Here is a 115,343-nt window from a genome sequence, read left to right on the forward strand (position 1 = left end):
TCACCAAGCCTAAAATGTAATTCATTCACTATCCCATTAACTCTAAAAATACAACCACTATGAAATCACTTAAATCTCTCTTCGCCCTTATCGCATTTGTATCACTATCTATTGCTTGTAATTCTGTAACCGATGCTAACTTTGATGAAGCTTCTGAACCAACATTAGAACAAAACACATCTATTGCTAGCGGTAACGATTCTCAGCCAATTATTACAAAACCAAAAATGTGATTTAACGATTGTTTTCTTGGTAACTAGAACACTATAATTAGGCCAATGAATTAGTCAACATAAATGATCTTTTCCCTCTTAATCAGTCTTATTGCTTTTTTCACTCCTATTGACCCCTATTCGTCAATATCGGATCAAGTGAATACTTATATCAGCAATTATAAAGAGGGTGTAAATCCGCATCTCAATTTTTGGGGGCTTAATGAATTATACAGCTCCAATTGCGGCATTGAAAAGGATATTGAGCGAGCTATAGCCCAATCAGACGATCGTTTTATTCAGAGAATTTTTATTGACAACCCATGTGTTGACCAAAACACAGAACAAACTTTAAAAGCTAAACGTCTGAAAGATTATGCTCTTAAAACGGGTTCAAATGAAATTGCTCATCATTACATAACTCTATTTCCTCCAAACTCTGCTGAAGCAACAAAATTCATTTCAGAATATGCTGAAAAATGGAATTTAAGCTCCGCACCTCTAGAGTTTTTTAATAATACTACTCAAGCTGACCGTATTAACTTTGAAGCATTATTTCGTTCAGAGAATCTAATTTATATATATAATCTTGCTTTCAGTGATAATGTATACGCTTACTTTGATTCAAATACATTTAACCTAGCTTTTACTTCCCTACAAGAACGATTTGCATCTGGTATAAAGGATCCTTCTAATATAAATGAGTCCATTGGCTATTATGCCCTCATAAAACTCGCTTATGAACTCGATCAATATGATTTCATTAATAAGAAATTTGACGGCTTAGTTGAAGACTACCTTTATCCCAATTCACAAAAAAAAGTCGGGATATTAAGTGGTGTTGATTATTCCTTATCAGTATCTGGTAATTATTATGAGTCGCTCTATTTACAGCGCAACCAATTGTTACCCTTAGCACAGCACTATCAACAGTATGCTCGTATCGACTACACACTCCTTCGTCAAAGTGCTGCCCTATATGATTTGGGTAAATTTAAAGAAGCCAAAGAGATACTAGAGAAGCTATACAATGACGACACTACTCCCATACCCAAATCCCAGCTTTACAATAACTTGTCTCTTAGTTATCAAAAGCTAGGCGAAAAAAATAAATACACCTCTTTTTTATTACAGGCACTTCAAGAAATTGACACTAACCCTAATATAGAAGACCAGCAGGTCCTATATGATGTTAAAATGGGTCTCTATAGTAACTTATTTATTTACTATAACTCAATTGGTGATCCTAATAGCGCACTTCCTTTTATAGATAAGGCTCAATCTATAGCTATTGAAAATAATGACAAACTAAGTCTAGCTACAATTCATGCATACTTAGGTGATTACTACTGGGACACATTTAAAGATGTAAGAAAAGCTCTTGAAGAGTTTCAAAAAGCAGAGAATTTATTTGAAGACATAGATAATTATAGAAATAAAATGATGCTTTTATTAAATAAAGCATCCATGTTAATAAAGGTAGATTCACTTGATGCGGCTACACAAGTAGTTAATCAAATAAAAGAGTTCTCGTCTGAAAACTCAGAGACCCCTCATTACATAGAAGCACTTATTTATGAAGCGGAGATAGCTTCAATCAAAGGTAACCTGGCTGCTTTAAATGCTACTCTAAATGAGATAAGGCTTTATTCATTAAACAATTTAGCCTTTGAAATTCTTGTAAAGTACCACACTATTCAAGCTCAATATTTATTCAAAAGTGGACGTACACGTGAGGCATTTAATTACATCAATCCAATTGTGGATCAAATAATTGAAAGAGCTAAAAATAGTGTTGAATCTCAAACAGGGTTTTGGACCGTTGAACACGAATATTTAGAGGCATTTGAACTCATTATAGATTTATTAATGGAGCTGGATGACCTTCGTTCCGCTATCACCTACTTAGATCGACTTAAAACTATCAATGATGCATCTCTATATAATAACCCATTATTAAAGGCCAATAAGTTAACCGAAAAGGAATTAGATCTGGATAAAGAACTAACCGCCGAGATTCAACGCCTAAGAACACGTTACTTAAGTGCCAATGAAGAAAGTAAAGCACCCATCAAAACGCGCATCGATCAACTCTCCGCGCAAAAGCAAGAACTTCTAAATAAAGTAATAGATACTAATAGTGATCAATTCTTACCTATCTGGAAGCTTCAAACGCAGATTGATCAAAACGAGATGCTGATTCATTTTACAGAATTGAATGAGTATCTATACATGAGTTCAATTACCCAGAATAGCATTCGTCTTACTCGATTTGAGTTAAATGATCGTGTGGAAGGATATTTTAAAGATGCTGCAGACCAATTAGCATCAGGTAAGACCTCTTTAAATAGTTTATATAAGCTCTATACATTACTTCAGCTCGATGACATCCCTAAAGGTATAAATCAAATTGCTGTATTTCCTGACAACCAGTTGTATAGAATCCCATTAGAAGTATTACCCACATCGAAACCCAATTCAGATAAGAGTTTCGGGAGTACGAACTATTTAATTGAACGGTATAGTTTTAAATACTTCACCTCTTTAAAAGAATTTACGTTCAATAACAGATATACCAGGTCAAAATCACCTAAGGATTTTTCAGCTTTTGCCATTTCCTATTTTGATGATTTTAAAGAGAAGTCGTTGCCTTCTTTACCTTATGCTACAAGGGAAGTGCGCAATATACAGGCATCATTAGCCGCCTTTGACGATACCGAAGTGTTTATTGGAAATAATGCTACTGAAGCTGCATTTCAACAGGAATTGAGTAAATCGAAAATCATTCACATTGCTAGCCATAGCGAAGTTTCTGAACAAGATCCTTTGTTTTCAACCATCTATTTAAAATCAAATAATAGCAATTCAACAAGTTCGGAAGGTAATGCATTGTATGCCTATGAATTATTCGATGTTACTTTAAACAACGACTTAATAATGCTCAATTCATGTAGTTCGGGTTCGGGCAACTATATGCAAGGAACGGGTATCATGGGGATTAGTAGGGCACTACGCTATGCGGGGGCAAAGAGCTTGGCATTAAATATGTGGGTGGTAAACGATAAAATTGCCTCTGAATTTGCTACTAATTTCTACAGCTATCTTAATAGAGGCTATTCTAAAAGTACCTCTATGAGGCTAGCTAAAATCGATCAACTTAAGACTGGAAATGCTGATCCACATTTTTGGGGCGCATATACTTTGATTGGAAATCCAGCACCTGTAATTCGTAAACCAAAAAACTCGCAATTAGTATATCCTGTACTACTAATTGCGAGTTTATTAATTGGTTACTCTGTACGTCGAAAATCAGGGTATAAAACGGTTTAGTCTTCCATAGCGCTTAAAGCGTTAATATAACTTTTAGCTACACGACTGTATGCGCCATCAAGCTCATAAGCACTTTGAAATGCGAGCTTAGCCTTTTCAAGCTCATCTAACTGAAAGTATGTATTACCTAAAAACCAGTAGCCTTTCTCTAGAGTGCTATTTTCAATTTCATTCTGCCGAGTAACGGTTTCAAAACTATTTACTGCAGAATTATATTCTCCAGAATTGTATTGAATTGAACCTAAGGTAAGAGATAAATCAGCAACGGTAGTAGCATCTTTGGTAACGTTCAATTCGAATTCTAGAATTGATTTAGCTTCTTCGATATTACCATCAGCTGCAAGTTTAATGGCTTGTTTAACCACTTCGCTACTTACATTACCCGAGACTCCAGATTCACTTCTAACCACATCTAACCCAATTTCATTAATGGGTGTAAACTGGTTATTGGTAGAAGTAGAGTAGTTGATTGCACCGAACATACCCGCCACAATTAACACAACAGCAGCTGCTACATATGAAGCATACTTTCTGAGGGTGATTGCAGGAGAAGTTCTCTTGTTGCTTCTACTTTCCTTAATAATTGCTTTTAAATTGGCTACACTTTTCATGTAGTCGAGATAGTAATCATCCTGAATTAATTCGGCCCATAATTCATCGATTTCATCTTGTGCTAACATACCGTTAACATAAAGATCTATCTTCCTCTCTAACTCTTTGTTTTGTTTATTTTGTATCATTTTTTCTGATTTTTTCGACTCGCATAAAGTATTTCTATCACTATCAAGACTAACACACTTCAATCAAGCCCGGCACCATGTTGCTGATAATGAAGGAGATTGGAATTCGTTATTTTTTTCCTACTCCATTCGAAGGTAAAAGAGTGTTGGCAAAACCATTTGTTACAACAATGCACCCCTTAGATTATTAGAAAATTTTAAGAATTGATAATATTCTCTTTTTATGGACTTTTCAATAAAAATATTCGTCTTTTCATGTAACTATTTAAAGTTTTAGTAAACATATGACCACTGTAAAAAAACCGCTGTTTCTGCTATTCATCTTACTTCTATCATGCTCGAAAAATAACTCTAATAACATGAGTATTTCCGGCACCATAGATTACATAGGCGATGCAACAATTATTCTTAGCCCCGAGCCACTTCATTACAAATATTCTCCTAAACAAAACTATACGGCTACTATCAACGAGGAGGGGGATTTTAGTCTAGCAGTTCCTATAGAAAATCAGCCAATCATCTACTTACGCATAGAAGATGAATCATTTCCATTGATTGCGGATTCAAATGATGAAATAAACATTCAAATAGAACGATCAGATTTTCCACATAATCTTCAAATCCAATCCATGTACACTTCGGATTATGAAGCTTACCAAAATTACCTCAAAAGCATTGATGGTTTAGATAAACGCATTGAAAGTGAAATGAATGCTTATAAAGCAGGAGAGGAAAATGAAGCTATTGTGCTAAGTGAGCAAAAAATTAACCTAGCTAGTGAACACTTAGCTGGTACAAAGTTTTCATACTTAATTGATAAAGCCAAAGGAGAATTAGTAGTAAATAAAATTAAGTCGATTGAATACAGATTAAACTCTGACAACTTTGACGCAGCCACCGAACGTAAGAAGGTGTTAGCAGAAGCTCAGACGAATGGTGTATTTACACTTTCTTCTTTAAAGGCACAGCGCGCTGGAATTCGTGACATCACCCATTATTATGCTCGTACTTTCGGAATTTATGATAGTGTTAATGCTGAGTATGGAAAAGTTCTAGCGGAATATGATCTTAAACGAATCGCTTATGAGGAATTAAATAAACGTCGCTTAGAAGTAATCGATTACATCACGGATAGAGAAGCTGAAGCTTATGCCAGAATGTTTTTAGTAGCTGAAAGAATTGGTGAATTAGATATTGAAGTTGCTGAACCTAGTTACAACCAATACAAATCAGAGTTTTCAGATTATACTCGTTATGTTGATTTTTTAACCTATTTCTACAATGAAATTAAATCTGTTTCTCCAGGTCAACCCGCTATCCCTTTTAGTTTAAAAGATCAAAATGGCAATATTCATACCTTAGATGATTATAAAGGAAAATATGTGTTATTGGATTTCTGGGCTGGATGGTGCCAACCTTGTTTAGATGAATTTCCTGTAATGCATGAAATTTATGCTAAATTCAGTCGTGATGACTTCGAAATACTAGGCATTTCTACCGAAGTAGATAGAGATGTTTGGTTAACTGATATTGAACGATTTGAAATCCCTTGGCCTCAACTTTATGGAGGTAATGGTTTCGAGCAAGAAACTTTTAAAGCTTATAAAGGCGGAGGCATCCCATTTTACATTTTAGTAGATCCTGATGGGAATATTTCACGCTATAACGACATCAGAGCTACATTTAACTTAGAAGAAGTACTTAACGAAAAAATAAATGATTAAAAATATTCGCCCAATTCTCCTACTTATCACTTTAAGTTTAGTAACCCTTGCTAGTTGCCAGAAAGAGCAAAACAAAGAGACAGAGGAAGCAGCAACCACTTCGTTTACAGACAAACAATTAGGGCAAATGATTGTAGTTGGTTTTAGAGGCACTGAAATCAACAAAGAAAGCGCCATTGTTCAAGATATAAAAAAGTATAACCTAGGTGGATTTGTGCTCTTCGATTATGATGTTGAACAGAAACAATATGGACGTAATATCACCGATCCAGATCAGCTGCTTCAGTTATCAAGTGCACTTGTAGGCTACTCCTCTACCCCACCCATCATCGCGATTGATCAAGAAGGTGGTAGAGTTGCTCGCTTAAAAGAAAGACAAGGGTTCCCAAAAACAGTATCGGCTCAATACTTAGGAGAAGTGGATAATGAAGACACTACCCGCGCTTATATCCGAACTATGGCACAAGAGTTTATGGTAGTAGGAGTAAATACTAATTTCGCACCCGTTGTTGATGTAAATACAAATCCAGACAATCCTGTTATTGGTAGTTTGGGAAGAAGTTTTTCTTCAGACCCTAATAAAGTTGCTGAACATGCTGGATATTTTATCGATGAATTCGACACGGAAGGTGTACTTACAGTATTAAAACATTTCCCTGGTCACGGAAGCTCTAACGAAGACTCACACCTTGGAGTGACCGATGTAACCAATACTTGGGATGAGAGCGAGCTTATTCCCTATAAAAAATTATTCCGTGAAAAAGAGATTCATGCAGTGATGACGGCCCATATTTTTAATGCCAATATTGATTCGGTATGGCCAGCTACCCTCTCCTCAAATACGATTAATGGATTATTACGTGACTCCCTAGGCTTCGAAGGGGTTGTTTTTTCCGATGATATGCAGATGAAAGCAATTGCGGATGAGTACGGTCTCGAAACCTCGATTGAACAAGCATTAAATGCTGGCGTTGACATTCTGATATTTGGTAACAACTTAGAATTCGATCCCAACATTGCTGAAAAAGCCATTAATGCTATTCAAAAACTCATAGCTGACGGACGAGTAAGTACAGAAACTATAGAACAAGCCTTAGCTCGAATCGACAAATTAAAACAAGATGTGATTGCGGAACTCTGCACATGCCTGAATTAAAAAACTCAGAAGTAATAGAAAGAACCGTCACTTATGTAAAAGGAAAACTTAGTGATGAAGGTTCTGGCCATGATTGGTGGCATGTTTACAGAGTGTGGAAGATGGCTAAAACCATTGCTATAAAGTATTCCTGCAATCTATTAGTAGTTGAATTAGCTGCTCTTTTACACGATATCGCTGATCATAAATTCCATAATGGAGACACTAGTATTGGTCCTAAAGTTGCCAAAGAATGGTTGAGTAGCCTAAAGGTTCCTGAAGAGATACAGGAGCATGTTGCTCAAATAATACAGGACTTATCATTCAAAGGAGCTCATGTTAAAACCCCAATGCAATCTATTGAAGGAGAGATAGTACAAGACGCCGATCGATTAGATGCAATTGGAGCAATTGGTATTGCTCGCGCCTTTGCCTATGGGGGCCATGCATCAAGAGAACTATATAACCCTGAAGTCCCCCCTTCCCTTCACGATTCCTTTGACGCATATAAAAATGATAAAGGTCATACGATTAATCACTTTTACGAAAAATTGTTTTTATTGAAGGATAGATTAAATACTGATGTAGCAAAAGAAATAGCGGTAGAGCGTCATCAATTTATGAAAGAATACGTAGACCGATTTTTACAAGAATGGGAAGGTGAACTTTAATTGAGGAACAAGATTTATGGAATATACCAATGAGTACTATCGACAAGCATTCAAAACTGCTATTACAGATTTACACACGCTGTTAGAAGGTGTGGATGATCCAACTTTTAGCACGGCTCCTGCGCCAGGAAAATGGTGTATAGGCGAAATCATTAGTCACCTAAACATTACGGCTGAACGTTATCTCAAGATTATGGAAGCAGCTTTAAATGACGATTCTCTACCGAAGAAAAATAACTCCAAGCCCTATACTCATCCTATTCATATTCGCCTATTTATAAAAGTGGTAAGTCCTGAGTATAAACGAAAAACACCCACTGTGGAAAGCTTCGAACCAGTAAGCATACAACAGATTCAAAGTGAACAACTCGTTAATGATTTTGAAGCCTATCAAAATCGATTTTTAGCACTCATTGAAAAGGCTGACAATAAAGATCTACACCTAGGAAAAATCAAAGTTCGAAACCCTGTGGTGAACTTTATAAAAATGAGTTTAAGTGCTTGTTTTGCTATAAACGAAGCTCATCAACGGCGACACTTCGATCAGATTAAAAACATTCTACACTCTTCAAAGTGATAATCTGTTTATAAACTCAGTTCCTACAATTGCTTAACTAATTTCAGGCAGGAATTAATACTCCGATTGTTATTCTTTCATTTGCTATACACATATATTGTACATATAATTTATGTTATAATATTTAAGCCTAGAAGGACATGAGTGATAGTTCACTAATAGCAAAATCGAATGCTTCAAATTCAAAAAAATTACTGAAGCTAACTAGTACATTAGAGACTGGATTTCCTTCACCTGCAGCCGACCATTTAGAACAAGCGCTATGCCTCGAAGATTTGGTTGTGTATAGGCCCTCAGCAACATTTTATGTTAGAGTGGAAGGGAATGCAATGAAGAAATCTGGAATTCATCATGGAGATATACTAATCGTTGATCGATCTATTTCAGTGAAACATGGTGCCATCATAGTGACAACAATAGAGGATGAATCGGCCATACGACGATTTGTAACCCAAGGAGATCGGAATTATTTAGTCTCGGATGACGTATCTCTTTCCCCTATTCTGTTAGATCATCAAGTAGAGTGGACTATTTGGGGAGTAATTACCCACGTTATTCATAAATGTAGCTATTGAAAAGATTATGGATTCAGAGGTTCAAATTGAGGGCAAAGCCTTCGCAATGGTTGATTGCAACAACTTCTATGCATCATGTGAACGAGTATTTAACCCATCTCTAATAGGCAAACCTATTGTAATACTCTCAAATAATGATGGTTGCGTAATTGCGCGATCGCAAGAAGCCAAGGACTTAGATATACCCATGGGTGCGCCTGAGTTTAAATATCGATCGTATTTTAAAAAACATGGGGTAATTGTAAGATCATCTAATTATGCTCTTTATGGCGACATGTCGAATCGAGTGATGGATATATTAAATCAACTTACAAACCATATTGAAGTTTATAGTATCGATGAAGCTTTTGCAGAAGTTTCTAGTAATGTGATAGGTGATCTCACCGAATACGGACATTTAATAAAGAAAACCATCTATCAATGGACAGGCTTACCTGTTTCGGTAGGAATAGCGCCGAGCAAAACACTTGCTAAGATTGCGAATCATGTTGCCAAGCAGCATGCTGAATGTTCTGGCGTTCTTTATTTTTCAAGCCCCTCAAAATCAGATTCTTTTTTAGCTGAGATTCCTGTTCAGGGTATTTGGGGCATCGGAAAAGGATTATCTGTGCGGTTAAATAAATTCAATATCCTAACTGCACTCGATTTGAAAAAGACTATATCGAATCGAAAATGGGTACGGAAGCATTTACATGTAACGGGGCTCCGTACCGTTTTAGAACTGAATGGAATCCCTTGTTTGGAATTGGGAGAGGCGCTGGAGACAAAAAAGGGAATTATTAGCTCTCGTATGTTTGGCAAACCTCTTTTCGATTTAGATTCTATTCAACAAGCTGTTGCTACTTTTACCTCAAGAGCTGCTGAAAAACTACGTGCTCAAAAATGTGTAGCTTCGAACATTCAACTCACATTAATTGGTGATAAATATGCTAACTTAAAGGGTCAGTATAAGTACAGCTTAGGCACCACTTTGAAAGTTCCCACTGCAAATACACCAACCTTAACTCAAATCACAAAAGAGTTAGCGAATCAATTGTATTTAGAAAATACTAAGTACAAAAAAGCAGCGGTATCTCTCACTGGAATTGTACCAAATACTGATGTTCAAATGGATTTATTTGATCCACATTTGTACACTCAACAGCAGTTTGATTTGATGGAATGTGTAGACCAAATCAATACTAAATTTGGCCGAAATAAAGCCGCATTTGCATCCACAGGATTGCATCATAAAAAGAGTCATAAAAACACATGGCTCATGAATCAGAATTATCTTAGCAAACGATACACCACTCGCTGGAATGAGTTAATGATTGCTAAAGCAAAATAACCCTATGTCGCTCTTACTAATAGCCCCAAATCGAGACTTATCGCCCCTTAAAGAGGAATTACTAGCCCTAGATCCAAACCTAGATTTGGATATTTGGCCAGCTGTTAATAATAAAGAACGAGTTACTTTTGCCGTTACATGGAATCATCCTAAAAACACTCTGAAGCAGTATCCAAACTTAACAGCTGTATCTTCATTAGGTGCCGGTATAAATCATCTATTAAGCGACCCTGACCTTTCAGATAAAACTACTTTAGCTCGCTTGATTACCCCTTCTTTAAAGAAGCAGATGGGAGAATATGTGTTAACTGCAGTGCTATCCTACAGAACCCATATTCCTAAATATGTAGATCAAAAAAGAGAAGCACATTGGGGGGCAAAAAGTCTTATCCCTAAAGAAGATTGTACCATTGGTATTATGGGCCTTGGTGAGATGGGTGAGACCACAGCTCGCACGCTAGTTGCAAATGGATATAAGGTTTTAGGCTGGTCAAGAACAGCTAAAAATATTGATGGGGTTAGCTCATTCACGCACGATGAGTTAGATAGCTTTTTATCTCAAACTAATATACTCGTATGTCTTCTCCCTTTAACTCCTGAAACTGAAAGTATTCTTGATCTTGAGCTTTTCAAAAAACTTAAGTCTCCCTCTTACTTAATTAATGTAGGTAGAGGCCAGCATTTGGTTGAAGAAGATTTGATTTACGGTATCGACACTGGAGCATTGGAAGGAGCTTGGTTGGATGTATTTGAGCAAGAGCCATTACCTAAAAATCATTTATTTTGGAATCGTCCATCCATCATGATTACCCCACATATCGCTTCCGTCACAGATCCTAAAGAAGCAGCAGAAATGATCTTAGAAAATTATAAGCGGTCATTATCAGGGCAGGAGCTTATCAATGAAGTGGATCGTACTAAGGGATATTAGACAAACCAGCGTGTGATATAATACCCAATCCATACGCTTATAATCCCGATAGTTACTTGGCCAAGTGTATACCACAAGCCTAACCAAAGCGCGCCGTCTTTGAAGAGTAATAGACTATCGTTTGCAAAAGTTGAGAAGGTTGTGAATCCGCCTAGTAATCCTATAAATAAAAACAGGCGGATTTCAGTGGATAGCCATTCTTTATTTTGAGTGAAACCGGCTAACAAGCCAATTAAAAGGCACCCAAGTACATTTACAACAAAGGTGCCATATGGGAAATCACTATGCTCAAAATGACTTTGAACATAGTTTGAGAATAGATAACGAGAGGTAGCTCCTATGAAGCCCCCTGAGCCAATTGCTAAAATTTTTATTAGCTCTGCTTGCACTCTTATTGAACCTTCACAGGATGAATCCAGCCGTATGGATCTTCAACTCGGCCATACTGCATTCCCGTAATTTCATCGAATAAACGCTTCGCAAAATCACCAATTTTACCTGTGCCAATATTAATGGTTTTTCCTTGGTGGTGGATACGTCCTACAGGTGAAATTACTGCCGCTGTACCAGAACCAAATACTTCTTTGAGTGAACCATTTTCTGAAGCTTCAAATACTTCATCAATCGTGATCTTACGTTCTTCAACTTTGTAACCCCAATCTTTAGCCAATTGGATTACAGAACGACGTGTTATACCTGGTAATATCGAACCTGTAAGTTCTGGAGTGATTACTACATCGTCTATTAAGAAGTGTATGTTCATGGTACCTACTTCTTCAATGTATTTTCGTTCTTTGGCGTCTAACCAAAGCACCTGTGTATATCCTGCTTCTTGAGCCTCTCTAGCAGGCAGGAAACTTGCTGCGTAATTACCAGCAGTCTTAGCCTCACCGGTTCCACCAACAACTGCTCGTACATAATTATCCGTTGTGGTTAATGAAACAGGGTTAAAGCCTTCAGGATAATAAGCGCCTACAGGTGAGGTAATAATGTAGTAGCTGAACTTATTCGATGAACGTGCTGCTAGTAAATCATCCGATGCAAAAATAAAGGGACGAATGTATAAAGCCGTTCCTTCTTTTTTAGGAACAAATTGGTGATCTAGCTTAATCAGTTCTTCTAGTCCAACAATAAAAGTCTCATAATCCATTTCAGGAATACACATTCTTCGAGCGGTGTTATTTAACCGTTCAAAGTGAACTTCTGGTCTAAACAAATGAATGGTTTCTTCATCCACATAAAAGGCTTTCATGCCTTCAAAAATAGCCTGCCCGTAATGTAATGAATTCATGGCGGGAGTAATCTCGATAGGTCCATATGGCTTAATTACTGGAGTACTCCAAGCACCATTCTCATATTCCATAACCACCATGTGATCCGAAAACTTGCGTCCAAAAACTAAATTATCGAAGTCAATTTCATGGATTTTACTATTCTGGACTGGTTCTATCTTAATTCTCGATGATGTCATTAGTTCATTCATAATACGATCAAAATAATATCTATTTATTCAAGGGACGGGCCATTATGCTGAATAACATAATCACCTTATACCTTATATTTTTGTATCCTTAACCTCTAAGTCCCTCTTTCTCAAAACGAGTATAAATATAAAAAATTCTAGGATGGATAACTTTAAAAGATGTGAATGGGCGGATCAGCAGTTTGAAGAATATGAGGCCTATCATGATAAAGAATGGGGCGTACCTGTTTATAATGACCAGGTTCATTTCGAGTTTTTGATCCTAGAAGGCGCCCAAGCAGGCTTAAGCTGGTCAACTATCTTAAAAAAGCGAGAGGGTTATAGAAAGGCTTTCTCAAACTTTGATGTTCAAAAAGTTGCCCGATACGATGAGCATAAAATTTTAGAACTAATAGAATTTGAGGGTATCGTCAGAAATAAGCTTAAAATTCGAAGTGCCGTTACCAACGCTCAACACTTCATAGAAATTCAGAATGAATTTGGCTCATTTAGTGATTACATATGGAGCTTTGTTGATGGGAAACAAATTGTGAATTCTTGGACTTCTTTAGACCAAGTTCCGGCTACAAGTGCGGAATCAGATGCGTTGAGTAAAGATTTAAAGCAGCGAGGGTTCAAATTTGTGGGTAGCACAATCATGTATGCACATATGCAAGCTTGTGGTCTTGTTAACGATCATACCATTGATTGTTTCCGTTATGAAGCTTGTAAGCAGTAGCTAAATATTGGTGTACAGGATGTAAGCTCCCATCACCACTAGAAAATAGCCAAACCCTTTCTTTAGGCTTTTTTGAGAGATTTTAGCTCCCACTTTATTTCCTACAAAGCTACCAACTGCACCAATAAGTGTGAAAACAACTATTAGATCCCAATTAATATGAAGGTTTTCGGCCGCTAATACATCAATGTATTTAACAAAACCTATGGAACTCTTCATGGTAATGATGATAAGACTTGTTCCCACGGCTAAACGCATTGAGAGTCCACCAAAAATTACCAATGCAGGGATAATCAAGAAGCCCCCACCTACTCCAACGAGACCAGTTAACACTCCCACTATTAATCCTTCAAGAATTAGCACCCAATTTGAAACGCTTATTGGGTCTTTCTGATCTAAGTCCTTTCGGTCTTTGATCATCATAAAGGCTGCTATAACCATCACTGCAGCGAAGAGTAGCAATTGCACTTGCCCACTAACGAATTGAGATAAAGCAGCTCCCCCGTAGGTACCAGCCATCCCTGGAATTCCGAAGTAAATCAGGCTTTTCCAATGCACTTCTTTCTTAACCGCATAGGGAATAGCTCCTATTAAGCTAATCCCTGCAACTATACCCAAGGACTCGGCGATAGCAAGTTTCTCAGGCTCACCTACTAGATAGAGTAGAATTGGCACAGTGAGGATAGAACCACCTGAGCCTAATAGGCCGAGTGATATTCCTATTACTAAGGCTCCACACCATGCCCAAAACATTACTTATCTCCTACTAGTAGATTGTTCTGTTTTAACCAAGGGTCTACGGCATCATTAACGTAGTACACCGTGATATCTTCACTTTCGAGTAGTGCACTTGCCACTGCAGCCCTCGCCCCTGATTTACAATGCACTAGCACTGGTTTATCAGTAGGTACTTCATCTATACGATCTAACAGTCGTGTATGTGCAATATTAGATGCCTCTGGGTGATGACCTTCATTAAACTCTGATTGCTTGCGGACATCAAGAATATGAACCTCTCTCTCATCCACCATTTTTTCTAAATCCTCAAAATCGATAATCGGAGTTTTAAACAGTTCTCCACCTTCAGATGCAAAGCTTTCAAGTTCACTTGGAGTACTGAATCCTTTAATATTATCCAGACCAATACGGATTAGATCTATTACCGCTTCTTCTACATGATCTTCTTCAATAATGAGATATATGTCTTGGTTCTCTTTTACATAAGAACCCACTACGGTATTAAAAGTTTTATTGAAAGGCGCATAGAGAGAACCTTGAATATGTCCATTCATGAATGCTTCTCTATCCTTTCGAGCATCAACAATTACAGCGTTCGAAATTCTTGAAGCCCCTATTAGGCTAGTTACTTTCATGAACTCTGGAGATGGAATACCAGAAAGCAATTTTGGTCCAAGCTTATTATCCTTTTTCATTCGAGCGAAATACAATGGTGGCTCTGGTTGGCCATCCAAAATGTAATCTACAAAGTCTTGTTCCGTAATGGTTGCTTTAATGGAACCATTGAATCGTTGCTCGTAACCAACTGTTGATTCAGGTATAGCCCCTAGCGCTTTACCACATGCACTTCCTGCACCATGCCCTGGCCAAAGCTGTAGATATTCAGGCATTGTTTTAAATTTCTCAAGAGACTTATATAAAACCTTAGCTGATTCTTCCATCGCCCCTGCTTGTCCGGCGGCTGTTTCTAACAAGTCTGGCCTTCCTACATCTCCTACAAAAACGAAATCACCGGATAACACTCCCATTGGTTCATCAGTTGTTGCACCATCCGTAACCTGAAACATCATATGCTCTGGAGTATGTCCTGGTGTGTGAATTGCTTTGAATCGAATATTTCCGATCGAAAACTCATCTCCATCCTTCAATAAATGATGGTTGTATTCACTACCAATCACCCATTCATACTTCCAGTCTTTGTCGCCTTCATCCGACACATAAACTTTAGCACCTTCTTCAGCGAATTCTCTTAATCCTGATAAATAATCAGCATGAATATGAGTTTCGGCGGCAGCTATAATTTTTAAATTATGCTTTGCAGCTACTTTTTTATACCTATCAATATCACGCATCGGGTCTATTACAATGGCTTCTCCGCTACGTTGGCATCCAATGATGTAGGCGTATTGCGCTAATTTCTCTTCAAAAATTTGTTCAAAAAACATGTGTTAACCTCTTTATTAATGCGGCAGTTTATGTTGTAACATGCCATATACAGCAGCGCCTAAAATAGCACTTAGTAAAGGCACAAAAAATATCAAATATCCACTTCCTACTAGAGCATACATTGGCCCAGGGCAAGCTCCTGTTAGCGCCCATCCTAAACCAAAAATGGTGCCTCCAATGACATAACGCTTAGTTATAGAATTATCTTTGTCTTTTATGACGATGGGCTCACCATAAACATCTTTCAATTGAAGCTTTTTAATCATAAATGTTGCGAGCATACCAGTAAGCACAGCTAAACCGATTACCCCATACATATGAATTGAATCGAAGTAAAACATCTCTTGAATTCTAAACCAAGACACTACTTCCGACTTCACAAGAATAAAACCAAATACGCTACCTGTTAATAAAAATCTCATCTTAAAGTCCTCCTAATAAGTTCGGTAGTATAAAGTGCGCGGTTATCAAACCACCTATAAAGAAACCAATTACAGCAATGAGTGATGCTTTCTGTAAAGTGGCCAATCCTGTTATTGCGTGCCCTGAGGTACATCCACCCGCATAGCGAGCACCAAAGCCAACCAATAAACCACCTAACAAGAGCAATATTAAACCAGGAACAGTAAATACATTTCCCCAACTAAATAGCTCAACAGGCACTAATCCTTGAAAATCACTTATGCCCCAGCTATTTAATACGCTTACAGTACTAGAAGATATATCTACTGAATACCCTTCTGGTGTAGTTAATTGGGCTAAAACACCACCAATGATGATTCCAAGAACGAATTTTAGATTCCAACTTCCTGCTTTCTTCCAATCATAATTGAAGTAGTCAATCTTTTTAGCCGACGGTATTACGGATGCACATACATGGCGAAAGCTTGATGATACACCGAATGTTTTATTACCTATGTATAATAAAAATGGTAATAGTAACCCGATCAGAGGGCCTGCTATATACCATGCAATGGGTTGTTGTATGAGTTCAATCATTTATTTTCTCGTTTATTTGATTCGCACCAAACTTATCACTTATATTTGATTTGTTACAACATGTTATAACAAGTTAATAAACTCACCACATTTTCCGCTAGATATGGCCCCAAAAGCACAATACGAGCGCGTACATGAACAGCTAAAAAAAGAGATCGTTGAACAGGCATTTAAGCCCGGAGACAAGCTTCCTTCTGAAAAGCGACTATGCGATTATTTTAAGGTAAGCCGTGTAACAGTACGCCATGCACTTCAACAACTTGAACACGAAGGTTTGATTTACAGAAAGCAAGGGGTGGGCGCTTTTGTAGCAGAAAAACGAATGCATCAATCTATTGTTCAACTTACCGACTTCTCTGAGGACATGAAGCGAGCGGGCTATAAAAGTTCATCCCGATTAATTGATCTAAAAAAAGTAAAAGCTGACAAGTTTATAAACTCTGTACTCGAACTTAAACCCGATGCTCCGCTTATTAAAGTTGATCGTGTACGATTAGCGAATAATAGGCCCATAGCCTTTGATGAAACTTGGTTACCTGCTAGTTATGGTCAATTATTATTCGACGAAGACCTTACCAATCAAACGATCTACCAAGTATTTGAAGATAAATATGACATTCCCATTATTGGTGGGCGGTATAAGATCACAGCAACTTGTGCCAGTGAGTATATAAGTTCTCAATTAGAGGTGCCTGAAGGAGAAGCAGTTTTGGAAATAGATCGATGTTCGAGAACCACTGGAAATAAAAAAATATATTTCCAAAAAAGGTACAACAACCCCGCTTTCATCTCGTACGAATTGGAGTTGCTCCGGAATGAAAACTCCGACGAACTAACAAAGCATGAATTAGAGCTCAGAGAATTTGTCCCAAAATTTTATGCAGAATAGCATTGACAAATTCATTTTAAAGTTCATCTTATTCATAATAAATAACTACTTAAACACTCACTAAATACTAAACAATGAGAGTAAACTACGCTACCATAAGAATGGGGTTAGCTTGTATAATACTAGCGCTCACTGCTCTTCCAACACAGGCACAAAACCTTGAAGAGTTTGAAAAGAAAGTCACTGAGTTCACACTCGATAATGGCTTGCACTTCATCATCATTGAACGACATGAAGCTCCTGTTGCCAGTTTCTACACCCACGTTAATGTTGGGGGAGTAGACGAACCTGTTGGCAATACAGGCATCGCTCACATATTCGAGCATATGGCCTTTAAAGGCACAAAATATATCGGTACCAATAACTGGGAAGAAGAAAAAGAAGTTATCGATGCTATGGATCAAGCTTACAAAGCTTGGCTATATGAAAAGTTTAGTCCTAATAGTAACGATGAAAAACTTGCTGAACTATGGGCTAAATTTGAAGAATACCAAGAAAAAGCAAAAACCTATGTAGTGAATAATGAGTTCTCACAAATTATTCAGAACAATGGGGGAACGGGATTAAACGCATCAACAGGTGCAGATTTAACCAATTATTTTTATAGCCTACCTTCTAATAAAGCGGAATTATGGTTCAATTTAGAAGCAGACCGTTTCAAGAATCCAACTTATCGTGAATTTTATGTGGAAAAGGAAGTGGTTCGTGAAGAACGAAGAATGCGTACAGATTCGAACCCTATTGGAAAGCTTGTTGAAGAGTTCTTAGCTGTGGCCTATACCGCACATCCTTATGGAAGACCTGTAGTAGGCTGGGACTCTGATATTACCGCTACAACTATCGAAGATGCGCGTGATTTTTACGACAAATACTATGTACCAAGCAACATCACCATAGCTATTGCTGGCGACGTAGATCCGAAAAGAATGAAGAAATTAGCTGAAACCTATTTTGCTGATTTTAGAGGAAAGGGAGTACAAGCGCCACCGGTAACAACGGTAGAACCTCCTCAACGTGGTGAACGCAGATTCACTATTGAAGGTAATTCTCAGCCGGTTATGCTGATTGGATATCATGGTGTATCCGATACTCACGAAGACTTCGAAGCACTGAACTTATTGGGGAGCATTGTATCCTCTGGACGAACTTCAGTACTCTACAAAAAACTAGTAGAAGAAGAGAAGCTCGCTTTACAAGTATCAGCGTTTAATGGATTTCCTGGAACAAGATACGGCTCATTATTTCTGACTTTAGCTATTCCAAATCAAGGTATTGAGTTAGACACCTTAGAAACACGAATCTATGAAGAACTAGAAATCATCAAAGGTGGTTCTATTACCCAAGAAGAACTTGATCGTGCCAGAACGAATATCAGAGCAGGAATTATACGTGGTTTAGCAAACAACACTGGATTAGCGCTGAACTTTGCATCTACATACATGACTAAAGGCGACTGGCGAGATGTATTTAAACAACTCGAGAGATATGACGCTGTTACCCTTGAAGACCTTTCAAGAGTAGCAAATAAATACCTGGTTAAAGAAGCTCGCACTGTGGGAGCTACTGTAAAAGCTGACTCCTAATCCAAGACTTTAAAGATATGAATACGATCATGAAACGATTATTTATTACGGCCATAGCGCTCCTGATTACAGGAACGGTATCTGCCCAAAAACGATATGACGAAATAAAGTACCCTGAGCTTAACAAATTTGAAAAAGCAAAGGTTGAAGAGCTTAAACTAGATAATGGAATCACTTTCTATTTAGTTGAAGACAAAGAATTACCACTCATTCGCGTGAGTGCTGTTGTTCGTACAGGAAGTTTACTAGACCCAACTGGTAAAGAAGGCCTAGCAAGTATGGTGGGTGAACTTATGCGTGAAGGTGGATCTAAAAATTACCCTGCAGACCAACTGAATATACTATTGGAAGACAAAGCTGCTTTCATGAGCACTTCTATTGGTATGGGCTCTGGCAGTGCTTCGATGAATATTCTCAAAGAAGACTTCGATGAGCTCTTACCGGTATTCGTTGATCTGATTCAAAATCCGCTCTTCCCGGAAGAAAAAATTGAGCTTTCAAAAACACAACGTAAAAGTGGCATCTCTAGACGTAATGATGATCAAGCAACTATTGCGAACCGTGAGTTCAGAAACTTAATTTATGGTGAAGACTCCCCTCTTACGCGTCAATCTGAGTACGCTACAATTGATGCCATTAGCAGAGATGATTTAATCGCTTTTCATAAAGAGGCATTTGTTGGTAACAATCTCACCTTTGGTGTAATTGGTGATTTTGACACTAAAGACATGAAGCGAAAACTCAAAGAAGCTTTTGGAAGTCTAACCCCTGGTAGCAAAACAAATCTTGTATATCCTGATGTGAACTACAGTTACCCAAGCACTGTAAACTTGGTTGATAAATCAGATGTGAATCAGAGTTACATCCTTGTGGGACACATTGGTGGACTGCGTGAGAATCCTGATTATGCTAAACTACAGATGATGAACCAGATACTTGGTGGTGGCTTCGCTGGGCGTTTATTCCAGACTGTACGTACCGATTTAGGCTTAGCCTACGCTGTTGGTGGCGGATATGGAAGTAGTATTAATTACCCTGGTACTTTTTCGCTATTTGTTATGACCAAAAGCTCCACAACAGCTGAAGCTATTGACGCATTATTAGCAGAAGTGAAAAAACTTCAACAAGCACCCGTATCCCAAAAAGAACTGGATGATGCTCGTGATAGATTTTTAAACTCACTTGTTTTCCGATATGATAGCAAGAGTAAAATCTTAAATGAACGTATCAATAACACCTATAATGGTTTATCAGAAGATGCTTTCGATAAGTTTGTGGAAGATTTAAAGAAAGTGACCATTGCTGATATTCAAGAAGTAGCTAACCAATATATCAAGCCTGATCAGGTACAAATTTTGGTAGTTGGTAATGCGGATGAAATTGGTGATCAACTACAGAAATATGGAAATGTTAATGAAGTTGACATTTCAATTGAGCAGCCAAAATCTGATAAAGCAGTAGTTAGTGGCGATGCCGTAGCTGGCAAGCAATGGTTAAATAAAATGGCGGATGCTATTATTGCACCGGGAACCACCTTTAGTACCATTAAAAGTGTGAGTACACTTACTCAAGTAACACCAATGGGTGAGATGGAAATGAAAAATACTTCAACCATCTCTTATGTGGATTACAGCATGAGCTCTCAATTAGAAACGCCACAAGGTAATATTGAAATGGAGCTTAAAGATGGAAAAGGCGTGATGCGTATGATGGGGCAAGAACAACCATTACCTTCTGCTATGACGAATCCAATGATGGCTGAAATTAAAAATAGCTATATCAATATTGCATTGAATATGGATGATTTTAATGCTGAATTTTTAGGAACCGAAACCATCGAAGGTAAGGAGTATGCGGCTCTTAAAATCATGGGCACAACGGAAACCATCTTTTATTTGGATTCCCAAACAGCACTCCCTGCCTATTCAAAAGTGTCTACTTTTAATCCTCAAATGGGTAAAGAAGTGGAATCACTTACCAAATATTCCGATTGGAAAGTGAACAATGGTGTTGCCTATGCATATGCGCACGAAACAAAAGTTGATGGAACTGTGGCATCAAAAGTGAGCATTGAATCGGTAGAAACCAACTAAATGCTCATCTAAACGGAGCCGATATTTTAAGGCCTGATTTATTCATTGAATCAGGCTTTTTTATTTACTTAATTAATACATCCATTCAAAAAATATGATGTTATGAGTTTATGGGACAATGAATATCCAGCTAGCAGTGAATACGCGCATTTTTATGCCAATTATGTAAGTCTAGTACCTAAAAAGAATATCATCCACACATTGAATGAGCAAATGCATGAAGTGTATACCTTGATGAATGCGATCCGAGGGGATAAAGCTTTAGTTGCCTATGACAAAGGAAAATGGACGCTCAAACAGCTGCTGGGCCATATGATTGAAACTGAACGCATGTTTGCATTTAGAGCGCTTTCCTTTAGTAGAGGCGATCAATCAAAACTACCGGGCATGGATCAAGATGATTGGATGAAGCACAGTAACTACAACGAAAGAACTATTGCCAATCTTTGTAACGAATATTTAGCCGTTCGGACTTCAACCATCCATTTATTCGATAACATGACTCCAGAAATGATTAACCGAGAAGGTATTGCAAGTGATGTACCATTTACGGTTCGCGCTATAGCCTTTATCATTGCGGGCCATGAACGGCACCACCTTCAAGTGGTTCACGACAAATACTTACCCGATAACTAGATAATTACACTTTCCCTTTCCTGGACCGCTGCTAATATTTTTGGAATCAATGCTTCCGTATCACAAATTTCTGGGAGTTTTATAACCTCTCCTTTCTTTAACCAAAGCCTTAGTTGATCCACAAAATATGGGGATACATCATAGATGGCACTTGCACCCAGTTCTTCCAATGCCGTGGCATTACAAACTTGCTCGTATTGATTCTTGATAGGGATTACCAGCAATTTTTTACCTAAGTACATAGCCTCAGAAGGTGCCTCAAAGCCAGCTGAACATACTAGCCCCAAAGCACTTTCAAAGCTTTTTAGAAACGACTCATTCCCAACAGGATTTACCGTCACATTGCCTTTTACAAAACGGGATTCACAAGTCGGTGAGAATACTTCCCAACTAACCTCCTTAAGTTGACTAAAGAATGTTATGAGTGTTTCATGGTCAAACGCTGGCAAATACACCGTAACATGTGATCCAAGAGTTGGATTGAGTTTTTGAATGGATGGTCGCAATATTGGGGGCTCTATAAACTCATCATATCTACGGTAATGAGTACCAATGGCTGATGTACAAGGTGCGAAGTGCTTCATAACCCCTTCAGCCATCATAGATCTATTTAAAGGCCGAGGTGAGTTTGGACTTAAAAATGCCGCTTGATGACTTAATGCTAAACAAGGCATTTTAGCTAGTTGAGCTGCCCACGCTGTAACCGGTTCAAAATCGCTAACTACTAAATCATATTCTTTTACAGGGGTAGTTTGCACATCGTACATGAATTTGACCGGCTTTAATTTTTTTGCCGTTTCTAGTATATCAATAGCACCTTTATTGTCATAACTTAGGCTAATCCCTCTTCGTTGAAAGGTCACTTCCCCATCCACTTTCAAATTGAAGTTATATCCACTAATTAGAACATCCACTTCAGCTACTTTGCGCAATAGTGGTATTATAACTTGAGCTCTACTGATATGACCGTGACCGGTTCCTTGAATTCCGTATAGTATGCGCATCGTCTTTATTTATCCTATTATCATTTTATGGTCGGTTAACTGAGGGTGGAAAAGAGCGTTTATTTTGGGTGGATTTTCCATTACCACATCTTCTTCATATTTATACAAACTCCACTCCTGTCCATCATATTCGAGTGCAGTAAGGTTTTCTACCCAATCGCCTGAGTTCATATAAATCACAGAACCCTTTTCATTTTCATAGCCTCTGATTTTAGGTTGGTGAATATGCCCACACACTACATAGTCGTAGCCCTCATCTATGGCGAGGTCCATTGCAGTAATTTCAAAATCATCAATAAAGCTTACTGCGGTTTTAACACTGTCTTTAATCTTTTTTGACAGGGATAGTTTGCCGTACCCGAGTTTTACAGATAGATTATTAATCCATCTATTTAGTAGAATAAGTAACTCATAGCCATGCCCACCAAGTTTGGCTATCCATTTACTATACTTCATTGTTACATCGAAAATATCACCGTGGAAAAACCAAACCGATTCCCCATTCATCTCAAGTACTAATTTGTCGCGAATAAAAAGTGGGCCCAATTGTAAACTAGATACTTTTCGAAGTGTCTCATCGTGATTGCCCGTGAGGTAATAGATATCCACCCCATTCGTCATCATATTGATTAGGGTGCGAATCACGTGCATATGAGCTTCTGGCCAGTAGTATTTGCGGAAATTCCACATATCCACGAAATCACCATTTAAAATCACACGCTTGGGATCGATGGAGTTGAGATATTGCACTAATTCCACCGCATGGCAACCCACTGTTCCTAAGTGCACATCTGAGATTACAACGGTATCAAGTTTTCGCTTCATGTGTAGTAGATGAGTTTATTCACAATATCGCGGCTAAGTATTACCTCATCATATTCTCAGTATGAGTAAAAAGTAATCTATCTATTAAGGAACTGTTACCTAGGAAGTGGACTAAAGAGACAATGGTTGCAACGAATAGTGGCATCTTAACAACAGATTCGATTTTTTAAGACCAATCATTCACGAACTACAGTTATGACTAAAGAAGACGCACCCAAAATTGTACATGTTCATCTTCCTCAAAATGAAGCCTTCAAAACCACGCTTACGGCTGGAAAACACCAGATAATCTCGGATGAACCTACTTCTGTTCCTGAAGGACAAAATCTAGGCCCTGACCCTTACGACTTACTTTTGATGAGCTTAGGTACTTGTACGGCTATGACCATGAAGATGTATGCGAGAAGGAAGAAATGGCCTGTGGAAGATATCTACATTGAAATGCGACATCATAAAAATCATGCTAAGGATTGCACCGAATGTGAAGACCCTAGTTCAAAGATTGATACCATTGAGAAAGAAATTATTATTAAAGGCGATTTATCAGTGCAGCAATTAGATTCATTGATGGAGATTTCAAAAAAATGTCCGGTTCATCGAACACTTCTAAGTGACATCAGTATTGAAAGCACTTTAGCCGAACAGTAGGACGTGCTGAACCACTAGTTTTTCTTTTTACCCGACTGATATTTGTCGTGCAACCCTACCCCTTTTAAGATCATAGGGGTGCATTTATCAATTCTTGCAAAGCGTGTTTTTGCTTGTTTAGCTTGTGTGAAATAAATCAGATATCCTCTTTGGCGACCAGGAGTAAGCGCTTCAAAAGCATTTTTAAAATTTGGGTCGTCATTCATCCGCTCTAAAAGCTCTTCAGGATATGGCTCAGGTTCTTTTGTTTTCGGAACTTCTCTACCCTCTTCCTCGATTTGAATAGCGGACTGAATGAATGCCTTTACTTCAGATTCCAAAATCTTTAGAAATTCAATTTCAGTGATTTTCAGTATTCGTCCAGCCTGAGTTCTTTCCCCCGGTTTAGTAAGTAAGCCATTTGGGTTTGGGATAAGGGCACCTTTGAAAAAGCTAAGTGTGCAATATTCTTTAAAGGCACTGATCATCAATACATTTTTGCCGTTATGGGTGTAGCAGGGCACTCCCCATTTGCACGTTTCGGTTAACCCACATTCTAAAATCCATTTTCGTAGCAGGCTAAGTTCATTCACCCAGGTATGAATTTTACATTCAGGTGTGCCTCCTAGAGAGCAACGACCACAACCAACTACGAAGTAATCATCAACATTTGTATTCATCCCTTATCAATCCCAATTTTTGTGACTTTATGTATGCTATGCAGGTTTTCTAAGAATTTTCTCCATTTTTTTCCCGCGTGCCAACTCGTCTACTAATTTATCTAGATACCGAGCTTGTCGAGTTAAAGGAGTATCAATTTCTTCTATCCTATACCCACAAATTACCCCTTTAATTAAGGGTGCATGTTCATTTAAAGTAGCTCTTTCAAAAAAGGTCTCAAATGTTACATTTTTTTCGATTAGCTCCTGTACTTTTGCTTCATCGAAACCAGTTAGCCACTCAATAACAGTTAACAGTTCCTGCTCAGAACGCCCTTTCCTTTCTACTTTGGTAACATAGTGAGGATATACGGAAGCAAATGTCAGTTTGGCCACTCTCGCATCATGTTCAGGCGTAGTACTCATGGTCATAGATTATTAGTTAAAACCTCTCCTAATTAAGCAATAAGAGAAGCCTTCCTCAAATTATAAAATCGATTATTCATCATTCTTATAATCTTTAACATCCGCCTATGCTCGGCAACCAGTTATATCTTCGATAAAAAGCGCTTAATCTTTCGTTGGACAGCATTAAGCTTATAGCCCATTGTTTTCTCATTGCTTAATTTCGACTCAAAAACATCTTTTTGTAACTCAAAATGTTCATTTTTAAAAGTTGGCATTTTTAATTCCCCTCTTTGAGCTATGATAAACATTTCACCTTTGCATAGATCATCTTCATCTACTAACCCAAGAATTTTGAAGCCTGCTTTTTCAAATAATTTTGTCAGTGTAAATTTGTTGAAGTAATAAGTATGAACATTTCGAAACCAAGACTTTTCCAAGTTTTGGGTTGGTTTCAAATTATTGGGTACAGCTAGATAAATTATACCCGAATCTCTTAGCACTGCTCTCACTTTTTTAAGCACTTCAAGAGGATCTAAGAAATGTTCTAACACATGCCTTAGTATTATAAAATCAAAAGCACTTTCATAACCAAGATGCCAATCTGTATCTACATCATCCCCAATTACAGTAACCCCATAAGCTTCTAGGCTTTTTTTTGATTCTATCGAGGGCTCAATAGCATATAGGTTACTATTAGGAAATAGAGTATCGAAATGCATGAGATTCTCTCCCTCTCCACTGCCTATATCTAAGATTTTTTCAGCTTCAGTTGGCAAAAGGTTCAATCGTGTAAGTCGTTCTGCAATCAGATTTAATTCATCAATTGCGATATTGGCATTAGCTGAACCTTTGGGACGGTAATATTTATCGTACTCGTGCTGATAAAAATGAAGATACGAACCTCTATCCCATCGCGGATTTAGATAACCAAGCCCACAATTCTTACATAATACAACATGTATAGGAAGGCCAAATTTTCCTTTATTCGAGACCTCTTCATACTCGTTTGAGTTACATAGATTACAATTTACAGTTTCAAACGTATAGTTCACGAAAGGCATTCCTTCAAATAATTACTGAAGCTAGACTAGTTTATTAATGAACTCTTTGTTCTGCTAATTAATAAATAAACTGAAAAGCGATTAGAGTGATAATAATTAAATCACGCTTGAGTTCAATGTGTTATTTGAATTGATATAGCATGAGTTTTAGCAACTCTACGTGCTAGGAAACATAATCACTTCCTTTTCACTTACACTACATATTCATGTGTTATTTAAGTGGAATACCTATTGCTTTTCCGTCAAATTTCGGCTTTTATAAAGCAGGACATTTACTACACACAATTACTATTAACAACTAACGAGGAGAGAACCTATGGCAGAGCTCATAAAGCTTTATGAAGATCCAATCGATGAAAAAAAAGTAGCCCAAATTGTGAAGGTACTTAAGAACGGAGGCCTAGTAATTTACCCTACCGACACCGTTTATGGCTTAGGATGCGATATCAACAATAAATCGGCATTAGAGAAATTAGCCCAGATCAAAGGGGTTAAACTTAAGAAAGCTGACTTTTCCTTTATCTGTCCTGACCTGAAAGACCTATCGGAGTATGTAAGCCAAATTGAAACGCAGACATTTAAAATCTTAAAGCGTTCATTACCGGGGCCTTATACATTTATTTTACCCGGAAGTAGTTCGCTGCCAACGGTATTCAAAAAGAAGAAAACGGTTGGGATTCGCATTCCTGATAACCCCATTACTTTAGCCATTGCAAAAGCTTTAGGAAACCCATTGGTAAACACCTCAATTCGAGATGAAGATGAAGTACTCGAGTACACTACAGACCCATCCCTAATATTTGAGAAATGGGAGCATCTTGTAGATATCGTAATAGATGGAGGGTTCGGAGATAATGAAGCCTCAACGGTTGTTGACCTTACCGGTGATGAACCTGTTTTACTTCGTGAAGGTAAAGGTGAGTTAGTTATTTGATCCAATCTATAAAGCACAAAAAAGCCCCACTGAATAATCAATGGGGCTTTTTTTATAATAATTAAGTACTAACTAAGCATTAATCTATAGGCTTAGTTTCTCTTTGAATTGGTCTGCTTTCCGCATTTTTAACATATTTATTAAGCCAATTGGTCTGCTCGAATAACATATGTAGTAGTGATTCACGAGCCACGTAACCATGACTTTCATTTGGTAGCATTACAAGCTTTGCAATACCGCCTAATCCACTAATGGCAGAGTACATTCGCTTACTTTGCATAGGGAAGGTACCAGAGTTGTTATCAGCTTCACCATGAATAAACAGGATAGGTTCATCCACTTTATCTGCATTCATGAATGGAGACATTGTGAAATAAATTTCAGGAGCTTCCCAGAATGTACGAGGCTCAGCTTGGAACCCGAATGGGGTTAATGAACGGTTGTATGCTCCACTACGCGCGATGCCCGCTCTAAAGATATCAGAATGTGCTAATAGGTTAGCCGTCATGAAGGCACCGTAACTATGGCCACCTACTCCAACACGTTCTGGATCTGAAACACCTCTTCGATCTAGTTCATCAACAATAGCTTGACCATTCGCTACTAACTGCTCTACAAACGTATCGTTAGGCTGTTGGTCGCCTTCACCAATAATAGGCATGGCAGCACCTTCTACAACGGCGTAGCCTTCAAGTAACATGAAGTGAGGTCCCCAATGGCTAATGTTAGCGAAACGATATGGAGAACTTGTAACCTGACTTGCAGCCGCAGCACTTTTAAACTCTCGAGGGTATGCCCATACTAGAGTAGGCAACTTACCATCACGCTCTTTATCGTACCCTGGTGGCAGGTATACTGTAGCCGAAAGATTAACACCATCAGAACGCTTATAGGTAATAAACTCTTTGGTTACATCTTTCAATTCAGGAGTTGGATGCTTGAAGAACGTAAGTTGCTTTACATCCCCTTTCTTTAAGTTTCTTTGATAATAATTGGGTTGTTCATTCACAGACTCACGACGGGTTATGATTTGCGAACCTTTATCATCTAGCACAGAAACTACATACTCATAGTAAGGAGCTTTAGCTCTCCATAGCTCTTTTGTTTTTTTGCTTTGAAGATCAAATTCACGCAAGAAAGGCATATTACCTTCTGGCGAATACCCTTGGCCCGTCATCAGTACTTTTCTACCCTTATCTATCGTATGAAGTACATAGGTACCATACTTTGAGCGTGTAAATTCTGGACTTCCTGGATCGCTGTAACGGTCTTCTGTACTACGATCGAAGATCAGTTCCTTTCGGTTTTTAGCTGGATCAACTAACCATGTTCTACCTCTACGAGTGCTTCTCCATGATTCGTTAATAAGAGCAAATCCTTCTGCCGCCCATGAGATTCCTGCATAACGGAATTCAAGATCAATGATTCCCTCAGGCTGGCCATTAAACGGAGCCTTCTGCATATACACGCGATCTCTTTTTTCTACTTCACGGTATTGGTCACCGCCATCAAGTGCTTCAACCCAAGTGAGTGTAGCTGCTTCGTCTGCTCTCCACGAAATTGAGCGAGGACCTTCAGATACTGATGAGAATCCAATTGGAATTTGATCCGCAAGTGGTAAATCAGCAACTAAGTGAACTTGCTTCCCATCTCGGTTCCAAACAGCTACTTTATTAGGAAAGCGGTAAGCTGGAACACGGTATGAGTATGGCTTATGAATTTCTGTGGTTAAGATATATTCGCCGTTCGGGCTTAGGCTCATACCTCTATAAATTCCAGGGCTGCCCAGTTTTTTTACGGTTCCATTCAAGGAAACTTCAGCTATTTGCGAAGTAAAGTAGAAATCAAAAAGGTCTTCATCATGCTTGTTTGCAAGAAGATCTTGGTACGTTCTAGCCGGTGCTGCTTTTCCAACACTTTCTTGGATTACGGGACCCAAAGGCGCCGTTTTTTGAACTGGAGCAGTTCCTCTATTTTCAGGAACCATTTTAACGATTAAGCTGGAACCATCACGGGTCCATGTAAATGCCGAACCATAGGTATCATTCACAGATACATTTCCAATTCTAGAGGCATTGGCCGTTGAAATTTCTGCTTTCCATAATTCAATGTTGGAATCGGTAGTAACAAGAAAGGCAATCATATCACCTTTTGGCGACCAGCTAACATCCGAAATTTTTGGATTAGCAGGTAAGCCCTTTAAATCGATGTCTTTCCCAGACTTCATATCCCTAATAGTAATCCCATTATTCATTGAACGTGAACGCGAAGGTCCATTTGTTCTTGGGTTTATACGAACACCAGCCAATCTTAATTCGGGTTGCGAAACATCTTCAATAGATGGACGACCAGGTCTACTTAGTAACAACATGGTTGTTCCGTCGGGTGAGATCGAAACGGAAGGGGTTGAAGCTCCATCCACCAAATCAATCATTGGTTGCGACGGCTCTTGGTACCCATATTGTGCCTGTATTGAAACAGTGCCTAGAACGAGTGCAAAGATCAACAATGCCAGTCCTTTGGTTTTCATAAGCTTAGTATATAGTTAGTGTTTTGTGAGATTAAATAATCTCTATGTTACACAACTAACAAACAAGCAGAAGTAAAAAAACAAAAAAAGCCAGATAAACCGGCTTTAAAAGGATCTAAATCGATGATTCCTAATTTTTAGACAAACGATATAATAGTACTGCTGCACGCTTAGTTTGTAAGGGTAGCGTATGTAAATGCCCTACTTCATTTACGGTATGGTCATCTGCGCCGCCCATGCCTAAGGCATCTATGGCCATATCCACATAACCCGCAGTAAACGAAACATCCGCAGCTCCAGCCTTCAATGGATTTACCGGCTCTACTTTTCCAAAGCCTAGGTCTTCACTTACTTTTGTATAGATTTCCAACAACTTGTGATTGCCTTCGGTTGGTGCTAATGGTGGGTACCCATCAAAGAACGTGATAGTAGCCTTTGTTTGCGGTCTGTTTTGGGCAACAATCTCTTTCATTTTTCGCTGTACTCTTTCCACCTGTTCAGGTGATAGCGCGCGGATGTCTCCTGTAACCACAACACTTTGAGCAACCACATTGTCTTTCCCGAAAGCCGTACCTGATTTCGCTACGGCATCATGATTAAGCTCAGTTCCACCAAGAATTAAACCTGGATTAAAGGTGAGAAACTCTTCCGACCTAAGTTCTTCATAGAAGGCGTTTAGAATACGTGAAGCTTCATAAATAGCACCAGCCCCCACATCTTCCCGGAATATCTGAGAGGAATGGGCTGCATTACCGCTTACTTGAAGCTCCCAGCCAATTGAACCACGACGGGATACATTTGCTGTGGCAGGGTTGCCATCTCCATTTTCAAATCCAATTGCGATATCAGCCCACTTCGCGGCATCTACCAAGGCTTTCTTCGATAAATCCAGAGGCTTACCACTGTATTCCTCATCTCCCGTCATTACAACGGTGATGTTCATATCCTTGAGCTTCCCTGCTTTCTTCAATGCTTTTAAGGCATAAATGATGATCACATCACCGCCCTTCATATCTGCGATTCCGGGTCCTTTCGCTACATTGTCATCAACCAATTCATATTCTTGAAAAGGGCTATCCTTTTCAAATACAGTATCCAAATGGCCGATTAAAAGGAGTTTAGGAGCATCACTCCCACTGTGGTAATGGGCAACAAGGTGACCTGCTCGATTGAAAGCAGCCCCATCTTCCCAAATAGTTTCAAAGCCCAATGCATCAAATTCCTTACGAAGCACATCACCTACTTCACGAACTCCTTCGAAGTTCATGGTTCCACTATTTATGTTTACGATGTCTTTGAGTAGTGCAAGTGCTTCTGCATTTTCCTCATCTACATAATTGATCAAGTTTCTTTCAACTTGATCAACTTGTGCGAATGACGCGCCACTTAAGGCACAAATAGTAAATACTAGAAGTAGTTTAGTGTAAAGCTTCATAGGATATTTTTAGTCTGCGATTTCTTCAATAGCATAAGCATCTATTGGAATACAAGAACATACTAAGTTCCTGTCGCCATAAGCATCGTCTACACGAGATACAGCTGGCCAAAACTTATCTTCACGTAACCTTTGTACAGGGAATGCACCTTTTTCACGTGGGTAGTCTCTATTCCAATCTGAATCCATCACTACTCTCATCGTATGTGGAGCATGCTTTAGAACGTTGCTTTCGATTTTAGCTTTGCCTTCTTCAATTTCACGAATTTCATTACGGATACCAATCATTGCCTCGCAAAAGCGATCTAATTCTTCTTTAGTCTCACTTTCAGTCGGTTCAATCATAAGCGTACCTGCAACAGGGAAACTCATAGTTGGGGCATGGTAACCGTAATCCATTAAACGCTTAGCAATATCCACAGCTTCGATTCCTGCACTTTGCTTAAACGGACGTAAATCTGCGATAAACTCATGAGCCGCTCTACCTGTTTTACCCGTGTATAGAATTGGGTAATGATCCTTTAAGCGATCTTTGATGTAGTTCGCATTTAAGATTGCGTTCTTCGTTGCATCTTCAAGTCCTTCTGTGCCCATCATTCGGATGTAAGCATATGAAATGGTTAGGATACTAGCGCTACCCCAAGGAGCTGCCGAAATTGCTGGAATTGCTTGCTCGCCACCTGTTTTTACAACAGGGTTTCCTGATAGAAAGGGTGCTAAGTGTTCTGCCACACCAATGGGTCCCATTCCTGGGCCACCGCCACCATGTGGAATACAAAATGTCTTATGAAGGTTTAAGTGACATACATCAGCACCAATTTCTCCTGGGCTCGTTAGTCCCACCTGCGCATTCATGTTTGCACCATCCATATATACCTGACCACCATGTTCGTGGATGATATCACAAATATCTTTGATGCGATGCTCAAATACCCCATGTGTAGAAGGGTATGTAACCATAAGCGCCGCAAGTCGGTCACTGTATTTCTCAGCCTTCTCTTTTAGATCGTCTACAGAAATGTTTCCGTGCTTATCACATTGAGTAACCACTACTTCCATTCCCGCCATAACCGCACTTGCAGGATTTGTTCCATGTGCTGAAGAAGGAATTAAAGCCACATTTCGGTGATCTTCGCCCCTACTTTTGTGATATGCTCGAATTACCATTAATCCAGCATACTCACCTTGTGCACCTGAATTTGGCTGAAGTGATACTTTATGAAATCCAGTGATTTCACTTAACCAAGCATCTAAATCTTCAAATAGCTTTGTATACCCTTTTGCTTGTTCAACAGGAACAAATGGATGCATTTGTCCAAACTCCGGCCAAGTTACCGGTATCATTTCTGCTGTTGCATTCAACTTCATAGTACAAGAGCCTAGCGAAATCATAGAGTGCACTAATGATAAATCTTTGCTCTCTAAACGCTTCATATAGCGCAGCATTTCATGCTCGGTGTGGTACAAGTTGAATACTGGATGCTCTAAATATGAACTCGTTCTTGTTAAGCCTTCCGGTAATTTCACCTCAACAGTTTCGGCGTGTGAACGAACATCAAAATTCTGCTTTCTACCTTCGGCTTCAGCAAATACTGCGAGCACTGCTTCTACATCTTCTAGCTCTTTTGCTTCATCGAAAGCGATACCAATACGTCCGTCACCGAAATATCTGAAGTTCAGCTCGTTTGCTTCAGCAACAGAGCGCACTTGTTCTTCATTGGCTTTAACAGTGATGGTATCAAAGAAATTAGAAGTTTCAACCACTACTCCCATTGCTTCCAATCCAGCTTTTGTGAGCTTGGTAAGTCCATGAATTTTAGCGGCAATTTTCTTCAAGCCATTAGGACCATGATACACACCATACATTCCAGCCATAACCGCAAGTAGCACTTGAGCTGTACAAATATTTGAAGTAGCCTTTTCACGACGGATGTGCTGCTCACGAGTTTGAAGGGCCATTCGATAAGCTGGCTTTCCTTCAGCATCTTGAGTTACCCCAATGATACGGCCCGGTATCTGACGCTTAAAATTATCTTTTGCTGCAAAGTATGCTGCATGTGGTCCGCCATATCCCATCGGCACACCAAATCGCTGAGTAGTACCCACAACCACATCAGCACCCATTTCGCCAGGAGGTGTTAATAGGGTAAGGCTCAATAAATCTGCAGCTACAACTGAGTACACACTATTTTCTTGAGCAGCAGCTATTAAGTCGGTGTAGTCTTCAACAGATCCATCTGTTGCCGGATATTGGAGTAAAATTGCAAATAGCTCTGGATCAGTTACATCTACTTTCTTGTGGTCTCCAACAATTACCTCCACTCCAATCGGCTCAGCACGTGTTAAAATCACATCTATTGTTTGTGGGTGACATAATTCACTCACGAAAAACTTTAGGGCTTCTTTCTTCTTTTTGCCTTTGCGTTGGCCTAAAAGCATACTCATTGCTTCGGCTGCTGCAGTACCTTCATCTAATAGTGAAGCATTGGCGAGCTCCATCCCCGTCAAGTCACTTACTAGGGTTTGAAAATTAATAAGAGCTTCAAGCCTACCTTGTGCAATCTCAGCTTGGTAAGGAGTGTAAGCTGTATACCACGATGGGTTCTCTAAGATATTTCTCTTAATCACATTCGGCACATGGGTATCGTAGTAGCCCATGCCGATAAAACTTTTATAAATCTTGTTTTGGGATGCTAGTTCTTTGAACTCAGTAAGGAAATCAACTTCACTAAGTGCTTCCGGTAAATTCAGTCTTTTTTCAGAGCGAATATTTTCTGGAATGGTTTCATCGATAAGCTGCTCAATACTTTCAGCTCCGATGGTTTTTAGCATTTCTTTGGTAGCCTCAACATCATTACCATTATGGCGATGGGCAAAAATTTCTTTGTTGAAGTTGATGTTCATCGAAAGTACATCCTTTGTTTAAATTAAGAGAGTATTTTTATACCTGCTAAAGGCTATAGAGATAGCTTAACATCTTTCTTTAGAAGAAGGCTCCCAAAACTACAAAAAATAGTATTTAAATTGGCGTAAAAACCTTCAGTAATAATACTATTTCTCCTTTTTTTTTGATTTATTAAGAGTCTTATCTCATTAAAAAAGAAAAAAGGATTTATATAATGGAAAAAAGATGGAGTTTTAGCCTATTAGCGCTATTTATAATCGGGTTTTTGTCCTTTCCAGCACATGCTCAAGAGGATGCTGGAGATATGAAAATTGTTCTGGAACCAGCTACGATCGAACTGAATGTTGGTGAAGAACTGCAACTTAAAGCAACTTTGGTTGATGCGAACGGTAATGCACAACCAGATAGCATGATCTTCTTCTCAAGAGCACGCAAGGCTTTGCTGGTTAGTAGAGATGGTTTAATAAAAGCTGTAGAGCCAGGTTCACACCAATTAGTAGTGTACAAAACAGCTCAGGGTTCAAATCCTGTTATGCGTATGAATGTGACAGTTACCGTTAATTATCCAGCGCTCGAACGCATTGCCTTTAACGACATTCCAACTAATATGTACGAAGGCACTTCTTTTCAAGTAGAAACTCGTGTATTCGACGAAACGGGTTTCAAAAGAGAAGATATTACCGTTAGCGACTACACTTCATCTAATGAAAAAGTAGCCACTATTAATAAGTTTGGCCGACTACAAGCTAAATCGCCAGGTTCATATACCATTACAGCCAAAGTAGAAGGTGTTACTGAAACTTGGAAGGGTAAAGTAATTGCTAACCCTGTAGTTAGTGTTGAACTTGAAGTAGATAAAGACATTGCACGCACTGGCGATGTACTCACTTTAAATGCCGTAGCAAAAGACAATAGAGGTCGTGTAGTAGAAGATGCGCCTTTTGTGTATGCTTTTATAGCTATGCCAGATGACGATCGTGGGGAAGCTGCTCCCGCTCAAATTGATCAACGTGGTAAGTTTGTGGCAAACAAATCAGGTTTATATACCATCACAGCACGCAATGCTGGAACTATCACTGAAGCTACAGTAAAGATTAACCCTAGAAATGTTCAACGTGAAATTGAAGTACTTGGGCATGGTGCTGTAACCGATGTTCCTACCTCCGACCTTTGGGTTTGGGAAGGCGTAGATGGCCGTGATTATGCCGCAACGGGTACACATGTTGGCCGAGGTGAAGCTTTTTTCTGGGATGTTACCGACCCAACAAATATAGTGGCAATTGATACCATCACTGTTGATGCACGAGTAGTTAACGATGTAAAAGTTTCTGAAGATGGTCGCATTGCGGTGATATCTCGTGAAGGTGCTTCCAACCGTAAAAATGGATTAGTAATACTTGATGTAACCAATCCACGTGATGTTAAAATTATCTCTCATTTTGATGACGGCTTAACGGGTGGTGTTCACAATGTGTTCATTTACGAAGATCATATTTATGCTATTAACAATGGTCGCCGTTATGATATCATCAATATCGAAGACCCAGCCAACCCTTACCGTGTTAGCCAATTTGAGCTTGATACCCCTGGCCATGCTGTGCATGATGTGTGGATTGAAGATGGTATTGCATATTCCTCGAACTGGAGTGACGGTGTTGTAGCAGTAGACATTGGCAGTAAGCTTGATGGCGACATGCAAAGTGTAGGTGGTTCGCCTGAAAACCCAAAGATGCTTGGAAGCTACACTTACCCAAGCGGATGGAACCATGCTGCTTATCCATTTAAGAGCCAGTCATCCGACAACTTTTACATTGCCGCTGGCGATGAAGCATTCCCGAATGGAGATCCAGCTGGTTGGATTCACTTCTTCAAACTAAACAATTGGGAAGAAGCCGAAGAAGTAGCCCGCTATGAAGTACCTGAAGCAGGTACACACAACCTTTGGGTAAAAGACGATATTATGTATGTAGCTTATTACCAAGGTGGTTTACGTATTGTGGATGTATCGGGTGAGCTCATGGGTAACCTATACGACCAAGGCCGTGAAATCGCACGCTTCTTACCTAAAACTAGTGAAGGTAATGCTCCAAATACACCTATGGCTTGGGGGCCACAGCCTTACAAAGACATGATTTTTGTTTCTGATATGAGTTCTGGCCTTTGGGCTTTAAAACTCAAACCTATTCAGAATACAGCAAGTAACTAATTTATCTATAACCATAACTAATCAACAACATGACAAAATTATTCACACGCTTGACCTTATTGGTGGTAGCCCTTGTTTTCGCATCGGGTACGGCCATCGCTCAAGAGAAAAAAATTGTTTTCTCTCAAAAGCAGATAAACCTAAAACTCAATGAAGAGTCAAAAATTGAAGCGAAAGTAGTAGACGCTCAAGGCAATACAACTGCCGATTCTTTAATCTTCTTTACAAGAAACCGTCGTTCTATCATTGTAACACCAAAGGGCGATATCAAAGCAATTGCTTCTGGTAGTTTTACAGTAATTGCTCGAACTATTACTGCTGATCGTAACGATCGTATCACTGCAACACTTCCAGTAAACGTAGCCTACCCTCCTGTAAAATCAATTACATTTGCGAACACTCCTAATAATTTCTACAACACCACTACGGTTGAGTTAGATATTCAGGTAATGGATGAGGCTAATGTATTACGCGACAATGTTGAAGTTACACTGAGCAGTTCAAACCCAGATGTAGCAACTGTTGATGAGTACAACAATGTAACAGCACATAAAACAGGTAACTTCACTATTACAGCCAAAGCTGAAAACAAAACAGCTACTTGGAAGTCGAAAGTAGTTAAGAACCCAATCGACCGTATTGTACTAACGCACAACTACGAAGGAAAGGAAATTCGTACGGGTGACGTAGTTCGCTTTACAGCCAAAGCGGTTGATGCTCGTGGTAATGAAGTTAGTGATGCACCGCTTTTATATTCTTTTATTGCTGAACCAGATGATCAATTAGGTCAGGGTGCAGCAGGTCAAGTTGCTCAAGACGGACGTTTTGTAGCTAATAAAACTGGCAAGTACACTATCATGGCACAAACAGGTAATACAGTTGCACGTAGCACCATCAAAGCCGTACCAAGAAATGTTCAGCGTCCAATCACGGTAGTTGGAAAAGGTATTGTAAATCACACCAGAACTTCTGACTTATGGGTTTGGGAAGGCGTTGACGGTAGAGATTATGCTGTTACCGGTACCTGGGGTGGCAACGGTGAAGCACTATTCTGGGATGTTACCGATCCTGAAAATATCATCCCAATTGATACTGTTGTTGTAGATGCACGTACAGTAAATGATGTGAAAGTATCAGAAGACGGCCGCGTAGCTGTTATTACTCGTGAAGGAGCTTCAGACCGTAAAAATGGTATCATCATCCTTGATGTAACCAACCCAAGAGATGTTAAATTACTTTCTGAGTACACAGAAGGTATGACTGGCGGTGTGCATAACACCTTTATTTATGAAGACCATGTATACGCTGTAAACAACGGTCGTAAGTACGACATCATCAATATTGAAGACCCAAGAAACCCTAAAACAGTAGGTGTATTTGAATTAGATACTCCTGGACATTCTATTCATGATGTATGGATTCAAGATGGTATCGCATACTCTTCAAACTGGAGCGATGGTATTGTAGCTGTTGATATTGGAAGCAATGCAAGCTCTGACCTTCCAGGTGCGGGTGGTTCACCAGAAAACCCAGTACAGTTAGGTAGCTATACATACCCAAGTGGCTGGAACCATGCTGCATTCCCATTCAAGAGCCAAAGTACAGGTGATTTCTACGTTGTAGCTGGTGACGAATCTTTCCCTTATGGTTTAGATACTGAAGGCCCAAACCGTGCTGCGGGTTGGTTACACTTTGTGAAATTTGATGACTGGGATTCTCCGGAAGAAGTTGCACGTTACCAAGTTCCTGAAGCTGGTACCCACAACTACTGGGTTGAAGGCGATATCATGTATGCATCATTCTATAATGGTGGCTTACGTGTTATTGATATCTCAGGTGAGCTTATGGGCGACCTATACGAGCAAGGCAGAGAGATTGCTTCTTTCAGACCATATGATAGCGAAGCATTCATCCCTAATGCTACTTTCGTTTGGGGTCCACAGCCATATAAAGGATACATTTTCCTATCTGATTGGAATTCAGGAATTTGGGCAGTTAAATTGGGCGAAAGCACAGCTCAAGGCACTAACTAATTCAAACTTAGGTTAAATACATTGGGGGCTTTATGCCCCCTTTACTTTTAAGCTGAAACACTATTTAATATGCGTGATATGAATCATCACCCAAAGAGACGAATTTTAGCAATTACATTTTTATTTCTAATTGGATTCTGTTTATCTGCCTTCTCGGTATCGGCTCAAGATTACTATGTTTATGTAGCCGCTGAATCGGAAGATGAGGTTCACCTGATCAAATTAGATGGAGAGACCGAAAAAGCTGAAATAGCTAAAACTATTACCGTTGGTCGTTATCCTACTGAAACTGATGGCCCACATGGTATTAACATTTCCCCAGATGGCGAATATTGGTTCTTATCCATTGCCCATGGAAATCCATATGGATACCTAGCTAAATACAAAACTGGAACCGACGAACTTGTAGCCACTACAGATTTAGGAATGTTTCCAGCGAGTATGGAAATATCTAAAGCTACTGGCTTACTATATGTAGTAAACTTCAACCTTCATGGCGATATGGTACCAAGTACCGTTTCTGTGGTAGATCCAGAATTCATGGAAGTGGTAACCGATATTGAGACTGGAATCATGCCTCACGGTTCAAGAATATCAGATGATGGTACGAAGCATTACCATGTATCTATGATGACAGATGAACTGTATGAAATTAATACAGGTGCACTTCAAGTATCTAGAAAACTGAACCTGCGCAAAGGTGCTAAAAAGATGAAAGAGATGGACCATAGTAAAATGGATCACTCCCAGCACCAAGCAAATGGAATGAAAGGCATGGATATGAAAATGCACAAGCCTGAAGTTAAACCAACTTGGGCCGACCCGCATCCAACTAAGCCTCTTGTTTATGTAGCAGGTAACGGTTCGGATGAAATCATTGAAATTGACACTGAAAAGTGGGAAATCACACGTCGACTAAAGTCAGGTAAAGCACCTTACAACCTTGAAGTAACACACGATGGCAAACTACTTGTAGCAAGCTATAAAGGTGAAGCTGCAACAGGCATCTTCGATCTTAAATCAGGTAAAGAGATTGCTAAAGTGCCAAATAGCCGAAAAGTAACTCATGGTGTTGCTATCTCAGCCGACAACAAGTACGCATTTCTATCGGTTGAAGGAATTGGTGGTGAGCCCGGTTCTGTGGACATTATCAACCTCGAAACCAACAAGCGTATTGCTGTTGTTGAAACTGGAAAGCAAGCAGGTGGTATTATTTTCTGGAAACAGGAAGGATAAACTACTTTCTATCTAGTAATTCATTTTAAGCGAGATCACATGACTCGCTTTCATCCCTTTATTAGCCAACTTGGCTACCGTTTCTTCATCTAAGATGTCGAGATGATAGCCAAGTTCTTCGGCTATCACTGATAATACAGGATCAAGCTTCCCATCTTCTGTATTAAAACGCACATAAGCAGATCGCGTGCGTAGATCAATTTTCTTAATTGCCCTTCCCAACATATTCGAACATTTCGAAATATCATTTATCATGAATTTCTGCTCAAGCTGTGGGCGTGGCTGTGTAAACTCGCGGGTAGTTTCACTTACCGTTAAAATCTTTGATGAAGCTTTGTCAAACTGTAACCACTCGATACGATAATGAAGCAGTTCAATAAAGTAATTTATGTAGCTTGGATTAATCCCTGAGATCGCAAAGTAGATTGGGTTATTAAGCACCTTTCCTACTTCTTCTATCTCAACGTCGAACCAAATAGTATCTTTTTGAAGGGAAAATGTAGTGCTGTCAATTCCTTTCGATGAGTCTACCGTAAGTAGATATCCTTTGTCATCAAGACTGGAGATTTTAGAACCCTCAATCCCAAACTTAATAGCAGGTCTATCCGAAGTAGGGTTTACAAAATCAGGTGCATAGTTATTCACACGAACAACCATGTCATCTATATTAATTTTGATTCTAACAAACCCTTCCTCTATCGGAAGTCCATATGCACTATGTTCGCTCATTTCTTTACCTAATTAAAGCCCTCATTTTACTGCATCAAACATAATCTTTTAATTAAACAGGTGGATATTTAAAAACCTATTTTAGAGGATTATAATATTTAGTGTTAGCTAAAAATTTATTAAGTTCGATAAAAATTCTATTTATCATGATTCCAGATCTATTTTACGAATTAAATCCTATTACACAAGCTTTAATTGGTGGACTCTTTACTTGGGCTGTTACAGCATTGGGAGCCTCCCTCGTATTCTTCACTAAAAAGATAAATTACCCTTTATTAGACAGCATGATGGGCTTTGCTGCGGGGGTTATGATAGCGGCAAGTGTATGGTCGTTAATCATTCCATCTATTGATATGGCGGAAGCACAAGGCTCTATCCCTTGGTTGCCAGCCGTTATTGGTTTTCTTGGCGGTGGAGTGTTTTTAAGAATCTGCGATCAATATTTACCACATTTGCATCTTGGGTTAGACAAATCACAAGCGGAAGGGATTCCAACTAAATGGCGCCGTTCTACGCTTTTGGTGCTTGCAATCACTCTGCACAACATCCCCGAAGGACTTGCTGTTGGTGTTCTTTTTGGTGCCGCTGCAACAGGCGTTGACCCTACTGGTACTGCTACCGTAGCTGCAGCTATAGCACTTGCACTGGGTATAGGTATTCAAAATTTCCCTGAAGGCATGGCTGTTTCTATGCCATTACGCCGTGATGGTTTATCTGTGAAAAAGAGTTTTTGGTATGGCCAAGTATCTGGGGTTGTTGAGCCTATTTCAGCCGTTATTGGTACTGCCGCAGTAATATTTGTTCAACCAATGTTACCATATGCATTAGCCTTTGCAGCTGGTGCCATGATTTATGTAGTTGTGGAAGAATTAATACCCGAGAGTCAGCATCATGGAAACACCGATATAGCCACTTTAGGAACAATGGTTGGTTTTTGTGTGATGATGGTCCTAGATGTGTCTTTAGGATAAATTACTACCCATCCCATCCGAATTTAATAAGCATGCGTAGTCTCTATAAAACGGAGACTACCCATGCTTTCACTTGATAACAAAACCCTACTTATTGCAGAAGACAATATGGTCTTCTCTATTATACTTGAAAGACTTGTTGCTCAGACGGGTATAGAAACTATTGGTGTGTGTATAACAGAAGAACACGTTGTAAATGAAGCGCTTACACATCGCCCCGATTTCATCATTATGGACATTCTTTTAGCTGATGGAAATGGAATTGAAGCCGCAAAGAAAATTCGTAAAGAATACGAACCCACTATCATCTTTATAACTGGTGGTAAATTTTCTGAATATATTCAGCTCCATTTAGAGCGTGAAGAACATGTACTTTCAAAACCATTCAGTGTTGAAGATGTGAACATTGAATTTGCTAAAGCTCTAGGACTGATTCCCGTTCCGCAACTCCAAAGCTACTCAAAGAACTAAGAACATACAGGTAGCGCCTGTAGGGCACAATTCTGCAAACTCTGAAGTTTTCTGCATAGGCTTAGGTGCTTTCGATCGATCTATTTGCTGAAAGCCAACCTTTTTGAAATAATTGCTAGCCGTTTCTGTAAGTAAATATATACTATGCAGTTTTTGGTTTTTGGTGTAATTCAATAAATCCGTTATCAGCTCTTGGGCCACCCCTTTACTTCTATAATCAGGATGAACTACTACTGAACGTAGTAAGCCATACTCTTCCTGAATCTCAATGGCAGCACAACCAATTAGCGTATTTTCTTCAACTTTGGTAACAAAGTGAATATGATCTTGTTTAATATCCTGATAAGGTAACGAAGCTTGTTTTAAAAGCGCTTGAATCTGATCATATGGAATAGAATTTCTATTCATGCTCTTCGACTGATATTGAGGACCTTCCTTTTCCTTCAATGAGCCAACTTCTGAGTTTAATTGCAATAGAATGGTCCATATCATTAATTCCGAAAGTCATGCCCTTGGCCCCCGACGCTGTTGTAACCGAGACGGTCGACAAGTTTTTATACTCTTGAAACGGATGTGCGGACTCATCCACTACTTGAATTCGATTTCGTCTGATAAAGGCCGTTTTTCGAACCAAATCCCGCGATCGAATAACCAATTGATGTTGATTAAATGTGAGTCCCGCATCACGGAAACGAAGCCATCCTAATATCGAAAATGGAACTACTAATAAGCTAAGCATCCAACCATAGGTCCAGTAGAAAGAAGCAAATGGTAATGCCACTAGTAATAAGTAATTGGGTTTGCGAATATACTTAAAGAATGCTCGTTCAGGAGGTCTGACATCTAGTTTTTCGGGAGTAAAATCAGGCATAAACCGCTCAAAGAAACTACCTAAACTAGCTTTCGAGATATAGGGCGCTAATACTATCGATCGTTGCTTTTCTTGTTGTTGAAAGCCTGCACTTTCAACAAATAGCATTCCGAATCCAAATGGTTGCCGCAGTACTCCTTCTGTGAATCGAACTGCTTGTACTCGATCAAAAGGAATCGTTATCTGTTTGCGTTCAAGTAGCCCAGAGCTGATAACAAGTTCCTTTTTGTACTTTTTGATGGTGAAATCAGCGTGGGTCAAAATCACCCCAAGAAATGACAAGCCCCAAGAGAGAATAAAGATTACGATTACAAGCCCAATGATGAGTGTTACATTATTAAAACCTGGTAACCGATCTAATAAATACTGAAGGTTTTCTTGGTTGATGAATTGGTCCATTTGCCCGGATATAGCGCCTAATATCGATGCGATGATACCAAAATTGCCCGATGTTAACGCTGCCATCAATAATTCTCGCTTCGAAATCTTCCATTGGTCTTCGATCAAATCATCATCTAGCTCTTCAATTACTTGATCTTCCAAGAATTCATCGGTCGCTAATTCAACAGACTCTGCACTCCTATTCCGCTTTAAGGCATCCTGTAACTCTTTCGCTTCACCTGCTGATATAGCCGCTAGTGTTGCATTACCATTTCCACTTCCAGCTGACTTTATTTCAACTTTCACCAAGCCAAATAACCGCTGAATAATCCCTTCCGTTACATCAATGGTTTGAATGCGCTCACGATCCATGAAAAGGTTATTTCGAACTAAAATCCCCTTTTTAATCTGGAGTTCACCATCCTTTACACGGTATTCAAAACGTACCCAATCTAGCACACCAGTAACAAAGGCTAGTACTAGTGTTCCAGCAAATACATACCAGAATATCATCCCGTCTGATTGGCGGGTACCCACAAAGAATAGCACTAGAAAGGTGAATAAATTCTTTCGTACTAAATTGAACAGCTTATCAACAGCTGCCGCCCAATGTTGCCGTCTATATTCAGACATCCTCTTTTACCTGCCTTACCAAATACGAAATTTTATTACGAACCTCCTTCGCGATCTCATCATTGAGCGCTGGGATTTCGTGGGTGGTAGCCGCCGTTGATATTTTAACCGACGATAACCCAAACTTTCGAAATATGGGCCCTTGATTTGTATCCACATGTTGCACGCGGTTAATTGGAACCAGCGTTCTCTTTTTAACCACTAAGCCTCGAAGTAGATCTATCTCTTGCTCGCCCACATCATATCGCCAACGTTTCCAACGAAGGGAGGGAATAAAGAAGGATACCAATAAGTACAAGATAATTGCTGCGAGACTAAGCGCGCCAAAAATTATATAGTTTAGATCATTTGCCCACCACGAGATTCCACCATATCCAATTGCGGGAGTGAAAAAGAATAGTCCATAAATCAGTCCACTTAAGCGCCATGCTTTAATGGCATTTCGATCAATTCTTGTCTCTGGAGTATCATTCATAAGCTATTCTTTAACGGGCACGGTTTCTAATGTCGGTGCCTCTTCTTCATTTACACTAAACATGAGGACTAACCCAATAAGTAGCAAGATTAGAATTGATGTCATTCCTAATCGCTGGCTTCCAAATTGAAGGGTTAAAAATCCTACTAACATTGGCCCTACAAAAGAGGTCACTTTCCCAGAAAGTGCTAGCAAACCAAACATCTGATTTTCCAACCCAGGAGGTGATAATCGCCCCATAAAGGAACGGCTCGCCGATTGTATAGGCCCAACAAATATACCTAAAAGTAGTCCCCAAATTATAAACCACATTACAGATTGAACTACAATCAATGCTATTAATGGGATAATAAGTCCCAAAATAGATACGATAATAGTGAATTTACTACCTGATTTATCATCCAGCCAAGCAAAACCAAAAGCTCCTAGCCCAGCCGTTACATTTAATCCTAGTCCAAACATCAAAATTTGTTCTTCATCCATATCAAAAGTACCTGCAGCGTACACACCGCCTAAGGCAAAAATGGTCACAATAGCATCGTTATAGAATAAACGAGCTACTAAAAACCGAACGATATTTTTTAGTTTTTTAGCCTCTCGTAGTGAAGCCCGAATTTGAGCAAAGCCATCCTTCACTGCCTTTCCAATAGGTTTATTGGTTGAAGGAGTATCTTCTGTATTGAAGAATAAGGGTAAGCTAAACAGTGCATACCAAATTGCCGTGAGTATAAAAGTAGCTCGAACTGGTTCAGCCGTTGAAGCATCTAAGCCCAACCATAAACCATCGGTTTGGATGAATGCAAAAAGAGCCACTAACAAACACGCTAGTCCACCTGCATAACCGAGTCCCCAACCCCATCCGCTCCAACGACCTATCTTATCTGCGGGTACTAAATCAGGAAGCATTGCGCTATAGAATATAAAGGCAAACTCAGCACCCACAGTAGCCAGAAACACCATTATAAGAGCCATCCAAAGTGAATCGGTTCCAGGTTCCGCAAACCATAGCATAAAACATGCTATCACACAGAGTATGGTAAAAGCCGCAATCCAAGGTTTACGCCTACCCGCTTGATCAGCAATGGCCCCTAAAATGGGTGCCCCAATAGCGATAACAATGCCGGCTGTACCAATCATGTAGCCCCATTGCGAAGTACCTATCTCAACTGATTCTGCAATAGCTTTGGTAAAATAAGCTGCAAAGATAAAAGTCTGAATGATTACGAAATATGAGCTATTCGCCCAATCATATAACGCCCACGAAAATAGTCCTTTAGATTTGGCCGTAGTTGGTTTGGTCATTCAAGTCCCTTGAGAGTGTTTAATTTTTGTGAATATCGTTGAACCTCAGTTTAAAGCAAAATGAAGATTTTGATTGGTGCTTTTGTTTTCGATTCATTTTTAAACAAATTAGAGTCATCACAAACCCTACCTTTATGAAAAATCTTAGTTTTACCTCTACCCTTCTGCTATTTCTAATAGCCCTACTTTCATTTCAAAACCAGCTTCACGCTCAAGATTTCGAGAGCGTAAAACAAGCTATTCAAGCTCACACAGACAAAGAGCAAAAAGCATTCATTGAAGGTGAATGCGAAACGGTATTAGATCTCATGACAGATGATATCGGGTTCTATGCTAACGGTAGAAAGGCACCGTCTAAAAAAATGATTGGTATGTTTTGTGAGAAAATACCCCGTCCTTTCGGTACTCTTAATAATGATCACATGGAAATTATTCCACTTACCAATGAATCGGGCTATACCTTAAGAACGATGGATTATTATAAGGATGATCGAACCAAAGTAGAGGAAACAGTTACAAAAGTTTGGATAAAAACTACCGATGGTTGGAAAATAAAACATCTCCATTCAACGGTTAAGGAAATACCTAGAACAAAAGATTAAGGGGTATCTAAAAGGTCTAAAAACCAAAAGCCCATTTTCTGCTCATCGGTTTCGTTCGATAATTTGCACTCATCATCTTGCTGTTGAGGTGCTTTATACGACTTAAATACGACCTCTCCTTTTTCGAACGGAATCTCTTTTGTGAAGATAGGCCCATCATATACAAAAGTGTGAAACTCTCCATTTTCGCCACATGGGTCTACATTATCAGGTAAGCTTTCTATGAAATCATCATCCAATTCTCGCCCAACAAATGATTCATCTAGCAATTCCGATTTCACACATACAACTACGGCTTTAAATCCTTCCTCAATAAAAGCTCTCATTAGTTCTGTGGTGTTATGTCCCCACAACGGGAATATCGTTTCAATATCAGACTTCGAAAAATGATTTTCTCGATAGCTTCTTAAATCTTCTAAAAAGATATCTCCAAAAACAGCCGTATCTAATCCCTCTTTTTTTAGCCCTAGAAGTTTTTCATCAACCACCGCTTCATATTCTTTGAGACTTGGGGATGAATTTAGTTCAATAGTGTGTAAGGGAATTTGAATGGACTCCGCTTGCTTTTGCAACAATGAACGCCGCACACCATGCATTGAAATTCGATCGGTGTCGCTATTCACATTAGTTAACAAGGCTTCAATGTTGAATTGAGGATCTTGAAGCATCTTATGCAATGCCATGGCACTATCCTTTCCTCCACTCCAATTAAAGAAACTTGGTTTAGGCATGAATTTTGGCATTATCTAAGTCCATCAGTCGAACACATTTAGCAGAAAGAGCATGGCTCAAATCAAATAATTCAGGGTGAATTAAGCAGGCCATAAGTTCGATTCCTTGAATGATAGTACCTGCCGACGGTTGGGTGAATAAATCGAAATCAGCTACATATACTTCACCATTCTTCACAGCTGTAAGATCCTCCCAGCCTTTTCGTTGAGTTAGCAAGTGCATTTCAGCGAGTGTTCGCTTAACGTCAAAACCGCAGGGTGCTACGATTAGTACTTCAGGATCATATCGTAAAATTTTATCCCAATCTATTACAATACTGTCACCCGATGGATTTGAAAGCATATCGATCCCCCCAGCATATCCAATTTGATGAGGAATCCAGTGCCCACAGTTATAGATGGGATCAAACCACTCTAACAAAGAAACCCTTCTTAACGGAGCTCTATGTTTGCGCAATCGATCTGTGATTCCATTCATACGCTCATTTATATCAGCCATGAGTGTATAGGCCCTTTCTTCATAGCCCATCGCTTTCGCAATGGTAATCAGGCAATCAAATACATCTTGTAATGATTGGGGAGTTAATGGGATCAGCTTTGGCATTTTATCTAATTTAGCCACTGCTCTTGAAGTACACTCGGTATCAATTTGGCATACTTCACATACATCTTGTGTAAAAATGATATCGGGCTGAATAGACTGCAGAATTTCATCTTCAACGTAATACAGGCTTTTTCCTTGAGCTTTACTAGCCGAAAAAATTCGATCAATTTCCTCACTGGAGTATTCCTTTCCTTCCAACACACAACGTACCACAACCTGTTTCTCTTCTAAGGCTTTGGGAGGGCACTCAAAAGTGATACCGTCTAGATATTGATCTAAACCTAAATCATAAATCATATGAGTTGCGGCTGGAAGAAAAGAACTTACTTTCATAATAACGATGGTTTAGGCTTCTACTTTTTGAGCTTTCAATTGGAAATATTTAGCACTCATCCATTCATACCCTACAAATAGGAAAGTACCATAGAATAATGTTCCAAACAGTAAATTACGCTCGAATGGAATAGCAGCAATTAAACATGCTATAAACCCTTCTACTGTTTGAGGGTAGGTGTTCGAGTATAACCAAACTCCAATATCCGTCACAATCCAATGGATAAACACGACTACAAGTGAACCGCCTGCAAAGTTTAATGCCGTACGATCTTTCATGAGTACATTTCCTGCAAGAGCCATTAACACAAAAGCGCCATAGGTCCACGCGGCCCCTTCATAAAACAATACCCATTCACCGTAGAATACCAACTTATTCAAAACGATATCACTGAGCCACAATGCTGCAACGGGCACTATAAAACTATTCCAGCGGGCAAAATAAGCTCCTCCGAAAAGTGCCATTGCCCCAACAGGACTGAAATTACTAAACTCTGGAATCGTGGTGAGTTCATGCGACATAAGCACTCGCCAAACCGCTGTAACAGCGACCAGGCAAAGTGCAAAGCCATTTCTAAAAGTAGTGTCTTTGATTTTCATAATTCGAACGATTATCTGATGTTAAAACGTAGACCCGCTTTGCTATAAATACCAATGGTATTATAGCCATACACTTCAGTGTAGTCGGTATCAAACAAGTTCTTGATGTCTGCAAATAAGGTTAATTGCCCTTCTAATAAAGTGTAATCTGCATATAGATTAACTAAGGTAAAGGCATCTAAAGTCTTAGACTCGCTAGCAAATGTATTAGGGTTGAAGAATACATCTTCACGCTCGCCAGTATGACGTACTTGTAGGTTCACATTCACATCATTACTTGGACTTACTAAAAAGCTAAATCCAAATGCATGTTCAGGTCTGCGAATAAGGTTATCTCTTTTCACTTCATTTCCAGAACCATCTAGGGTTGTTTGCTCGCCCGTTAAATAGTTATAGAATGATTGAACGGTCAAGAATTCGTTTACCAAATAGTTAGCACTTAGCTCAACACCTTGATCGTCTTGCTCATCTTGGTTTTCGTAGCCAGTACCGAATGTATAAATGATTACGTCATCAATATGACGGTTGAAATACAGCACCTCTGCATTAAAACGACCGTTATTGGCATAATATTCAATCCCAAAATCGATGTACCGGCTCTTCTGAGGCTCTAAATCAGGATTAGCACCGAACGGGCCAAACAATTCGTTTAAAGTAGGAGCTTTGAATCCCGTTGCATAAGAAGCAAGAACTCGAATGTTCTCATTTACATTATAGTATGGAGAGAAATTATAGGTTAACTGAGTTCCAGCATCAGAATGTTCGTTCAACCTAAAACCTAATTCTGCACCTAAGCCATTTTCAGCTTTTAAAATGGAAGAAACATAAGGACTGATTAAGGTAGCATCCGGGTTGTTAGTGTTTGCATCGTTGTCGTCTAAAACTTGCTTCTGGTAATTGAATCCACCTAAAACCGTTACATTTTCGCTGGCCGCATAGGTACTATAGATATCTAAGTTCTGGATATTCCCTGTAAATTCTGAGGTACCGAATCCACTTTCGAACGTACGTTCAACTTCATTGTATTGGTAGCCTCCTTTTACGGTCCAAGCATCATTTTCGAAATGAATATCTACCCCTGGGTTTACCAATTTAGCCGTGTACTTATTGGGGGCATCTGCAAAAGCGCCACCGTCATAATCACCTTCATAATTGGTGTAATTCACAAAGGGCTTAATAGAAAGCTGTTCCGTTAAAGCGATATCGAACTTGGCACTTAATGCGTCGCGGTTGAAGCCGTCTTTATCAAAGTTACCAGCATCATTCTCATCTTTAGCTTCGCTAATCCCATCGGTAGTCTGCTTACTGTAATTCAATGAGTAGCCTAGTAAGTTTAATCGGCCATTCACTCCCGCTGAAAGATCTACCGATTCATATGAACCGTAGGCTGCCTTACCGTTAACAGCTACTGTTTTATCTTGAGGCTTTTTAGTGATCACATTAATCACTCCTGCGATTGCATCAGAACCGTAAAGCGTTGACATACTTCCTTTTACCACTTCCACTCGCTCAACGTTATCGAGGGAGATAAGACGTAGATCTACGGCTCCGCCTGCTCCAGAGGGATCATTTACCGGCTGACCATCAATTAGGATCAGTACATACTGTGTGGTTGCGCCTTGAAGGTAAACGCCCTTGTCTTTACCAGGGTTACTGAATGCGCCGTTGATTACAATCCCTGATTGATCATCTAACAATTGAGCTAAGTCTTTACCCGCACTTTTGCGAATCTCGGCTTGATCAATTACTACAACAGGACGTGTAGTTTGGCGTGTTTCTGTGGGGATTTTGGATGCTGTAACTACAACTGTATTTAGTTCTAGTGTATCCACGGGTACACTTGTTTGCTGTGCTTGAATGGAAGAGGTGCTCAGCAGAACCCCTGCAAAAATACTTAGTAATGTTTTGTTGCTCATGGTGTTTTATTAATGATTACCGATGAGCTTCCGGTTGTTAGAGGGGATAAAATCTTGATAACGAAGACACAGGAAATGAGATACTAGAAAACCTGCGTATTCTGAGATGGATCTAATCCCGGCCTTTCCTCCGAAAGCCTGAAAATTCAGAAATACAACGGGCAGGTCTTCTGGCTCACTCCTAGAAGTCGACGCCTTCCCATCAGTTCGGGGTGAACTAACAGTGGCATAATGCCGAATCTACTTGAGAGTTTACAGCTACGGGGATAGCTCCGGATTTTCACCGGATTCCCTTTTCATTTCAGAATACACATGGTATTCATGAAAACCTGTTGCGCCAAAAGATTACGAGCTTTTTTCGGCGATGTCAATAGAACCTAAACATCAATAATTTTTGAATTTGAATCTCTTAAAAAAAAAAATATACTATATAGGAGTTAACTGTAACTAATTAATATACACATGAATAACATTAAATATATTGATCTAGCTTTGATTAGCACGTTATTTACATTATTACTGGTTTTTTATTTTACATCCCCAGTTAAAGCACAAGAAGCTCAAGATTGTACAGAATATTGTGAAAGTTTGTGTGGTGAAGCGACCACAAGAGTGTGTCAATATACCTATTGCAATAATGAACCAAAAACTTGCATGGGTAAATGGATACCTGAGAACAATTAATTCTAATGAGCTTACAGTAAGATGTAAGCTCAAATTTTTTGAGCATGATTACTTACATAAGAATATTCATTATAGCATTGATTATCATCTTAGGCTCATTGTTACTATATAGATTAAATGCTATTGATCCCTCCTTGTCTTTAAATGAAGAGCTTAAATTATCTCAAACTAAAAATGATTGGAATCGAAATTGGTTGAAAAACTCAAATCAACCCATTCAATTAAACTCTGACATAACCGAATATCTCTATAAACCTGAGATGCTCGATACGTTTAACGACACTTTATACATAACAGATTATGCAGACATGCATATTAAAAGATTTACCAAAGATGGTAAGTATATAGATACGTTTGGGAACGGTAAGGGTAGAGGTCCTGGTGAACTCAGTCAAATACTTGATGTTTTTATCTCGCCAAAAACTTTATACGCTATCGATGCTGGAACCTTCCAAGTCAAAAGATTTGAAAGACACACAAAAACAACTTTAGATCCTATTTCTTATGATAATTTTGAGTTACGTGTTACTGTGATTGATAGTTCAATAGTTTTAATGGGGTTAACACAAGACTTATTCAGAGTAATAAACAATAATGGCAAAGTAGAACATGCATTTGGAACTCTAGCTAACGATCAATTTGCTAACATTCTTTCATTTGACGGCTTAATAATTCCATCAAATAATAAGAATGAATTCATCTATTTACCTTTTTACGCTAGTTATATGTTTTTCTATGATCTTCAAGGCAGGTCAACAAAAACTGTTCAAACACTTGATCGTTTAAAATATCCCGAAAGTAGTCAGACATCCAATGGTCAGAAAGCCCCAAGTTCTCCTGTTGGCTTAGAAGGTGTTTCTTATAATGACGACTTTCTATTTCTACAGTATGTAAGTGCCAAAAATACAATTATTAATAGAATGCACACCTACGTTGATATATATTCACGTTCTGGAGATAAATATTTCGGATCCATTTTATTCGAAACTAAAGTGAGAGGCATCGCAGTAATAGACCAAACTATATACACTATGAATGATTCACTAAGACAAATTGAAGCATTTGTACTTCCTGAGATTAATTAACTCTTTCATTAAATATTTTCGGTAGAACTAGAGTTTGAATCCATAAAAAAAGGCCCCTAGAAACTAGGAGCCTTTTTCAACATAAATTTACAGAGATGATTTATCTCGTCAACTTCTTGTAGTGAATACGAGTTGGTTGATCGTCAGTGATACCAAGTCTTTCTTTACGATGAGCTTCATACTGCTCATAGTTTCCTTCGTACCAATACACTTGGCTATTCCCTTCAAAGGCAAGGATGTGTGTAGCCACACGATCTAAAAACCACCTATCATGGGAAATCACAACTGCACAACCTGCAAATTCAAGTAATGCTTCTTCGAGTGCACGAAGAGTGTTCACATCCAAATCGTTGGTAGGCTCATCCAAGAGTAACACATTGGCACCCTCTTTAAGCATTTTTGCAAGGTGCACTCTATTACGCTCACCACCAGAAATCTGTCCTGTTTTCTTTTGTTGATCGGAGCCACTAAAGTTAAAACGAGCAACATAAGCACGAGAATTTACTTCCCTATTACCAAGCTTTAGAACCTCATGTCCACCTGAAATTTCTTCCCAAATTGTTTTATTTGGATCTAATGGGCGCTTTTGATCTACATATCCTAACTGCACAGTTTCCCCTATCTCAAGGGAGCCACTATCAGGTTGCTCTTCCCCAATTATCATTTTGAAAAGCGTGGTTTTACCTGCACCATTCGGCCCAATCACACCCACAATACCACCTGGAGGTAATTGAAATTCCATGTCTTCAACAAGGAGTTTATCATCAAAGCCTTTGGCTACATTTTCGGCTACAATTACTTTATTCCCTAAACGAGGTCCTGCCGGAATGGTGATTTGCATATCATCCACCCTCTTTTCTTGGTCTTTTGCCAATAGTTCTTCGTACGAATTAATACGTGCTTTACTTTTCGCGCGGCGACCTTTAGGGTTTTGACGAATCCACTCCAATTCCTGCTGTAGTGTTTTCTGGCGATTCGATTCTTGCTTTTCCTCTTGGCGCAGTCGCTCTGATTTTTGCTCTAGCCATGAGGTGTAGTTTCCTTCAAACGGAATACCTTCTCCTCTATCTAGTTCTAAAATCCAACCCGCAACATTATCTAAGAAATAACGATCGTGGGTCACGGCGATTACTGTTCCTTCATAACGTGCTAAGTGTTGCTCTAACCAACCCACTGATTCAGCATCTAAATGGTTGGTAGGCTCATCAAGCAATAGCACATCGGGTTTCTTCAGTAGTAGGCGGCATAGAGCTACACGGCGAGCCTCACCCCCTGAAAGTACAGAAACAGAAGTATCGCCTGGAGGACATCTTAACGCGTCCATGGCTTGCTGAAGCTTACTGTCTAAATCCCATGCTTCGAGGCGATCGATTTGATCTTGAAGTTTCGCTTGTTTTGCGATAAGCGCATCAAAATCGGCGTCTGGATCAGCAAAAGCAGCATTAACGGCTTCATATTCGTTGATGAGGTCAACCGTTTCCTGAACTCCTTCTTCAACAATTTCTTTAACTGTTTTTTCCGGGTCTAACTGTGGCTCTTGAGGGAGGTATCCAAAAGTGATGCCTTTTTGCACACTGATGTCTCCTAAATAATCCTTGTCTTCGCCGGCTATAATGCGGAGCAACGTAGATTTACCTGCACCGTTTAAACCGAGCACACCTATTTTAGCTCCGTAAAAGAAAGACAAGTAAATGTCTTTTAAAACAGTTTTGTTGGGCTTGTGAACTTTGCTCACCCCAACCATCGAAAAAATTATCTTCTGATCGCTCAAACTAATCCTCTTTGGTTCAATTTTATGAAGCTCAAAGGTACGGAGAGTTCAAGGTATTTCAATACCCTAATTTAGAATCAACGGGGCTAATTATGCGGGGTATCCCGAACCTCCGGCTATGTAATCGCGCAGGGAATCAATTTCGACTTTTTGATTCTGAATGATCGATTTCACTACATCCCCAATGGATACCACACCAACCACTTTATTTTGATCTATCACAGGTAAGTGACGAATTCTTTTATCCGTCATGAGTTGCATACACAAGTTTACTGAATCAGAGGGTTCTACACACACCACTTTATCCGTCATTATTTCGCGCACCCAAGTACTTTTTGAAGCACGACCTTTCAGTATCACTTTATTGCGATAATCTCTTTCTGATATGATTCCCTCAAGTTCATCATCTTGCATAACCAATAGGGCTCCTACGTCTAAATCAGCCATTTTGGCGATGGCATCATAAACCGTTTCCTCGGGGTTCACCGAATAAATTTCTGTTCCTTTATTTTTAAGCAAATCTCTGACCGTCATAATATTCTCCCGTTAAGTGAGTCTTTAATACAAAAAAACAGATCTTGGGAATTTTGCAAATATTCACTTCATGTATGTGGGAATATTTTCTGAATGTTCTTTGGATTTTGTATAGTGTCGCAGCAAGTAATTGTAAACATAAAGGGAAAAGTTTTGAGTATAGCTGACAAATTTGGGGATCCAGCCATTCGAAAAAAGATCGTACATGGCCTTCTACTCACCTTCACTCTATCGGTGATATTTTTATTTTTTACTGATGGTTTCACACAACAAAATGGGCACTATGGCTTTTGGTCCATCACTCCTCCCTTATTAGCTATCTTTCTTGCTTTTTATACCGGTGAAGTAGCCAGTTCCTTATTCTTGGGCATCTGTTTAGGAGCTGTAATATCCAATAAAATTAATGTGGTACAGGAATTCCTGATCCCCTCCATTGGAACACAGGATTTTGCCTTAATTCTTCTTGTTTATCTATGGGCACTAGGCGGGCTCATCGGTATATGGACTCGAACGGGTGGGGCCGAGAAGTTTGCATCATGGGCAAGCGAGAAGATGGTTCATGGTCCAAGATCAGCCAAATTATTTACTTGGTTTATGGGCATCGTATTTCATCAAGGAGGAACCATTAGTACGGTGTTAACAGGCGCTACAGTTCGGCCAATCGCCGACAAACACAAAGTATCGCATGAAGAACTTTCTTATGTAGTGGATTCAACCGCAAGTCCAATAGCCACACTCATTCCCTTTAATGTGTGGCCTTTTTATGTAGCGGGTTTAGTGATTGGAACCAATGAGCTCTTCAGCACCACACAAGAAAGTATCGCTTTCTTCTTCTCAGCTCTACCTTTCAACTTTTATGCGATTTTCTCCATTTTAATAACACTGCTTTTTTCAGCAAATCTTCTCCCTTGGATTCCAGGAAAGCAAATGAGGGCTGCCATTAAACGGGCCCGCGAAGAAGGGAAACTAGACCGAGATGGCGCTATGCCAATGGCGGCCGACGAACTCACACAAAACAAAGTACCCGCGAATTACAATCCTGGCTTAATTGATTTCATCGGACCTATTGGAACCTTGCTTGGTGTTGCCATCATCCCATTCCTATACACTTACTTTATTCTTGATAAGGGAAATGAGTCAACCCTACTCATTGCTGAAGCTTTTGTAGCGGCCGTTTTAGCTGGGATATTAATTGCGGTAGCTAAAGGCATGAAATTACAAGAAACCATCGACGGGTTTGTAGATGGTTGCAAAGGTGTAACCATTGGTGCCATCATCTTGGCATTTGCGGTAACCTTAAAAGAGGTGGCTGATACTCTTGGAACCGCCAACTATGTAGTAGAATTAGTAGGAGACTCCCTAAGTCCCGTAATTTTACCCGGTATTTTAATGGCCTTTTGTATGATTATCGCATTTTCAACTGGTACTTCTTGGGGAACTTATGCGGTAGTATTTCCGGTGGCCATCCCCTTAGCTTGGGCCATAGTTCCCGATCCATTTTTCTTAACATTGTGCTTTAGTGCTGTAATTGGAGGCTCTGTTTTTGGCGACCAATGTTCACCCATTTCAGATACTACCATCTTATCCTCCTTAGCCACAGGTTGCGATCTCATGGATCATGTGAAGACCCAGTTCCCTCTAGCACTTGTAGCGGGTTCTTTAGCCGTATTAAGTTATGCAGCGCTGGTTATTCTATTTGTTTGATGTCCTGATAGTAAATCTTGGTTAAGATAATCTATTGTTTACTTCACATATCAATAGCTTATTCCCGTATATTAAGCGTATTCATCGAGCGCTATTATGACCTATTTATCTACAGAAAATCTTACTAAGAAGTACGGGCTTAAACTCCTATTCGAAAATTTAACTTTTGGCATCAGTAAAGGCGATAAAACAGCCCTTATTGCACAAAACGGAACCGGGAAATCAACCCTACTTAAAATCCTAGCGGGACAGGAAAATCCAGATGCAGGCGAGGTCATGGTGCGTAACGGCATTCGAATTGGGTTCTTAGCCCAAGACCCCCAGCTAGATGAACATCTTACCATTGAAGAGTATATCTCGCACGGTTCAAATGAGATGGTCAAAATTGTGCAGCATTATGAGAAGGCGGTTGCAGATCAAGCGGCAGACTATAATGAAAAGACACAAGAAGCCTTCGATAAAGCCTTAGCTAAAATGGACGCAGCTAATGCTTGGGATTACGAGCAACGATTGAAGCAGATTCTTGGGGTTTTAAATATTCACAATCTAGAACAACCCATCTCATCCCTGTCAGGTGGACAACGAAAGCGAGTAGCACTGGCATTTGTTCTACTAGATGAACCCGATCTGTTGATTTTAGATGAGCCTACCAACCATTTGGATGTGGAAATGATTGAATGGCTTGAAGGATATTTAGCAAAAAGCACTATGACCTTACTTATGGTAACGCATGATCGCTATTTCCTTGACAGAGTGTGTAATCATATTCTAGAAATTGAACATGGTGAACTGTTCCACCACAAAGGGAATTACGCATATTTCCTTCAAAAGAAAGCCGAGCGCGAAGAAATATATGCCACTGAAGTTGCCAAAGCGGGCAAGTTGATGAAGAAAGAGCAGGAGTGGATGCGTCGCCAACCGAAGGCACGAACCACCAAATCAAAAAGCCGCATTGATGCTTTCTACGAAACTGAAAAGAAAGCAAAATCAGGCCGTGTTCAGAAAGAAGTTCAGCTCGATGTAAATATGTCGCGCATGGGCGGGCAAATCCTGGAACTCGAAAACGTATCCAAATCATATGGGGATCTAGTAATACTAGACAACTTCGAATACTCCTTCAAAAAAGGAGAACGCATTGGCATTATTGGGAAAAACGGGGTTGGTAAAAGTACCTTTTTAAAAGTTATAACCGGAGAAGAACCCATAGATTCTGGTGAAGTTAAAACGGGCCAAACCATCATTTATGGGCATTACAAGCAGCAAGGGCTCACTTTCAAAGAAAATGAACGAGTTATTGATGTAATAAAAGAAGTAGCTGAAGTCATAGAACTGGCCAATGGCGATACCATTTCAGCATCGCAGTTCTTAGAGCATTTTCTCTTCGACTCAAAGATGCAATACACTCCTGTTAAGAAGCTAAGTGGTGGAGAACGCCGTCGACTTGGGCTTATGATGGTGCTTATCAAGAACCCGAATTTCTTAATTTTAGATGAGCCCACTAACGATTTAGACCTCATCACACTGGAGAAGCTAGAAAGCTTTTTAGCTGATTTTGGCGGTTGTCTTATCATTGTGTCCCATGATCGTTATTTCATGGACAACCTAGTGCAACATTACTTTGTATTCGAAGGAAATGGAGTGATTTCAGATTTCAACGGCACCTATCAGGAATACAAACAACTTCAAGCTGCCCAGGAGGAAGAAGCCAAAAAAGCAACTGAGCAAAAAGCTAAGCAAGCAACACAGAAGCTAAGCCCATCCGCCTCAAAAGAATCGGCTTCCGATGCTCAAAAACTGAGCTTTAAAGAACGAAAGCGATACAATGCGCTGGAAAAAGAGATCGAGAAACACACTAAAGAACTCGCTGAAATTGAAGCTAGCTTAAGTTCAGGAGAACTAGATTTTGAAGCTATACAAGAGACTTCAAAAACCTACGAAACACTGAAAGAAACTCTGGAAGAAAAAGAATTAGAGTGGTTAGAACTCGCTGAGCGAGCTTAACACATCTTCCCATTTAGCTGCTTATCCAACTCTGGCCAGTGTGGAAGGTATTGCGTCATAAACGCTTTAAAGCGAGCGTTGTGTAATCTCTCATGTAGATGAACCATCTCATGCACTACCACATATTCAAGCAGTTCTGGGCTTTTTTTAGCTAGTTCTAAGCTTAGCCAAATGCGATGTGCTCGGATATTACAGGTCCCCCATCGCGTTTTCATTTTCTTCACCCCAAATTCCGTTACTTGAACCCCCATTATGGGTTCCCATTTGTCGATAAGAGCTGGAATCTGCTGCTTCAAATACCCGCGATGGAAATCTTCAATTAGCTTCTTCAAGCGAACTGTATTTCCTTTGAGTACACTACCAACGCGGAGCTCACCATCTTCAAACTCAATAAAGTTAGCGTTCACATTCTCTACAAAACGCAATCGAAATAGCTCCCCTTTAAATAGATGCTCCTCTCCTTCAACAAAAGTGAATTCCCTTTTAGCCTGTTGGCGTATCTCCTTTGCAGATTGGTGCTTTCGAATCCAGAGAAGTTTTTGCTCCAGAAATTTTTGCAAATCCCGATCTCTAACTTGGTGCGGGCATGAAACTCTGATGGCACCTGTGCTTCGATTCACTCGAATATTGATATTCTTCACTGCTTTTCGAGTTACAGTAACTTCGAGTTCTTTAATACTAAGTGTGGAGGTAATTTCTTTGCGTTTTCTGCCAAACATGGCCAACGATAGGCATTCCTTAACTCAGGAAAAAGATGTGCATAAAAAAAGCCACCCGAAGGTGGCTTTATCTCTCTTTGACCAGCAGTTTGTATGATTACTTATTACGACGTGCGGAACGCGCTTTCATCATTTTCTTTCTTTTGCCAGCTTTTTGCATTCTTGAATCGAATAATACTTTTTGATCATCCGTCAATGTTTCTCTTATGGAATGCTTAGTTGTCAATTGCACTTTCGTGATCTCGGCACGCAATTCAGCTGCTTCATCGATTACTTTGTTGAGCGCTTGCTCATCGTAGTCATCACCTGTAGACAGTGTGCGAATTCTTGCGTGTTTCTCAGCTAACTGGTTCTGTAATGAAATCGTTTCCTTACGGCTACTTAAAGTTATTTCTTTAATTTGTTCCTTCTGCTGCTCCGTAAGCGACTCCTGAAAGCGATCCTTTTTTTGCATGCGTTGCTTGGTCATCATTTGACGTTTTTGCACCATTTCTTTGGCTTCAACATTCGTATTCACTCGGGTTCTGCGTTGTTGCGCCTCAGTGGTTACTGTAAATGCCAATAGCATGATGAATAAGGATGGGATGATTTTTCTCATGACGATACTCCATGTTTTATTTAGTGATTTAAAATGTAGATGTCCTTACTACACATTATTAGAAGAGAACCCCCAAAAAAACTTGCACATAATATTTACATAAAATATATGTGCGATTTATGTTTGAATTTATTACACTCCTCTATCATCCTAAATAAATGAGACGAATATGATTGCTATGAAATCCCAAATGCCCCTTTTCCGTGAACCAGATACATTAAATGCGTACCGCACATTTATTGGGCTACCATCCAATCTTGCAAAGGAAATTCGCTTATTGAAGGAAGAATTCCGAAAAACTTATGGGCCATTTGCTTCCGAACGAACCACACCACACATAACCATTTGTAGTTTCTTACTACTTGAACACAGAACTTTTGATGTATTCACTCTCATTCAACGAAGGCTAGAACACCTTCCTGCTTTCGATTTTGTAATAGACGGATTTGGCTTCGATGATCGAAACAAACAAATCTATCTTCGCATTAAGGAATCGGAAGTATTTACTTTTATGAGTCAAGAATTTGAACGAACCCGCCAACAATTACACATCAAGAATAACTATCAAGGAAGTTCAGAAGCACGTATTACTATTGCGAAAGGCTTAACACGCGAGATCTACGAAGATGCGAAATCTAAATATGCAGAACGTACTTTCGACGAGACTTTTATGGTAGATAAACTTTGGGTAGTTAGCTTAGATCAGGATAAAGGTCTCTACACTCCTTTCACCAATATTAAACTAAAAGGATAAGCTTTTTAATGAATTGGGAGTAATACGGTAAAGGTAGAACCTTCGCCTTCTTTAGACTCCACCGAAATGCTTCCATCATGTAATTCGATAAGTTCGGAACAAAGAATGAGTCCTAGGCCTGTGCCTTTCTCACTCATGGTACCCTTACGTTGAGGTCTGTTATTCTTATCAAATAACGATTGAATAATTTCCTCATTCATACCCACGCCTTCATCTTGCACAACTATTTCAACCTTATCGGTGAGCTGCTTGGCAGAAATTTTTATTTCCCCACCTTTATCGGTGTACTTAATCGCATTACTAATCAAGTTCCTAAATACCGTGGCTAGCATCTTAGAATCTCCATCCATCAAAATGGGATAAATCTCTTGCTTGATTTCAATTCCTTTGCGAGATGCTGCACTTTGCATTAATGAAATTGACTTAACCAGCACTTCTTCTAAGTCAATGGATTCTTTGTTCACCTCTATATCGGAATCCTGCATACGAACCCAGTCCAATAAATTCTCAAGTAACTCATAGGCATTTTGAGCCGACATATGTAAAAGAGAAAGTTTGAATTCAGTATCACTTTCAACAGGTATAATATCTTTCAATTCCATTTTAAGGAGTTCCGCCATACCAAGTATTCCTTGAAAAGCTCCTTTTAAATCGTGGGCAATTATCGAATAAAGTTTATCACGAGTAGCGGTAATTGCTTTGAGTCGTTCGTTCTGCGATACAATTTTCTTTTCGCTGTCTATTTGAATGGTGACATCTTGAAAAGTACCACTCATCGACTTTGTCTTGCCATCTTGAGTATGTGCCGTACCAATAGCACGCACCCATTTTCGAGTGCCATTCGCTGTTATAAAAGGTAGCGTTATGTCGTAGCTATCTCCTCTTTCTACAGCTCTATTAATCACAGATATAATTTTGTCTTTAGATGAACCTGGGAAGAATTCAATCACTTCTTCTAAATTGATCTCGCTACCAATAGGGAGTTCATAAATTCTATATAACTCATCGGTCCAATACAGGCGATTTGTGTCTACTTCAAATTCCCAACCTCCTACGTTGGCCATTTCTTGAGCACTTTTAAACAACAGGTCTACTTTTTTACGATCTGTAATATCACGAGAAACAGATTGTAGCTGCTGTACTTCGCCATCTTTCCCTTTCACTGGGGTAACCGAACTTTCGAACCAAATGTAGTCGCCTTTTTTATTTCGGATGCGATACTCTACACTGCTTACTGTTTTGGCATCGCGCAGGTCTTTATGAGTATTCTCGCGAAGAAATTCTATATCCTCTTCATGAATCAAATGATAGTGGTTCTTACCTAACAGTTCCTCTGGGGTATATCCTAAAATAGATTTAGATGAAGGGGAAACGAATTCATAAACGCCTTCCACATCATGAATACATATCATATCTGCGGAATTTGAAGATATGAGTTCATAAAGCTCGTTCTTCTGCCTTAATTCCGTCTGAATACGGTCTCGTTTTACAGTGGCACCTACCCATTCGCCTAATAAGCGTACAAGTATATAATCAGAAGGGATGAAGCCACCTTCTTTAGGCTTTGGGCTCGAAAAGTTGATGGTGCCATAAAGCTCGCCATCAATCAAAATAGGAATGCCGATATACGATTCTAAGGAGAAGGCCTCGTAGCATGGATGACGATTATGCTCACTTTCACTCATGTGGTTGATAGCAACTACATCATCACTTTTAAGTGTGATACTGCAGTACGTTGAGCCTAAAATAAACTCTTGCCCTACATGTAGCCCTGAGTCCGGTGGGTAAAAATATTGAACCGTATAATTTTCGTCTTTTACCTCGCTAATAATACCGATATCCATCCCAATCAACTCGGTAGTAAGTTTTAAGGCCATCTCTAATTGAGTGCGTAGTTCTGTACTCGTCTGCGAAGAGATTTGATAAAGTAACTTTAAGCGCTTTTCTGTTTCAGCTGCACTTATCAATTTTAATGGGGTACGTTGTGACGAAGTAGACGACATGAGGGATTCAAATTGGAACTATCGGAATTTTCAGATTATAACTTAATCTATCTTTAAAAACCCAATAATTCGTGTAATCTGATGATATACTATACAATAATGAAAACTATGACTTACTACGGTTGACACTTTAATAACACAACACTAGAAAAAATCTACAAGTTATATTTCATTAATAGTCCCATTTCCAGCAAGCACAATAGCACTTAATAATTCTCAATTTTTTCTACCTTCCACAAAAACGCTGAGACTTTATTCTTGAATACATTTTTCGAAACTACGCACTTATTTTCTTCCTACGGTGTGGAACACTATGCCGTACTTGGAATCTTCCTCCTATTTTCGGTGATTTTTTTCCAATTCATGAATCCTAAGAAACAGGATTACCAAAGAAAGGTACTCTTCGCTGTTGCCGTAATTCTTTCCCTTTCTCAGCTATTAAAGATCCCATTAAATATAATAGCTGGTAGTTTCGATCCTGCGCATGACATCCCACTTCATATGTGCAATTTCCTACCTATGGTGATGATGTGGGTGTACTATAAGAAAAGCCAGAAAGTATGGGCGGCTATCTTCTTTTGGGTGATCATTGGCGTTTCACAAGCAAACCTGACTCCCTCTGTAGAGTTCTCATTATTTCATTACGACGCCATTCGCTATTGGCTCGTTCACCTTATGTTAGTGATACTCGCTCTTTATCCTGCCATGAAGTGGGGTTGGGGACTCACCCTTAAAGATGTTCGAAATTCCGTTCTAGCACTAAATGTAGTAGCCGCCATCTTATACCCCATTAACCTCGCTCTGAATAGTAATTATCTCTATATCATGGCTAAGCCGCCAGGCACTACCTTCTTTAGCATACTTCCTGAATGGCCAATTTATATTCTTTATCTCGAAGGAATCTTAGTGATCTGGGCTCTCTTTGTGTGGGCGGTTTTCAATCGCATTAAAAAGAAGGGATAAGTTCGGTTAATATCCATCGGGCAGAGTACTCTTCCGGTAGATGTATTGCGGCAACACCTTCACTATCGGCCCGACGGGCTATCCGTCGGACCGGGCATTGCCACCTTATCAATTCCATCCTAGTTCAATAGCTCTGCTGCGGAACATTCCTGATCTAAACCACAAGCATAGAACCATAGGGCGGATCGCCCGTACGATAGATGAGATATCAACCCGACAACCTACCTATATACCTCACCATCGGACCTAAAGGAATTGGTTGAACTATCGGTAGTCTTCGGTTTGCATAATCGGTACCTTATAGCTTACCGTATAATTTTTGATTGAACCTCCATCCATGGACAATAACGACATCTTTCGCCGCCTGCGATATATACTAGGATACAATGATTTAAAAATGACTGAAGTTTTCGCTCAGGCTGATCATGTTTTACCTCAGAAAGAGGTAACCCTTTGGCTCAAGAAAGACGAAGATCCTGTGAAAGTGGATATGCCAGATATAAAAATGTCGATTTTTCTAAATGGATTGATAAATCAATTAAGAGGTAAGAAAGAAGGTGCTCAACCAGAACCGGAAAAAGTGCTAAACAACAACATCATTTTCCGAAAACTACGCATCGCTTTCGATTTACAGTCGGATGAAATCTTGGACTTATATGAGTCTGTGGATAAAAGTATTAGTGCTCACGAACTCAGTGCCTTCTTCCGCAAGCCTAGTTCATCTAAATATCGAGCGTGTAATGATCAATACCTCCGCCACTTCCTGAATGGCCTTCAAAATAAGTTTGAGAAAAAAGAGAATTAAGTAAGCTAATCTCTAAACCAACTTACTGATTCGGAACCCCATCGGGCGGATGGCCCGTCCGATGGATGAACAAGCGACCAGATAAACTCAACGCAACTTGCCCCCACCATCGATCCGATGGGCGATCCATCGGAACGCACTTAGTTAGATTCCAAAGAATGCCTTAGTCGAGAATAACCTCTACATGCTAGTTCTAGTTTTAAGAGTGAAAACAGTATTTTCAAATAAATATTCTTCCAAATACACCATATTCTTGAGGGATAGATTTAGCCCCCATTCAGGTTTACTCTTCTTCCCTTTGTAGTCTCTATTTTTAAATAGAGAATTAGGTGATTTCCAAACATTTGAAGGAATTAAATATAATTTTGGTGTCTTTCCTTGAGTTAAAAGTACAAGGGCCAAGAAAAGGGATTCCTTTATTTCAAATTTTGTTTTTTCTAAAAATACATAACCTGGCTTTCGAACTGACTTTACCTGGACTTCAATGAAAGGATTATGTTCATATCTCGCTATAAAATCTATACCACGATCATCAACTTCAGTGGTATAAACTTGAAAGCCATACATTGTTAATTCCATTTTAACAAAGTATTCAGAGTAAGTACCTACTTGCTGCTTGTTAAGATCGGCCCAATTATATCGACTCATGATTTAAACTACTTTTCAGATTTTGAGTAACACTCCCTTAACGATCTTTTAAGTTTGTAACTTAAAAATCCTAGACAAAGAAGTCTCCTGACTTCCATTACAGACTCTACTACAGCAAATGTTATAAAATGTGCTATTAGATGGATATGAATCTTGAAAGGCATAAGCTAAATCTATAGAATTTAACCTTTAATGCAAGACTCAGTATTGCATTACTGCTAGTTTTAAGTCAAAGACTTAAAACATCTATGGAATGAGCTGAAAACCTCCATCGGGCGGATGGCCCGTCCGATGGATGAACAAGCGACCAGTTGAATACAAAGCATCCAACCCGTTCTTACCCCACCATCGATCCGATGGACGATCCATCGGGTCGTACTTAGTTAGATTGGAAAAAATACCTTACTCCCTTCGGAATGAGCTTGTAACCCCCATCCCGACCTCCATCGGGCGGATGGCCCGTCCGATGGATGAACAAGCGACCAGATGAACTCAACACAACCAACCCGTTCTTGCCCCACCATCGATCCGATGGGTAATCCATCGGATCGATCACATAACTACAAAACAAAAAAACCCATGCAAATCAATGACTTACATGGGTTGAGAGTGGGCCCAGAGGGACTTGAACCCCCGACCAATCGATTATGAGTCGACTGCTCTAACCAACTGAGCTATGGGCCCGGCCTTAAAGGGCGACAAAGTTACAAGGTTTCACAGCTATTTAAAAGCCTTTTTTTAGCTTTCCTCCAATTTTCGTGAATGGTTTCTCCCCTTATTTACGTTTACCTTTCTCCATCAATAAACTCTTGATCTCAATGCTATGAAAACGACTCATTTCTAGTTTAATTTTTTTAGTTTTTTTAGAGGCTAATTTTTCTGATTCTCGTAAAACTTATTAATAAACTCTAAGAACTGTCTTTCCTATCTCGGATAAAATTATTAGAAATCATCTTGCCTTTAAACATACTACTTATTAGAATAGTCAATAAGTTTATTGATTTTTAACATCCTAATTATTGAACTTATACATAACCAAAAAGATAAATAATCTATTGAATCAAAAATTTATCTGTACAGGTTATAATGAGTTTATTGTGAATTCTATTAGCATACATAATAATGATTTACTCATATTATATTTTTACCCCATTAGGGTTTTTTAAAAATTGAAATATTAGATCATTTTAAGAATAGAAATAAGATTTATTTAGTTCTTCAGAAACTTCACAACATATAAAAAAAGAATCAAATATTTAGAATTTGACACTATTTAGAGGTCATAGATTTAAATCCTAATTACATTATAATTTAATTTTTCACAGGAAAATTATTAATAAAATTGAACAAGAAATCAGCATGTCTTATTGAAATACGGATCATATTTTAAACCTCTTTAGGCATTATATATCTGTCATTAAATAAAAGAGAAAGCTTCGCATGATTATAATTTAAAATTCAATTTTATTACTGATTCAATAGGTACTAATCTACGGTCTTACTAGACACAAAAAAATTTAAGTCTAAAGTGAACTGTACAAAAAGTCGATAAAGAAAATTGAAGTAATTTCTTCACTATTAAACAAGCCCTATTAGGATTGATTATTAAAATTGAATCCTACATCGGTTGAATTAAAATTTATTATTAATAAACCCCAGTGACTTCTTCTTAGTTAGGCAGGTTAAGGAAACAATTACATGAGTAATACGGTCCCTATGAGTTATAAAGCGTTAATTCTCGTTGGTAATAAGAATGAAGCCCAAATTTTTAAACAGTATTTAATCAAGTCTGAAGCACCATTTGGCGAGGTCAAGATTGTTCATGATAAAGAGGCATATAGAAACGCATTATTAAGCTTCGACATGGATCTCATAATTTCTGATTATGAGATGACTGATATCAATGGATTACAAGCTATAAGGTTAAGAAATACCTTGAAAGATGACGTGCCTATTATAATCGTTTCTGCGTCTATAGGGGAAGAAAAAGCTGTAGAGCTTATAAAAGAAGGAGCCGTTGATTTCCTTGAAAGGAATAATGCTGAGAAAAGACTTGCTAAAACTTCCCTAAGAGCCATTAAAGATTCAAAGGAAAAACAAAAAATAATAAGCGCTAAATATGCTTTACAACAAGCTATGAAACGCTATACCCTGTTATTTGAGTCTAGTTTAGATGGGCTTGTTATTGCAGAACCTACTAATAAAGGAAAGATCATTGATGCTAATAATGCTTTTATCAAACTTTTGGGGTATACAAACCAAGAAGTGAGAAATCTTAAATGGGAAGATCTATTTGCCAAAGAGCCGAAAGAATTTTTAGAATTTCTAGATATTTTCTCAGTCACTTCCAAACAAAGTTATAAGGGTAAGCTATTACTAAAATCAAATGATGGTAATATCATCCCTGTAGAAATAATTTCTCGATTAGAAACTTTAGATAAAGAACATCAAATTTACAGTATTATTCGGGATATAAGGGAAAGAGAAAAAGCAGAAGCAGAGTTAAAAAAGCAGTATCAGGTCAAAGTATTACAACAACAGATTACTGAGACCATCAATAATAATACTTCTTTTAGTATCGCCCTAGAGATGTGTCTCGACAAGATAAACTCATTTCTTGGTTGGGACTTAGGTCACTTATATATCAAAGATTTTAATGAAGGAGCAAAACTTTTTGTTCCCTTGAATGTGTGGCATAAATCAAATCAAGAGAAGTATAATGCATTTATTGAGGAAACAACCACCCTAACTTTCCCCTCAGGAGAGGGATTTATCGGTAAAGTAGCAAAGAATAAAAAACCCAAATGGTTTAAAAGTGTTAAGGAGAATGATGAGTACTATAGGACAGATGGAATAAAGAAATCCAATCTAAAAAGTGGCTTACTATTACCTATTACTGTAAATAACGTTACTGAAGCTGTACTTGAATTATATACAGAAAATGAGTGTGATAAAAACGAAGAACTACAAGGCATCATTGAAGCTGCTACCCAACAAATGTCTCTACTCTTTGAGCGTAAATTAAACATGGATTATCTACAGGATGAAAAAGAGCGATACCGCTTGTTGGCGGAGAATTCGACGGATATGATTAGCCGACATACGAAGGATGGAAAATACCTGTATGCCTCACCTTCCCTTATGACTCTACTAGGATATAAACCAGAAGAATTAATTGAAAAATCAGCCTATTTATTTATCCATCCAAATGACCTTGAAAAAATAGAAACACTACATTCATCAATTCTGAAAAATCCTAAGTCCTACAAAATCAGTTACCGTTTAAAGAAAAAAAATGGTGAATGGTTATGGGTTGAAACAATTGGTAAAGTTATCTTAGATCTTGAAACTGGTGAAATAAATGAAATACAAACCTCTACCAGAGATATAAGTGACCGAATAACTTATGAACAGGAATTAGAGGCAACCAGTAATTTGAACAAAAAGATTGTTGATAGCCTGCCGGGTATATTCTTTATTCTAAATAATGATGGAAAGATAAACCGGACAAATGCTAGGTTTAAATCAATTGTTGATTATTCCATTGAAAAAGAAAGTGAACTACCTTTTATAGATTTTATAAGTCCGGAAGACCGGAAGAAAGCTCAAGAGGCATTTGAAAAAGCCTTTGAAGAAGGTCATGTGGAACTAGAACTTTCACTAATAACCAAAACGGGAGAAAAAATACCGTACCTCATGACTGGTATTGTTGATATTCTACGAGGTGATAAACTCCTTTTAGGAACTGGAATTGATATTAAAGAACGAAAACAAATTGAGTATGAACTAAAAAGTGAGAAAAAATTTATTGACCGAGCCATTAACAGCCTTCCTGGTTTATTCTATGTTTTAGATGAAGAACAAAATTACGTCCGTGTCAATGATGAATTTATTACAACTTTAGGATACAGCAGATCTGAATTAGATAATATGAATCCGTTAGATTTTTATCTAAAAGAAGATCACGAAAAAATAATAAGAGCCATTCAAAATGCCTTTGAAGAGGGTTTTGCTTCTATTATCGCAAAAATAAGAACTAAAGATGGAAACTTACCATATTTCTATCTTACTGGCTCTCATTTTGTTCAGGATGGAAAAAACTACATTTTAGGAACTGGAGTAAATATAACTGAGCAAATTCGATTAGAAAGACTTTTAGATCAAGCTCATAATATGGCTCGAATCGGAGCCTGGGAAGTGGATTTAGTAAAAAATGAAATAATATGGTCTAAAATAACAAAAGAGATCCACGAAGTGCCCGATGATTATGAGCCCAAACTTGAAACAGCCATTAATTTTTATACAGAAACAGAAGATAGGAAAAAAATTGAACTCGGGTTAAAAAATGCTATTGACAATAATCAACCGTGGGATGTTGAGGCACAAATTTTAACAGCGAAAGGCAATAAACGATGGGTTCGAGCTATTGGGAAGCCTTATTTTAACGAAGGGGTTTGCATTCGTTTGTATGGAAGTTTTCAGGACATTACCGCTCATAAACAAAGAGAAGAAAAAATTCTGGAAGGCTTAAGAGAAAGAGAAGCACTTTTACAAGAAATTCATCATAGAGTAAAAAATAATCTGGCTTTAATCTCTGGGATGTTACAATTACAAGTGTTTGCAGTTGACGACCAAAAGCTGTCAATGATTTTAAATGACAGTCAAAGTCGTATTAAATCCATCGCACTACTTCATGAACAGCTCTATAAATCCGAAAGTTTTTCAAAGGTCAATTTTCTAGAAAATTTAAAAGAGCTTGTCGATCATGTTTATTCATCATTTCAGATAAATAATAAAATAGTGATTGAACTGAACACGGAAGAGATATATATGAATATTAATCAAGCCGTTCCACTAACACTGATCATCAATGAGTTACTTACAAATAGTTTGAAACATGCCTTTAATATTCAAGAAAAGGGAAAAATAGTTATAGATCTATTTAAAAAAGGAGAGGAACTATACCTAAATATAAAGGACAATGGTTGTGGGCTTCCAGTGGATTTCAATCTCAACAAAACAGAATCCTTAGGAATTACTTTAATTAAAACACTTAGTTCTCAATTAGATGCGCAAATGAATTTTTCTTCCACTTCTTATGGCACAACATTCGAGTTAAACTTTACCATACAAGAACAAATCCGTGGTTCATCAGGTGATTTAGAATAACTTTATACCGTTTCTCGAACTTTTAAATTGTAATATTTTATGATTTAAGAAGTTTATAATCTGATGAGATTAGTTTTCATATTCGAGCTATCAATCATTTTATATGATCTCACATTAAACCTAATGCAATATATTATTTTGAATAGTCTGCTTTAGTGAGTTACAAGGTTTCACAGCTATTTAAAAGCCTTTTTTTAGCTTTCCGCCAATTTTCGTGAATGGTTTCTCCCCTTATTTACGTTTACCTTTCTCCATCAATAAACTCTTGATCTCATTGCTATGAAAACGACTCGTTTCTGGTCTATACTCTTTACTCTTTGTGCCCTTCCAACGTTAGTGTTGGCACAGAACTCAGAACGTGCTACCCAAATTTTTGAAGAAGTTGACGCCCGTCGCAATTCAATCACCTACGAACGTACCGACATGAATATGGTGATTTATGATAGCCGAGGTCGAACACGAAAACGTGTACTCACCTCCTATTCATATGCTAAAGGGGATGAAGAAAAAACACTCCTTCAGTTTGAAGAGCCTGCCAATGTTCGCGGCACTGGTTTTTTAACTTTAAATGATGGTAGCAATGAAGTGCAGAAGCTATACCTGCCTGCACTAGGTCGAATTCAAACTATAACGAGTTCTCAAAAAGGAGACCGATTTATGGGCTCTGACTTCACTTACGAAGATCTTGGTGACCAAAATCCTGACGACTATGATTTTGAGTTGCTTTCTGAGGAAGGAAATACAGCCATCCTCAAGGCTACTAAAAAAGACGACAGTCAGTATGCTTATATCAAGTTCTACATCAATACAGAACGGTACGCCCTTGAAAAGGCGGAGTATTTCGATGAAGAAGATACCATGGTGAAGCGTTTGGAAGCTTCCAACTTTTCCAATGTTGTAGACAATGTATGGCGTGCCAACACCATGGTGATGTTCGACCTTTCAGCGAATCGAAAAACAGAGCTGAACTGGAGTAACCGTGTGATTAACGAAAACATCCCTGATTGGCGTTTTACCGAAAGGGCCTTACGCCGAAACTAAGTATACTCTCTATTACTCTTCTTTTTCCTTTTTCGACTTTGCTCCTAGTTTTTCAGGCCGGATGGTAAGAACCGGTACTTGTGCGTGTTCCACAATATTCCCAGCTGTTGAGCCTAAGAAGAAGTGTGCGAGCCCCGTACGTCCATGTGTTGTAAGTACCAGGAGGTCGGCATGTTCGTTGGCATATTCGGTTATTTCATGATGGGCCGATATACCGCGTAACACTTCGGTCTCGATGGGTATCGATTTATTGTTGTTTCCTTCGGTGTATACGATTCGATCTTCATAAGGAGTACCCGTTCTTTGTAAGCGATACTTACCCTCAAAATGATCTGCAAAGAAGGCTTCAATTTTATCCATGATTGCCTCATATGCTGTGGGTTCATCCATTCCAGGAATCGGAGCTAAGTTCCCAAACCCATCATGGGCGTACAACTCACTAACGTGCAGCAGAGTCAGTTTGGCATCGAATTGATAGGCAAGCTCGAAAGCCGCAGGAAGAGCCTTCATAGAGGTATCAGAAAGGTCAACAGGCGATACGATGTTCTCTAGCTTTTCCTTCACGAATACATCATCTACTGTGAGCACTGGTACTTTCGAATAACGAATCACTTTTTTAGTGATGCTTCCTCTGAACCATTCAGATTCGTGCCCCCCTTTCGAGCTCATCAGTATGAGATCATAGTCGTTTTCTTTGGCATAGCGTGCAATGGCTTCCGAAGGCTTACGATCTACCATCACTTTAGCTTTTTCGAGGTATTCTTTGGGGATGTATTCCTTTGCTAGTTCATCCAAGCGTTCTTGGGTGTTCTCTAGGATTTTAGGATACACATCCACATTTAGGTCGAGTGGCAAACCTAAGTGCTCAAAGCTTTCTCCAAAATACATACTCAGTGGCACAATGTGGATCAAGCTGACATCGCAACCATAAATATCGATAAAAGTTTTAGCGAGCTTTAAAGCAGCGTGCGATTGAGGTGAAAAGTCGGTTGGGATGAGAATTCTGTCCGCTTTCATACAATACCTCCCTATTTATTAGTGGTGTTACTATACTATCGTAAACCTATGTGAAGATATTGTGAAGAAAGTACTTACACGCTTTTATTGCGCAACAGATCAAGCCCTCCTACCAATACCATTCCAATCAAAATTCCGGCGATGCCACCCCAAAAGTTAACCCCTTCTTTCTTGGCTTTTTGAAGATCTGGCATATAGGGATTCGACTTCAGCATCTTTTTCTTCACTGTCTCAACTTCAATGCGTTTAAATTCATCAAAAGTGGCATCTGGGTTTATTACATCACCTAATCGTTTGTATTCCGGTAGGTTTTCATTTACCCCCTCCCGTTGAAGTTGAAGAACGAGTTCATCATCCAATGGCAATTCTTCCACCTCTCTGATTTGCTCTACATACTCCCGCTGTTGATAGGGCCAGATTACAAAAAGCGAACCTATCAAAAAGCCAATTAATAACGACAATGTTTGTGAATGATAACGGTTCAACAACCACGACAGGAATCTTGAAAAAGCCGCTAGACCGATGATGGCACCCGCAAAAAATGGCAACAGACCTACGATGCCATCCATGGTTTCAACCCCACCGATCATCCCTATATGAGAAAGCAGGTAATCGTATTTCCGCATAATCAGCAGCAGGTAAGAACCTGAGATGCCCGGAAGTATCATGGCGCAAATAGCAATCGCACCACTCAAAAATACAAAAGCAGGATGGTCTGGTGTGTCGGCAGGTACAAGGCTTACAATCCAAAGACCTACAAAGATACCCAAGAATAACATACTCCATTCTTTCCAGCGCTTCTGCTCGAGGGCCTTATACAAAATGTATATGGATCCCACTATTAAGCCGAAAAAGAGCCCGAATACAATTTCAGGATGTGTAAACATATACACTTGAAGTGGAACTACTTTGGTGAAAAAACCTAAGGCCGTGAATATCCCAAGAAACAGGAACACTAAGAATTTGAGATGTAACTCTTGAAATGCGGTTTTAATCTTAAAGGTAAATAGGGCTTTTAGAAAGGGTCCGTTTACACTTTTGATGGCATTCAATAAGCGTGCATAAATGCCCAGTATCAACGCCATGGTACCGCCACTCACTCCGGGTACGATATCTGCCGATCCCATCAAAAATCCTTTTATCCATAATAGTGGGGCTTCTTTTAACGACGTTTCGTCGGTTCCTTTACCGGTTGTTTCGGTCATTGATTTTCTCCCCACCCTTTTTCTCCAATCAGTGGTACAAATTTAAAATTATCGTATTCGTCTTGTTGGTATTCCGTTTCAGAAACCCGTGTAATCTTCAGCATCTTCTGCGTTTTGTTATCCCCTACTGGTATCACCAAAATGCCCCCAATTTTTAGCTGTTTGATTAAATCATCAGGTACAACTGGGGCTCCGGCTGTTACAATGATTCCATCGTATGGCGCGTACGTAGGCCACCCAAGGGTGCCATCTCCAGCTTTCAGCAATGGACGATAGCCTTCAGCTCGAAGAGCTTCTTTTGCTCGGTGATAGAGTTCATTATGACGTTCAACACTATACACTTCCGCACCTAGTTCACATAATACCATGCATTGGTAGCCTGATCCTGTTCCAATCTCTAAAATCTTCTTCCCCTTTTTTACCTCAAGGAGTTCCGTTTGAGCCGCCACGGTATAGGGCTGTGATATCGTTTGACCAAGGCCTATGGGTAAAGCTGTATCTGTATAAGCACGATGATGCAAGGCCGTATCTACAAGCTTATGCCGAGGGATAGTGCCAATTGCACTTAACACTTGATGATCTTTTATACCTTTATCACGAAGGAGTTCCACGAGCTTTTGCCGCGGTCTAACAAATCGTCTTTCTTGTTGGGGGTTATTCACAATGTACTTCCGAAATTGATTACGCTTTAAGTATAGGCATCTGATCTGAAAAAAGTAGCCCACGAAAGGACCTTTTTTCATAAAAAATAGATTCAAATGATGTTATTTAGTCCAACTATAAATTCACCTATTACATAGCTTTATTAGCACACAAATTGTAAGTTCGGCATCATTTAGCCTATGGAACTACTCGAACTTCCCATAACCCAAGTTTTTCTCTACGCCCTATTAACGGCTCTTGCCACCGGGCTAGGTGCACTCCCCTTCTTTTTCATTAAAAAGATCTCCACTTCTTTCTTGGGGAAGTCGAATGCCGTTGCTGCTGGTTTAATGCTCTCTGCGAGTTACAATCTCATTTTTGAAGGGTATAAAGAAAGTGAATGGATGACTATTGGGGGTATGCTCGCTGGGGTAATACTCGTGGTGCTTGCTAATAATTGGTTACAGAAACGTGATACGCCTGAGCTTAAAGATGTAGTTGGTGGCCGTAAAAAGGAGATGTTACTTTTTCTTGGCATCATGACTGTTCACTCCTTTGCTGAAGGGATTAGCGTAGGAGTATCTTTTGCAAACACCCTAGAGTTCGGAACATTTATCGCCATTGCCATCGCTATACACAACATTCCTGAAGGGCTTGCCATAAGCTTAGTTATGGTTCCGAATGGAACCTCGCCTTTGAAAGCGGTTTGGTGGTCTATATTTTCAAGTTTACCGCAGCCTTTAATGGCCGTACCTGCATTTCTATTTGTTGAAACCTTTCGCGAATACCTGCCTTTTGGTTTAGGCTTTGCAGCAGGGGCGATGATCTGGATGGTATTTGCCGATCTAATTCCTGAAGCACTCGAAAAGTGTAAACCCCAAACTATCGGTTTATGGGTAACTCTTGCAATACTAGGTATGAGTGCTTTTCAAGTGTTTATAGGTTAAAAAGTTAAATCTTTTTACACCTTTACTTAAAAATTATTCAGTTCCTCTGAACGTTCATTCGTACCTTATGTCCTTATATGAAATTTTCAGAAGAGTTTTAAAAAATGCTCAAAAAGCTACACGTTCTATTTACTTTAGGTTTTCTATTCATATTAGCCGCTCCTGCTCAGGCACAAATAAATACTTCTACACTAACCGTTTATCTCGATTGCAGAGATTGCAATAGTGAATTTGTTCGCAGCGAAATTGATTTCGTGACTTTTGTTCGTGACCAATCGGTAGCTGAAGTTCAGTTATTAGTAACTCGCCAACGCACAGGTGGTGGTGGGTCTCAGTTTAGCTTGGATTTTATTGGTTTAGGGGAATACCACAACAAAGACAACAAGGTGGTTTTCATTACACCTCAGTCGGATACCGACGAAATTCAACGCAACAAATTAGTGAAGTACATTAAACTTGGTTTAGTAAGCTACCTCGCTGAAAAAGACATTATCGATCGTCTTGATATCACTTACTCAGGTACTCGTGATAATGCGTCTTCGGAAGAAGAAAAAGTAGATCCATGGAATGGATGGAATTTTGAATTAGGTGCATCTACCAATTTTAGTGGTGAAGAATCACGAAAAGATTACCGCATAAACGGGAATTTCCGCGCACAACGAATCACAGAAAATTGGAAAGTGAATTTCAATTACTGGCAAAATTATCGGAATCGAAAGTTTACTTATACCGATGATAACGACCAGAAAGTAACCAATACATACATCACTGAAGAGCAGAACTTCTTCGGACTTATTGCAAAAAGTTTATCTGACCATTGGACTGCTGGTACATACTTACGTGGACAGTCTTCTACTCAGAACAATATCGACCTTCGTATTGCAGCTACACCTTCTCTAGAATACAGTGTATTTCCATATTCGGAATTTGCACGTCGCCTTATCACTTTCAGATATGGTATGTTGGTTGAGCAAAATTACTATACCGAGTCTACGATATTCAAAAAGGAAGAAGAATTACTTGTTCGCCAAGAATTAACGGTAGAGAGTAAATTTACTCAGCCATGGGGTGGTGTTGATGGGCGAATTGAACTTCGTAATTACATGCACGACTTCAGCAAGAACAGCTTAAACTTCAATTTAAGTATGAATATGCGTATCTCGCGCGCGCTTTCCTTTAGAATCTCAGGCCGTTATTCGGTAATCAACGATCAGCTTTCAATTCCAGGTGGCGACTTAAGTGATGCGGAACGTTTACTAAACTTAAGACAACAAGCTACTTCATATAACTTTGGCGGTTCAGTAGGACTTGAATTCAACTTTGGTTCGCTGTACAACAATGTTGTAAACAGCCGTCTCTAAAGACTTTTCAATTACGGATATAAAAAAAGGCTGCATGTGCAGCCTTTTTTGTTTGTGTACAATGTTCTATAAGATGGAACTTATCCTTCTCCACCATCTGAAGAATTAGAACCCATTTGAGTGCCTTCTTTCAGCATAGTATTTAATTTTTCTCCACCTCGAATTCCGAAGTCTAAGGTTCTGATTGGGAATGGAATCATAATGTCATTCTCATCATATGCCTTTTTAATAGCCATAATAGCTTCACTTCTAGGGCTCCAGAAATCTGGGTTCTTAGAAAAGTCTACCCAAAAGCGTACTACGTAATTTATCGAGCTACCACCGAATTCTTCATAGTAGAACTCAATGCCTTTGTCTTTGTTAATTCCTTCAAGTCCACTTATAGCATCAAGTGTAATGCTACGAGCTTTCTCTAAATCATCCCCATATGAAACACCACATTGTAGGTCGATACGACGCTCATTATTCTTAGTGAAATTGGTAAATGGGTTTTCATACACCTCTTTATTCGGGATATATACAATTTGCCCCTGAGGTGTTTTAATTTTTGTATTACGCAGGTTCAGTTTCTGAACGGTACCATAGTATCCATTACTCTCAATTATATCACCGATACCGAATGGGTGACGAACAGATAACAGTATACCTGAAATAAAATTGGCTGCAATATCTTGGAAGGCAAAACCTAGTGCCAAACCAATTATACCGGCACCCGCTAATAGGCTAGTTACGGTACCATCTAAATTCAAGATTCCAAGTGCTATAAAAACACCTGCACCTAATATTACTACACCCAGCACTGTTTGTGCTAAGTTTACGATTGTTTTATTGTGCGTTACTTTATGTAATAGTTTGCCCGAATACTTTTTAATGATACTGGCAATCACATAAAACAGTGCAATTACAAGCAGTGCGGCTGCCAAATTCGGCAACATCTCTATGGCTGTATTCAACCATGATTCTAATTTATCAACAATGAGGCTGTACCCTTCTTCTAAGTTCATAGGATGATATTTGGTTAATAATTACTATTGTTTTCACCTTATTAGAATGAAATATCTTCCCCAATTGTTCCCTATTATAATTCAATATCAAACCATTTTAATTATCTATGCGCTTAAATAACTACAAATCAATTACTTTACTTTTACTCACTTTCTTTTTTTCCTTTCCCCTTGTAGCCCAAGATTATGCGCCGTCTGCGGATAAAGTAAGCCCAGTACTCATTAATTCGACATTACCTGATGTTGAAGTCAAAGATCTAAACGGGAAATCTCATTCTATGCTCGATTTAGCTAAAGAGAATAAATCTGTATTCATTTTTTACAGAGGTGGATGGTGCCCTTATTGCAACCGTCATTTAGCGGATCTGAAACAAATCGAAAAAGGCTTAGCCGATATGGGTTACACGGTATATGCAATCAGTGCAGATAGACCAGAACTATTAAGCGAAACCTTAGATAAAAACGAACTCAGTTATACTTTACTTTCTGATGCGCCTATGACCGCAGCAAAGGCCTTAGGTATAGCCTTCAAAGTTGATGACGCTACTGTTCAGAGATATAAATCTGTAGGTATAGACTTAGAAGCAGATTCTGGTCACGATCATCATCTATTACCCGCTCCTGCTGTATTTATCACAGATACTGAAGGCATAATAAAGTTTAAATATGTGAACCCAGATTACAAGCAACGCATCGATGGCGGAATCTTATTAGCCGCTGCAAAAGCCTTTATGTAACCATTCCATATTTTGTATTGATAAGGGAAGTATTAGGAAATACTTCCCTTTTTTTGTTCATAGCCCTTGGCCTAGCTTCTCCGTATCTTTAGCCCATCATGAGTACAGAACAGCTTTCTTCCAAAACCGACTTAAAATCTCTCAACAAAACAGAACTCTTTGAGTTTTGCACTGAGCTAGGTTTGCCACGTTTTCGAACCGACCAAATCTTCCAGTGGTTATACCAAAAAGGTGCCGCCTCATTTGAGGAGATGACCAATCTACCGATGGATCTTCGCACTAAACTAGAAGAGATTGCCTTCATCAATAAAATTGAATTGGATAGCCAACAGAAGTCGCAAGATGGTACCATAAAGTTTTTGTTCAAACTTTCAGATGAAGGTAAAGACTATAAAGTGGAAGCGGTTTTGATACCGGATTTCTTCCCTGATGGAGCTGCCAACCGACTAACAGTTTGTGTGTCTTCTCAAGTAGGATGTGTATTCGGATGTGCTTTTTGTGCTACGGGAAAAATGGGTTTCTTCAGAAACTTAAGCCATGGCGAAGTGGTGGATCAAGTTCAGTACATTAATGAAGTTTCCTTAGCTGAATACGACAAGAAAATCACCAACATCGTGTATATGGGGATGGGAGAACCACTTCATAATTACAAGACTGTGGTAAATTCTTCTTCTATTATTTGTGACCCTTTGGGCATAGATTTATCACCAAAACGCATTACGGTTTCCACGGTAGGCTTAACGAAGCAGATTAAGAAATTAGCTGACGACCAAGAACCCTTCAATCTTGCCATCTCATTACATGCCCCTACAGATGAAAAGAGAGATAAGATCATGCCGATTAATAGCTCTATGAACTTAGAGAGTTTAGAGGAGGCCGTTCGTTATTACTACCGCAAAACTGAACGTCGCCTTACTTATGAGTATCTCTTATTCGATAACTTTAACGATGGCAAAGAGGATGCTAGGAATCTAGCTAAGATTGTGAAGTGGGCGCCTAGCAAGGTGAATATCATCATGTATAACAATGTGATGGGTGTGGAGCTCCAAAGAGCCCGTGAGGATCGCTTAAATACCTTCATCAAGGAATTAGCCAAGTTTGATGTCCGAGCTACTGTACGCCGCTCTAGAGGGGATGACATCGATGCGGGCTGTGGACAGTTAGCTATTCGCGAAGGCGCTCCGAAAGGAAAAACCATCGCAAAATCTTAGCCATAAAAAATCCCCTTCATCATAGATCAAGGGGATTCTTCATTCCATTTAAAAGCGACTGCTTTCCTATTTAATCAGCTTAAAGATGCGATTAAATCTTGGTACGCCATCATCGTGTGAGTACCAAACGATAGAGCCTTTTCCAATGATGTGATCTTTCGGAATAAAACCGAAGAATCGACTATCCTGGCTGTTATCACGGTTATCACCCATTCCAAAGTAGTAATCTTGTTTTACCGTATATGAATTGGTCTCTACTCCATTAATGAAGATTTTACCATCCTTCCGCTCTAATTGATTGCCTTCGTAGCGCTCAATCAAGTCTTTATATAGGAACCAATTTTCGTTGGTAATTTCAATTTCCTGTCCTTCAAATGGAATCACGATTGGTGAAATTTGATCCGGGTTATTGAACATCTTTGCGAAGTTATACTGTCTTCGAGTAGATACATAACTAGCATCAACTTCCCCTTTCTCTGCCATGCGTAACCAAAGAGAATCTAACTCAGGCCATTTGCGAATTTCTTCTGCAGCTTCTTTTGTCAGGTTCACTAAATAGGTACTGTTGTTCATGTATTCCATAAACACGTCGTTATATACAGCACCTGCACCTACCGACTTCATTTTTGCTTCACTCAAACGAACACGGTCATTCATTTTCAGATAGTAATTACGCTGTAATCCTTCTTGTGCCTCAGGTTGCTCTTCTCCATTGATGTATACCACTTTATCTCGAATCTCTAGGGTATCACCGGCAATTGCTACTGCTCGTTTTATATAATTGGTTTTCTGTGAAACGGGTTTCACTTCAAACGGCACATTAAATACGATTACATCATTTCGTTCTACATCTCTGAAACCAGGAATGCGTGTGGATGGAATTTTAACTCCTGGCAAACACCATTGTGTAAAGGGTACACAAACCGCCATTGGAGTACGTGGACCATAAGTAAGGTTCGAGACTATGAGAAAGTCGCCTACCATCAGGTTTTTTTCCATCGAAGGCGTTGGGATCTTATACGATCCAAATATAAACGCGCGAAGTATAGCTGCGGCTATGAAAGCAAAAACTAAGGCGTCTAACCACTCGCGTAACCACGATTTCGCCTTTTTGTCCTCCTCTTCCTTATTTTTTCGCTTACTCCAAAATGAGCTCTTCTTTTGCTCGTCTTTGTTTTGCTCTTCCAAATTCTTTGCTACTTAATGTTGATATGTGAAGGTTTTTTGACTTCAGTTTTCGAATATTTCCCATTGGCATATTTAACTTCATACCATTGTCCACGTTCAGGTGAGAAGAAATAATCCGTATACTCTTTTGGTTCGGCCTCGGTTACGACTCTAGTGAAAGTTCGTTTCACTTGTGGCATTAAATCGATGTATCGACTTGCCCCCACGTATACCAGTCCATCTTCAAATGGGCCATCTAAATCGAGTACCATCATTGGGATTTTACCATCTATGATAAACCAATACTCAAACTGAATAGCTTTCCCAGGACGGTATGTGCCTGTTTTGGCAATATCTTCAATGGTTTGAGTGGGATCGCCATACACACTTTGCAAATGAGCACGAATTTCAATCGCTGGAATACGATCTAATTTGTTGTAATTAAATCCTTGGCCCGTCCATTTGATTTCTGCAAACTTTGCTTGAAATGCGGCCTTATCTTTTGCTTCAACTTTTACGATTTCAGGCTCATCAAATTGAGCATAAACGGAAGTTGAAATGGCCATAAACATGATTAAAGTTATAATCATGAACCCTTGTCTTAATACTTTCATTTTATCTATCATCATCATCCATGGATAGAACAGCTAAAAATGCCTCTTGTGGGATTTCAACTGAACCAACCTGTTTCATTCGTTTTTTACCTTCTTTCTGCTTCTCTAGAAGTTTACGCTTACGAGAGATATCACCACCATAACATTTTGCGGTTACATCTTTACGAAGTGCTCTTACTGAGTCGCGTGCGATAATTCGGCTACCAATAGCTGCTTGCACAGCTACTTCATACTGTTGGCGAGGAATTAACTCTTTCAACTTAGCACACACTTTTCGGCCTTGGTAATAAGCTTTATCTCTGTGCGTGATACTCGAAAGGGCATCAACCTGTTCCCCATTCAGCAGAATATCTAAACGAACCAAATCACCTTTACGGTATTCGATAAATTCATAATCTAGAGAAGCATAGCCGCGAGTACCTGATTTCAACTTATCATAGAAATCAAAAACTACTTCGGCCATTGGTATTTCATACGTAATCTCAACGCGATTATTTTGCATGAACACCTGATTCACATAAATACCTCGGCGATCTTGGCATAATTTCATAATCGGCCCGATGTAATCCGCTGGTGTAATGATACTAGCTTTTATATAAGGCTCAAAAATCGCATCAATATCACCCACTTCTGGCATCTGACTTGGGTTATCTACCCTTTTCTGTGAACCATCTTCTAGTTGCACTTCATACTGCACGTTAGGCACAGTGGTAATGATGTCGATATTGAATTCACGGTCTAATCGCTCTTGAACAATTTCCATATGCAACAGACCGAGGAAACCAGCACGGAATCCAAAACCTAAAGCTTTAGAAGTTTCAGGCTCATAGGTTAGGGATGCATCATTTAACTGTAATTTCTCGAGAGCAGCACGTAAATCTTCAAAATCTTCTGATTGTGTAGGATAGATTCCAGAGAATACCATTGGCTTCGCTTCTTGGTAACCCGGAATTGGCTCGGTAGCAGGGTTTTTCTTGGTAGTGATGGTATCACCTACACGTACATCCTGAAGCGACTTCACAGAACCAATTACATATCCAACTTCCCCTGCCTTCAATTCCTTGGTCGGTTCATACGTCATGCGTAGGTAACCAACATCTTCCGCATTGTATTCTTCTTTGTTCGCCATGAACTCAAATGCTTCGCCTTTGCGAATCACACCTTCCATTACACGAACATAAGCAACAGACCCACGATAGGTGTTGAAAACTGAGTCAAAAATAAGTGCACGCAGAGGTTTATCAACTTCTTGTTTTGGGCCGGGAACCCGTTCAACAATGGCTTCTAAAAGTTCTGGAACGCCTTCACCCGTTTTTCCAGATACATGCAAGATGTCTTCTCGTTCACACCCGATAAGGTCTATAACCTGTTGGCCAATGCCTTCAGGGTCGGCGCCTGGTAAATCAATTTTATTTAGTACTGGAACAATCTCAAGATCTTGTTCAATGGCTTGGTATAGATTGGAAATAGTTTGTGCTTCGATACCTTGAGCGGCATCTACTACTAATATAGCCCCTTCACAAGCTTTCAGTGCTCGCGATACTTCATAGGCGAAATCCACGTGACCAGGAGTATCGATCAGGTTGAAGCTATACATTTCGCCATTAGGGCGCTTGTAATCTAACTTAATAGCGTGGCTCTTAATAGTAATTCCACGTTCACGTTCTAGATCCATATCGTCTAGAACCTGCTCCTGCATTTCACGCTCACTAATAGTGCCCGTCATTTGAAGCAAACGATCGGCCAAGGTAGATTTACCGTGATCAATGTGTGCGATTATGCAAAAGTTTCGAATATTGTTCATGTATGTTCTCTGCGTCTCTAATTTAAGAACGCCAAGATACAAATAAGGAAGGAGCTACTAAAGTACTTGTTTAGCCTAAACTGATTTAATTAATTGGGGTTCTTTAGCCTCAAACCAATTGTTTTGAATGCATCGCCATTTAGGATTCACAAACGATAATAGGCGTGCTTTAGTAGATCGGGGTGCCTTTTTAAGCTCTTCTTCTCGTTGAATGGCTTCTTCAACATTATCAAACTCTTCCACATGAACAAGGCGGTTTAATCCGAAATTACCTTTTGATGTGCTCATCCTCATTTCTTGGTGCTTTTTGAGAATGTTTTTGAGGTCGTTGGTTAAACCAACATAAATCATTTTGGAGCGATTGCTGAGAATGTATAGATAAAATCTGTGATGCATAGTCGTACTACTTTCCATTTTTTAAGTAGTACGACCGTTGGCAATCAACATCCTTACAAAGAAATTTTAAATCTTATTTATCAGCTTCAGGGCTAAGTAATTCAATATGAAATCTGAACTTTTCAGACTCTTCAGCCATGATTCTGTATAGTTCTTCGATAGCTTCAAATATTACTTTCGGCTCTGCAATGATGGTAGTAGATAAATACCCTACTTCGATTTGCACATCAAATTGTGCAAGGTGCTCTAATAATTCCTGTACGTTTTCTTGTGGGTTCCGTGTAGCTAAAGGAATGTATGATAGTTGAGCAATAGTCTTCATGTTGTGGAATTGAATTCAAATTTATTTAACGAAAAGTTAACCAACTAATACCTTCCTTACCACTTTCTTAACATAGTTTTTAGTAGTGTTGATTATTTGTGGTAGTATATTGCTTGATTCCTCTTTTATCTTGTTATTAATACTTTATCATCATTTAACAATTACTACTACTATGCAACTATTATTTATGTCTGATATGGGTTCGTTGACTTTCCAACAGTGGTTTGGAATCTTAGAACTTCCCTTCTTATTAGTGTGTATCGTTTACAGTTTTAAAACGGCACAACAATTAAAGGGCGGTGTATTTGGGAAAGGAATGTGGTTTCTTGCTTGGGGATTTTCAATTATGGCGGTAGGGCATTTAAGTATGCAAATCACCAACATTTTTGGAGTAGATATTTTTGATGCATTACTAAACCAACCATTAGGTAAGATTGCTTGGTTTATAGCATTAATGGCAACTTGGGCATTATCTGCCTTAGGGTTTTATAAAATATATCAGGCTAGTAAGCAATAATACATTAAGCGAGCCACATCACATGATGTTGGCTCTTTTTTTATGGCCCCTTTCAATTACATATCTCAGTTTTTCAAAAAAAGGAAGGGCTATACCGGTCGTGATCTTCGTTTTGAGGAATCTATAGCTAGGCTCATGGATTTCTTATTAGAACGAGTTGGTGATACCGACAGCTCCCACGCTGCTCGAGCTACGATCTTTAATTACCTGAAGCTTAACACCAATCAAAAAAAAGAAAAGCTCACTCAAACTTATCTGTTTGTTGAAAAATATCTAACCGATCTAAAACAAGACTTCAAAAAAGATAAGCGGCAACTACGTGAACTTATTCGAATTCAGTTTCCAAAATTACAAGAGATTGAATCCTTCAATTTAATTTTTGAAGACGAAGACGTTCAAGAGTTCAAGTTAAGCCAAAAGTATTTGCTTCAAATCATTCAAAACCTATCTGACTTATTAGGTGAAAATGGAAGTAAATCGATCCAAGAAATTAGAAACATTATCGAAAGTGCACCTAACGTTATGCCACCACATGGGGTAACGGTGTTGATGGATGCACAACCAAAGAATTTGAAGGACTGGACCAACTGCCTTCGAAAACTGGCTGTAGTAATCTTTGAATTACTGCAAAAGAAATTAGGTGAAGAAACAGCTATTCGTAGGTTCGATACCGCCTATCAAAAACTCGCACCTTTTTACATCAACTTAGACTCCTTTCAGGTTATAGTCTCTATTTTGCCTGAACAGCTAATGGATGAGTCGAGAATTAGTGCCCTCACCAAACATCAAATTGAAAAGCTGTTACTAAAAAAAGTAGCTCACTTTGAGAAGCTTACTGAAGAACTTTCTATCAAAAATAAAGAATTAGAGAAAACACAAAGAGAGCTCATACAAGCTAAAAATAAAGCCGAATCTGCCTCTGAAGCCAAAGCTATGTTCTTAGCAAATATGAGTCATGAAATTCGAACCCCAATGAATGCCGTAATTGGGATGGCTGATATTCTGAAAGAAACCAATCCAACACGAGAGCAATTAAGTTATATCGAAACCATCTCCAAAAGTGGTTACGATCTAGTAAATATCATTAACGACATCCTTGATTATTCAAAAATAGAATCGGGCAAACTTGAAATCGATAATGAGACCATAAACATCTATTCACACATCGAAGAAGCACTTTCGATGTTGGCTTTAAAGGCTCATGAAAAAGGATTAGAGATTTTATACATCATTGAAGAGGATGTACCGATGTTTGTGAAATCAGATCCTACCCGATTAAAACAAGTATTGGTTAACCTAATCAGTAACGCCATTAAGTTTACAAAGGATGGTTATGTGCATATTCGTGTACACAAAAAAGAGACTCTCGATTCGAAGGTAGTTATCGAATATGAAATAACGGATACGGGTATTGGTATCCCAGAAGAAAAGCATGAATCAATATTTGGATCCTTCTCTCAAGTAGATGTAAGTACTACAAGGATTTTTGGTGGAACAGGATTGGGCTTAGCTATTAGTAAAAGCCTAATCAAAATGATGGGTGGAGATATTCAGGTGCAAAGTAAAGAGAACAAAGGTTCCGTGTTTTCTTTTCAGATAACCGTAGAACCAGATTACAGTCATGGTGTTCTATCTCAAACACCGGTGTTTAAAGGTAAGCGCATGCTTATTGCTTCCAAGACTACCCCACTTCTTAAAGACTTGGAAAAGAAGTTTCTACTTTGGGGCTTTGATATGGATTGCTATAAAGATATTGCATCGCTCGAAGAACATCTTACCAAAAACGATGACTTTGATGTATTCGTAATCGATCAAAATATCATTGATGATGCCACTCCTTTCATCATGGATACTTTAAACAAAATCGCTTCAGAGAAGCCAAATAAGCTATTACCTTTAGTCCCTTTAGGTTCGAATATTGTGGGTAAAAATATTCACATCTATGAGAACCAAATCACCAAGCCGATTAAACGATCGGATGTTGTATCACAACTTGAACACATCCTCACTTCGAAAAAACGTGAGATCGAAGTTATTCCAACCGAAGTTGAACACATTCCAAGAGATATTAAGGTGCTTATTGCGGAAGATAATATCACCAACCAATTGGTATCTCGTAGGTTATTAGAAACCATTGGCTACACAATTGAAGTGGCTAATAATGGGCAAGAAGCCATTGAACTTCACCAACAAAACGAATACGATCTGATTCTGATGGATGTTCACATGCCTATTATTGACGGTTTAGAGGCTACAAAACGCATTCGTAAAGCAAGTAAGTTTCCTTCACGCCCAATCATTGTGGCAATGACAGCCAATGCCATGAAGAAAGACCGGGCTATTTGTTTAGGAGCGGGCATGAACGATTACCTCAGTAAGCCCGTACGAAGAAATGAAATCACACAATGTATTGAAAAGTGGTTTCCAGAGATTTAACCCAATGCTACGTTTATCTCATCAGGAATTTTAAAGGCAGGAAAACTAAATCATTAAAATTTTTATTTAGGGTACGTCTTTAAAATTTTAATCCCTATCTTTGACCCGTGAATTGGAAAAACACACATACTACCCATCATCATTCAGGTGCCCATCATCCCCACCATTGGCATCATTGCGCGTAAACTTTATTTAACGCCCTTTTTCCATTTTTCTCCTTTAAATTAATTTCACTTACAAACTTACTTACTGACTTATGACCCGTTCGAAAGATTCTTCGACCTCATTACGCATTGCTATTCAAAAGAGTGGCCGTTTAACTGATAAAACGGTAAACCTACTGCATGGCATCGGTATCGATTTCGATAATTACAAACGCAACCTAATGGTTAAAGCTCGTGATTTTGATGTTGAGCTTTTACTTCTTCGTGATGATGACATCCCTGAATATGTACAAGATGGAATTTGTGATTTAGGCTTTGTTGGAGCTAATGAACGTGCCGAAAAAGATGCCGACGTTACCGTACTTAGAGGTCTAAATTATGGTAAGTGTCGCCTTTCAATTGCCGTGCCTAAAGATGGCAATTTAAATGAGGCTAAAGATTTTGATGGGAAAACCATTGCTACCAGTTATCCATTTTTGACGCAAAAATACTTCAAAGAGCAAGGCGTTGATGTTAAAGTCGTAGAAATTTCTGGGGCCGTTGAAATCACTCCTCAACTAGGTGTTGCGGATGCGATTTCAGATCTAGTATCTACTGGTGGTACACTTAAAGCAAATGGGCTGAAGGAGCTATTCACGATTTTAGAATCAGAGACTGAACTGGTTCAAACCAATATGGAATTAAGTGAGGGCAAAAAAGAACTCATCGAAAAGTTCCTAATGCGAATTGATGGGTATCAGCAAGCTGGAAAAAGCCGATATATCATGATGAATGCTCCCGAATCAGCCATCGAAACTGTTAAAGCAATCATCCCTTCTATGAAAAGCCCAACCATAGTTCCTTTAGCTGAAACAGGGATGGTAGCAATTCACACCGTTATCCCTATCACTAAATTTTGGAATGTGATGGAAGAACTTAAAGAAGCTGGGGCATCCGACATCGTTATGCTACCGATTGAAAGCATGATCCTATGATTTTAGAAAAGTACTTCTACAACCAACTCGAGAATCAAACATTAAAGTCACTTTTACAGCGACCTAAAATTGATTTCGGTTCAATTTTTGAAACAGTTCAACCTATCATTGATCAAGTTGAAAATGATGGAGACCAAGCCCTCATTGCACTCACTCAAAAATTTGATGGAGTTCAACTTTCGAATGTCACCATCAACCCTTCTACTGTTTCTGTTGAATTAGATGATGCTATAAAAACAGCCATTGATACCGCTTTCGATAACATCTATCGTTTTCATAAAGCACAACAACCCGCTGATTTAGAAGTGGAAACCATGCCCGGTGTAAAATGTAGCAGAACTAGTCGTGCTATTCAGCGCGTTGGGTTATATGTACCCGGCGGCACGGCCATTCTTCCTTCCTCAGCTATGATGCTAAGCATCCCTGCCATGATAGCCGGTTGTGAGCAAGTTGTGTTAGCTACACCTCCAAAAAAGGACGGCACTGTAGCGCCTGAAATTATCTACATCGCTCAAAAAGCCAAAGTGAATACCATCTTATTAGCTGGCGGAGCACAAGCCGTAGCAGCGATGGCTTTAGGCACCGAAACGGTACCCAAAGTAGATAAGATATTAGGTCCTGGAAATCAGTATGTAACAGCGGCTAAAATGTTGCTCCAAAACTCTGAAGCTCAGATCAGTATCGATATGCCGGCTGGCCCTTCGGAAGTGCTGGTTATTGCAGATGAAGAAGCGAACCCCGAATTTGTTGCAGCCGACCTATTATCACAGGCCGAACACGGTAAAGATAGTCAGGTAGTTTTAGTAGCAACCACTTCCTTTAATATCGACGGCTTGGAGCAAGCATTAGCCGAACAGCTTGAAGCATTACCTCGACGAGATATTGCCGCTTTGGCTCTTAAGAACAGCTACACTGTGGTTGTAGAGGATCTTATACAGGCATTCGATTTTTCGAATGAATATGCACCTGAGCACTTAATTGTGAACGTGGCAAATCCCGACAATTATAGGGAAAGAATCATTAATGCGGGGTCTGTTTTCTTAGGCAACTTAACCCCAGAAAGTGTAGGTGATTATGCATCGGGCACCAACCACACATTACCCACTTACGGCTACGCGCGCATGTACAGCGGAGTGAATTTAGCTTCCTATCAAAAGAGCATCACGATGCAGTCGCTAACGGAAGAAGGGTTAAAAAACATTGGGCCTTCCGTAGAAAAGCTAGCTGAATTGGAAGAGTTACAAGCTCACAAAAATGCAGTTACTCTTCGTTTAAAAGCTATAAAATCATAAGTGGATTTGGATTAACCCATCATGAATAAAACATTCGATTTACAGACACTTGTTCGAACTAACATTCGAGATTTAAAACCATACCGAAGTGCCCGAGATGACTTCGATTCTGGAATCTTATTAGATGCCAACGAAAACAGTTATGGTGCGCCTTATGCAAATGATTTAGAGCTGCACCGATACCCAATGCCCTATCAAGAAGCTCTGCGTGCTAAAATTGCAGACTATCGCGGTATAGATGCTTCCGAAGTATTTGTTGGAGTAGGAAGTGATGAAGCCATCGATCTATTATTTAGAATATTCTGTACCCCCAGGAAAGATCGAATTCTTATAAATCCACCTACCTATGGGATGTACAAAGTATCCGCTAATATCAATGATGTAGCTATTGATGAAGTGCTTCTGACGGAAGATTTTCAATTACAGACTGAAAAGATTTTAGAAGCAGTCACTCCGAATACTAAAATCATTTTTATCTGTTCTCCGAATAATCCAACCGCTAATGATATCGCCATTCCAGACATTCAGTTCATTCTTGAATCCTTTGACGGTATTGTAGTTGTGGATGAAGCCTATATCGATTTCTCTCAACAAGGTAGCTTAGCAACAGAACTCAAGAATTATCCTAATCTTGTGGTGTTGCAAACACTTTCAAAGGCATTTGGATTGGCTGGAATTCGACTTGGAGTAGCACTAGCTAACACTGAAATCATAGCCTATATGATGAAGGTAAAAGCTCCTTATAATGTGAATAAGCTAACATCTAAAGCGGCATTGCAAGCTTTTGATGCACTTGACTCCGTTCAAGAACACATCATTAGTATTATTGATGATCGGCAACGTATTATGAGTTCATTAGCAAGCATGAAAGGTGTGTTGAAGGTCTATCCAAGCAATGCGAACTTCTTTATTTTTAAGGTAAATGATGCTTTAAATGTTTATCAGAAGCTAGCAGATAAGGGAGTAATTATTCGCTATAGAGGAAATGAGCCTTTATGTGATAATTGCTTACGACTCACTATTGGAACTGAAAACGAAAACAATGCTTTTCTAAAAGCACTTACAGAGGTTCTTGAGGAATAGAGGAAGATCTAATTATGGGTATTTCCTCTTTGTTTAACCATAATAGGCTTATGCAACAGCCAAATACTACAATGGCCAACATAAATAATACTCCCCCATCATCTTGCACTTCTATACCTAGTAATGTAAGATGGCTAAATATAGCACCTAGTGTTACACTAGCTCCTAAAAATGCACCCATCCAAGTCGTTTTTGGGATGAGGAGTAGTATGGTTGCAATAAACTCTGTAGCTCCTGTTGCAAACCTTCCCCATGGTTCTACACCAATCTGTTCGAATATAAATATGCTTTCAGCTGACCCTGTGAACTTCAAAAAAAGTGTTCGCAACAAAATGGCCGCTGAAGTTATTCGTAAACACCAACATAAAACGTTCAATTTATTATTCATTTCACGATCTTTGGTTGATCTTTCAATGAGTAATAACGCAACTCTGCCTAATTAACACAACTACTACCCCTTTATGATTGTTTCTATCTCCCAAGAAGCGTTACTATCACCTAACTCAAAGTTCCCCTTTAGAGCTGGCACTTTACAGGCACTTTTAGAATTAAAGCAGTTTGACGTTGAAATTTATTTACCTGAACAAAGTCTGACTCAAGATCAGCTAGCTATCTTAGCTCAAGAGGATATTGAATTTAATTCGGATCAAGGTGATGCTAATTTTTTCATCAAAGCTGAAAATCAGTCCCTTCAATTATTTGATTCTAGCAATGACTTGGTTACAAGCTCTGATCAATGGGCTGAGATCACAAAAAAAATTACGAATCCTGACCGTGTAGCTTCAATTCGAAGAGATACTCGAGAAACCAAAATTTCTATAGATGTAAACCTAGATGGTACGGGAGAATCAGAGATTGATACGGGCTTAAAGTTCTTTGATCACATGCTCGAACAAATCTCAAGACATGGCCTCATCGATCTCAAATTATACTGTAAAGGTGACCTTGAAGTGGACGAACACCATACCATTGAAGATGTAGCGATTGCTTTAGGGGAGGCAATTTCTACTGCTCTAGGTGACAAAAAAGGCATTGAAAGATACAGCTTTGTACTCCCTATGGATGAGACGCAAGCTACAGTGGCCCTTGACTTAAGCGGTAGGCCGTATTTAGTGTTCGATGTACCTATGAAACGTGAGTATGTGGGTGACTTCCCCACTGAGATGTTAGAACATTTTTATTATAGTTTGGCAATGAACTTGAAAGCCACTCTTCATGTTAAATGCAGTGGTGAAAATGATCATCACAAAATTGAAGCATGCTTTAAAGGGTTAGCCCGGACTTTAAAGACGGCAATTGAACAAAACGGGCGGATAAGAAATAAAGTACCAAGTTCAAAAGGTACGCTGTAACACACTATGATTGCTATCATCAAGTATAAGGCTGGTAACATAGCCTCAGTATCAAATGCTCTAGACAGACTCGGAGCTTATTATTTTTTCGCTGAAACCCCACAGGAGTTAGAAAGTGCACGTGCAGTTATTTTTCCAGGTGTGGGCCATGCTGCATCAGCTATGGAATCTTTAAAAGAGCTCGGCGTGGATACCTGGTTGAAACAAACTACAAAACCCGTTCTAGGAATTTGTGTGGGAATGCAACTTCTCTATGAAGGTTCAACAGAAGGCAATACCGAAGGACTAGGAATTATACCCGGCAAACTTCAAAAATTTGATTCTACAGTAGACAAAGTTCCTCATATGGGTTGGAACAATGTTGAACGTAATAGTGACCATCATCTTATGAAAGGGATTGACGAGAACAAACACCTTTACTTTGTTCACAGTTACTATGCCCCGCTAACAGAACATGCCATCGCTAGTTGTAACTACATAAATCCGTTTACAGCTGCCGTTGTAAAAGACAATTTTATGGGTGTACAATTCCACCCTGAAAAATCTGGAAATGTTGGCTCCATGGTACTTCAAAACTTCTTAGATTTGGTGTACTCTAATGAGAAAGTTCAAACCAAATCTATTTAATGAAAGTAATCCCAGCTATTGACCTATTAGACGGTCAAGTAGTACGCCTTCATAAAGGCTCATATACTGAAGTAACGGTATACGCAGACTCCCCTTTAATCACCGCAACTGAATTCGAAAACGCTGGTTTTGACCATATACACATTGTAGACCTAAATGGTGCCAAAGAAGGTGCTTTTGTTAATCTACCTCATATTCAAGAAGTCATTAACACGCTTGGCATTTCTGTTCAAACCGGCGGTGGTATCCGCACATTTGAAGATGTAAAGGCACTAATTGATGCTGGATTAACAAAAGTGATTTGCAGTTCTATGGCTATAAAAAACGAAGCTGATTTCGTGAAAGCTGTAAAAACATATCCTGAAAACATGATCTTAGGCATGGACCTAAAGGATGGAAAAATTGCCTATTCAGGATGGTTAAAAACAGCTGAAGAAGATACATACAGCTTCCTTTCACGAATGATAGCGGAAGGCTTACAAGAGGTTTTATGTACCGATATTTCTAAAGACGGTACCTTATCAGGTCCAAATATCGAACTATATCGTCAGCTTAAAAGAGACTTTCCTGATATTAGGTTAATCGCTTCAGGTGGGGTTTCCAATATTGATGATTTGATCGAATTAAATGCATCAAACATTGATGCCGTAGTAGTAGGAAAAGCCTATTACGAAGGACACATAACCCTCGAACAAATGAAAAGCCTGACAGCATAATTGCTACCAGGCTTTCGAACCATAACTAACTAATCTAAATTAGTTCAGATAAATTCTAGCACCAAAGGTGATGGCCTCTAAATACTCGGCATCATCATTGGCTGGAATAGCCCCTTCAAGCATTAGATCAACCCCATTGTTTAGGTGAATATCAAAACCTACTGGTATGGTAATACTGTGAATGGTTTCACTAGCAAAAAGTGGCTGGTAATTCACACCTGTATAAATACTCACCGGCTCGATGTCGGTACTTAGATTTAAACCGAATTTAAGCCCTAAATCGTTATAGGTGTACAGTCCCGCTAAAGCGGCTACATCAACATCGCTTTCAGAATGGCGATTCAATGCTGTTTCAAAATGACCACCGAAATATGTTTCATCTTCAAATACACCTAATTTTAAGTGTCCAGTTACACCGTGCTGTATACCATAAGCACCACGTAGGATGAACATAAAGTCATCTTGAGCCGTTAAAAATACCGGCTGTAAACCAATGGCTCCACTTCCTTTTTCCAAGGTCTTAGCATTCGAGAAGAAGCCATCTTGAGCTTGGGCTGTGTTCATTAAAAATAGTGCACAAAATAAAGTAGCTGTAATTTTAAATAAGGATTTCATAGTCTTTGATTTATTCATGTTTGAGCCTTTAAACAGCATTATTTAGATTTTGTTTCCATTTCCTAACCTTCCTTAATACTCAATCCTCTCATCTATCACTGTATTGGTATTTTGCACCTACTCGCTCTTAATGCTACACTACCCTTCTTGTTAACAAACAATTAATAACATTATCGAAAGCTAGAGTTTTGTATATTTGACGCCATTGAATCAGACTAAATATGCTTACTAAAAGAGTTATTCCCTGCCTAGATATTAAAAACGGCAGAACAGTTAAAGGTGTTAATTTTGAAGGGCTTCGCGATGCAGGAGATCCTGTAGAATTAGCACAGCGCTATTCGGAAGAAGGAGCTGATGAATTAGTGTTTCTAGACATCACGGCCACCCTCGAAAAACGTAAAACACTGATCGAATTGGTAAAGCGAATAGCTAGCCAAATCAATATCCCATTTACAGTAGGTGGAGGTATCAAATCTGTTGACGAAATTGAAGCCTTACTCAAAGCCGGAGCTGATAAAGTATCACTCAACAGCAGCATTGTAAGAGATCCAGATTTAATTAATCGTGCTTCAGAGGCATTCGGAGCTCAAGCTATTGTAGCGGCTGTAGATGCTAAACGAGTAGGCGATTCTTGGGACGTATTTGTGAAAGGTGGAACCGAAAACACCGGATTAGACGCCCTTGAATGGATGGTTGAAACGGAACAACGTGGTGCCGGTGAAATTTTGCTAACTTCGATGGACAGAGACGGGACCAAACAAGGTTTTGATCTCGAATTATTGAAACTCGTAAATGAGAAGCTTTCCATCCCTGTTATTGCAAGTGGTGGCGCTGGTACTGTAGATCATTGTATCGACGCAATCATTCAAGCTAAATCAGATGCAGTTTTAGCTGCGAGTATTTTTCACTTTAAAGAAATTGAAATTGCTGACCTCAAACATCAAATGAAACAAGCGGGAATCGCAGTTCGCATTTAACTATTCAATATTAGGTCTTTATTAACTTTACACTTTCCATTGTGTAACGAATCTAAAATCCTGACCTTAAACCGAATCTAAAATAGAATTAGAGTACATGAGCGTATCAAAAAACCTCACGCAAAAAGATTATGAATTCCTGGTAGAGCTTGAAAACCTTCTGTATGAACGGAAGGAAGAAATGCCCAAAGGTTCGTATACCACTTCAATGTTTAAAAAAGGTCTTGATAAGATCGCACAGAAAGTAGGTGAAGAAGCCGTAGAAACTGTTATTGCATCTAAAAATGATGATGATAAAGAGACTATAGCGGAATCAGCTGATTTACTTTTCCACTTAATGCTATTGTTAGCTGAAAAAGAAATTCCGTTTCATAAGGTGATTAAATTGCTTCGCAAACGTCATGGCAAAGGCAATCACAAACATATTGGTGAATAAGAATTAGCCACTCATAAAAAAACTCCCAAACTGTGAAGCTTGGGAGTTTTTTTGTTTCTGCAAATTTATGCTATTGGATTAGGCTGCTTTTTTACTCGACTTGCCCTGTACTACCAGTTTGTACAACCAGATCATAAAGCCACCCAGTACCCAAACTCCCAGCACTTCAGCAAGCGTACTGTACTCAGCCGGCATAATTCGGAGTGCTTCGGTGCTTTCCATAATCGCAAATGGAATCGCTAAAATAATACCTATTAAAGCTTCACCTGTAATCAAACCAGATGAGAATAATAGTCCACGTTGTGATGCTTTCTCAACTGCTTCTTCCACGTTTTCATTATTTTGCTTAGCAAATTTTCGAACTGTTTTAGTAGCACCCCATGCAATTAAACCACCAATAAAGATAGGTAGTGAAAGCTCAATGGGTAGATAGATACCAACAGCCACAGCTAGTACAGGAGCTCTAAAGTTACTTCCTTTTGCCTTCAGCACCTGATCGATGATAATATTAGCTACTGCTACAAATCCACCTATAATGATCATGGTCCATTCTAGATTTCGAGAGAAAACTCCTTCAGCCACCGACTGCATCAAAGTAGCTTGAGGAGCGGTTAACATCTCATCTGGATTCATTCCCTCACGCGGGAAGATTCCACCTAAACCATAGGCATTAAATAATAGACTCAAAATCGGAGCTATTACTAGAGCTGCTGCAATAACACCAACAATCTGCATGATTTGCTGTTTATACGGTGTTGCACCCACCAGTTGACCTGCCTTTAGATCTTGCAGGTTATCGCCTGCTAGGGCCGCGGCACAAGCCACCATCGCACCTATTATAATAGCAGCGGCCGCCGCTGATTGTGCTTTAGCTACATCTGTACCGAAATCCACTTGGCTACCTAATATAGCTAATAATAAAAGTGAGGCGGCTAATACGGTGGCTATGGTTACTCCTGAAATCGGGTTATTTGAAGAACCTACAAGGCCCGCCATATAACCTGCTACAGAAGAGAACAAGAATCCAGCTACTAACGAGAACACCACACCGAATACCATCGCCATCCAATATGTACTACTTGCCACATTTAAATGATCTACATCAATTACATAAATGAATACAATGAATATGGGGAACGCTAAACTAAGGATACCCCATAATACGCCAGTAATTGGCATATCCTGTTCGGTACGAGGAATTGCACCTCTTCCTTTTTCTTTGAGCTTTTTAACCGCATTCAAACTCGAGATAATGCCATCCCTAAGTGGTTTAGCTAGAGAGACGAGTGCCCAAACCCCTCCAACAACCATGGCACCAACACCGATGTATCGAATTTTTTGGCTCCATATACTAAGTGCTGCATCGTAGCCCGTTGCACCCCCAACTATTCCAGCCACTTCAGCAGGATCAGCAACCGCCATATAGATAGGAATACCGATTAACCAAGAAATAACACCCCCAGCAAAAATCAGAACTGCGATGTTCAATCCAACAATGTAACCTACCGCTAACAATGCCACAGATAAATCAGCGCCTAAACCAAATATTGATTTTCCAGCTTTAACAGAGCCGCCTATCGACCCACCAAAAATCTTTAATCCTGTTTGCCCTAATTTAAAAAGTGCCGCAGCAATACCCGCTTGGGCTATTGCTTTTACACCTTCTCCGCCTGCTGTTCCAGCTTTTAGAACTTCACCCGTAGCTACCCCTTCTGGGAATTGTAGCTCACTTTCAACAATTAAGGCTCGTCGCAAGGGAATGGTAAATAACACCCCAAGAATACCTCCAAACATACAGATTGCCGCAGTTTGTACGAATGGGAAGTCCATCCAGTAATGAAGTAAAATTAACGCCGGTAATGTGAATATAGCTCCGGCAGCTAAAGACTCACCCGCTGATGCCGCTGTTTGAACAATATTGTTCTCCAGTATATTGGAGTTCTTGAACAACTTAAGTACAGCCATTGATATAACTGCAGCAGGAATAGAAGCAGAAACAGTCATCCCTACTTTTAATCCTAAATATGCATTGGCTCCAGCAAGAATTGCTGAAAGCACAAAACCCAATATTATTGCTTTAAATGTAATTTGAGGCAGGTTTTCATCTGCCGATATAAAGGGAGTAACTTTTTTTGACATACGATCTCTATTGTTTTCTCTGTGACTATTTAACTCGCAAAATTGAATCTCTTATCGACTAAATAAGTGGTCACTATAGAGAAAAATTCTCTTTTTTAGAGCCCGCTTATTTACTATTCACAAAAATATCTTTGGGCATATGCATTGTAACTAGCATGTGGGGTACATCCACTACTTCAGCAATTTTTAAATCCCCAGCTAACGAACATAAAGCATAGGCATCATTGCGCGACATCCCTTTTTCATCCACTAAGTAATCAATCATGTACCTTGTAGCTTTCTTTGCCGCTTCATCTATGGTGGTACCAAACCCCGTTACTGCATAATACTCATCTGTTTCATATTGCGGCTCTTCAATGGTTCTTCCATTTTTTATCACCTCTACCTCATAAATAATCTTCATAGGTGCTTCAATAGCTGTTCCACATACTTCGCCTAAACCCTGTGCGGCATGGGTATCACCGATTGAAAATAAAGCCCCTTCCACTAGTACTGGGAAATATACTACCGTACCTGCCGTCATATTGGGATCATCCATATTTCCACCGTTCTTCCTTGGAGGAATAGTTGAAAGTGAATCTGTTGTTGCTGGAGCCACTCCCATCACTCCCGGAAAAGGCTTCAACGGAATCCGAATGTCATCATTAAAAAAGGCAAAATCACGATTCGGTCCCAACCTAAATGTCTTTAAATAGGGATCCGTAAATTCTTCCGCTAAAAAACCGAATCCTGGCACAATGGCTGTCCAACCCCAATCTTTCATTTCAATATGATGTAAGGTCACCTTTAACACATCTCCCGGTTTAGCTTCTTCTACATAAACAGGACCTGTAAGTGGGTGAATGGGATCGAAGCTTAGATTCTGTAAATCTTCTAGCGTCGAATTAATGTCTAATTGTTTATCTGATGCTTCTTCAGTTTCAACTTCTATTACTGAACCAGATGGAACTCTTAGTACCGGTTCAATAGTGCTACTCCAACGGTTGTGGGTCTGATCTTGGGATAGTATATAATCAGGTTTTGGGAAAACACGGATGATGTCTTCCTTTTTAGTGGAACAGCTAACCACTGTAAGTAATAAAAAAACAGATAATGATTTTTTCAGCATGTCCTTTAAATTTTCTCTGAATTTATAAGAAGCTGTCTTTATTCCAAATAAGAATCTAATAAGTTCAGAATACACACCGTACTAATGCTTTATTCACTCTCCCAATGTTAGTACCTTCAACTACCCTTTAATTAAGAATTCAAAGATATGAGCGTTACAGTAAACTGGTTACAAAAAGACTTCCACATGGAAGCAAATAATGAAGAAGGCGGTGTAATTCGCATTGATGGAGATCGTAAAATTGGAGGCCTTGAGGGTGGTATGAGCCCTATGCAATTACTATTAGCAGGAATCGGTGGGTGTAGCGCTATCGATGTTATTTCAATATTAGAAAAGCAAAAGCAGAAGCTTACCGACCTTACCGTTGAGGTTGATGGAGATCGCCAAAAAAATGAAGTTGGATACTCCGAGTATAAGTCCATTCACATGCACTTTGTGTTATCGGGTGAACTGGATCCTAAAAAAGTTGAACGCGCACTAGAGCTTTCAATCACCAAATACTGTTCTGTTTCTAAGGCCTTAGAGAAAGGCTCTGAAATTAGTTACGACTACGAGATTAAGTAATTAAAAAAGGTCTATTTAAGGCCTTTTTTGCCCTTCGGTACTGCATTTAGTATGTTGTGGATTGATAAGATTCAATAAATCAAAGACTTATATATGGCTAAGTGCGAGTTATACCAAGATGTTAAAGAAGAATGGAGATGGAGAAGAGTGAATAAAGATGGGGATATCGAAGCCCATTCCACTCAAGGTTTTGAAACTGAAGAAGAGGCTCGTAAAGATGGAAAGGAATGCAAAGAATGTACGAGCTACTTACGTAAGTTTTACTAATCCACTTTAGAATACCTTACATAATTAAAGGTGATTTCTTATTAGCTAAGAAATCACCTTTATTATTTTCTAGATACCCTACTTATTATTGGGCATCGAAAGCTAAAATTGCATTCAGAATAACCTGAACCGACTTTTTATAAAACTCTATAGGCACTACTTCAAATTCATCAGTGTCTTTATGGTAGTACGGGTGATCTTCTACACCGAAGTAAACAAATGGAACTCCTTTTGCATGAAATGCACCATGATCGGAGGAATTCGTCCAATCGTTATAACCTAGGTCAGGTGTATCATGGCCAAAAAGTAAATTAATATCACCTGTTTCGATAGACTCTAATACTGGCTTCGTAGCTGGATAGTGATAAGTACCGGCAGCATACAACTCATTTTTGTCGTTATTGCTAATCATGTCCATGTTAATATTCAGTACTACTTTATCTAGGAATACAGAATCTTCCACAAAAGCTCTTGCTCCTTGAAGCCCCATTTCTTCCGCATCAAATGCTGCGAATACGAGGGTATGATTTGGTTTCTCTTTCACAAAATACTCAGCTAATGTAATGAGTGCGGCCGTACCAGAAGCGTCATCATCTGCCCCATTAAAAATAAGAGAGTCGCGCTTTCCTAAATGGTCGTAATGAGCCGTAATTACAATTACAGAATCACTCATCCCCTCTACTTCAACAATTACATTTACACCTGTCATCTCTTCTTGAGTACGACGATTAGTGAATGTGAATTCGTGCGTATAACTACCTTGAAAAGGAGTTGCTCCTACAGCGGTAAAACGTTCAACTAAATAATTTCTAGCTTTTTCATTCCCAGGAGTTCCTGTGCGGCGACCTTCCATCTCATCCGATGAAATCACTTTCAGGTCTTCAACTAGTTGATTGGTATTTAGTGTGGTTGGTTCTGATGGAGCGCAAGCCATATAAAGGGCTACAACACTCAATAATAAAAAGACTTTTTTCATAATAGATTTAACTTAATGGATGCGCAATGATATTGATTTTTGATACAATTAAATGCTGAAATTTGTAATAAAAAAAGCCCTACCAACAATTGATAGGGCTTTAAATTCTCTAACTAAAGCTAACTGCTTATTAGATACGAGTGATTAAATCCGCAGTTCTCATCGAGTAGCCTGCTTCGTTATCGTACCAACCGATAACTTTCACTAAGGTACCGTCAACTTTAGTAAGCTGACTATCGAAGATATTTGAATGAGTATTTCCAACAATATCCATTGATACAATAGGATCTTCTGTGTACTCAATAATACCTTTGTAAGCGCCTTCAGCAGCAGCTTTGAAAGCAGCATTTACTTCTTCAGCAGTAGTTTCTTTGTTTACTTCACAAACAAAATCAGTTAACGAACCTGTAGGCGTTGGAACACGTACAGCGCCACCATCAAGCTTTCCATCTAAGTGAGGAAGTACTAAGCCTACGGCCTTAGCAGCACCTGTTGAAGTAGGAATAATATTGATTGCTGCAGCTCTTGCTCTTCTTAGATCTTTATGAGGAGCATCTAGGATGCGCTGGTCACCTGTGTAAGCATGAACCGTAGTCATAAAGCCTTTCTTAACACCAAAAGCATCATCTAATACTTTCACCATTGGCGCCAAGCAGTTGGTAGTACAACTAGCATTCGAATAAATTTCAGTTTCGGCATCAATCACTTCTTCGTTTACACCAAGAACAACTGTTTTAACACCACCTTTACCTGGTGCAGAAATAATTACCTTTTTGGCTCCAGCTTCAATGTGCTTGCTAGCACTTTCTTTGTCTACAAAAAATCCTGTTGATTCAACTACAACATCAACGCCTAAATCACCCCAGTTCAGGTTCGCAGGGTCTCTCTCAGCAGTAACTTTAAAACTCATATCGTTTAAAGTAATAGTATCTCCATCCACAGAAACAGTACCATCAAAAGTACCTTGAGATGAATCGTACTTAAAGAGATGAGCAAGTGTTTTAGTATCCGTAAGATCGTTTACACCTACGATGTCGATTTTATCGCTGTATCGCGAAAGGATAGAACGAGCAACCATTCGTCCGATGCGACCAAATCCGTTAATTCCGACTTTAATTTTAGACATGTTAGAACCTGTATTTAAAAAGTGATTGGTTGATTTTGCCAACATGGTAAACTCAACGCAATTAATATTTGTGAGGCCCTAAAATTACCACTACTTATTCCCATTTTCAATGTGTATGAACAAGCATATTTCAACGTCTTATAAAGCCCATTATACCTCGAAATATGACACTTCAATTCATAAAAAAGCCCTCAATATTTTGAGAGCTTCTGAAGTTTTTTTGATAAGAATAAAAGCGCTTAATCCAGTTCAACTTCATCTGGGCCATCGTCTTCTGATACTAGATCATCAACATCAGGGGTATCTTCCAACTCATCGTCGTCATCATCTTCCTCAACTACTTGAGGTTTCTTTTCTTTTGGTGGTTTAACTTCTGCAATCGCGCCAGCTCGTCTTAGTAGTAATGCTACATCATCTTGCTCGTTTTCTAAAGCAATCATCATGGCAGTATCACCATTTTTATCACGAAGCTTAACATCAGCTCCAGATGTTATAAGCAACTTTACCACTTCGTGATGTCCATTTTTTGCAGCAAGCATCAATGCCGTATGCCCCCAACGTTGTTGTGCATCTACATTTGCTCCTTTCTCAATTAAGAACTCAACCGATTCTACATTCCCTGAACGCGCCGCTACAATCAATGCGAGATCACCGATAGCAGTACCTTTATCAAGCAAATACTGCATCATCTCAATATTACCGTTCTCTGCGGCTTTATTCAGTGCCGTACCACCCATTTTAGTTTCCATTTCAGTATCTGCACCCGCTTCAACAAGAAGCTTCACGATTTCAAAATGGTTTTTCTCAGAAGCGGTGATGAGCGCAGTGGCTCCACTTCTGTTAGTCTCATTCACATCTACTTTTTTGCCCAGAAGGTTTTTTACTTCTTGGACATCTCCTGATTTCGCCGCTAAAATTAAAGCTGGTTGATCCATGTAAATACCTATTCATTTATTTTGCGTGATGATAAAAAACGCGCCAAATTTCTCAAATTAAATCTTTGACAACTTTTCAGCTACTTATACAAAAGCACCATTTGCACCATATCCGTTCAGATATTCAACGCCCGTCATTTTTCTCTTACCCGGTAGCTGAATCTCTAATACTTCAAGTGCATGACTTCCCGTACCAACTAGTAGTCGTCCATCATGTTCCTTCAATGTACTTGGCTTAACCGATATTTCTGGAAACAGTTTGGTGCGGTGAATCTTCACTTTTTTATCGTCTAAAGTGGTCCACGCTGAAGGAAAGGGGTTTAATCCACGAATAAAATTATGAACTTCTTTAGCAGATTTTTCAAATACTATACGTGTGTTATCATTAAACAACTTAGGGGCTGGGGTAGCAAGTGAGTCGTCTTGAGATTGCAATTCATACGCTCCCTTTTCAATTAAATTTACTGCGTGAAGAAGCTCATCGCTGCCCTCATTCATTAATCGCTCGTAAACCTCACCTGTTGTCTCATCTTCTGAAATGCTTAGAGTACGTTGAATGATGATATTTCCCGTATCCACTCTTTCATCTAGAAAGAAAATCGTACATCCTGTTTCTGTTTCTCCATTCATTACCGCCCAATGTATGGGAGCAGCCCCTCTATATTTCGGTAATAGGGAAGCGTGTAAATTTACACTACCGATTCTTGGGATCTCTAAGATATTTGTTGGAAGCACTCTAAAAGCCACTACTACAAACAAGTCAGCTTCACAAACTTTTAGCTGTTCCTCAAATGAAGTCGACTTGAGGTCTTCAACTTCAATCACATCTAGCCCTAATTCAAGTGCTTTAGCTTTAACAGGGGTTGGAGCCGTTTCTTTACCTCTTCCTCTACGTTTATCTACATTACTCACCACCGCTTTTATGGTATGATGAGAATGATGTAGCTTCTCCAGACTTGGAATAGCAAAATCGGGCGATCCCATGAAAACGATATTCATTTTAGCCCTCTGTTTTTGGAACTATGGGATAGCTCGGTTCTATATCTCCTTGATCTATTGCCTGTAACTCACCCTTTATCATGCGCTTTTTAAATGCACTGAGGTAATCAATAAATAGAACACCGTTTAGATGATCATACTCATGTTGGATAATTCTAGACATCCAACCATCAAACTCCTGAATCTGCTCCTCGAAATTTCGGTCTTTGTACTTAATTACGATGGTATCAGGCCTAAATACTTTTTCTCGGATGTCAGGTATACTTAAGCAGCCTTCATCCATGGCCACATTACTTCCTTTTTTTTCGATAATCTCAGGATTTATAAATACTAATGGCCCGTATGTCTCTTCATCTTCTTCTAAAACGGGGTCACCATCCATCACAAAAAGTTTTAGTGAAACACCCACTTGAGGAGCCGCTAGTCCTACTCCATCAGAATTGTACATAGTATCTAACATATCATCTATCAATTTTTCGATAGATGCAGATACTGCTGTTACACGTTCAGTAGGTTCTCTTAAAACAGGATCATTATAAGTTACAATGGGTAAAATGGGCATGGAGTTCTTTCATTGATGTTCATCTAAATATCGCTGTAAGATAAGGGCTGCAGCAATTCTATCCACACGTTCTTTCTGCCTTCGTTTCTTTTTTGGCACGCCAATTTCCAACATCAAATCTTTGGCTTTGTTTGAGGTATAGCGTTCGTCCACTTTGATGATAGGAATGTTAGGATGTGCTTTTTCTAGTTTAGCTATAAAGCGTTGAACCATTTTAGTAGCTGGTCCTTCATCGCCATTGGGGGTTAAAGGCCATCCTATAATAAAAGCCTCAACAGGAGACCCTTCGACTATGCGATCTACTTCTTCAAATACATCGCTAGGCGAATAAGTCCCTACTGGAGAGGCTATAGTTTTAAGTAAATCAGTTTGAGCAAGGCCCACTCGCTTGAGGCCTACATCAATACCGATTAAACGTGCATAGTTTTGCACAGATTATTTCTTCTTTACGTCTTCTAGAGGTTGACGCAAGAATTCCTTAAGCAATTTACTTGGTTTGAAGTGAGTTTTACGATGTGCCGGCACGTAGATTACTTCATTCGTTTTTGGGTTTCTAGCCTTAGGCTTAGCTTTAGTTTCTTTAACCTCAAGCACCCCAAAGTCACGGATTTCGATTCTACACTCAGTATCTGCGGATAGCATAATACTTCTTAATGAGTCTATTACTGAATCTACCCATGGTTCTACTTTAATCATTGGCTCGTCCATAGCCTCTGCCACGCGTCGTACCACGTCACGTTTGGTATATGTCATCATAGTAGTATATAGTATTTAATTATGTGTGAGATTTTCTCACACGGTCCTTCCTGATTATTATTTCGCAAATGTATGTATTTTTTTATTTGCTCCTTAAGCTCTAACCTAAAGCGAATCCTAATCATTGGTGTAATATAGTTACAACCATGCATTCCTAAAAATTAATAATGCTATAGTTATTCGTACCTAAGAACACTTTTTACACCTTCAACTCGCTCTAATCGTTTCATAATTTTTTTCAGATGTGGTAAGCCTTGAACATACAAGGAGATAATACCTTCAAACATGCCACTATCACTACTCACATTTAAACTTTTCATGTTCGTACTTAGCGACTTTGAGAGTACGTCAGTGATATCATTGATCATTCCCACACGGTCTTCACCAATCACTTTAATAGCGCCTAAGAAGTGATTCTCAATATTCTTAGCCCAGCTCACATCTACTATACGCTCGCCTTCCGTATCTAATAAATGAAGAGCATTATTACACATTGCTCGATGAATCTTGATATCACCAGTTCTACTTATAAAACCAATTACATCATCACCAGGAATTGGGTTGCAACAATGTGCATAGGAATACTTCACATTACTCAACTCGCCATTTATAATTAGCGACTTCCCATCACCAACCGCTCTAGCTGCGTTGATGTAATCTTCTTGAATTTCTTCCTCCGACTTCCCTCCACTTTCAGAGGCATCCGCCGCTTCTTCTTCAATACGACCCGTGCTCTTGTACTTCTTAACCTCACGAAAGAGTTTGTTTACATCAAAACCTCCTGTGCCTATATCAAAAAAGAGACCCTGAGTTGTTTCATAATCAAACATCTTAGCGAATTTTGTAAGCTCTTGATCTGAAATCTCAACTTTGCCACGCTCTGCTCTTTTAATCCACAGCTCACGTCCTTCCTCAGCTACCGCCCTTTGCTTCTGCTTGATATACTGACGAATTCTAGACTTCGCCTTATGAGTAACCACATCATCAATCCAATCTACATTTAGATTAATCTTGTTACCTGTGATGATTTCAACCTGATCACCATTATTCAGCTTTTGGCGCAAGGGCACTAGCTTACCATTTACTTTCGCCGCCATGGCCCTTTCACCCACTTCGCTATGTATATCGAAGGCAAAATCTATAGCCGTTGCATTATGTGGCAAGGTAATTAACTCACCTTTTGGGGTGAACACATACAACTCATCTTGATATAGATTGAGTTGAAAATCTTTCACGAAATCGGTGGCCGCATCTGGGCGTGGATTATCCAATACATCTCGAACCCAATTCACAAAACGGTCTAAGCTTTCCGAGCCTTGCTGCTCGCCTTCTTTGTACTTCCAATGTGCTGCAAGTCCTTTCTCGGCAATATCATCCATCTTCCGAGTTCGAATTTGAACTTCAACTTTTTTCCCTCTATTGGTAATCACCGTTGTATGGAGCGACTGATAACCGTTCGCCTTTGGAACCGATATAAAATCTCTGAAGCGTTCTGGGATTGGGGTATACCAATCTGTGAATATGGAATATACTCTCCAGCAATCTTCCTTAGTGTGCGGATCTTCTAAAATTACGCGAATGGCAAAGAGGTCATATATCTCTTCAAATGGTTTTTGTTGCCGCTGCATCTTCTTATAAATAGAATAAATATGCTTTGGCCTTCCTTTAATTTCGAAGTTGTATCCCAGCTCTTCTAATTCCTTTTGAACCGGTGTCATGAATTCAAGAACGAATTCTTCTCTCGATTCTTTTTTCTCACGAAGTTTCCGAGCAACAAACTTATATGAAGTTGGGTCGATGGCTTTAAAACAGAGATCTTCTAACTCATTTTTGATACGGAATAGACCAAACCGATGAGCAAGTGGAGCATATAGTTGCTTTGTTTCGTTCGCAATCTTTAGCTGCTTTTCTCGCTTCAGGTGATTGATGGTCCGCATATTATGAAGTCGATCAGCGAATTTTATAAGCACCACGCGAATATCTTCCGCCATAGAAAGCAACAGTTTCATAAAAGCTTCAGCTTGCTTGCTATCTCGGCTTTTAAAAACGCCTTCTATCTTCGTTACCCCATTAATAATAATGGCCACTTCTTCACCAAACCAGTACTCAATATCTTCGATAGTAACGGGAGTGTCTTCCACAGTATCATGCAAGAGTGCTGCTATCACCGATACATCATCAATGTTAATTTCTTTGGCTACAATCTTCGCCACTTCAACAGGGTGATAGTAATAAGGCTCACCTGATGCGCGCGTCATACCTTGATGCGACATATAGCAAAGCTTGAATGCTTTCTCTATCTGTTCCCGATTAACGTCTCCAATATATTGCTCACATACCTCTAGCAGCTGCTTCAGATCTTCTTTCTGAGCCTTTTTGAGTTTGTACTCGGCTAATTCGTTTCTATGTATTTCTTGAACTTTACTCATTCACTATGGAGTGTTATCGTTTAACTATACTTACAATTAAGTGTATTTCTAAAAGAATGCCACTTTATTAGAGAGATATAAAAAAAGCGGTCATGTTTAAACACAACCGCTATATGAAATTCATTCAAATTAGAGACTCAACACCACGCCAAACATAATTCGACCTGTTTTATCTTCTAAGTCGGGCATCTCTAAATCGCGCCCTGTAAATCGGTATTCAACAAAGGGTTTTACTAGCGGAATAATGGTCACCTTCGCACCTGCAAATGTATTCCAGTAGATATTCGACTCACGATCATTTTGTGGACGTTGACCTGCTCCTTGAAAATCACTGGTTTTTAAATCCACTGTTTCTGAACCTAGGCCTAAACCAACATAAGGTTCTACCAGTCCAACGCCCATACCAGCGGTAAGTGCAACGCCATAATCATAGTTCTGAATATCACGATCGTAACTAAAGGTATCTCTGTTCACCGTGTTTTCGTCACTGAAATAACTGAAATGCGCACGGAGGCCAAAGTTAATTAACGGCACACTGTTTAAAATTCCAGACTCTACACGCAGTCCCAGTCCGCTTTGTGGATCTTCATCTCGTAATTCATAGGAAGCTCCAATTTCAAATTGAGCAAATACTGGGCTTGTAAAAAGTACGAGGGCAAATAAGGTAAAAAGTCGTTTAAGCATAATATATCGCGTTTCTTTTGATGAAGTTGAAATTTACAAAACCCACATCTTGAAACAAGGCGAAATTTCTTTAATTCATCGTTGAACTAGTGCAATTTAAAGTTGTATATTTGGCGCCTTGTCACCAACACAATGCCGCAGTGGTGGAATTGGTAGACACGTTGGACTTAAAATCCAATTCGAATAGTATTCGAGTGCCGGTTCGAGTCCGGCCTGCGGTACAAAGCCTTGTAGAACTTCTGTTTTACAAGGCTTTTTTGTTTTTAGTACCCTTTGACTTTGTAAGGTTCAAACTTGGAATACTGAGCCAACCGCGACAATCTCTTCTCCGACGATCTTTTAAGTTTGCAACTTAAAAGGGCTAGGCTAGGAAGTCTCAAGACTTCCATCACTTGCGCGGTTATGAATTATGAAAGGCATACGCTAAATCTATAGAATTTAACTCTTAATGCAAGTCACAGACTTGCAGTACATACTGTTTTAAGTCACAGACTTAAAACATCTTTGGTACCAAGCTTAAAGCCATTCAGTAGCACCAAAAAAAGCACCGACAGATTGCCAGGGCTTTGAATTTGGATTTATCGTTCGTAATAGTTAAAAATTAAAAGGTTGTGAATCTAAGAACTAAGCCTGCAATTATATTTATAGTCGTACAGCCAATTAATAATAATTTCAGTTTTTCTTTCGTGGACGTTACACCAATTAAGTAAATAAAGATTGTTCCTAAACATATTAATACTGGCATATAAAGATAATATAGAGCCCCTAATCCAAGAGCATCTAAGTCCCGAGCAAACGAAATACCCAAACTTATTAAGCCTGAAAGCATTATCAAAAATATATTTCTTACATGAATACCAATCATAATTATCACTCCCTGACTGTAACGTTAATACCAAGACTTCTAAAATAATCAACTAAATAATCTAGATATGTATTTACGCTATGTCCTCTCATTCCACCTTCATACGAAGGCCTTAAGTGGTAACTGTAAACATCTATTCCATCTATGTTAGCCAAATTTGAATTCCCGACGATCTTTTAAGTTTACAACTTAAAAGGCATAGATTAGGAAGTCTCCAGACTTCCATCACTTACGTAGTTATGAATTTTGAAAGGCACTCGCTAAATCTATAGAATTTAGCTCTTAATGCAAGTCATAGACTTGCGATACTGCTAGTTTTGAGTCACAGACTTAAAACATATTTGGGGGATAAGAAAGTGCAGAAGGCTTACAAAAAGAAATAATTCTCGAATTTCTAAGCCTAACTAATAAGTTATAGTTAATACCTATCAAGCATAACTCGTCCAATTCATTTATTTGAATTTGAGTTTACCAGCTGAGGGAGATTCAGGGCTTCAATACAGAAAAACTAAATTATTCCCTTCGACAAAAACTTTGCCAATATTTTGCTTGAATTTTTCATCATAAACAATTCGGAAATCATCTTTTATATCCAATACAACTATTCGTGTATATCGTGGTAATACAAAGTATTTAATCCCCCCCCCAGTCAAATGAATCTAGACCAGTTGTAAATACAAAGAAGTCCCCATCTTCAAAATTAGGAAAAATCGGATAAGGACTATTGAGTAAAGTCTTCTTGTTCTTAACTAACCTATTTTCCCAAGAGTCAAAATTAGTATCTACTAATTCAAGACCGAGAGAATCTAAGCTATTATGCACTCTCTCAAGTCCTTGAATTTGTAACCCTATACTCTCTCCATATTCGGGCTTTACTTCCGTTGTTTCAAACTCAACGTAATTTGGTTTTAACATGTAAATAAGAAAAACAGGCATTATAGCTATAACTATAACGCCTATTAAGATTCTTGGCCTATTCTTTTTCATCTTTATCATCATTTAATAATCCAATGATCTTTTAAGTTTGCAACTTAAAAGGCATAGATTAGGAAGTCTCCAGACTTCCATCACTTACGTAGTTATATTTTTTGAAAGGCACTCGGTAAATCTATAGAACTTAACTCTTAATGCAAGTCATAGACTTAAAACATCAATTAGGGGCAGTTATGAGTTGGGAATGCCGAATGGCAAAATCAATTACAATACATCCGCTAATACTTAATCTCTATTAGCTCAGTTGAGTGCAAGCTTTGGCTTTTGAATGAAGCGTTGAGTTTTTATATCCTGAATCTTGTAATGAATGTTGTAATCAACTCCTTTACTATTCGCCACTACCATATCAGCTTGTAGCTGTTTGATCAATACGCTCACCAGGCGAAGACCAAGTGTTTTAGGTTTTTTAAAATCATAATTCACGGGCAAGCCTACTCCATGATCTACCACCTGTAAGAGGATGTGCCCATCTTGTTGCTTTAGAGAAATACCAATAGCTCCTTTTCCGTCCTTTAGTCCATGCTTAAAAGCATTGGTGAGCAACTCATTTAACAATAGCCCTGTTGGAATTGCTTGGCGGATACCTAGTACTACCTCTTCCACTTCAATATTTAACTCTAACTCACTTGGATTGATCTGATATTTCTTAATCAAACTATCCGTAAGCGTTTTTATATAGTCATTAATTTTAATGCTCGAAAAATTCTCGTTATGGTATAGCTGCTCATGAATCAGAGCCATAGATCGAATTCGAGATAACGTATTTTGGTAATGGAGGTCTAATTCTGGATGCTCGAGTGCATTATGTTGAAGCTGAATTAATGTACTTACAAGAGCTAGGTTGTTTTTAACGCGATCATGGATTTCACTTAACAGATGCGTTTTTTCTACAAGCTGATCCTTAATTACCTTATCAGAAAGCTTTCGTTCTGTAATGTCGTGTACAATTCCGTACACACCCTGCATCACTCCATCAATTATAATAGGCACGGTAGTTACTTCTACAAAGACCTCATTGTGGTTATGGTGCAACACCACCGTTTCATAAGTTTGTGGCTCTCCCTTTACAGTAAGTTCGAAATAGGTCAATACTTTATCTAATTCCGACTTCTTAATGAACTGTGCCACATTTGCTCGTTTTATGACCTCTAATGAATAACCAAGTGTTTTCTCTAGGGCAGCATTGGCATCCATAATTTTACCTTCCATAGATACAGAGAAAACCGCATTTGGGTTGTGATCGAACAGGGATCTAAACTGTTGCTCACTAAATTCAATCTCTCGTTTCCATTTCCCTAAACTACTCATGAATCGGAATAATAGTGCTCCGCCAGTAACAATAAGAATAACTGCAAGCGTTACAGTAACCACATAAATGATAAAATTCAGAAACTGAGTACCTGAGGCTAGCGACCTAGATAACCGAAATTGCATTCCTGTAAGTTCTGCATCTAATGAAACCGCCTGCTTGATCATATCTTCAATTTCAGCTTCAGATGGGCTCCCATGCAAAAACATACTATCTGCAGTTGCTGAAATGAGCTCAAGGTCTTTGATCAACCGATCTGAAGTATCCCAGATTGCTATCGACTCTTTGAAATCCGGGAAATCATGAAAATTCTCGAAAGTGGTAATCATACGATCCACATCAAAAGGAATGGTGTATGTTTCTAAAAACATAGTACGAACCGTGTCTCTATCAGTGTCGTCTTTTAAAAGCTCATGCCGAATATGTTCTGCTTTTTTTATGACCTGTAATGAACTATCGAACTTAGTTTTATACTGCTCATCTTTAGTTTTGAGGTAGTTCACTAGTTGAAAAGCAGCTTCTTTACGAGCACTGGTCCATACTGTTTGAAAGGAAGCAAAGCCTCTCAGCGCCGATAATGAGTTAGTAGTAACTACGATGGAGGCAAGCATAAAAATCCCAAGAACCACAAAAACGACGAGAATACTCATCATCCTTTTGTCCACATTTAGCCGCTTAAATGAATTCCCCGGCTTCTTTATTTCCCTATTTCGAACCATAATGTCGTAACCCTAACCCAATAGATCATTGCCTAAGTCGAGAGAATAACACTTTATTGGCGATTATCAATGGACTTAAAACATTATAATTCCTTTAAGTTACTGCATTGTAGCTACTTAACAGCGTTATCATTACAACCATCCCAATCTTAATGCATTGATTTTAACCAATCTACCTTACTAAAATCGCAATCATTAGAGAGATGTTTATCAAAATGTAAAAAAGTCACAAAAGGCCATTCCATAGTCTTATTGCTAAAAATTAAATCCTCGCTTCCCAATCTATTTCTTCTCGAACAACTCTAACAAAAGGATACATTTTCATTATTAGAATGCATTTTGTTAATTAAGTTTGATTAAATTCGATTTTTAATGTTTCCAATTTTCTTTATCATCGTTTCACCTTATCATGTGGTCTTGGTGGTTAGAAAAATAATTCTATTATGGACAGAAAGCAGAAAACCGTAATGATTGTTGAGGATGACTTAATCCTTAACCTACTTTACGAGAGTTACTTAGAGAAATTGGGGTATGGAGCAGAAGGCGAACTAGTGTATGGTAAAACAGCAATAGAAGTCGCCAAACGAATCAATCCTGATCTTATATTAATGGATATCTCACTGGAAGGCGATATGGATGGTATTTCTGCTATGTTAGAAATCCGCAAATTCTCAGATGTACCGGTAATCTACATTACGGGTAACTCAGATCCGTACCATGTTGAGCGCGCCAAAGAAACCAATTACCTTGATTATTTAGTAAAGCCGATTGAATTCGATGTACTAAGGAAGTCCATCGAAAAAAACTTCGAGAAACTATCCAAATAAGCTCTCCCTTCCTTTCAATAAGTGTCACCATTTGTTCACTTATTTTTACTTAAATCGAATTGATGAGATTAAGGATTCTTATATTTTACTATGATGAGAATTCTTAAAACGAAAAACACTTTAGCACGAAATCGATTTCTTCGCTGGTTGCTCTTAATGGTAGGATTAGGCGCCATTATTGCACTTACAGGAATGAATGTATTTAGCCTCTACGATATTCGTAATCGTGTAACGGAAAGCGAAAATGAAAGGCAGCTCAAAAAATCCGAAGACATAACGCTGATTGTCCGTGATGAAATTTATACACCGTTTAATAAGCTTTTAAATATTAATGATGATCTAGAAGCTACTCTTGAGCAAGGCAATCGCTCTCCGGAAACACTTATTAGCATTCTAGCCGATTTATCCAACAATCCATATATCAACTCGATTTATTACACCCCAGTTGATAAGGACCCATGCATTAGTGATGAGAGCATCTTTTACTACAATAAAGAACGTAGACGCATCCAACCTACCAATAATTACAGCACTTTATTATGTGATGGCGTTGGGCTAATTCGATCTACCACGCGTATTCAAGTAAACAACTTTGATTTACGTTGGAGAGCGATGATTGAGTTTGACGCACACCGAAGTATGAACATCGGGTTAATCAACTTAGCTGAAAACCGTGTGGTTGGTTATTTCACCTTCATCTTAAACCAAGACATGATAGTGGAGAGCTTAATTGCTCCACTCATTAAGAATTACTTTGAGCCCAGTAATACAAGTGGCACGGTTGTTTGGCTTCATGATCATAAAAGAGATATCGTACTTGCTAGTAGCGACCCTTCGGTTCCTTTTGATGTAGACCTAATTGATCAACGCGTTCGATTTCCACGATTTTTTGGTGACTGGAATATTAAAATAGCCTTCATTAACCCTCCGATTTCTTCCGCATATCAAGAAACATTCTTGAAAAATATCATTGTGTTAGGAACTGCAGTTCTCTTTTTGATGGGATCATTGTTATTCATGTTTTATACGGCTCAAAAAGAACGCGCCTTATCCCAAAGGCAGGCGGGTTTCCTAGCTAATGTAACCCATGAATTAAAAACTCCACTAGCTGTAATGCAGGCCGCTGGAGAGAATATTGCAGATGGTAGAGTAACAGAACCTAAGCGCCTAAAAAGGTATGGATCGCATATTTATGATGAATCTGTTCGACTTCGAAAAATGATCGAAAAACTTCTTGATGTGGCTAAGTACGATGCTGGGCAGAATGCCATGAACTTAGTGCCCCATAACATGAAGCAATTGGTTGAAAAGTATTTAAATGAGAATAGAGAATATATCGAGGAAGCTGGGTTTGAAATTGAATACCGACACGAGTCTAATGTAGACTATTCAGTGCTTGTAGACAGCGATAGCATCGAGACAGTTTTAAGCAATTTAACTGAGAATGCAATTAAGTATAGCAACAACGAAAAAGTGATTCTTTATAGAATCTTTGCGGATACAACTCACATCATTATTGAGATCGAGGATCATGGAGTTGGGATACAGAAAAAAGAGCTTAAGAATATTTTTAAGAAATTTTACCGAGTTGAAGAAACCTTAGTGGCTAAAACAAAAGGCCATGGTTTAGGACTTAGCATCGTAAAAAGCCTCATAGAATTAAATAAAGGGCGTATTTCGGTATCAAGTGAATATGGAAAGGGTACTATTTTCAAGATTGCATTTCCCAAGATAAAAGACTGAGAAATTGTAAAATGCTTGGAAAAAATGGTATAATCAGCGTCATAAATTTTAAGGACAGCATTTCATGAGTGATAAGAAAAATAAAATCCTAGTTGTTGAAGATGAGCCTAGCTTAATTTTCACACTTCAGGATACCCTAGAAAGTGAAGGGTTTGAAGTTATAGTTAGTGAAGAAGGTGAAGGCGCTGTGGATCTTGTGAAAGAACACCGCCCAGACCTCATGATTCTCGACATCATGCTACCAGGTAAAAGCGGCTATGATATCTGTAAAGAGATCAGAGAGCTAAAGTTTACTTTCCCCATCATCATGTTAACCGCCAAAGACCAGGAAACAGACAAGGTAAAAGGTCTTGAATTAGGTGCGGATGACTATCTTACAAAGCCGTTTGGTGTGAAGGAACTACTAGCCCGAATTAAGGCTCGTTTACGACGTTCTGGTACTTATTCTAACACAGATGTAGTAGACATCTTGAAGTTAGGGGAAGTAAAAATTGATTTATCTGAAAACGAAGCATATCACCCAGGCGACAAAGTTGTTGAACTGACTGCTCGTGAAGTTGAGCTGATTCGATACTTACTTTCGAATGCCAACAGTCCTGTATCGCGTGATGAGCTCCTCGAAAAAGTATGGCGCTATGAATATAGCACGAATACGAGAACCGTTGATGTACACATTTCAAAGCTTCGTGCTAAAATTGAAGTACACCCCGACGATCCTCGCTATCTCATTACCCTGCATGGCGTTGGGTATATGCTCAAAACCAGCTAAGATTCTGTATTAGCTGCTACAAATTTGATAAACTCTGATACTTGCGACTCAAGTAAATTTTGCTTGAAATCATCCTTGAGTCCAGTATCAGGATCAAACTCTTTGCTCACCCTAGGTATAAAAACGCGTTCAGGAAATTGAAGCGCATTTCTATAGTTTGCTACCATCTGAAATTGCTCAACAGCTCGCAATGCACCGAAGGCTCCGGATGCTTCACCGATAAAAGCCATAGGCATTTTTTGAAAGGCTTCAGGAAAAGGCAGATAATCGATAAATAGTTTTAAAATCCCCGGAAAGCTTCCATTATATTCTGGAATAACAAACACTAAACCATCTGCATTAAGCACAGGTTCTCTAAAAGATTTAATGCGATCACTTTCCTTGCCGTACTTCCCGCCAACGGCATCCATTAAAGGGAAGTCTTCCAATGAAACAACTCCAGCGTTCACTCCTTCATTGGTATATAATTTGGACACATATTTTGAAATTCGTAAAGCCCAAGAACTAGGCCTATCCGTCGCACTGATGATCTTTAAATTCATTCTTTCTTTTTAAATACACGGAACATTTCCTACCGAAAATAATTCCTATTTCGCATTGTATAATAAAATTTACATTGTACTACCAATTTAAGCCTTAATTATCGATTATAAAGCCGATAATAGTTTAGGTTTTATACAACTAGTAGTAGAGAGTTTTAAGATAGCTAAAGTAGTGTACAAGTGATGACACATCTTTTCATAAAAGATCCGAGGGTAGTGTCGTTCATAGGAATTGTTGCGATTATTGGATACATATCTGATACCGTCTTTTTTTACATGAGCGATGGCACGGTCTATTTAAATTACTTTACTACAAGTCTCACAATAATTTCACTTTTATATTTTTGGATCAAAAAACCAAGCATTGAAGTAGCTCTTTCTTCTTTCATCATCATATTGATGGTCAATTTGATGGTAGCTCCTTACTTAGAGCTTACCCACACAAATTTTGCAGCCTTTTATATGAGGAATTCACTCATATTTTGGGTGATTTTACCAATTCTCGGCCTCATTATTAGCAAGCCTGTATTTGCAACCTGTTTAATATTTTACCTGATTCAATTTACTTCAGTAATATTTTTATCAAATGATCCTTTTTTAAGAGAGAGTGCAATCACGTTAATCTGTGTATTTACAGGGTATGT

The 115,343-nt window shown here is 39.0% G+C and carries 105 protein-coding genes, 2 tRNA genes and 1 riboswitch (1 of these 108 running past the window's edge); of the genes, 51 read left to right on the top strand and 56 right to left on the bottom strand.

Annotated elements, in window-relative coordinates; all coding sequences use genetic code 11:
- The first annotated feature begins 59 nt into the window (after positions 1–59).
- A complete protein-coding gene (locus B155_RS13930; RefSeq protein ID WP_018127879.1) occupies positions 60–233 on the top strand; it encodes a hypothetical protein in 174 nt (57 codons plus the stop codon).
- Positions 234–296: 63 nt separating this feature from the next.
- Entirely contained in the window at positions 297–3,542 is a 3,246-nt protein-coding gene (locus B155_RS0108700) for a CHAT domain-containing protein (protein ID WP_018127880.1), read from the top strand.
- On the opposite strand, the gene B155_RS0108705 is transcribed toward B155_RS0108700, so the two are convergent.
- Positions 3,539–4,282 (bottom strand): tetratricopeptide repeat protein, encoded by a 744-nt coding sequence (locus tag B155_RS0108705; protein ID WP_018127881.1) that lies wholly within the window; start codon positions 4,280–4,282, stop codon positions 3,539–3,541. The two genes, B155_RS0108700 and B155_RS0108705, sit on opposite strands and share 4 nt — an antisense overlap.
- A 359-nt stretch (positions 4,283–4,641) precedes the next feature.
- On the opposite strand from B155_RS0108705, the gene B155_RS13620 reads away from it, so the two are divergent.
- The 7 genes from B155_RS13620 to B155_RS0108740 all read left to right on the top strand — a co-directional run bounded on the left by B155_RS13620 (position 4,642) and on the right by B155_RS0108740 (position 11,225).
- Positions 4,642–6,006, top strand: coding sequence for a TlpA family protein disulfide reductase (locus tag B155_RS13620; RefSeq protein WP_018127882.1), 1,365 nt, complete (start codon positions 4,642–4,644; stop codon positions 6,004–6,006).
- Entirely contained in the window at positions 5,999–7,162 is a 1,164-nt protein-coding gene (locus B155_RS13230; RefSeq protein WP_018127883.1) for a glycoside hydrolase family 3 protein, read from the top strand. The genes B155_RS13620 and B155_RS13230 overlap by 8 nt, the downstream gene beginning before the upstream one ends.
- Positions 7,150–7,812 (top strand): HD domain-containing protein, encoded by a 663-nt coding sequence (locus B155_RS0108720; RefSeq protein WP_018127884.1) that lies wholly within the window; start codon positions 7,150–7,152, stop codon positions 7,810–7,812. The genes B155_RS13230 and B155_RS0108720 overlap by 13 nt, the downstream gene beginning before the upstream one ends.
- A gap of 16 nt (positions 7,813–7,828) precedes the next feature.
- Positions 7,829–8,389 (top strand): DinB family protein, encoded by a 561-nt coding sequence (locus B155_RS0108725; RefSeq protein ID WP_018127885.1) that lies wholly within the window; start codon positions 7,829–7,831, stop codon positions 8,387–8,389.
- Positions 8,390–8,529: 140 nt separating this feature from the next.
- Positions 8,530–8,964, top strand: coding sequence for a LexA family protein (locus tag B155_RS0108730; protein ID WP_018127886.1), 435 nt, complete (start codon positions 8,530–8,532; stop codon positions 8,962–8,964).
- Between the two features lie 7 nt (positions 8,965–8,971).
- Positions 8,972–10,294: a Y-family DNA polymerase gene (locus B155_RS0108735; RefSeq protein ID WP_018127887.1), complete on the top strand. Its 1,323-nt coding sequence runs from the start codon at positions 8,972–8,974 to the stop codon at positions 10,292–10,294.
- Positions 10,295–10,298: 4 nt separating this feature from the next.
- Complete coding sequence (locus tag B155_RS0108740) at positions 10,299–11,225, top strand: 2-hydroxyacid dehydrogenase (protein WP_026167280.1); 927 nt, start codon at positions 10,299–10,301, stop codon at positions 11,223–11,225.
- Here the strand turns inward: B155_RS0108740 and crcB are convergent.
- A complete protein-coding gene (crcB, locus tag B155_RS0108745) occupies positions 11,222–11,614 on the bottom strand; it encodes a fluoride efflux transporter CrcB (RefSeq protein WP_018127889.1) in 393 nt (130 codons plus the stop codon). The two genes, B155_RS0108740 and crcB, sit on opposite strands and share 4 nt — an antisense overlap.
- A gap of 2 nt (positions 11,615–11,616) precedes the next feature.
- On the bottom strand, positions 11,617–12,708 hold the full coding sequence (locus B155_RS0108750; RefSeq protein WP_018127890.1) for a branched-chain amino acid aminotransferase: 1,092 nt from the start codon (positions 12,706–12,708) through the stop codon (positions 11,617–11,619).
- Positions 12,709–12,850: 142 nt separating this feature from the next.
- Between B155_RS0108750 and B155_RS0108755 the strand changes: the two genes are divergently transcribed.
- Positions 12,851–13,426, top strand: a complete 576-nt coding sequence (locus B155_RS0108755; protein WP_018127891.1) for a DNA-3-methyladenine glycosylase I — start codon at positions 12,851–12,853, stop codon at positions 13,424–13,426.
- Here the strand turns inward: B155_RS0108755 and B155_RS0108760 are convergent, their stop codons facing one another.
- From B155_RS0108760 to B155_RS0108775, 4 genes are read right to left on the bottom strand one after another with little or no spacing between them, the layout of a single operon-like run.
- Positions 13,427–14,179, bottom strand: a complete 753-nt coding sequence (locus tag B155_RS0108760; protein ID WP_018127892.1) for a sulfite exporter TauE/SafE family protein — start codon at positions 14,177–14,179, stop codon at positions 13,427–13,429. It lies immediately after the preceding gene.
- Positions 14,179–15,609, bottom strand: a complete 1,431-nt coding sequence (locus B155_RS0108765) for an MBL fold metallo-hydrolase (RefSeq protein ID WP_018127893.1) — start codon at positions 15,607–15,609, stop codon at positions 14,179–14,181. Before B155_RS0108765 ends, B155_RS0108760 begins: the two co-directional genes overlap by 1 nt.
- A 15-nt stretch (positions 15,610–15,624) precedes the next feature.
- Positions 15,625–16,032 carry a DUF6691 family protein gene (locus B155_RS0108770; RefSeq protein WP_018127894.1) on the bottom strand — a complete coding sequence of 136 codons (408 nt, stop codon included), beginning with the start codon at positions 16,030–16,032 and terminating at the stop codon, positions 15,625–15,627.
- 1 nt (position 16,033) lies between these two features.
- Positions 16,034–16,609, bottom strand: a complete 576-nt coding sequence (locus tag B155_RS0108775; protein WP_018127895.1) for a YeeE/YedE family protein — start codon at positions 16,607–16,609, stop codon at positions 16,034–16,036.
- 103 nt (positions 16,610–16,712) lie between these two features.
- Between B155_RS0108775 and B155_RS0108780 the strand changes: the two genes are divergently transcribed.
- The 4 genes from B155_RS0108780 to B155_RS0108795 all read left to right on the top strand — a co-directional run bounded on the left by B155_RS0108780 (position 16,713) and on the right by B155_RS0108795 (position 21,810).
- Positions 16,713–17,498 (top strand): GntR family transcriptional regulator, encoded by a 786-nt coding sequence (locus B155_RS0108780; protein WP_018127896.1) that lies wholly within the window; start codon positions 16,713–16,715, stop codon positions 17,496–17,498.
- Positions 17,499–17,572: 74 nt separating this feature from the next.
- Positions 17,573–19,081, top strand: coding sequence for a M16 family metallopeptidase (locus tag B155_RS13235; RefSeq protein ID WP_018127897.1), 1,509 nt, complete (start codon positions 17,573–17,575; stop codon positions 19,079–19,081).
- 29 nt (positions 19,082–19,110) lie between these two features.
- Positions 19,111–21,174 (top strand): M16 family metallopeptidase, encoded by a 2,064-nt coding sequence (locus tag B155_RS13240; RefSeq protein WP_051069983.1) that lies wholly within the window; start codon positions 19,111–19,113, stop codon positions 21,172–21,174.
- Positions 21,175–21,276: 102 nt separating this feature from the next.
- Positions 21,277–21,810, top strand: coding sequence for a DinB family protein (locus B155_RS0108795; protein WP_018127899.1), 534 nt, complete (start codon positions 21,277–21,279; stop codon positions 21,808–21,810).
- On the opposite strand, the gene B155_RS0108800 is transcribed toward B155_RS0108795, so the two are convergent.
- Positions 21,807–22,814, bottom strand: a complete 1,008-nt coding sequence (locus B155_RS0108800; protein WP_018127900.1) for a glycosyltransferase family protein — start codon at positions 22,812–22,814, stop codon at positions 21,807–21,809. The genes B155_RS0108795 and B155_RS0108800 overlap by 4 nt on opposite strands.
- A 9-nt stretch (positions 22,815–22,823) precedes the next feature.
- Entirely contained in the window at positions 22,824–23,639 is an 816-nt protein-coding gene (locus B155_RS0108805; protein ID WP_018127901.1) for a UDP-2,3-diacylglucosamine diphosphatase, read from the bottom strand.
- 195 nt (positions 23,640–23,834) lie between these two features.
- On the opposite strand from B155_RS0108805, the gene B155_RS0108810 reads away from it, so the two are divergent.
- Positions 23,835–24,287: an OsmC family protein gene (locus B155_RS0108810; RefSeq protein WP_018127902.1), complete on the top strand. Its 453-nt coding sequence runs from the start codon at positions 23,835–23,837 to the stop codon at positions 24,285–24,287.
- Between the two features lie 14 nt (positions 24,288–24,301).
- On the opposite strand, the gene B155_RS0108815 is transcribed toward B155_RS0108810, so the two are convergent.
- From B155_RS0108815 to B155_RS0108825, 3 genes are all read right to left on the bottom strand, one after another.
- The gene (locus B155_RS0108815; RefSeq protein ID WP_018127903.1) at positions 24,302–24,946 is read right to left on the bottom strand and encodes a YdeI/OmpD-associated family protein; all 645 of its coding nucleotides are present in this window, start codon (positions 24,944–24,946) and stop codon (positions 24,302–24,304) included.
- Positions 24,947–24,982: 36 nt separating this feature from the next.
- A complete protein-coding gene (locus B155_RS0108820) occupies positions 24,983–25,351 on the bottom strand; it encodes a DUF2200 domain-containing protein (protein WP_026167281.1) in 369 nt (122 codons plus the stop codon).
- A 122-nt stretch (positions 25,352–25,473) separates the two neighbouring features.
- On the bottom strand, positions 25,474–26,385 hold the full coding sequence (locus B155_RS0108825; RefSeq protein ID WP_169331289.1) for a class I SAM-dependent methyltransferase: 912 nt from the start codon (positions 26,383–26,385) through the stop codon (positions 25,474–25,476).
- 325 nt (positions 26,386–26,710) lie between these two features.
- On the opposite strand from B155_RS0108825, the gene B155_RS0108830 reads away from it, so the two are divergent.
- Positions 26,711–27,328 (top strand): L-threonylcarbamoyladenylate synthase, encoded by a 618-nt coding sequence (locus tag B155_RS0108830; protein ID WP_018127906.1) that lies wholly within the window; start codon positions 26,711–26,713, stop codon positions 27,326–27,328.
- A 79-nt stretch (positions 27,329–27,407) separates the two neighbouring features.
- Here the strand turns inward: B155_RS0108830 and B155_RS0108835 are convergent, their stop codons facing one another.
- From B155_RS0108835 to gcvP, 3 genes are all read right to left on the bottom strand, one after another.
- Positions 27,408–29,858, bottom strand: coding sequence for a S9 family peptidase (locus B155_RS0108835; RefSeq protein ID WP_018127907.1), 2,451 nt, complete (start codon positions 29,856–29,858; stop codon positions 27,408–27,410).
- 130 nt (positions 29,859–29,988) lie between these two features.
- A complete protein-coding gene (locus B155_RS0108840) occupies positions 29,989–31,293 on the bottom strand; it encodes a M20/M25/M40 family metallo-hydrolase (protein ID WP_018127908.1) in 1,305 nt (434 codons plus the stop codon).
- Positions 31,294–31,302: 9 nt separating this feature from the next.
- Positions 31,303–34,197, bottom strand: coding sequence for an aminomethyl-transferring glycine dehydrogenase (gene gcvP, locus B155_RS0108845; protein WP_018127909.1), 2,895 nt, complete (start codon positions 34,195–34,197; stop codon positions 31,303–31,305).
- A gap of 215 nt (positions 34,198–34,412) precedes the next feature.
- Between gcvP and B155_RS0108850 the strand changes: the two genes are divergently transcribed.
- From B155_RS0108850 to B155_RS0108860, 3 genes are all read left to right on the top strand, one after another.
- Positions 34,413–36,404, top strand: coding sequence for a hypothetical protein (locus B155_RS0108850; protein ID WP_018127910.1), 1,992 nt, complete (start codon positions 34,413–34,415; stop codon positions 36,402–36,404).
- A 29-nt stretch (positions 36,405–36,433) separates the two neighbouring features.
- Complete coding sequence (locus tag B155_RS0108855; protein ID WP_018127911.1) at positions 36,434–38,437, top strand: Ig-like domain-containing protein; 2,004 nt, start codon at positions 36,434–36,436, stop codon at positions 38,435–38,437.
- A gap of 78 nt (positions 38,438–38,515) precedes the next feature.
- Positions 38,516–39,673, top strand: coding sequence for a YncE family protein (locus tag B155_RS0108860; RefSeq protein ID WP_157464832.1), 1,158 nt, complete (start codon positions 38,516–38,518; stop codon positions 39,671–39,673).
- 12 nt (positions 39,674–39,685) lie between these two features.
- On the opposite strand, the gene B155_RS0108865 is transcribed toward B155_RS0108860, so the two are convergent.
- Positions 39,686–40,402 carry a hypothetical protein gene (locus B155_RS0108865; protein ID WP_018127913.1) on the bottom strand — a complete coding sequence of 239 codons (717 nt, stop codon included), beginning with the start codon at positions 40,400–40,402 and terminating at the stop codon, positions 39,686–39,688.
- A gap of 146 nt (positions 40,403–40,548) precedes the next feature.
- Here B155_RS0108865 and B155_RS0108870 point away from each other — a divergent pair, with 146 nt between their 5' ends.
- Entirely contained in the window at positions 40,549–41,373 is an 825-nt protein-coding gene (locus tag B155_RS0108870) for a ZIP family metal transporter (RefSeq protein ID WP_040368430.1), read from the top strand.
- Between the two features lie 63 nt (positions 41,374–41,436).
- Positions 41,437–41,844, top strand: coding sequence for a response regulator (locus B155_RS0108875; protein ID WP_018127915.1), 408 nt, complete (start codon positions 41,437–41,439; stop codon positions 41,842–41,844).
- On the opposite strand, the gene arsN2 is transcribed toward B155_RS0108875, so the two are convergent.
- The 4 genes from arsN2 to B155_RS0108895 are packed head-to-tail and all read right to left on the bottom strand — an operon-like array spanning position 41,833 to position 45,506.
- Positions 41,833–42,252, bottom strand: a complete 420-nt coding sequence (gene arsN2, locus B155_RS0108880; RefSeq protein ID WP_018127916.1) for an arsenic resistance N-acetyltransferase ArsN2 — start codon at positions 42,250–42,252, stop codon at positions 41,833–41,835. The genes B155_RS0108875 and arsN2 overlap by 12 nt on opposite strands.
- Entirely contained in the window at positions 42,245–43,729 is a 1,485-nt protein-coding gene (locus B155_RS0108885) for a PH domain-containing protein (protein WP_018127917.1), read from the bottom strand. Before B155_RS0108885 ends, arsN2 begins: the two co-directional genes overlap by 8 nt.
- Complete coding sequence (locus B155_RS0108890) at positions 43,722–44,204, bottom strand: PH domain-containing protein (protein ID WP_018127918.1); 483 nt, start codon at positions 44,202–44,204, stop codon at positions 43,722–43,724. The genes B155_RS0108885 and B155_RS0108890 overlap by 8 nt, the downstream gene beginning before the upstream one ends.
- 3 nt (positions 44,205–44,207) lie before the next feature.
- The gene (locus B155_RS0108895) at positions 44,208–45,506 is read right to left on the bottom strand and encodes an MFS transporter (RefSeq protein WP_018127919.1); all 1,299 of its coding nucleotides are present in this window, start codon (positions 45,504–45,506) and stop codon (positions 44,208–44,210) included.
- A gap of 134 nt (positions 45,507–45,640) precedes the next feature.
- On the opposite strand from B155_RS0108895, the gene B155_RS0108900 reads away from it, so the two are divergent.
- On the top strand, positions 45,641–46,108 hold the full coding sequence (locus B155_RS0108900) for a hypothetical protein (protein ID WP_026167284.1): 468 nt from the start codon (positions 45,641–45,643) through the stop codon (positions 46,106–46,108).
- On the opposite strand, the gene B155_RS0108905 is transcribed toward B155_RS0108900, so the two are convergent.
- From B155_RS0108905 to B155_RS0108920, 4 genes are read right to left on the bottom strand one after another with little or no spacing between them, the layout of a single operon-like run.
- On the bottom strand, positions 46,105–46,851 hold the full coding sequence (locus B155_RS0108905; RefSeq protein WP_018127921.1) for a Dph6-related ATP pyrophosphatase: 747 nt from the start codon (positions 46,849–46,851) through the stop codon (positions 46,105–46,107). The two genes, B155_RS0108900 and B155_RS0108905, sit on opposite strands and share 4 nt — an antisense overlap.
- Entirely contained in the window at positions 46,832–47,776 is a 945-nt protein-coding gene (locus B155_RS0108910; RefSeq protein WP_018127922.1) for an ABC transporter substrate-binding protein, read from the bottom strand. Before B155_RS0108910 ends, B155_RS0108905 begins: the two co-directional genes overlap by 20 nt.
- Positions 47,777–47,788: 12 nt before the next feature.
- Positions 47,789–48,376, bottom strand: coding sequence for a DUF6580 family putative transport protein (locus B155_RS13245; protein WP_018127923.1), 588 nt, complete (start codon positions 48,374–48,376; stop codon positions 47,789–47,791).
- Between the two features lie 11 nt (positions 48,377–48,387).
- A complete protein-coding gene (locus B155_RS0108920; RefSeq protein WP_018127924.1) occupies positions 48,388–50,292 on the bottom strand; it encodes a TonB-dependent receptor plug domain-containing protein in 1,905 nt (634 codons plus the stop codon).
- A gap of 143 nt (positions 50,293–50,435) precedes the next feature.
- A riboswitch (cobalamin riboswitch) is annotated at positions 50,436–50,640 on the bottom strand.
- Between the two features lie 380 nt (positions 50,641–51,020).
- On the opposite strand from B155_RS0108920, the gene B155_RS0108925 reads away from it, so the two are divergent.
- Positions 51,021–52,061 carry a 6-bladed beta-propeller gene (locus B155_RS0108925; RefSeq protein WP_018127925.1) on the top strand — a complete coding sequence of 347 codons (1,041 nt, stop codon included), beginning with the start codon at positions 51,021–51,023 and terminating at the stop codon, positions 52,059–52,061.
- Positions 52,062–52,161: 100 nt separating this feature from the next.
- Here the strand turns inward: B155_RS0108925 and ettA are convergent, their stop codons facing one another.
- Entirely contained in the window at positions 52,162–53,838 is a 1,677-nt protein-coding gene (gene ettA / locus B155_RS0108930; RefSeq protein WP_026167285.1) for an energy-dependent translational throttle protein EttA, read from the bottom strand.
- Between the two features lie 84 nt (positions 53,839–53,922).
- Complete coding sequence (locus B155_RS0108935; protein ID WP_018127927.1) at positions 53,923–54,366, bottom strand: CBS domain-containing protein; 444 nt, start codon at positions 54,364–54,366, stop codon at positions 53,923–53,925.
- Between the two features lie 153 nt (positions 54,367–54,519).
- Between B155_RS0108935 and B155_RS0108940 the strand changes: the two genes are divergently transcribed.
- Both B155_RS0108940 and B155_RS0108945 read left to right on the top strand, forming a co-directional pair.
- Positions 54,520–56,070, top strand: coding sequence for a Na+/H+ antiporter NhaC family protein (locus tag B155_RS0108940; protein ID WP_240386271.1), 1,551 nt, complete (start codon positions 54,520–54,522; stop codon positions 56,068–56,070).
- Positions 56,071–56,166: 96 nt separating this feature from the next.
- Positions 56,167–58,071 carry an ABC-F family ATP-binding cassette domain-containing protein gene (locus tag B155_RS0108945; protein WP_018127929.1) on the top strand — a complete coding sequence of 635 codons (1,905 nt, stop codon included), beginning with the start codon at positions 56,167–56,169 and terminating at the stop codon, positions 58,069–58,071.
- Here B155_RS0108945 and B155_RS0108950 read toward each other — a convergent pair.
- Both B155_RS0108950 and B155_RS0108955 read right to left on the bottom strand, forming a co-directional pair.
- Entirely contained in the window at positions 58,068–58,790 is a 723-nt protein-coding gene (locus tag B155_RS0108950) for a M48 family metallopeptidase (protein ID WP_018127930.1), read from the bottom strand. The two genes, B155_RS0108945 and B155_RS0108950, sit on opposite strands and share 4 nt — an antisense overlap.
- A 97-nt stretch (positions 58,791–58,887) precedes the next feature.
- The gene (locus B155_RS0108955; protein WP_018127931.1) at positions 58,888–59,388 is read right to left on the bottom strand and encodes a Spy/CpxP family protein refolding chaperone; all 501 of its coding nucleotides are present in this window, start codon (positions 59,386–59,388) and stop codon (positions 58,888–58,890) included.
- A gap of 169 nt (positions 59,389–59,557) precedes the next feature.
- On the opposite strand from B155_RS0108955, the gene B155_RS0108960 reads away from it, so the two are divergent.
- The gene (locus B155_RS0108960) at positions 59,558–60,142 is read left to right on the top strand and encodes a 2'-5' RNA ligase family protein (RefSeq protein ID WP_018127932.1); all 585 of its coding nucleotides are present in this window, start codon (positions 59,558–59,560) and stop codon (positions 60,140–60,142) included.
- Positions 60,143–60,147: 5 nt separating this feature from the next.
- On the opposite strand, the gene B155_RS0108965 is transcribed toward B155_RS0108960, so the two are convergent.
- Positions 60,148–62,145: a PAS domain S-box protein gene (locus B155_RS0108965; RefSeq protein WP_018127933.1), complete on the bottom strand. Its 1,998-nt coding sequence runs from the start codon at positions 62,143–62,145 to the stop codon at positions 60,148–60,150.
- A 258-nt stretch (positions 62,146–62,403) separates the two neighbouring features.
- Between B155_RS0108965 and B155_RS0108970 the strand changes: the two genes are divergently transcribed.
- Both B155_RS0108970 and B155_RS0108975 read left to right on the top strand, forming a co-directional pair.
- The gene (locus tag B155_RS0108970) at positions 62,404–63,108 is read left to right on the top strand and encodes a YwaF family protein (protein ID WP_018127934.1); all 705 of its coding nucleotides are present in this window, start codon (positions 62,404–62,406) and stop codon (positions 63,106–63,108) included.
- Between the two features lie 337 nt (positions 63,109–63,445).
- A complete protein-coding gene (locus B155_RS0108975) occupies positions 63,446–63,913 on the top strand; it encodes a YehS family protein (RefSeq protein WP_026167289.1) in 468 nt (155 codons plus the stop codon).
- Positions 63,914–64,093: 180 nt separating this feature from the next.
- Here the strand turns inward: B155_RS0108975 and B155_RS0108980 are convergent, their stop codons facing one another.
- Together B155_RS0108980 and B155_RS0108985 are read right to left on the bottom strand one after the other, a co-directional pair.
- Entirely contained in the window at positions 64,094–64,561 is a 468-nt protein-coding gene (locus tag B155_RS0108980) for a hypothetical protein (RefSeq protein WP_018127936.1), read from the bottom strand.
- 610 nt (positions 64,562–65,171) lie between these two features.
- A tRNA-Ile gene (locus B155_RS0108985) sits at positions 65,172–65,245 on the bottom strand.
- A gap of 1,014 nt (positions 65,246–66,259) precedes the next feature.
- Here B155_RS0108985 and B155_RS0108990 point away from each other — a divergent pair.
- On the top strand, positions 66,260–69,730 hold the full coding sequence (locus B155_RS0108990; RefSeq protein ID WP_018127937.1) for a PAS domain S-box protein: 3,471 nt from the start codon (positions 66,260–66,262) through the stop codon (positions 69,728–69,730).
- A 279-nt stretch (positions 69,731–70,009) separates the two neighbouring features.
- Entirely contained in the window at positions 70,010–70,771 is a 762-nt protein-coding gene (locus B155_RS0108995; protein WP_026167291.1) for an outer membrane lipoprotein-sorting protein, read from the top strand.
- A gap of 12 nt (positions 70,772–70,783) precedes the next feature.
- Here the strand turns inward: B155_RS0108995 and B155_RS0109000 are convergent, their stop codons facing one another.
- From B155_RS0109000 to B155_RS0109010, 3 genes are all read right to left on the bottom strand, one after another.
- Complete coding sequence (locus B155_RS0109000; RefSeq protein ID WP_018127939.1) at positions 70,784–71,788, bottom strand: universal stress protein; 1,005 nt, start codon at positions 71,786–71,788, stop codon at positions 70,784–70,786.
- Positions 71,789–71,862: 74 nt separating this feature from the next.
- Positions 71,863–72,993: a DUF368 domain-containing protein gene (locus B155_RS0109005; RefSeq protein WP_018127940.1), complete on the bottom strand. Its 1,131-nt coding sequence runs from the start codon at positions 72,991–72,993 to the stop codon at positions 71,863–71,865.
- On the bottom strand, positions 72,990–73,736 hold the full coding sequence (locus B155_RS0109010) for a protein-L-isoaspartate(D-aspartate) O-methyltransferase (protein WP_018127941.1): 747 nt from the start codon (positions 73,734–73,736) through the stop codon (positions 72,990–72,992). The genes B155_RS0109005 and B155_RS0109010 overlap by 4 nt, the downstream gene beginning before the upstream one ends.
- 99 nt (positions 73,737–73,835) lie before the next feature.
- On the opposite strand from B155_RS0109010, the gene B155_RS0109015 reads away from it, so the two are divergent.
- Together B155_RS0109015 and B155_RS0109020 are read left to right on the top strand one after the other, a co-directional pair.
- Positions 73,836–74,582, top strand: coding sequence for a ZIP family metal transporter (locus B155_RS0109015; RefSeq protein ID WP_018127942.1), 747 nt, complete (start codon positions 73,836–73,838; stop codon positions 74,580–74,582).
- A 104-nt stretch (positions 74,583–74,686) separates the two neighbouring features.
- Positions 74,687–75,943 (top strand): hypothetical protein, encoded by a 1,257-nt coding sequence (locus B155_RS0109020; protein WP_018127943.1) that lies wholly within the window; start codon positions 74,687–74,689, stop codon positions 75,941–75,943.
- Positions 75,944–76,023: 80 nt separating this feature from the next.
- Here B155_RS0109020 and B155_RS0109025 read toward each other — a convergent pair whose 3' ends face one another.
- Entirely contained in the window at positions 76,024–76,947 is a 924-nt protein-coding gene (locus tag B155_RS0109025; RefSeq protein WP_018127944.1) for a mechanosensitive ion channel family protein, read from the bottom strand.
- 107 nt (positions 76,948–77,054) lie between these two features.
- Between B155_RS0109025 and B155_RS0109030 the strand changes: the two genes are divergently transcribed.
- Both B155_RS0109030 and rlmN read left to right on the top strand, forming a co-directional pair.
- On the top strand, positions 77,055–77,684 hold the full coding sequence (locus tag B155_RS0109030) for a peroxiredoxin-like family protein (RefSeq protein WP_018127945.1): 630 nt from the start codon (positions 77,055–77,057) through the stop codon (positions 77,682–77,684).
- A 98-nt stretch (positions 77,685–77,782) separates the two neighbouring features.
- On the top strand, positions 77,783–78,895 hold the full coding sequence (rlmN, locus tag B155_RS0109035; protein WP_018127946.1) for a dual-specificity RNA methyltransferase RlmN: 1,113 nt from the start codon (positions 77,783–77,785) through the stop codon (positions 78,893–78,895).
- A 66-nt stretch (positions 78,896–78,961) separates the two neighbouring features.
- Here the strand turns inward: rlmN and lepB are convergent, their stop codons facing one another.
- The 5 genes from lepB to B155_RS0109060 all read right to left on the bottom strand — a co-directional run bounded on the left by lepB (position 78,962) and on the right by B155_RS0109060 (position 83,198).
- The gene (gene lepB / locus B155_RS0109040) at positions 78,962–80,083 is read right to left on the bottom strand and encodes a signal peptidase I (RefSeq protein WP_018127947.1); all 1,122 of its coding nucleotides are present in this window, start codon (positions 80,081–80,083) and stop codon (positions 78,962–78,964) included.
- An 8-nt stretch (positions 80,084–80,091) separates the two neighbouring features.
- Positions 80,092–80,652 (bottom strand): hypothetical protein, encoded by a 561-nt coding sequence (locus B155_RS0109045; protein WP_240386273.1) that lies wholly within the window; start codon positions 80,650–80,652, stop codon positions 80,092–80,094.
- A 25-nt stretch (positions 80,653–80,677) separates the two neighbouring features.
- A complete protein-coding gene (lepA, locus tag B155_RS0109050) occupies positions 80,678–82,480 on the bottom strand; it encodes a translation elongation factor 4 (RefSeq protein WP_018127949.1) in 1,803 nt (600 codons plus the stop codon).
- A 75-nt stretch (positions 82,481–82,555) separates the two neighbouring features.
- Entirely contained in the window at positions 82,556–82,876 is a 321-nt protein-coding gene (locus B155_RS13250) for a GIY-YIG nuclease family protein (RefSeq protein ID WP_071594814.1), read from the bottom strand.
- A 73-nt stretch (positions 82,877–82,949) separates the two neighbouring features.
- Positions 82,950–83,198 carry a hypothetical protein gene (locus B155_RS0109060; RefSeq protein WP_018127951.1) on the bottom strand — a complete coding sequence of 83 codons (249 nt, stop codon included), beginning with the start codon at positions 83,196–83,198 and terminating at the stop codon, positions 82,950–82,952.
- A gap of 172 nt (positions 83,199–83,370) precedes the next feature.
- On the opposite strand from B155_RS0109060, the gene B155_RS0109065 reads away from it, so the two are divergent.
- The 5 genes from B155_RS0109065 (at position 83,371) to hisC (ending at position 89,664) form a co-directional block, all read left to right on the top strand.
- The gene (locus B155_RS0109065) at positions 83,371–83,715 is read left to right on the top strand and encodes a hypothetical protein (protein ID WP_018127952.1); all 345 of its coding nucleotides are present in this window, start codon (positions 83,371–83,373) and stop codon (positions 83,713–83,715) included.
- Positions 83,716–83,850: 135 nt separating this feature from the next.
- Positions 83,851–86,151 carry an ATP-binding protein gene (locus B155_RS13255; protein ID WP_169331290.1) on the top strand — a complete coding sequence of 767 codons (2,301 nt, stop codon included), beginning with the start codon at positions 83,851–83,853 and terminating at the stop codon, positions 86,149–86,151.
- A 256-nt stretch (positions 86,152–86,407) separates the two neighbouring features.
- Positions 86,408–87,289, top strand: a complete 882-nt coding sequence (hisG, locus tag B155_RS0109075; protein WP_018127954.1) for an ATP phosphoribosyltransferase — start codon at positions 86,408–86,410, stop codon at positions 87,287–87,289.
- Positions 87,286–88,581: a histidinol dehydrogenase gene (hisD, locus tag B155_RS0109080; RefSeq protein ID WP_018127955.1), complete on the top strand. Its 1,296-nt coding sequence runs from the start codon at positions 87,286–87,288 to the stop codon at positions 88,579–88,581. Before hisG ends, hisD begins: the two co-directional genes overlap by 4 nt.
- Before the next feature lie 21 nt (positions 88,582–88,602).
- Positions 88,603–89,664 carry a histidinol-phosphate transaminase gene (hisC, locus tag B155_RS0109085; RefSeq protein ID WP_018127956.1) on the top strand — a complete coding sequence of 354 codons (1,062 nt, stop codon included), beginning with the start codon at positions 88,603–88,605 and terminating at the stop codon, positions 89,662–89,664.
- On the opposite strand, the gene B155_RS0109090 is transcribed toward hisC, so the two are convergent.
- Positions 89,642–90,052: a DoxX family protein gene (locus B155_RS0109090; RefSeq protein WP_026167293.1), complete on the bottom strand. Its 411-nt coding sequence runs from the start codon at positions 90,050–90,052 to the stop codon at positions 89,642–89,644. The two genes, hisC and B155_RS0109090, sit on opposite strands and share 23 nt — an antisense overlap.
- 73 nt (positions 90,053–90,125) lie before the next feature.
- Here B155_RS0109090 and hisB point away from each other — a divergent pair, with 73 nt between their 5' ends.
- Genes hisB through hisA form a run of 3 tightly spaced genes read left to right on the top strand, consistent with a single transcriptional unit; the run spans position 90,126 to position 92,359 of the window.
- Positions 90,126–91,016, top strand: coding sequence for an imidazoleglycerol-phosphate dehydratase HisB (hisB, locus tag B155_RS0109095; RefSeq protein ID WP_018127958.1), 891 nt, complete (start codon positions 90,126–90,128; stop codon positions 91,014–91,016).
- Positions 91,017–91,022: 6 nt separating this feature from the next.
- Positions 91,023–91,643 (top strand): imidazole glycerol phosphate synthase subunit HisH, encoded by a 621-nt coding sequence (gene hisH / locus B155_RS13260; RefSeq protein WP_018127959.1) that lies wholly within the window; start codon positions 91,023–91,025, stop codon positions 91,641–91,643.
- Entirely contained in the window at positions 91,643–92,359 is a 717-nt protein-coding gene (hisA, locus tag B155_RS0109105; protein ID WP_018127960.1) for a 1-(5-phosphoribosyl)-5-[(5-phosphoribosylamino)methylideneamino]imidazole-4-carboxamide isomerase, read from the top strand. The genes hisH and hisA overlap by 1 nt, the downstream gene beginning before the upstream one ends.
- Before the next feature lie 39 nt (positions 92,360–92,398).
- Here hisA and B155_RS0109110 read toward each other — a convergent pair whose 3' ends face one another.
- On the bottom strand, positions 92,399–92,974 hold the full coding sequence (locus tag B155_RS0109110) for a hypothetical protein (protein ID WP_169331291.1): 576 nt from the start codon (positions 92,972–92,974) through the stop codon (positions 92,399–92,401).
- 221 nt (positions 92,975–93,195) lie between these two features.
- On the opposite strand from B155_RS0109110, the gene hisF reads away from it, so the two are divergent.
- Together hisF and hisE are read left to right on the top strand one after the other, a co-directional pair.
- Positions 93,196–93,951 (top strand): imidazole glycerol phosphate synthase subunit HisF, encoded by a 756-nt coding sequence (gene hisF, locus B155_RS0109115; RefSeq protein ID WP_018127962.1) that lies wholly within the window; start codon positions 93,196–93,198, stop codon positions 93,949–93,951.
- Between the two features lie 97 nt (positions 93,952–94,048).
- Positions 94,049–94,387 (top strand): phosphoribosyl-ATP diphosphatase, encoded by a 339-nt coding sequence (hisE, locus tag B155_RS0109120; protein ID WP_018127963.1) that lies wholly within the window; start codon positions 94,049–94,051, stop codon positions 94,385–94,387.
- Between the two features lie 78 nt (positions 94,388–94,465).
- On the opposite strand, the gene B155_RS0109125 is transcribed toward hisE, so the two are convergent.
- Together B155_RS0109125 and B155_RS0109130 are read right to left on the bottom strand one after the other, a co-directional pair.
- Positions 94,466–96,526, bottom strand: a complete 2,061-nt coding sequence (locus B155_RS0109125) for an OPT family oligopeptide transporter (protein WP_018127964.1) — start codon at positions 96,524–96,526, stop codon at positions 94,466–94,468.
- Positions 96,527–96,632: 106 nt separating this feature from the next.
- Positions 96,633–97,634 carry an acetamidase/formamidase family protein gene (locus B155_RS0109130; protein ID WP_018127965.1) on the bottom strand — a complete coding sequence of 334 codons (1,002 nt, stop codon included), beginning with the start codon at positions 97,632–97,634 and terminating at the stop codon, positions 96,633–96,635.
- Positions 97,635–97,781: 147 nt separating this feature from the next.
- Here B155_RS0109130 and B155_RS0109135 point away from each other — a divergent pair, with 147 nt between their 5' ends.
- Positions 97,782–98,198 carry an OsmC family protein gene (locus B155_RS0109135; RefSeq protein ID WP_018127966.1) on the top strand — a complete coding sequence of 139 codons (417 nt, stop codon included), beginning with the start codon at positions 97,782–97,784 and terminating at the stop codon, positions 98,196–98,198.
- 93 nt (positions 98,199–98,291) lie between these two features.
- On the top strand, positions 98,292–98,465 hold the full coding sequence (locus tag B155_RS13935) for a YegP family protein (protein WP_018127967.1): 174 nt from the start codon (positions 98,292–98,294) through the stop codon (positions 98,463–98,465).
- A gap of 85 nt (positions 98,466–98,550) precedes the next feature.
- On the opposite strand, the gene B155_RS0109145 is transcribed toward B155_RS13935, so the two are convergent.
- The 9 genes from B155_RS0109145 to B155_RS0109185 form a co-directional block, all read right to left on the bottom strand.
- Positions 98,551–99,441: a M20/M25/M40 family metallo-hydrolase gene (locus tag B155_RS0109145; protein ID WP_026167294.1), complete on the bottom strand. Its 891-nt coding sequence runs from the start codon at positions 99,439–99,441 to the stop codon at positions 98,551–98,553.
- 130 nt (positions 99,442–99,571) lie between these two features.
- A complete protein-coding gene (gene gap / locus B155_RS0109150; RefSeq protein WP_026167295.1) occupies positions 99,572–100,567 on the bottom strand; it encodes a type I glyceraldehyde-3-phosphate dehydrogenase in 996 nt (331 codons plus the stop codon).
- 239 nt (positions 100,568–100,806) lie between these two features.
- Complete coding sequence (locus B155_RS0109155) at positions 100,807–101,502, bottom strand: ankyrin repeat domain-containing protein (RefSeq protein ID WP_018127970.1); 696 nt, start codon at positions 101,500–101,502, stop codon at positions 100,807–100,809.
- 84 nt (positions 101,503–101,586) lie between these two features.
- Positions 101,587–102,501, bottom strand: a complete 915-nt coding sequence (gene fmt / locus B155_RS0109160) for a methionyl-tRNA formyltransferase (RefSeq protein ID WP_026167296.1) — start codon at positions 102,499–102,501, stop codon at positions 101,587–101,589.
- A gap of 1 nt (position 102,502) precedes the next feature.
- The gene (def, locus tag B155_RS0109165) at positions 102,503–103,063 is read right to left on the bottom strand and encodes a peptide deformylase (protein ID WP_018127972.1); all 561 of its coding nucleotides are present in this window, start codon (positions 103,061–103,063) and stop codon (positions 102,503–102,505) included.
- Between the two features lie 9 nt (positions 103,064–103,072).
- Positions 103,073–103,495: a Holliday junction resolvase RuvX gene (ruvX, locus tag B155_RS0109170; protein ID WP_018127973.1), complete on the bottom strand. Its 423-nt coding sequence runs from the start codon at positions 103,493–103,495 to the stop codon at positions 103,073–103,075.
- A gap of 3 nt (positions 103,496–103,498) precedes the next feature.
- A complete protein-coding gene (locus B155_RS0109175) occupies positions 103,499–103,819 on the bottom strand; it encodes an HU family DNA-binding protein (protein WP_040368426.1) in 321 nt (106 codons plus the stop codon).
- A 176-nt stretch (positions 103,820–103,995) separates the two neighbouring features.
- Positions 103,996–106,248 (bottom strand): RelA/SpoT family protein, encoded by a 2,253-nt coding sequence (locus B155_RS0109180; protein WP_018127975.1) that lies wholly within the window; start codon positions 106,246–106,248, stop codon positions 103,996–103,998.
- 129 nt (positions 106,249–106,377) lie between these two features.
- The gene (locus B155_RS0109185) at positions 106,378–106,932 is read right to left on the bottom strand and encodes a porin family protein (protein WP_018127976.1); all 555 of its coding nucleotides are present in this window, start codon (positions 106,930–106,932) and stop codon (positions 106,378–106,380) included.
- Positions 106,933–107,066: 134 nt separating this feature from the next.
- Between B155_RS0109185 and B155_RS0109190 the strand changes: the two genes are divergently transcribed.
- Positions 107,067–107,153 (top strand) — tRNA-Leu (locus B155_RS0109190).
- 1,277 nt (positions 107,154–108,430) lie between these two features.
- Here B155_RS0109190 and B155_RS0109200 read toward each other — a convergent pair.
- Together B155_RS0109200 and B155_RS0109205 are read right to left on the bottom strand one after the other, a co-directional pair.
- Positions 108,431–108,796 carry a hypothetical protein gene (locus B155_RS0109200; protein ID WP_018127978.1) on the bottom strand — a complete coding sequence of 122 codons (366 nt, stop codon included), beginning with the start codon at positions 108,794–108,796 and terminating at the stop codon, positions 108,431–108,433.
- Positions 108,797–109,030: 234 nt separating this feature from the next.
- Positions 109,031–110,752 (bottom strand): sensor histidine kinase, encoded by a 1,722-nt coding sequence (locus B155_RS0109205; protein WP_026167297.1) that lies wholly within the window; start codon positions 110,750–110,752, stop codon positions 109,031–109,033.
- A 509-nt stretch (positions 110,753–111,261) separates the two neighbouring features.
- On the opposite strand from B155_RS0109205, the gene B155_RS0109210 reads away from it, so the two are divergent.
- The 3 genes from B155_RS0109210 (at position 111,262) to B155_RS0109220 (ending at position 114,157) form a co-directional block, all read left to right on the top strand.
- The gene (locus B155_RS0109210) at positions 111,262–111,645 is read left to right on the top strand and encodes a response regulator (RefSeq protein ID WP_018127980.1); all 384 of its coding nucleotides are present in this window, start codon (positions 111,262–111,264) and stop codon (positions 111,643–111,645) included.
- A gap of 90 nt (positions 111,646–111,735) precedes the next feature.
- Complete coding sequence (locus tag B155_RS0109215) at positions 111,736–113,388, top strand: sensor histidine kinase (RefSeq protein WP_018127981.1); 1,653 nt, start codon at positions 111,736–111,738, stop codon at positions 113,386–113,388.
- Between the two features lie 64 nt (positions 113,389–113,452).
- Positions 113,453–114,157 carry a response regulator transcription factor gene (locus B155_RS0109220; protein WP_018127982.1) on the top strand — a complete coding sequence of 235 codons (705 nt, stop codon included), beginning with the start codon at positions 113,453–113,455 and terminating at the stop codon, positions 114,155–114,157.
- Here B155_RS0109220 and B155_RS0109225 read toward each other — a convergent pair.
- A complete protein-coding gene (locus B155_RS0109225; protein WP_018127983.1) occupies positions 114,154–114,699 on the bottom strand; it encodes an NADPH-dependent FMN reductase in 546 nt (181 codons plus the stop codon). The two genes, B155_RS0109220 and B155_RS0109225, sit on opposite strands and share 4 nt — an antisense overlap.
- A gap of 183 nt (positions 114,700–114,882) precedes the next feature.
- Here B155_RS0109225 and B155_RS13625 point away from each other — a divergent pair, with 183 nt between their 5' ends.
- Positions 114,883–115,343, top strand: the 5' portion of a protein-coding gene (locus B155_RS13625) for a sensor histidine kinase (protein ID WP_083902129.1). It continues 820 nt past the right edge of the window; only the first 461 of its 1,281 coding nucleotides appear in the window; its start codon is at positions 114,883–114,885; its stop codon lies off the right edge, out of view.

The organism is Balneola vulgaris DSM 17893 (assembly GCF_000375465.1).
GTDB classification, from domain to species: Bacteria; Bacteroidota; Rhodothermia; order Balneolales; family Balneolaceae; genus Balneola; species Balneola vulgaris.

Coding starts and splice junctions, on each gene's coding strand:
- B155_RS13930 (WP_018127879.1), top strand. CDS start 60: ATGAAATCACTTAAATCTCTCTTCGCCCTTATCGCATTTGTATCACTA.
- B155_RS0108700 (WP_018127880.1), top strand. CDS start 297: ATGATCTTTTCCCTCTTAATCAGTCTTATTGCTTTTTTCACTCCTATT.
- B155_RS0108705 (WP_018127881.1), bottom strand. CDS start 4,282: ATGATACAAAATAAACAAAACAAAGAGTTAGAGAGGAAGATAGATCTT.
- B155_RS13620 (WP_018127882.1), top strand. CDS start 4,642: ATGAGTATTTCCGGCACCATAGATTACATAGGCGATGCAACAATTATT.
- B155_RS13230 (WP_018127883.1), top strand. CDS start 5,999: ATGATTAAAAATATTCGCCCAATTCTCCTACTTATCACTTTAAGTTTA.
- B155_RS0108720 (WP_018127884.1), top strand. CDS start 7,150: ATGCCTGAATTAAAAAACTCAGAAGTAATAGAAAGAACCGTCACTTAT.
- B155_RS0108725 (WP_018127885.1), top strand. CDS start 7,829: ATGGAATATACCAATGAGTACTATCGACAAGCATTCAAAACTGCTATT.
- B155_RS0108730 (WP_018127886.1), top strand. CDS start 8,530: ATGAGTGATAGTTCACTAATAGCAAAATCGAATGCTTCAAATTCAAAA.
- B155_RS0108735 (WP_018127887.1), top strand. CDS start 8,972: ATGGATTCAGAGGTTCAAATTGAGGGCAAAGCCTTCGCAATGGTTGAT.
- B155_RS0108740 (WP_026167280.1), top strand. CDS start 10,299: ATGTCGCTCTTACTAATAGCCCCAAATCGAGACTTATCGCCCCTTAAA.
- B155_RS0108750 (WP_018127890.1), bottom strand. CDS start 12,708: ATGAATGAACTAATGACATCATCGAGAATTAAGATAGAACCAGTCCAG.
- B155_RS0108755 (WP_018127891.1), top strand. CDS start 12,851: ATGGATAACTTTAAAAGATGTGAATGGGCGGATCAGCAGTTTGAAGAA.
- B155_RS0108760 (WP_018127892.1), bottom strand. CDS start 14,179: ATGTTTTGGGCATGGTGTGGAGCCTTAGTAATAGGAATATCACTCGGC.
- B155_RS0108765 (WP_018127893.1), bottom strand. CDS start 15,609: ATGTTTTTTGAACAAATTTTTGAAGAGAAATTAGCGCAATACGCCTAC.
- B155_RS0108770 (WP_018127894.1), bottom strand. CDS start 16,032: ATGAGATTTTTATTAACAGGTAGCGTATTTGGTTTTATTCTTGTGAAG.
- B155_RS0108775 (WP_018127895.1), bottom strand. CDS start 16,609: ATGATTGAACTCATACAACAACCCATTGCATGGTATATAGCAGGCCCT.
- B155_RS0108780 (WP_018127896.1), top strand. CDS start 16,713: ATGGCCCCAAAAGCACAATACGAGCGCGTACATGAACAGCTAAAAAAA.
- B155_RS13235 (WP_018127897.1), top strand. CDS start 17,573: ATGAGAGTAAACTACGCTACCATAAGAATGGGGTTAGCTTGTATAATA.
- B155_RS13240 (WP_051069983.1), top strand. CDS start 19,111: ATGAAACGATTATTTATTACGGCCATAGCGCTCCTGATTACAGGAACG.
- B155_RS0108795 (WP_018127899.1), top strand. CDS start 21,277: ATGAGTTTATGGGACAATGAATATCCAGCTAGCAGTGAATACGCGCAT.
- B155_RS0108800 (WP_018127900.1), bottom strand. CDS start 22,814: ATGCGCATACTATACGGAATTCAAGGAACCGGTCACGGTCATATCAGT.
- B155_RS0108805 (WP_018127901.1), bottom strand. CDS start 23,639: ATGAAGCGAAAACTTGATACCGTTGTAATCTCAGATGTGCACTTAGGA.
- B155_RS0108810 (WP_018127902.1), top strand. CDS start 23,835: ATGACTAAAGAAGACGCACCCAAAATTGTACATGTTCATCTTCCTCAA.
- B155_RS0108815 (WP_018127903.1), bottom strand. CDS start 24,946: ATGAATACAAATGTTGATGATTACTTCGTAGTTGGTTGTGGTCGTTGC.
- B155_RS0108820 (WP_026167281.1), bottom strand. CDS start 25,351: ATGAGTACTACGCCTGAACATGATGCGAGAGTGGCCAAACTGACATTT.
- B155_RS0108830 (WP_018127906.1), top strand. CDS start 26,711: ATGGCAGAGCTCATAAAGCTTTATGAAGATCCAATCGATGAAAAAAAA.
- B155_RS0108835 (WP_018127907.1), bottom strand. CDS start 29,858: ATGAAAACCAAAGGACTGGCATTGTTGATCTTTGCACTCGTTCTAGGC.
- B155_RS0108840 (WP_018127908.1), bottom strand. CDS start 31,293: ATGAAGCTTTACACTAAACTACTTCTAGTATTTACTATTTGTGCCTTA.
- gcvP (WP_018127909.1), bottom strand. CDS start 34,197: ATGAACATCAACTTCAACAAAGAAATTTTTGCCCATCGCCATAATGGT.
- B155_RS0108850 (WP_018127910.1), top strand. CDS start 34,413: ATGGAAAAAAGATGGAGTTTTAGCCTATTAGCGCTATTTATAATCGGG.
- B155_RS0108855 (WP_018127911.1), top strand. CDS start 36,434: ATGACAAAATTATTCACACGCTTGACCTTATTGGTGGTAGCCCTTGTT.
- B155_RS0108860 (WP_157464832.1), top strand. CDS start 38,516: ATGAATCATCACCCAAAGAGACGAATTTTAGCAATTACATTTTTATTT.
- B155_RS0108865 (WP_018127913.1), bottom strand. CDS start 40,402: ATGAGCGAACATAGTGCATATGGACTTCCGATAGAGGAAGGGTTTGTT.
- B155_RS0108870 (WP_040368430.1), top strand. CDS start 40,549: ATGATTCCAGATCTATTTTACGAATTAAATCCTATTACACAAGCTTTA.
- B155_RS0108875 (WP_018127915.1), top strand. CDS start 41,437: ATGCTTTCACTTGATAACAAAACCCTACTTATTGCAGAAGACAATATG.
- arsN2 (WP_018127916.1), bottom strand. CDS start 42,252: ATGAATAGAAATTCTATTCCATATGATCAGATTCAAGCGCTTTTAAAA.
- B155_RS0108885 (WP_018127917.1), bottom strand. CDS start 43,729: ATGTCTGAATATAGACGGCAACATTGGGCGGCAGCTGTTGATAAGCTG.
- B155_RS0108890 (WP_018127918.1), bottom strand. CDS start 44,204: ATGAATGATACTCCAGAGACAAGAATTGATCGAAATGCCATTAAAGCA.
- B155_RS0108895 (WP_018127919.1), bottom strand. CDS start 45,506: ATGACCAAACCAACTACGGCCAAATCTAAAGGACTATTTTCGTGGGCG.
- B155_RS0108900 (WP_026167284.1), top strand. CDS start 45,641: ATGAAAAATCTTAGTTTTACCTCTACCCTTCTGCTATTTCTAATAGCC.
- B155_RS0108905 (WP_018127921.1), bottom strand. CDS start 46,851: ATGCCAAAATTCATGCCTAAACCAAGTTTCTTTAATTGGAGTGGAGGA.
- B155_RS0108910 (WP_018127922.1), bottom strand. CDS start 47,776: ATGAAAGTAAGTTCTTTTCTTCCAGCCGCAACTCATATGATTTATGAT.
- B155_RS13245 (WP_018127923.1), bottom strand. CDS start 48,376: ATGAAAATCAAAGACACTACTTTTAGAAATGGCTTTGCACTTTGCCTG.
- B155_RS0108920 (WP_018127924.1), bottom strand. CDS start 50,292: ATGAGCAACAAAACATTACTAAGTATTTTTGCAGGGGTTCTGCTGAGC.
- B155_RS0108925 (WP_018127925.1), top strand. CDS start 51,021: ATGATTACTTACATAAGAATATTCATTATAGCATTGATTATCATCTTA.
- B155_RS0108935 (WP_018127927.1), bottom strand. CDS start 54,366: ATGACGGTCAGAGATTTGCTTAAAAATAAAGGAACAGAAATTTATTCG.
- B155_RS0108945 (WP_018127929.1), top strand. CDS start 56,167: ATGACCTATTTATCTACAGAAAATCTTACTAAGAAGTACGGGCTTAAA.
- B155_RS0108950 (WP_018127930.1), bottom strand. CDS start 58,790: ATGTTTGGCAGAAAACGCAAAGAAATTACCTCCACACTTAGTATTAAA.
- B155_RS0108955 (WP_018127931.1), bottom strand. CDS start 59,388: ATGAGAAAAATCATCCCATCCTTATTCATCATGCTATTGGCATTTACA.
- B155_RS0108960 (WP_018127932.1), top strand. CDS start 59,558: ATGATTGCTATGAAATCCCAAATGCCCCTTTTCCGTGAACCAGATACA.
- B155_RS0108965 (WP_018127933.1), bottom strand. CDS start 62,145: ATGTCGTCTACTTCGTCACAACGTACCCCATTAAAATTGATAAGTGCA.
- B155_RS0108975 (WP_026167289.1), top strand. CDS start 63,446: ATGGACAATAACGACATCTTTCGCCGCCTGCGATATATACTAGGATAC.
- B155_RS0108980 (WP_018127936.1), bottom strand. CDS start 64,561: ATGAGTCGATATAATTGGGCCGATCTTAACAAGCAGCAAGTAGGTACT.
- B155_RS0108990 (WP_018127937.1), top strand. CDS start 66,260: ATGAGTAATACGGTCCCTATGAGTTATAAAGCGTTAATTCTCGTTGGT.
- B155_RS0108995 (WP_026167291.1), top strand. CDS start 70,010: ATGAAAACGACTCGTTTCTGGTCTATACTCTTTACTCTTTGTGCCCTT.
- B155_RS0109000 (WP_018127939.1), bottom strand. CDS start 71,788: ATGAAAGCGGACAGAATTCTCATCCCAACCGACTTTTCACCTCAATCG.
- B155_RS0109005 (WP_018127940.1), bottom strand. CDS start 72,993: ATGACCGAAACAACCGGTAAAGGAACCGACGAAACGTCGTTAAAAGAA.
- B155_RS0109010 (WP_018127941.1), bottom strand. CDS start 73,736: ATGAAAAAAGGTCCTTTCGTGGGCTACTTTTTTCAGATCAGATGCCTA.
- B155_RS0109015 (WP_018127942.1), top strand. CDS start 73,836: ATGGAACTACTCGAACTTCCCATAACCCAAGTTTTTCTCTACGCCCTA.
- B155_RS0109020 (WP_018127943.1), top strand. CDS start 74,687: ATGCTCAAAAAGCTACACGTTCTATTTACTTTAGGTTTTCTATTCATA.
- B155_RS0109025 (WP_018127944.1), bottom strand. CDS start 76,947: ATGAACTTAGAAGAAGGGTACAGCCTCATTGTTGATAAATTAGAATCA.
- B155_RS0109030 (WP_018127945.1), top strand. CDS start 77,055: ATGCGCTTAAATAACTACAAATCAATTACTTTACTTTTACTCACTTTC.
- rlmN (WP_018127946.1), top strand. CDS start 77,783: ATGAGTACAGAACAGCTTTCTTCCAAAACCGACTTAAAATCTCTCAAC.
- B155_RS0109045 (WP_240386273.1), bottom strand. CDS start 80,652: ATGATTATAACTTTAATCATGTTTATGGCCATTTCAACTTCCGTTTAT.
- lepA (WP_018127949.1), bottom strand. CDS start 82,480: ATGAACAATATTCGAAACTTTTGCATAATCGCACACATTGATCACGGT.
- B155_RS13250 (WP_071594814.1), bottom strand. CDS start 82,876: ATGCATCACAGATTTTATCTATACATTCTCAGCAATCGCTCCAAAATG.
- B155_RS0109060 (WP_018127951.1), bottom strand. CDS start 83,198: ATGAAGACTATTGCTCAACTATCATACATTCCTTTAGCTACACGGAAC.
- B155_RS0109065 (WP_018127952.1), top strand. CDS start 83,371: ATGCAACTATTATTTATGTCTGATATGGGTTCGTTGACTTTCCAACAG.
- B155_RS13255 (WP_169331290.1), top strand. CDS start 83,851: ATGGATTTCTTATTAGAACGAGTTGGTGATACCGACAGCTCCCACGCT.
- hisG (WP_018127954.1), top strand. CDS start 86,408: ATGACCCGTTCGAAAGATTCTTCGACCTCATTACGCATTGCTATTCAA.
- hisD (WP_018127955.1), top strand. CDS start 87,286: ATGATTTTAGAAAAGTACTTCTACAACCAACTCGAGAATCAAACATTA.
- hisC (WP_018127956.1), top strand. CDS start 88,603: ATGAATAAAACATTCGATTTACAGACACTTGTTCGAACTAACATTCGA.
- B155_RS0109090 (WP_026167293.1), bottom strand. CDS start 90,052: ATGAATAATAAATTGAACGTTTTATGTTGGTGTTTACGAATAACTTCA.
- hisB (WP_018127958.1), top strand. CDS start 90,126: ATGATTGTTTCTATCTCCCAAGAAGCGTTACTATCACCTAACTCAAAG.
- hisH (WP_018127959.1), top strand. CDS start 91,023: ATGATTGCTATCATCAAGTATAAGGCTGGTAACATAGCCTCAGTATCA.
- hisA (WP_018127960.1), top strand. CDS start 91,643: ATGAAAGTAATCCCAGCTATTGACCTATTAGACGGTCAAGTAGTACGC.
- B155_RS0109110 (WP_169331291.1), bottom strand. CDS start 92,974: ATGAAATCCTTATTTAAAATTACAGCTACTTTATTTTGTGCACTATTT.
- hisF (WP_018127962.1), top strand. CDS start 93,196: ATGCTTACTAAAAGAGTTATTCCCTGCCTAGATATTAAAAACGGCAGA.
- hisE (WP_018127963.1), top strand. CDS start 94,049: ATGAGCGTATCAAAAAACCTCACGCAAAAAGATTATGAATTCCTGGTA.
- B155_RS0109125 (WP_018127964.1), bottom strand. CDS start 96,526: ATGTCAAAAAAAGTTACTCCCTTTATATCGGCAGATGAAAACCTGCCT.
- B155_RS0109130 (WP_018127965.1), bottom strand. CDS start 97,634: ATGCTGAAAAAATCATTATCTGTTTTTTTATTACTTACAGTGGTTAGC.
- B155_RS0109135 (WP_018127966.1), top strand. CDS start 97,782: ATGAGCGTTACAGTAAACTGGTTACAAAAAGACTTCCACATGGAAGCA.
- B155_RS13935 (WP_018127967.1), top strand. CDS start 98,292: ATGGCTAAGTGCGAGTTATACCAAGATGTTAAAGAAGAATGGAGATGG.
- B155_RS0109145 (WP_026167294.1), bottom strand. CDS start 99,441: ATGAAAAAAGTCTTTTTATTATTGAGTGTTGTAGCCCTTTATATGGCT.
- gap (WP_026167295.1), bottom strand. CDS start 100,567: ATGTCTAAAATTAAAGTCGGAATTAACGGATTTGGTCGCATCGGACGA.
- B155_RS0109155 (WP_018127970.1), bottom strand. CDS start 101,502: ATGGATCAACCAGCTTTAATTTTAGCGGCGAAATCAGGAGATGTCCAA.
- fmt (WP_026167296.1), bottom strand. CDS start 102,501: ATGAATATCGTTTTCATGGGATCGCCCGATTTTGCTATTCCAAGTCTG.
- def (WP_018127972.1), bottom strand. CDS start 103,063: ATGCCCATTTTACCCATTGTAACTTATAATGATCCTGTTTTAAGAGAA.
- B155_RS0109175 (WP_040368426.1), bottom strand. CDS start 103,819: ATGATGACATATACCAAACGTGACGTGGTACGACGCGTGGCAGAGGCT.
- B155_RS0109180 (WP_018127975.1), bottom strand. CDS start 106,248: ATGAGTAAAGTTCAAGAAATACATAGAAACGAATTAGCCGAGTACAAA.
- B155_RS0109185 (WP_018127976.1), bottom strand. CDS start 106,932: ATGCTTAAACGACTTTTTACCTTATTTGCCCTCGTACTTTTTACAAGC.
- B155_RS0109200 (WP_018127978.1), bottom strand. CDS start 108,796: ATGATGATAAAGATGAAAAAGAATAGGCCAAGAATCTTAATAGGCGTT.
- B155_RS0109205 (WP_026167297.1), bottom strand. CDS start 110,752: ATGATGAGTATTCTCGTCGTTTTTGTGGTTCTTGGGATTTTTATGCTT.
- B155_RS0109210 (WP_018127980.1), top strand. CDS start 111,262: ATGGACAGAAAGCAGAAAACCGTAATGATTGTTGAGGATGACTTAATC.
- B155_RS0109215 (WP_018127981.1), top strand. CDS start 111,736: ATGATGAGAATTCTTAAAACGAAAAACACTTTAGCACGAAATCGATTT.
- B155_RS0109220 (WP_018127982.1), top strand. CDS start 113,453: ATGAGTGATAAGAAAAATAAAATCCTAGTTGTTGAAGATGAGCCTAGC.
- B155_RS0109225 (WP_018127983.1), bottom strand. CDS start 114,699: ATGAATTTAAAGATCATCAGTGCGACGGATAGGCCTAGTTCTTGGGCT.